General features: G+C 59.4%; 111 protein-coding genes and 3 tRNA genes (2 of these 114 only partly in view). 77 read left to right on the top strand and 37 right to left on the bottom strand.

The features are described from left to right. From I6J26_RS12130 to I6J26_RS12200, 16 genes are all read left to right on the top strand, one after another. Positions 1–588 carry the 3' portion of a hypothetical protein gene (locus I6J26_RS12130; RefSeq protein WP_115021846.1) on the top strand. 192 nt of this gene lie to the left of the window's left edge, so only the last 588 of its 780 coding nucleotides appear in the window; its start codon lies beyond the left edge, outside the window; its stop codon occupies positions 586–588. A 107-nt stretch (positions 589–695) separates the two neighbouring features. Continuing rightward, positions 696–1,076 carry a hypothetical protein gene (locus I6J26_RS12135; protein WP_115021848.1) on the top strand — a complete coding sequence of 127 codons (381 nt, stop codon included), beginning with the start codon at positions 696–698 and terminating at the stop codon, positions 1,074–1,076. Between the two features lie 188 nt (positions 1,077–1,264). Then, positions 1,265–1,432: a hypothetical protein gene (locus I6J26_RS12140; RefSeq protein WP_181815362.1), complete on the top strand. Its 168-nt coding sequence runs from the start codon at positions 1,265–1,267 to the stop codon at positions 1,430–1,432. 27 nt (positions 1,433–1,459) lie between these two features. After that, the gene (locus I6J26_RS12145; protein WP_115021850.1) at positions 1,460–7,741 is read left to right on the top strand and encodes a phage tail tape measure protein; all 6,282 of its coding nucleotides are present in this window, start codon (positions 1,460–1,462) and stop codon (positions 7,739–7,741) included. A gap of 49 nt (positions 7,742–7,790) precedes the next feature. Beyond that, a complete protein-coding gene (locus I6J26_RS12150) occupies positions 7,791–8,498 on the top strand; it encodes a hypothetical protein (protein ID WP_147279332.1) in 708 nt (235 codons plus the stop codon). Continuing rightward, entirely contained in the window at positions 8,498–9,361 is an 864-nt protein-coding gene (locus tag I6J26_RS12155; RefSeq protein ID WP_115021854.1) for a hypothetical protein, read from the top strand. Before I6J26_RS12150 ends, I6J26_RS12155 begins: the two co-directional genes overlap by 1 nt. Then, entirely contained in the window at positions 9,361–11,100 is a 1,740-nt protein-coding gene (locus I6J26_RS12160) for a hypothetical protein (RefSeq protein ID WP_115021856.1), read from the top strand. Before I6J26_RS12155 ends, I6J26_RS12160 begins: the two co-directional genes overlap by 1 nt. A gap of 11 nt (positions 11,101–11,111) precedes the next feature. Further along, positions 11,112–11,987: a collagen-like triple helix repeat-containing protein gene (locus I6J26_RS12165; protein WP_115021858.1), complete on the top strand. Its 876-nt coding sequence runs from the start codon at positions 11,112–11,114 to the stop codon at positions 11,985–11,987. A 5-nt stretch (positions 11,988–11,992) separates the two neighbouring features. After that, a complete protein-coding gene (locus I6J26_RS12170) occupies positions 11,993–12,436 on the top strand; it encodes a hypothetical protein (protein WP_147279333.1) in 444 nt (147 codons plus the stop codon). Positions 12,437–12,824: 388 nt separating this feature from the next. Next, positions 12,825–13,115 (top strand): hypothetical protein, encoded by a 291-nt coding sequence (locus tag I6J26_RS12175; protein WP_115021863.1) that lies wholly within the window; start codon positions 12,825–12,827, stop codon positions 13,113–13,115. Between the two features lie 22 nt (positions 13,116–13,137). Beyond that, entirely contained in the window at positions 13,138–13,440 is a 303-nt protein-coding gene (locus I6J26_RS12180; RefSeq protein ID WP_115021865.1) for a hypothetical protein, read from the top strand. Positions 13,441–13,530: 90 nt separating this feature from the next. Then, a complete protein-coding gene (locus I6J26_RS13020; RefSeq protein ID WP_115021867.1) occupies positions 13,531–13,791 on the top strand; it encodes a carbohydrate-binding protein in 261 nt (86 codons plus the stop codon). 108 nt (positions 13,792–13,899) lie between these two features. Beyond that, positions 13,900–15,384, top strand: coding sequence for a glycoside hydrolase domain-containing protein (locus I6J26_RS12185; RefSeq protein ID WP_115021869.1), 1,485 nt, complete (start codon positions 13,900–13,902; stop codon positions 15,382–15,384). Further along, positions 15,377–15,802: a hypothetical protein gene (locus tag I6J26_RS12190; protein ID WP_115021871.1), complete on the top strand. Its 426-nt coding sequence runs from the start codon at positions 15,377–15,379 to the stop codon at positions 15,800–15,802. The genes I6J26_RS12185 and I6J26_RS12190 overlap by 8 nt, the downstream gene beginning before the upstream one ends. Before the next feature lie 17 nt (positions 15,803–15,819). Continuing rightward, complete coding sequence (locus tag I6J26_RS12195) at positions 15,820–16,218, top strand: hypothetical protein (RefSeq protein WP_115021874.1); 399 nt, start codon at positions 15,820–15,822, stop codon at positions 16,216–16,218. A gap of 5 nt (positions 16,219–16,223) precedes the next feature. After that, entirely contained in the window at positions 16,224–16,571 is a 348-nt protein-coding gene (locus I6J26_RS12200; protein WP_204084465.1) for a hypothetical protein, read from the top strand. A 248-nt stretch (positions 16,572–16,819) separates the two neighbouring features. On the opposite strand, the gene I6J26_RS12205 is transcribed toward I6J26_RS12200, so the two are convergent. The 7 genes from I6J26_RS12205 to I6J26_RS12235 all read right to left on the bottom strand — a co-directional run bounded on the left by I6J26_RS12205 (position 16,820) and on the right by I6J26_RS12235 (position 19,460). Beyond that, a complete protein-coding gene (locus I6J26_RS12205) occupies positions 16,820–17,038 on the bottom strand; it encodes a hypothetical protein (protein WP_115021877.1) in 219 nt (72 codons plus the stop codon). 91 nt (positions 17,039–17,129) lie between these two features. Then, positions 17,130–17,360, bottom strand: coding sequence for a hypothetical protein (locus I6J26_RS12210; protein WP_115021879.1), 231 nt, complete (start codon positions 17,358–17,360; stop codon positions 17,130–17,132). Beyond that, positions 17,360–17,884, bottom strand: a complete 525-nt coding sequence (locus I6J26_RS12215; RefSeq protein WP_115021882.1) for a hypothetical protein — start codon at positions 17,882–17,884, stop codon at positions 17,360–17,362. The genes I6J26_RS12210 and I6J26_RS12215 overlap by 1 nt, the downstream gene beginning before the upstream one ends. Then, positions 17,881–18,018, bottom strand: a complete 138-nt coding sequence (locus tag I6J26_RS12220) for a hypothetical protein (protein WP_181815363.1) — start codon at positions 18,016–18,018, stop codon at positions 17,881–17,883. Before I6J26_RS12220 ends, I6J26_RS12215 begins: the two co-directional genes overlap by 4 nt. A 9-nt stretch (positions 18,019–18,027) precedes the next feature. Next, positions 18,028–18,273, bottom strand: coding sequence for a hypothetical protein (locus I6J26_RS12225; RefSeq protein ID WP_115021884.1), 246 nt, complete (start codon positions 18,271–18,273; stop codon positions 18,028–18,030). A 9-nt stretch (positions 18,274–18,282) separates the two neighbouring features. After that, positions 18,283–18,480, bottom strand: coding sequence for a hypothetical protein (locus I6J26_RS12230; RefSeq protein ID WP_115021886.1), 198 nt, complete (start codon positions 18,478–18,480; stop codon positions 18,283–18,285). A gap of 398 nt (positions 18,481–18,878) precedes the next feature. Continuing rightward, positions 18,879–19,460, bottom strand: coding sequence for a hypothetical protein (locus tag I6J26_RS12235; RefSeq protein ID WP_181815364.1), 582 nt, complete (start codon positions 19,458–19,460; stop codon positions 18,879–18,881). A gap of 277 nt (positions 19,461–19,737) precedes the next feature. Here I6J26_RS12235 and I6J26_RS12240 point away from each other — a divergent pair, with 277 nt between their 5' ends. From I6J26_RS12240 to I6J26_RS12270, 7 genes are all read left to right on the top strand, one after another. Further along, complete coding sequence (locus I6J26_RS12240) at positions 19,738–21,531, top strand: GmrSD restriction endonuclease domain-containing protein (RefSeq protein ID WP_115021891.1); 1,794 nt, start codon at positions 19,738–19,740, stop codon at positions 21,529–21,531. A gap of 103 nt (positions 21,532–21,634) precedes the next feature. Next, a complete protein-coding gene (locus tag I6J26_RS12245) occupies positions 21,635–22,417 on the top strand; it encodes a hypothetical protein (RefSeq protein WP_239121796.1) in 783 nt (260 codons plus the stop codon). A gap of 47 nt (positions 22,418–22,464) precedes the next feature. Then, on the top strand, positions 22,465–24,051 hold the full coding sequence (gene serA, locus I6J26_RS12250; RefSeq protein WP_115021893.1) for a phosphoglycerate dehydrogenase: 1,587 nt from the start codon (positions 22,465–22,467) through the stop codon (positions 24,049–24,051). 124 nt (positions 24,052–24,175) lie between these two features. Beyond that, on the top strand, positions 24,176–25,195 hold the full coding sequence (locus tag I6J26_RS12255; protein WP_115021895.1) for a 3-isopropylmalate dehydrogenase: 1,020 nt from the start codon (positions 24,176–24,178) through the stop codon (positions 25,193–25,195). 17 nt (positions 25,196–25,212) lie between these two features. Then, the gene (locus tag I6J26_RS12260) at positions 25,213–27,069 is read left to right on the top strand and encodes a DUF294 nucleotidyltransferase-like domain-containing protein (protein ID WP_115021897.1); all 1,857 of its coding nucleotides are present in this window, start codon (positions 25,213–25,215) and stop codon (positions 27,067–27,069) included. Beyond that, entirely contained in the window at positions 27,070–27,696 is a 627-nt protein-coding gene (locus tag I6J26_RS12265; RefSeq protein WP_115021899.1) for an exonuclease domain-containing protein, read from the top strand. 87 nt (positions 27,697–27,783) lie between these two features. Continuing rightward, positions 27,784–28,593 (top strand): fumarylacetoacetate hydrolase family protein, encoded by an 810-nt coding sequence (locus tag I6J26_RS12270; protein WP_181815365.1) that lies wholly within the window; start codon positions 27,784–27,786, stop codon positions 28,591–28,593. A gap of 2 nt (positions 28,594–28,595) precedes the next feature. Here I6J26_RS12270 and I6J26_RS12275 read toward each other — a convergent pair whose 3' ends face one another. From I6J26_RS12275 to I6J26_RS12310, 8 genes are all read right to left on the bottom strand, one after another. Beyond that, positions 28,596–29,699: an isochorismate synthase gene (locus I6J26_RS12275; protein WP_070671043.1), complete on the bottom strand. Its 1,104-nt coding sequence runs from the start codon at positions 29,697–29,699 to the stop codon at positions 28,596–28,598. A 79-nt stretch (positions 29,700–29,778) separates the two neighbouring features. Continuing rightward, positions 29,779–31,134: a choice-of-anchor M domain-containing protein gene (locus tag I6J26_RS12280; RefSeq protein WP_115021904.1), complete on the bottom strand. Its 1,356-nt coding sequence runs from the start codon at positions 31,132–31,134 to the stop codon at positions 29,779–29,781. Continuing rightward, positions 31,131–32,018 (bottom strand): anchored repeat-type ABC transporter permease subunit, encoded by an 888-nt coding sequence (locus I6J26_RS12285; protein WP_115021906.1) that lies wholly within the window; start codon positions 32,016–32,018, stop codon positions 31,131–31,133. The genes I6J26_RS12280 and I6J26_RS12285 overlap by 4 nt, the downstream gene beginning before the upstream one ends. Next, the gene (locus I6J26_RS12290) at positions 32,015–32,743 is read right to left on the bottom strand and encodes an anchored repeat-type ABC transporter ATP-binding subunit (protein WP_115021909.1); all 729 of its coding nucleotides are present in this window, start codon (positions 32,741–32,743) and stop codon (positions 32,015–32,017) included. The genes I6J26_RS12285 and I6J26_RS12290 overlap by 4 nt, the downstream gene beginning before the upstream one ends. Next, positions 32,736–33,653, bottom strand: a complete 918-nt coding sequence (locus tag I6J26_RS12295) for a choice-of-anchor M domain-containing protein (RefSeq protein ID WP_115021911.1) — start codon at positions 33,651–33,653, stop codon at positions 32,736–32,738. Before I6J26_RS12295 ends, I6J26_RS12290 begins: the two co-directional genes overlap by 8 nt. Positions 33,654–33,665: 12 nt before the next feature. Beyond that, positions 33,666–35,150, bottom strand: a complete 1,485-nt coding sequence (locus tag I6J26_RS12300) for an anchored repeat ABC transporter, substrate-binding protein (protein WP_115021913.1) — start codon at positions 35,148–35,150, stop codon at positions 33,666–33,668. Beyond that, on the bottom strand, positions 35,150–36,247 hold the full coding sequence (locus I6J26_RS12305; protein ID WP_239121797.1) for a choice-of-anchor M domain-containing protein: 1,098 nt from the start codon (positions 36,245–36,247) through the stop codon (positions 35,150–35,152). Before I6J26_RS12305 ends, I6J26_RS12300 begins: the two co-directional genes overlap by 1 nt. A 15-nt stretch (positions 36,248–36,262) precedes the next feature. Then, a complete protein-coding gene (locus I6J26_RS12310) occupies positions 36,263–38,659 on the bottom strand; it encodes a choice-of-anchor M domain-containing protein (protein ID WP_115021915.1) in 2,397 nt (798 codons plus the stop codon). Between the two features lie 165 nt (positions 38,660–38,824). Between I6J26_RS12310 and gltX the strand changes: the two genes are divergently transcribed. The 4 genes from gltX (at position 38,825) to I6J26_RS12330 (ending at position 41,334) form a co-directional block, all read left to right on the top strand. Beyond that, entirely contained in the window at positions 38,825–40,324 is a 1,500-nt protein-coding gene (gltX, locus tag I6J26_RS12315; RefSeq protein WP_115021917.1) for a glutamate--tRNA ligase, read from the top strand. Between the two features lie 185 nt (positions 40,325–40,509). Then, positions 40,510–40,581 (top strand) — tRNA-Gln (locus I6J26_RS12320). A 56-nt stretch (positions 40,582–40,637) separates the two neighbouring features. Next, positions 40,638–40,713: transfer RNA gene (locus tag I6J26_RS12325), tRNA-Glu, on the top strand. Positions 40,714–40,770: 57 nt separating this feature from the next. Beyond that, complete coding sequence (locus I6J26_RS12330; RefSeq protein ID WP_115021919.1) at positions 40,771–41,334, top strand: RBBP9/YdeN family alpha/beta hydrolase; 564 nt, start codon at positions 40,771–40,773, stop codon at positions 41,332–41,334. Here I6J26_RS12330 and I6J26_RS12335 read toward each other — a convergent pair. After that, positions 41,329–41,658 carry a transcriptional regulator gene (locus tag I6J26_RS12335; protein WP_115021921.1) on the bottom strand — a complete coding sequence of 110 codons (330 nt, stop codon included), beginning with the start codon at positions 41,656–41,658 and terminating at the stop codon, positions 41,329–41,331. The two genes, I6J26_RS12330 and I6J26_RS12335, sit on opposite strands and share 6 nt — an antisense overlap. Continuing rightward, positions 41,651–42,055: a hypothetical protein gene (locus I6J26_RS12340; protein WP_115021923.1), complete on the bottom strand. Its 405-nt coding sequence runs from the start codon at positions 42,053–42,055 to the stop codon at positions 41,651–41,653. The genes I6J26_RS12335 and I6J26_RS12340 overlap by 8 nt, the downstream gene beginning before the upstream one ends. A 669-nt stretch (positions 42,056–42,724) precedes the next feature. Here I6J26_RS12340 and I6J26_RS12345 point away from each other — a divergent pair. Continuing rightward, positions 42,725–42,797: transfer RNA gene (locus I6J26_RS12345), tRNA-Glu, on the top strand. A gap of 56 nt (positions 42,798–42,853) precedes the next feature. On the opposite strand, the gene I6J26_RS12350 is transcribed toward I6J26_RS12345, so the two are convergent. Together I6J26_RS12350 and I6J26_RS12355 are read right to left on the bottom strand one after the other, a co-directional pair. Beyond that, positions 42,854–43,594 (bottom strand): hypothetical protein, encoded by a 741-nt coding sequence (locus tag I6J26_RS12350; protein ID WP_115021925.1) that lies wholly within the window; start codon positions 43,592–43,594, stop codon positions 42,854–42,856. A gap of 105 nt (positions 43,595–43,699) precedes the next feature. Continuing rightward, complete coding sequence (locus I6J26_RS12355; RefSeq protein ID WP_115021927.1) at positions 43,700–43,990, bottom strand: hypothetical protein; 291 nt, start codon at positions 43,988–43,990, stop codon at positions 43,700–43,702. Between the two features lie 103 nt (positions 43,991–44,093). Between I6J26_RS12355 and I6J26_RS12360 the strand changes: the two genes are divergently transcribed. Continuing rightward, entirely contained in the window at positions 44,094–44,879 is a 786-nt protein-coding gene (locus tag I6J26_RS12360; RefSeq protein WP_115021929.1) for a hypothetical protein, read from the top strand. Between the two features lie 18 nt (positions 44,880–44,897). Here I6J26_RS12360 and I6J26_RS12365 read toward each other — a convergent pair whose 3' ends face one another. Further along, the gene (locus I6J26_RS12365; RefSeq protein WP_115021931.1) at positions 44,898–45,596 is read right to left on the bottom strand and encodes an IclR family transcriptional regulator; all 699 of its coding nucleotides are present in this window, start codon (positions 45,594–45,596) and stop codon (positions 44,898–44,900) included. Positions 45,597–45,644: 48 nt separating this feature from the next. On the opposite strand from I6J26_RS12365, the gene leuC reads away from it, so the two are divergent. From leuC to I6J26_RS12385, 4 genes are all read left to right on the top strand, one after another. Further along, positions 45,645–47,069, top strand: coding sequence for a 3-isopropylmalate dehydratase large subunit (leuC, locus tag I6J26_RS12370; RefSeq protein ID WP_115021933.1), 1,425 nt, complete (start codon positions 45,645–45,647; stop codon positions 47,067–47,069). A 46-nt stretch (positions 47,070–47,115) separates the two neighbouring features. Beyond that, a complete protein-coding gene (leuD, locus tag I6J26_RS12375; protein WP_070671073.1) occupies positions 47,116–47,706 on the top strand; it encodes a 3-isopropylmalate dehydratase small subunit in 591 nt (196 codons plus the stop codon). A gap of 115 nt (positions 47,707–47,821) precedes the next feature. Next, positions 47,822–48,874, top strand: coding sequence for a hypothetical protein (locus I6J26_RS12380; RefSeq protein WP_181815366.1), 1,053 nt, complete (start codon positions 47,822–47,824; stop codon positions 48,872–48,874). Between the two features lie 161 nt (positions 48,875–49,035). Continuing rightward, complete coding sequence (locus I6J26_RS12385) at positions 49,036–50,016, top strand: hypothetical protein (protein WP_147279334.1); 981 nt, start codon at positions 49,036–49,038, stop codon at positions 50,014–50,016. 70 nt (positions 50,017–50,086) lie between these two features. Here I6J26_RS12385 and I6J26_RS12390 read toward each other — a convergent pair whose 3' ends face one another. Continuing rightward, positions 50,087–51,085: an NUDIX hydrolase gene (locus I6J26_RS12390; RefSeq protein WP_115021937.1), complete on the bottom strand. Its 999-nt coding sequence runs from the start codon at positions 51,083–51,085 to the stop codon at positions 50,087–50,089. A gap of 147 nt (positions 51,086–51,232) precedes the next feature. Between I6J26_RS12390 and I6J26_RS12395 the strand changes: the two genes are divergently transcribed. After that, complete coding sequence (locus I6J26_RS12395) at positions 51,233–52,231, top strand: NAD(P)H-dependent glycerol-3-phosphate dehydrogenase (RefSeq protein WP_115021939.1); 999 nt, start codon at positions 51,233–51,235, stop codon at positions 52,229–52,231. Between the two features lie 21 nt (positions 52,232–52,252). Further along, a complete protein-coding gene (locus I6J26_RS12400) occupies positions 52,253–53,323 on the top strand; it encodes a D-alanine--D-alanine ligase family protein (protein WP_115021941.1) in 1,071 nt (356 codons plus the stop codon). A gap of 10 nt (positions 53,324–53,333) precedes the next feature. Here the strand turns inward: I6J26_RS12400 and I6J26_RS12405 are convergent, their stop codons facing one another. Next, positions 53,334–54,239, bottom strand: a complete 906-nt coding sequence (locus I6J26_RS12405; RefSeq protein WP_115021943.1) for a DUF3515 domain-containing protein — start codon at positions 54,237–54,239, stop codon at positions 53,334–53,336. Here I6J26_RS12405 and I6J26_RS12410 point away from each other — a divergent pair. The 8 genes from I6J26_RS12410 to I6J26_RS12445 all read left to right on the top strand — a co-directional run bounded on the left by I6J26_RS12410 (position 54,211) and on the right by I6J26_RS12445 (position 62,154). After that, positions 54,211–55,245, top strand: a complete 1,035-nt coding sequence (locus I6J26_RS12410) for a thiamine-phosphate kinase (RefSeq protein ID WP_070671087.1) — start codon at positions 54,211–54,213, stop codon at positions 55,243–55,245. The genes I6J26_RS12405 and I6J26_RS12410 overlap by 29 nt on opposite strands. After that, entirely contained in the window at positions 55,242–55,883 is a 642-nt protein-coding gene (locus I6J26_RS12415; RefSeq protein ID WP_115021945.1) for a uracil-DNA glycosylase, read from the top strand. Before I6J26_RS12410 ends, I6J26_RS12415 begins: the two co-directional genes overlap by 4 nt. A gap of 10 nt (positions 55,884–55,893) precedes the next feature. After that, the gene (locus I6J26_RS12420) at positions 55,894–57,300 is read left to right on the top strand and encodes a DAK2 domain-containing protein (RefSeq protein WP_115021948.1); all 1,407 of its coding nucleotides are present in this window, start codon (positions 55,894–55,896) and stop codon (positions 57,298–57,300) included. Between the two features lie 3 nt (positions 57,301–57,303). Next, on the top strand, positions 57,304–59,400 hold the full coding sequence (locus I6J26_RS12425) for an ATP-dependent DNA helicase RecG (RefSeq protein ID WP_115021950.1): 2,097 nt from the start codon (positions 57,304–57,306) through the stop codon (positions 59,398–59,400). A 62-nt stretch (positions 59,401–59,462) separates the two neighbouring features. Continuing rightward, positions 59,463–60,032 (top strand): 16S rRNA (guanine(966)-N(2))-methyltransferase RsmD, encoded by a 570-nt coding sequence (gene rsmD, locus I6J26_RS12430; RefSeq protein WP_115021952.1) that lies wholly within the window; start codon positions 59,463–59,465, stop codon positions 60,030–60,032. 5 nt (positions 60,033–60,037) lie between these two features. After that, the gene (gene coaD / locus I6J26_RS12435; RefSeq protein WP_115021954.1) at positions 60,038–60,523 is read left to right on the top strand and encodes a pantetheine-phosphate adenylyltransferase; all 486 of its coding nucleotides are present in this window, start codon (positions 60,038–60,040) and stop codon (positions 60,521–60,523) included. After that, positions 60,520–61,275, top strand: a complete 756-nt coding sequence (locus I6J26_RS12440; RefSeq protein ID WP_115021956.1) for a sulfite exporter TauE/SafE family protein — start codon at positions 60,520–60,522, stop codon at positions 61,273–61,275. Before coaD ends, I6J26_RS12440 begins: the two co-directional genes overlap by 4 nt. A gap of 24 nt (positions 61,276–61,299) precedes the next feature. Next, positions 61,300–62,154, top strand: a complete 855-nt coding sequence (locus tag I6J26_RS12445) for a PPK2 family polyphosphate kinase (protein WP_115021958.1) — start codon at positions 61,300–61,302, stop codon at positions 62,152–62,154. Positions 62,155–62,197: 43 nt separating this feature from the next. Here I6J26_RS12445 and I6J26_RS12450 read toward each other — a convergent pair whose 3' ends face one another. The 5 genes from I6J26_RS12450 to I6J26_RS12470 all read right to left on the bottom strand — a co-directional run bounded on the left by I6J26_RS12450 (position 62,198) and on the right by I6J26_RS12470 (position 65,727). Then, the gene (locus I6J26_RS12450) at positions 62,198–62,677 is read right to left on the bottom strand and encodes a hypothetical protein (protein WP_239121799.1); all 480 of its coding nucleotides are present in this window, start codon (positions 62,675–62,677) and stop codon (positions 62,198–62,200) included. 2 nt (positions 62,678–62,679) lie between these two features. After that, the gene (locus I6J26_RS12455) at positions 62,680–63,273 is read right to left on the bottom strand and encodes a hypothetical protein (protein WP_115021962.1); all 594 of its coding nucleotides are present in this window, start codon (positions 63,271–63,273) and stop codon (positions 62,680–62,682) included. Next, positions 63,270–63,785: a YbjN domain-containing protein gene (locus I6J26_RS12460; protein ID WP_115021964.1), complete on the bottom strand. Its 516-nt coding sequence runs from the start codon at positions 63,783–63,785 to the stop codon at positions 63,270–63,272. Before I6J26_RS12460 ends, I6J26_RS12455 begins: the two co-directional genes overlap by 4 nt. Then, positions 63,778–64,293 carry a YbjN domain-containing protein gene (locus I6J26_RS12465; RefSeq protein WP_115021966.1) on the bottom strand — a complete coding sequence of 172 codons (516 nt, stop codon included), beginning with the start codon at positions 64,291–64,293 and terminating at the stop codon, positions 63,778–63,780. Before I6J26_RS12465 ends, I6J26_RS12460 begins: the two co-directional genes overlap by 8 nt. A gap of 87 nt (positions 64,294–64,380) precedes the next feature. Continuing rightward, positions 64,381–65,727 (bottom strand): TIGR01777 family oxidoreductase, encoded by a 1,347-nt coding sequence (locus I6J26_RS12470; protein ID WP_115021968.1) that lies wholly within the window; start codon positions 65,725–65,727, stop codon positions 64,381–64,383. A 172-nt stretch (positions 65,728–65,899) separates the two neighbouring features. On the opposite strand from I6J26_RS12470, the gene pyrR reads away from it, so the two are divergent. From pyrR to secG, 29 genes are all read left to right on the top strand, one after another. Then, positions 65,900–66,496: a bifunctional pyr operon transcriptional regulator/uracil phosphoribosyltransferase PyrR gene (gene pyrR / locus I6J26_RS12475; RefSeq protein WP_039675198.1), complete on the top strand. Its 597-nt coding sequence runs from the start codon at positions 65,900–65,902 to the stop codon at positions 66,494–66,496. Beyond that, on the top strand, positions 66,497–67,468 hold the full coding sequence (locus I6J26_RS12480; protein WP_070671113.1) for an aspartate carbamoyltransferase catalytic subunit: 972 nt from the start codon (positions 66,497–66,499) through the stop codon (positions 67,466–67,468). It abuts the gene before it with no gap. A gap of 18 nt (positions 67,469–67,486) precedes the next feature. Further along, complete coding sequence (locus I6J26_RS12485; protein ID WP_115021970.1) at positions 67,487–68,890, top strand: dihydroorotase; 1,404 nt, start codon at positions 67,487–67,489, stop codon at positions 68,888–68,890. Positions 68,891–69,018: 128 nt separating this feature from the next. Next, a complete protein-coding gene (carA, locus tag I6J26_RS12490; RefSeq protein WP_115024313.1) occupies positions 69,019–70,164 on the top strand; it encodes a glutamine-hydrolyzing carbamoyl-phosphate synthase small subunit in 1,146 nt (381 codons plus the stop codon). Between the two features lie 30 nt (positions 70,165–70,194). After that, positions 70,195–73,536, top strand: coding sequence for a carbamoyl-phosphate synthase large subunit (carB, locus tag I6J26_RS12495; protein ID WP_115021972.1), 3,342 nt, complete (start codon positions 70,195–70,197; stop codon positions 73,534–73,536). Continuing rightward, positions 73,520–74,380, top strand: coding sequence for an orotidine-5'-phosphate decarboxylase (pyrF, locus tag I6J26_RS12500; protein WP_115021974.1), 861 nt, complete (start codon positions 73,520–73,522; stop codon positions 74,378–74,380). Before carB ends, pyrF begins: the two co-directional genes overlap by 17 nt. A gap of 259 nt (positions 74,381–74,639) precedes the next feature. Continuing rightward, positions 74,640–74,960: an integration host factor, actinobacterial type gene (gene mihF / locus I6J26_RS12505; protein WP_039675208.1), complete on the top strand. Its 321-nt coding sequence runs from the start codon at positions 74,640–74,642 to the stop codon at positions 74,958–74,960. A gap of 8 nt (positions 74,961–74,968) precedes the next feature. Next, entirely contained in the window at positions 74,969–75,538 is a 570-nt protein-coding gene (gene gmk / locus I6J26_RS12510) for a guanylate kinase (protein WP_070671123.1), read from the top strand. Between the two features lie 38 nt (positions 75,539–75,576). Beyond that, on the top strand, positions 75,577–75,879 hold the full coding sequence (gene rpoZ, locus I6J26_RS12515; RefSeq protein WP_039675212.1) for a DNA-directed RNA polymerase subunit omega: 303 nt from the start codon (positions 75,577–75,579) through the stop codon (positions 75,877–75,879). Positions 75,880–76,076: 197 nt separating this feature from the next. Further along, the gene (gene coaBC, locus I6J26_RS12520) at positions 76,077–77,318 is read left to right on the top strand and encodes a bifunctional phosphopantothenoylcysteine decarboxylase/phosphopantothenate--cysteine ligase CoaBC (protein WP_115021976.1); all 1,242 of its coding nucleotides are present in this window, start codon (positions 76,077–76,079) and stop codon (positions 77,316–77,318) included. A 132-nt stretch (positions 77,319–77,450) separates the two neighbouring features. After that, positions 77,451–78,674 carry a methionine adenosyltransferase gene (metK, locus tag I6J26_RS12525; protein ID WP_115021977.1) on the top strand — a complete coding sequence of 408 codons (1,224 nt, stop codon included), beginning with the start codon at positions 77,451–77,453 and terminating at the stop codon, positions 78,672–78,674. A gap of 11 nt (positions 78,675–78,685) precedes the next feature. Further along, complete coding sequence (locus I6J26_RS12530) at positions 78,686–80,719, top strand: primosomal protein N' (RefSeq protein WP_115021979.1); 2,034 nt, start codon at positions 78,686–78,688, stop codon at positions 80,717–80,719. Positions 80,720–80,810: 91 nt separating this feature from the next. After that, positions 80,811–81,320 (top strand): peptide deformylase, encoded by a 510-nt coding sequence (def, locus tag I6J26_RS12535; RefSeq protein ID WP_115021982.1) that lies wholly within the window; start codon positions 80,811–80,813, stop codon positions 81,318–81,320. Positions 81,321–81,375: 55 nt separating this feature from the next. Continuing rightward, positions 81,376–82,341, top strand: coding sequence for a methionyl-tRNA formyltransferase (gene fmt / locus I6J26_RS12540; RefSeq protein WP_115021984.1), 966 nt, complete (start codon positions 81,376–81,378; stop codon positions 82,339–82,341). Further along, complete coding sequence (locus I6J26_RS12545) at positions 82,338–83,882, top strand: RsmB/NOP family class I SAM-dependent RNA methyltransferase (protein WP_115021986.1); 1,545 nt, start codon at positions 82,338–82,340, stop codon at positions 83,880–83,882. Before fmt ends, I6J26_RS12545 begins: the two co-directional genes overlap by 4 nt. A gap of 28 nt (positions 83,883–83,910) precedes the next feature. Then, complete coding sequence (rpe, locus tag I6J26_RS12550; protein ID WP_115021989.1) at positions 83,911–84,588, top strand: ribulose-phosphate 3-epimerase; 678 nt, start codon at positions 83,911–83,913, stop codon at positions 84,586–84,588. A gap of 8 nt (positions 84,589–84,596) precedes the next feature. Continuing rightward, a complete protein-coding gene (ribD, locus tag I6J26_RS12555) occupies positions 84,597–85,595 on the top strand; it encodes a bifunctional diaminohydroxyphosphoribosylaminopyrimidine deaminase/5-amino-6-(5-phosphoribosylamino)uracil reductase RibD (protein ID WP_258553371.1) in 999 nt (332 codons plus the stop codon). Positions 85,596–85,602: 7 nt separating this feature from the next. Then, positions 85,603–86,217, top strand: a complete 615-nt coding sequence (locus tag I6J26_RS12560; protein ID WP_115021991.1) for a riboflavin synthase — start codon at positions 85,603–85,605, stop codon at positions 86,215–86,217. Between the two features lie 11 nt (positions 86,218–86,228). Continuing rightward, positions 86,229–87,491, top strand: coding sequence for a bifunctional 3,4-dihydroxy-2-butanone-4-phosphate synthase/GTP cyclohydrolase II (locus I6J26_RS12565; RefSeq protein WP_115021993.1), 1,263 nt, complete (start codon positions 86,229–86,231; stop codon positions 87,489–87,491). 36 nt (positions 87,492–87,527) lie between these two features. Then, positions 87,528–88,010 (top strand): 6,7-dimethyl-8-ribityllumazine synthase, encoded by a 483-nt coding sequence (ribH, locus tag I6J26_RS12570; protein WP_115021995.1) that lies wholly within the window; start codon positions 87,528–87,530, stop codon positions 88,008–88,010. 90 nt (positions 88,011–88,100) lie between these two features. Beyond that, the gene (locus tag I6J26_RS12575) at positions 88,101–88,661 is read left to right on the top strand and encodes a PH domain-containing protein (RefSeq protein WP_115021997.1); all 561 of its coding nucleotides are present in this window, start codon (positions 88,101–88,103) and stop codon (positions 88,659–88,661) included. After that, a complete protein-coding gene (uvrC, locus tag I6J26_RS12580) occupies positions 88,661–90,715 on the top strand; it encodes an excinuclease ABC subunit UvrC (protein WP_115021999.1) in 2,055 nt (684 codons plus the stop codon). Before I6J26_RS12575 ends, uvrC begins: the two co-directional genes overlap by 1 nt. Before the next feature lie 106 nt (positions 90,716–90,821). Beyond that, a complete protein-coding gene (gene rapZ / locus I6J26_RS12585) occupies positions 90,822–91,703 on the top strand; it encodes an RNase adapter RapZ (RefSeq protein ID WP_115024319.1) in 882 nt (293 codons plus the stop codon). A gap of 65 nt (positions 91,704–91,768) precedes the next feature. Further along, positions 91,769–92,734 carry a gluconeogenesis factor YvcK family protein gene (locus tag I6J26_RS12590; protein WP_115022001.1) on the top strand — a complete coding sequence of 322 codons (966 nt, stop codon included), beginning with the start codon at positions 91,769–91,771 and terminating at the stop codon, positions 92,732–92,734. Between the two features lie 139 nt (positions 92,735–92,873). Next, entirely contained in the window at positions 92,874–93,863 is a 990-nt protein-coding gene (gene whiA / locus I6J26_RS12595; RefSeq protein ID WP_115022003.1) for a DNA-binding protein WhiA, read from the top strand. Between the two features lie 387 nt (positions 93,864–94,250). Further along, a complete protein-coding gene (gene gap / locus I6J26_RS12600; RefSeq protein ID WP_115022004.1) occupies positions 94,251–95,258 on the top strand; it encodes a type I glyceraldehyde-3-phosphate dehydrogenase in 1,008 nt (335 codons plus the stop codon). Positions 95,259–95,449: 191 nt separating this feature from the next. Continuing rightward, complete coding sequence (locus I6J26_RS12605) at positions 95,450–96,667, top strand: phosphoglycerate kinase (protein ID WP_115022006.1); 1,218 nt, start codon at positions 95,450–95,452, stop codon at positions 96,665–96,667. A 38-nt stretch (positions 96,668–96,705) separates the two neighbouring features. Further along, the gene (tpiA, locus tag I6J26_RS12610) at positions 96,706–97,485 is read left to right on the top strand and encodes a triose-phosphate isomerase (protein ID WP_115022008.1); all 780 of its coding nucleotides are present in this window, start codon (positions 96,706–96,708) and stop codon (positions 97,483–97,485) included. A 198-nt stretch (positions 97,486–97,683) separates the two neighbouring features. After that, positions 97,684–97,917, top strand: coding sequence for a preprotein translocase subunit SecG (gene secG / locus I6J26_RS12615; protein WP_039675251.1), 234 nt, complete (start codon positions 97,684–97,686; stop codon positions 97,915–97,917). Positions 97,918–98,072: 155 nt separating this feature from the next. Here the strand turns inward: secG and pgl are convergent, their stop codons facing one another. The 5 genes from pgl to tkt form a co-directional block, all read right to left on the bottom strand. After that, positions 98,073–98,834, bottom strand: coding sequence for a 6-phosphogluconolactonase (gene pgl / locus I6J26_RS12620; RefSeq protein WP_115022010.1), 762 nt, complete (start codon positions 98,832–98,834; stop codon positions 98,073–98,075). Between the two features lie 44 nt (positions 98,835–98,878). After that, positions 98,879–99,817: a glucose-6-phosphate dehydrogenase assembly protein OpcA gene (locus tag I6J26_RS12625; protein ID WP_115022011.1), complete on the bottom strand. Its 939-nt coding sequence runs from the start codon at positions 99,815–99,817 to the stop codon at positions 98,879–98,881. A gap of 20 nt (positions 99,818–99,837) precedes the next feature. Continuing rightward, on the bottom strand, positions 99,838–101,289 hold the full coding sequence (zwf, locus tag I6J26_RS12630; RefSeq protein WP_395858314.1) for a glucose-6-phosphate dehydrogenase: 1,452 nt from the start codon (positions 101,287–101,289) through the stop codon (positions 99,838–99,840). 253 nt (positions 101,290–101,542) lie between these two features. Further along, positions 101,543–102,628: a transaldolase gene (gene tal / locus I6J26_RS12635; protein WP_115022013.1), complete on the bottom strand. Its 1,086-nt coding sequence runs from the start codon at positions 102,626–102,628 to the stop codon at positions 101,543–101,545. 112 nt (positions 102,629–102,740) lie between these two features. Further along, a complete protein-coding gene (gene tkt, locus I6J26_RS12640) occupies positions 102,741–104,816 on the bottom strand; it encodes a transketolase (protein WP_181815446.1) in 2,076 nt (691 codons plus the stop codon). Between the two features lie 275 nt (positions 104,817–105,091). On the opposite strand from tkt, the gene I6J26_RS12645 reads away from it, so the two are divergent. Then, positions 105,092–106,036, top strand: a complete 945-nt coding sequence (locus tag I6J26_RS12645) for a heme o synthase (RefSeq protein WP_115022015.1) — start codon at positions 105,092–105,094, stop codon at positions 106,034–106,036. A gap of 42 nt (positions 106,037–106,078) precedes the next feature. Here I6J26_RS12645 and I6J26_RS12650 read toward each other — a convergent pair whose 3' ends face one another. The 5 genes from I6J26_RS12650 to mptB all read right to left on the bottom strand — a co-directional run bounded on the left by I6J26_RS12650 (position 106,079) and on the right by mptB (position 111,718). Beyond that, positions 106,079–107,047, bottom strand: a complete 969-nt coding sequence (locus I6J26_RS12650; RefSeq protein ID WP_115022018.1) for a quinone oxidoreductase family protein — start codon at positions 107,045–107,047, stop codon at positions 106,079–106,081. Positions 107,048–107,159: 112 nt separating this feature from the next. Further along, the gene (locus I6J26_RS12655) at positions 107,160–108,134 is read right to left on the bottom strand and encodes a COX15/CtaA family protein (protein ID WP_115022020.1); all 975 of its coding nucleotides are present in this window, start codon (positions 108,132–108,134) and stop codon (positions 107,160–107,162) included. An 80-nt stretch (positions 108,135–108,214) separates the two neighbouring features. Further along, complete coding sequence (locus tag I6J26_RS12660; protein WP_115022022.1) at positions 108,215–108,976, bottom strand: ABC transporter permease; 762 nt, start codon at positions 108,974–108,976, stop codon at positions 108,215–108,217. Positions 108,977–109,033: 57 nt separating this feature from the next. Next, positions 109,034–109,948 carry an ABC transporter ATP-binding protein gene (locus tag I6J26_RS12665; protein WP_115022024.1) on the bottom strand — a complete coding sequence of 305 codons (915 nt, stop codon included), beginning with the start codon at positions 109,946–109,948 and terminating at the stop codon, positions 109,034–109,036. A gap of 6 nt (positions 109,949–109,954) precedes the next feature. Then, positions 109,955–111,718 carry a polyprenol phosphomannose-dependent alpha 1,6 mannosyltransferase MptB gene (gene mptB / locus I6J26_RS12670; RefSeq protein ID WP_115022026.1) on the bottom strand — a complete coding sequence of 588 codons (1,764 nt, stop codon included), beginning with the start codon at positions 111,716–111,718 and terminating at the stop codon, positions 109,955–109,957. A 146-nt stretch (positions 111,719–111,864) separates the two neighbouring features. On the opposite strand from mptB, the gene I6J26_RS12675 reads away from it, so the two are divergent. The 4 genes in view from I6J26_RS12675 to sufC are tightly spaced (at most 60 nt apart) and all read left to right on the top strand, a layout consistent with a single transcriptional unit that may run on beyond the window. Beyond that, positions 111,865–112,563: a helix-turn-helix transcriptional regulator gene (locus I6J26_RS12675; protein WP_115022028.1), complete on the top strand. Its 699-nt coding sequence runs from the start codon at positions 111,865–111,867 to the stop codon at positions 112,561–112,563. Between the two features lie 60 nt (positions 112,564–112,623). Beyond that, on the top strand, positions 112,624–114,030 hold the full coding sequence (gene sufB / locus I6J26_RS12680) for a Fe-S cluster assembly protein SufB (RefSeq protein ID WP_181815448.1): 1,407 nt from the start codon (positions 112,624–112,626) through the stop codon (positions 114,028–114,030). Next, positions 114,031–115,221 (top strand): Fe-S cluster assembly protein SufD, encoded by a 1,191-nt coding sequence (gene sufD / locus I6J26_RS12685; RefSeq protein ID WP_115022032.1) that lies wholly within the window; start codon positions 114,031–114,033, stop codon positions 115,219–115,221. It begins immediately after the preceding gene. 27 nt (positions 115,222–115,248) lie between these two features. Continuing rightward, a protein-coding gene (sufC, locus tag I6J26_RS12690; RefSeq protein WP_115022034.1) for a Fe-S cluster assembly ATPase SufC crosses the window boundary here: on the top strand, positions 115,249–115,343 show its 5' portion. 664 nt of this gene lie beyond the right edge of the window; 95 of the gene's 759 nt are visible here — the first part of the coding sequence; its start codon is at positions 115,249–115,251; its stop codon lies beyond the right edge, outside the window.

A 115,343-nucleotide genomic window follows, 5' to 3' on the forward strand; every position in this document is an offset into this window, starting at 1 on the left:
GAAGAGCGCAACGATTGGACCCCGTGGCAGGCGCAGAACTCCCAGCGCTCTCAGGTCGCGTCTCAGGAATTCACGTTCCAGGCGACCGTGTGGTCTATCGGCGGCCTGGCTAACGCCTTGTACTACGGTGTGGCCGCGGAAGATATGGAATTTGATTCCGCTTCCGGCGTGGTGTCCTTCGAGCAGGGTAAGGAGCTTCCGGAAGAATTCCAGTTCCGTCTCGGTATCGACGTCATCGATGGTAAGAAGGCGCGCCGCTTCCTGCTTCCGGCGGCGTCTGTCTCCGAGCGTGGTGAAATTACCTACACTAAGACCGATTTGGTGGGGTACCAGTTCACCTTCAAGACCAACCTTGATAACGAGCTCGGCTACTCTATCCGCCGTGAATTCCTTGAAGGTTGGAAGCCGGGCCAGGCCGGCTCTACCCTCGAGGCGGATAATTCCGGCCGTAACCCGGGCGATTGGTCTAACCCGCCGGCTTCCGGTGAGGGCGATAACGCCGATACGGGCGGTTCCGGCGATAATGCTGGTACCGAGGAGGCCCCGCGCCCTGGCGCTGAAACTAACTCGGAGGGTGAAACCTCCTAGTCCTAAAAAATGGGGTCGCCGTTCGTGGGTCGCGGCGGCCCCACCCCTTTTAGACCCACAACCCTTTTGACCCACCCCTTTTTTCACAACTTAGGAGGTTGTCTACCATGGCAGCTACTAACCTTGATGCCCTGCTTGAAAAGCGTCGTGAAGTTGTTGGCGATGCTCATACCTTCCCGGTGGAATTCGCCGGTACTACCTTCCATTTCGTCGCCCCCGAGCTGGCTTCCTCGGAATGGAACGACCGCCATACCGAGCTGCGTGAAGATGCCGCCGACGGGATTATTTTCGGCGATACGCTCCGCGCGGAAATGACCGACCTGATCCTCGGCGATGAAGCCGAGGCCTTCATCGAAAAGGCCAATGAGGCCGGTGTGGATCCCCTCTCCATGATTGGCTGGGCTATGCAGGACCATGCTGAACATGTGGGAAAAATCCAGTCCCGCCAGAACTACAATCGTTCCCAGAGGCGTGCGAAGCGGCGCTAAGCGCCACGTACGGCGGGGACCCGGTCGCGGATTGGCTGCGCGGTGATATTACGTCCCGCCGGCTGCGCGTACTCATTGAAGGCCTTCCCGATGATTCGGCGCTTCATCGCGCCTATCGGGACGGGAATGATTGGTCATCACTCCATGGCCTGCTGTGGATATTGGTGCAGGGCCTCCCGCGGTCTGAAATGCTGCTCGCTAGGCAGCTTTCTAAGGAGCAGGCCCGCGGCCTGCGCTTCCCCCGGGTGAAGCCCTACCCGTGGAGCGAGGACAAGGACAAGCAACAATTCGGCCGCGTGGATGAAGGCGATGAAGCCGCGGCCCTTGAATACCTACAAGGACTTTCACCTGATTAAACCCGCTGAACCTGAGGAGGTCTTACCATGGCCCGCGACGCTCAATACGTGCCGATCCTTCCGTCTTTTGATGGATTCTTTAAGGAAGTCGGTAAAGGCGCGGAAAAGGGCGGCGCGCAGGCCGGTAAGACTTTCGCTGATTCTATGGCGCGTGAAGTCAAAAAGGCGGAAGGCGCGGTAGAAAAGGCGACCCTTCAGGTGGAGCGGGCGCGGGTTCGCCAGGCTAACGCGGCGGATAAGACTACGGTCGCGAGCGCGAAATTGGCCGAGGTCATGGAAAAGGAAAATGCTAAGGCCTCCGAAATTGCTAAGGCCCGCACCGACCTGGCTAAGGCGCAGCGCGATGAAGAATTGAATACTAAGGCGCTGGAAGCCGCTAATGTGAAGCTGCAGCGCGCTCAAACTGACTTAACGAAAAAGACGCAAGAGGCGGAAGATGCTACCGGCGATTTCGCTAAAGCGCAGGCCGCGGCGGGGGATTCCTCCGACGGCCTGATTGCCGGGCTGGATAAGACCAAACTTGCATTCGCCGCGGTGTCCGGTGCGATTGCCGCGGTAGGTGGCGCCCTGTACGGAATCGGAACGACGTTTGATGAGGCGTGGGATACTATCCGTGTTGGTACCGGTGCTTCCGGCGAGGCGCTGGAAGGCCTGAAGGATACCGCGCGGAATGTGGCGGCCGAGGTACCGGCTTCCATTGAGGATATTGGTACCGCCGTGGCGGATATCAATACCCGTCTTGGGCTGACCGGGGAGCCTCTGGAAAAGTTCGCGTCTCAAATGATCCAGCTGGAAAATTTGGGGGTCGATGCCGATATTAACGCCGTTTCCCAGGCCCTGAATGGTTTCGGCGTGGAAGCCGAAAGCATGCCTGATGCCCTCGATGAACTTTTTCAGGTGTCCCAGGCTACGGGGCTGAGCGTTACCGAGCTGTCTAATTCGGCCGTGAAGGCCGGCCCGGCGCTGCGCGAATTCGGTTTCTCCCTCGGCGATTCCGCTGCCCTTGCCGGCCAATTGGATAAGGCCGGTATTAACGCGGATGGCACCATGCAGCGCATGCAGCGCGCTCTGGCTGAGTTTGCTAAGGAAGGCCGTGATGCGCCTTCCGCTTTGATGGAAACGATTGAACAGATTGATGAACTGGTAGCTTCCGGCCAGTCCATCGAGGCTATCGATATGGCTAGCGGTCTTTTCGGTACGCGCGGCGCTGCGCAATTCGTCGACGCGGTTAAGACCGGAACTTTGTCGGTGGATGATTTCATGGCCGCTACGGGCGCTACCGAGGACACGATCCTCGGCGTGGCGGAAGAAACCATGAGCTTCGCGGAACAATGGCAGGTGTTTAAGAACCGTGCCCTGTTGGCGATTGAGCCGGTATCGGAAGCGGTCTTTAATTTGGCGGGCGGCGCTATGGAAACCGCCGCGGATAAGCTTGAAGTCATTGCCGAGTGGATGACCTCTACCCTGATTCCGGCGGTATCCTCATTCGTTGATTGGGTAGACCGCTCCGCGGGTGCTATCGCCGCGGCCGCGGTGCCGGTGGGTATTCTCGCTGGCGCGTATGGCGCCCTGGTGCTGCAGCAAAAGATCGCGACCGCCGGTGGTTTCCTGCAGTGGCTCATGAAGCTTACGGCGGTGGAAAAGGCGCATGCCGCGGTTACTAAGGGTGTTGCCGCGGCGCAGGCTGCGCTGAATACCGTGATGAACGCTAACCCGATTTTCCTTGTGGTGACCGCGGTTACCGCCCTGGTGGCGGGACTTGCCATATTTTTCACTAAGACCGAAACCGGGCGGGAAATTTGGGGGAACTTTACCGACGGTCTAACGGCCGGGTGGGAAAAGTTTACCGGGGTTTTTAAGTCCAGTATCGATTGGATTAGCGATGCGTTTACCGGCCTGAAGGCGCTTATTGTCGATGGTGATTTTACCGGCGCTTTGGCTAGTGCTTTCGGTCTGGAAGAGAACTCCCCGGTGGTTGGCTTCCTCCTCGGCGTGCGTGATGCTTTTATCACGGTGTGGGACGCGGGTAAGGCAGCTTTGGGGTGGATTGCTAACGCCCTGAAAGTTACTTTCGCTGTAGTGGGAACCGCGGCTATCTACCCGTTCATCGCGGGGTGGAATGTGCTTTCAACCGCGATCCAGTTCGCGTGGAGCAATATTTTTAAGCCGGTCTTTAGCGGTATCGGTTCCCTGATTTCCGGCCTGTGGAATAACGTCCTGAAGCCTATCGGCGGTCTGATTAAGTCCGGTTGGGACCTGCTGGTAGGTGCTATCCAGGCCGGTGCGTCTATCGTGACGGATGTTATTTTCCCGGCTATTGGTGCCGCGGCTTCCTGGCTGTGGGACAACGCTCTCGGCCCGTATTTTGATAACATTCGCGCCGGTTTCGACATGCTAGTCAACGGCCTGGTTGCCGGGGCGGAATGGATTCAAAATAGCGTGTGGAATCCAATCGTGGCCGGGGCGACCTGGCTGTGGGATAACGGCCTGCAACCCGTCTTTTCCATGATTGTCGACGGCTGGAACTGGGTCGGTAACGCGCTAGGCGAAATGGGGGAATGGGTACGGATTAACGTTATTGAAGCTTTCGCCGCCGCCGTTTCCTGGCTATGGGAAGAGGGAATCTCCCCGGTACTGGAATGGATTTCTGGTAAGTGGGATTGGATGACCTCGATGCTGAATGACGGTTTCGTCTTTGTGCGCGATACTGTCTTTGCCGGTCTGAAGCTCGCTCTTGATTCTGTTAAGGCAGCGTTCGACGTGGCGGTTGATGGTATCGGTAAGGCGTGGGATATGATTCGGGATCTGACCCGCCGACCTGTGGAATTCGTGGTGAATACCGTGTACAACAACGGTATTCGTAAGGCGTGGAACGCGGTCGGTAAATTGGTCGGTCTGGATGAACTTCCCGAGTATAGATTCTCCACGGGCGGTATCCTCCCGGGCTATACCCCGGGCCGGGACGTGTATGATTTCATCGAACCGAATACCGGTATGCGTATTGGTCTTTCCGGTGGTGAGCCGATCCTCCGCCCGGAGGCCGGCCGCGTGTTGGGTTCTGGTTGGGTTGATGGGATTAACTCCGCTGCCCGAATTGGTGGCGTGAAGGGTGTCCGTGACTTCCTGTACGGTCCCGATTCCGGGAAGCTCGGCGGTTTCGCCGCCGGTGGTGTGGTGGGCTCGATCGTCGATTGGGTACACAAGTACTACCCGATGATGACGATCACCTCTACCTTTAGAAACTCCAACGATAATCACGGGCGTGGCCTGGCGGTGGATTTCTCAAACTCAACGGATTCCACCCCGCAGATGCGCTCGGCGGCACAAAACCTCTTCGATAACTACGGTAAGGGCCTGTTAGAGCTCATTCACTCCCCGTTTAACCACAACGTGAAGAACGGGCAGGATAAGGGCGATGGTTTCGGGTGGTACGGCGCTTCCATCATGAACCAGCACCGTAATCACGTGCACGTGGCCTCTCCGCAGCCCCTCGGCGATCCTAAGACCATGGTCGAGATGGTGTGGGATGGGGCGCAGGCGGTGTTTGCCTCCCTGCGTGACCGCGTGTCCGGCCTGTTTAACCCGATTATTAACGCCGTTAAGGAAAAGGTGGATTCCTTTAAGGCCCCCGGAATCATTGGCGAGCTACCCGGCGCCATGTTTGGTTCCCTGTGGGATGCGGCTAAGGACTTCATTCTGGGTAAGGCGGATGAATCCGATAACTATGGCGGGCCCGGCGGTACTTCGGGAAATGTGGAATCGTGGCGTGAAATGGCTATGGCGGCGATGCGCCGTAACGGATTTAATGCCGATGACCCGGCGCAGGTGAACGCCATGCTGAAGCAAATCATGTCGGAGTCCAGCGGTATCCCGGACCGGGCGCAGGAAATCGTGGATATTAACGGCACTGGTGAATCCGCGGGCCTTGGTCTGCTGCAGATTATCCCGGGAACGTTCGCCGACTTCCGCGATCCTTCCTTGCCGAATGATCGCCGTGACCCGTGGGCTAACATGAACGCCGCTTTGCGCTACTACAAGAGCAAGTATGGAACCGACCTCACAACTATGTGGGGTCATGGCCATGGCTACGCGCTCGGCGGTATTCTCCCGGCGCTGACCAGGCTGTACGACCGGGGCGGCTGGCTGCCTCATGGCGCCATGGCGCTGAATCTGTCCGGCCGGCCGGAGCCGGTGCTTACCGATGAACATTGGGACCGCGTGTCCGAGCTCATTAGGCAGGTTGGCGAAATGGTGCCCCATCTGAAGGCCACCACGGATGTGATTGCCGATATTCTCATCCCGGCTATGCGGGAGCTGGCTGCGGCGTGGACGGGTGAAACCGATGGGGCGCGCGTTCATCTGTCGCGCCTGATTGGTGAAGATAACGCGCGGGCGGCCTCATGGTCCGCGGCGTGGGCTGGAACGGCTTCCGTGAAGGACCTTTTCGATACCTTCACCAAACTGCCCGGTCTGGATACCTACACCCGCGTATTCGCCGGGATTGTGGACGGTCATGATGCGGTGCTGCAAAAGTACGACGAGCATGACAAGGCCCTGAAGAATATCGCCGATAAGGAAGAGGCTTTGGCCGAGGCGCGGAAGGCGCTGAAGGAAGCGGAATCCGGGGCGATTGAGCTGGATAAGAACGATAAGCGCAAGTTAGCCGCCGCTGAAGAAAAGTTGGCTAAGGCCCGAAAAGATGGTAAGCCCGAAAAGATTGCTGAAGCGGAAAAGAAGTTGGCGGAAGTCCGCGAGGATATTGCGGATAAGCAGGCGAATTCGGAAGAAAAGAAGAAGGAGGCTATTAAGGCGGCACAAGAAAAGGTGTTGGCCGCCGAGCTGGATTTGTCTAATGCGCGTGGCGCTGCGGCCGATATTGCTAAGGCCGCCGGGCAGGCGCAGATTGCGCTCGCGATTGAGGTTGCCAACGTCGTCTTTGATGTCATCGATACGCTGATTACCAACTTCACGGCGGCTCGCACCGCGGTGTGGGGCGGCGTTGTTGAAATGATGGGTTCCGTACGTGAACTTACGGAACTCATTGCGAAACAGCGGGAGGCCGTGGTGGGCCTGGCGCTGGACTTCGTTGCTGCGCATATCGATGTTCGGGAAGCAGCCCGCCAGACGCGGTTTACCCAAATCGCCGGGGCGGAAGCAACCCTGAAGGCGGCGCGGGGTGTGGCGGAAGCCCAGGCCGCGTTCGATGAACAACGCCGTAAGGACATGAAGTCCAATATCGGGATGTATACCGATTTGTCGTTGGCTACCGATCGTTGGCGCTGGAATGTGAAGGAAGATACCGACGCGGCGCTGGACAATATGTCTGAATGGTCCGATGAAACCATGGCCGCGTATGAAGCCCTGCAGGCCGCTCATGTCGGTATGCAAATTGAAGAGCTGAAGGCGCAGGAAGCCAATTTGGATGCGGTTCATTCGCAGCATATGGCGGTCCTGGACCTTGCCGATACCTCACGCAATATGCAAAAGGCAATGCAAAAGTTGGCGGTCCTGTCTCGGGAAGCCTTCGGATTTGACCAGGTAGGCGCTACGGTAGGTGAGCGCTACGCGAAATTGGCGCGTGAAAACGCGGAAATTGAAGCGAAAAAGGCGCAGGCCTCGACATGGATGAATCCCGCTAACTGGTTCAACGGCTACTACAAGAACGCTAACCGCCGTCAAGAACAAATCCGAAAGGAAATGGACGAGCTGGCAGCCCGTGATGATTTCCAGGGTGTCGCAATGACCGACAAGGAAATTCGGAAGATGACCGCCGGGGCGGGCTTCATGGGCCTGTTTGGTGGTGCGGGTGATATCGATGACCTGATCAACAATTCTCCGCTCGGCGATGCGGCGCGCTCTCTGGATAAGGTGCAGTGGGAAACCGACCTCATTGATTTGAAGGATTCCCAGAATGAGCTGAGCTCCACTATTGAGCGCGGTACCGCGGAGCTGGCATACCGGAACCAAAAGGGTGAACTAGCTGACCGTATCCGGGCTAAGGAACTGGAGCGCGATTCGCATTCCAATTGGTCCGAATATTGGCGAGCTACTAACGATGAGGTGCGGGCGGCGATTGCCGATATTGCTACCTACCAGGGCGATACGGCTAAGAGCCTGAAGGCTATCGCGGATAAAAAGTCCACCCTTGTGTTCCAAATTCCGGAAGGTAAGGATGCTTTGTCAGTCCGCGAGCTGGAAGAAATTCAGGAGGCGATGCGTAAGCAGAACGCTGATATTGAATTGCGATTGGAAAAGATGGAAAACCCGCGGCTCGGCGGCGCCGCTGTATCTGGAAGGGTGAGGGCATAACGTGTTCTACGAATTGGATCTAGTTTCTCCAACTGGGGAAACTTTCAATTTGATTGCCGATGGTGAGCCCGGCCCTATCGGGGTGGAGTCCGGTACGGTGGAAGGCCTTACCGGCTCCTTCGAGGACCACCCGGTGCAGGCGGTTGGTGTTCCGGGCCAAATCATTGATTTCCGGGACCGCGTGATTACGCCAATGACTGGAAGTCTCGGCGTTGTAGTGCAATCCCCGGAAGATTGGCATGATTTCCGCCGGGCGTGGTCAACGTGGGAGTACTCATGGTTGGTGCTGTCGATTGGTGGGGCGCGGTACCGGTTGGCGGTGCGCCTCCCGGCGGCGTTCAAATTCCCGGCGGCGATTCCGAAATGCGGCGACCGGGTGAAGGTTGATGTGATTGCCGATTCTCCCGGTGTGTGGACGGTGCCGCTATCCGGCGAGGGTACTGTCACAGTGACGAATTACGGTGATGTTCCCATATGGCCAGAAATCGTGTGGGAAGGCGCCGGAGGTGACGTTATCCTGCCTTCCGGCGCTAGTTTCACACTTCCCGCGGTTAATGAGGAGCACCGCGTGCCGTTAGCGCGTAGCAATTCCGGCCGTATCTTCCGCGGCGATGAATACGACCGTATTCTCACCCGGAAGGCCGGGGTAGTAGGCGAAAGCGTGCCCCGGGGTGAAGAACGCGACTTTACCGTTCCCCCGGGGGCGCGCCTGGTATGGGAAATCGGGGTATTCGATCCGTTTGAAAAGGAACTGTGATGAAACTCCCTGATTGGCGGAATCACATTAGGCAGGCTGTAGCAGATGACGGTTTCTGGGTAGGTATCGCCAACGAAAACGGCGAGCCCTTCATGGAAGTACCGCCCTTCGAGTCGCTGAAGTTCCCGCGTAACCGAATGGCGGTATCGGAATTCGAGCTCACCCTGCATGCCCCGGCGGATACCCCGATTAAAGATGAGCTGATTGCCGACGGTATCGGGGTGCAAGATGAGGCCGGCCGCCTGGTGCCGGCTAAAGGCCCGACCCGCATGTTGATTGTGGAAGTTCCGGGGCGGCCGCGCTTGGCCTATTTCATTACACATGCCACGATTTCCGGGGCGGCGGCTCCGGATACGTTGGTGATTAAGGGCGTCGACGCGGTGGATTGTCTAGCCTTTTGGCCGGGGCCGTCTATTCCGCTGGAAGTGCAAAACGCGCGCTTTCAAACTTTCCGGGAAGATGCTTCCGGTATTACGTATAAGACTCCGCGGAAGCTGGCAAGGGCACCTTTCGCCGCCGCGGCAGATGGGTACACCATGCGCGGGCGTGCGCGGAGTGTAATCCGGGATTTCGTCGATGATTCCTTAAAGAGTGTGAACCGCCTTATGGGGTGGGAAGGCGATGAGCACGCCGTGGTGGATTACGGCGGAAGTGCTGATTCCTCGGCGGAAATTTATCTAAGAACATCCGACGATTACGTGCTGGATACTATCGCCGCGCCGCTGAAGAACGCCGGCCTGTATCTACGGGTGGACATGTGGTGGCCGGGAGATGATCCGGTAGTGGTGCGCGGCGGTGGTACGAAATCGTGGCCGCGCCCCATGCTGATTATCCGCATTGATGAAATGAAGGAGGCTACCTAATGGCGCTTCACCCTCTCATTGCCGACGGCGGCGAGGTCACGATCCTGCGCTCCCTGGCCGCGTACTCTTTCGGCGTGTGGAATGTTACGTGGCCTGATTCCATACCGGAGGATGAGCGCCCCTCGGCCGGTGATGACCGGAAGTTTGGGTATTTCGCCGATTTCGACCGCGCCCCGGGCCGTATGGGGCGGCGTTTCGTGCGAAATGATGTGAATATCACGGCGCGGGAATTCAACGATTGGGGTTCCCCGATCCCTGATTCCGGGGTGTCCAATGTGGAGGAAGTACTGGATGCGGCGATTAATAGGACCGCGGGTGAAGCGGTACTAGAGCGGGAAATTGATAACGCGGGCCTCGGCGGCCTGGAGCCCTATGTCGATTTCGATGTGGGCGATATCGTTTCTATTGCTTTCTGGAATAAGGTCTTTTTCCTACCCGTTACTGAAATCGCTTTGGAATCCTCGGTAGGGGCGGCGCGCCGGTATCGGGTGCGGGTGGGTAATTCCCCAATCTTCGATGATGACGCCCGGAATCGGGATAATTCGGAGCTTGCCCGCATGATTGCCGATGAACGGCGCGAGCGGCGGAACAACGAAAGAACCGAGGCTAAACGCCGGCAGGAAGCGCTGGATGAAGAGGCGAAAGCTCGGCGTGAAGCAATGGAAAAGGAGGCGGAAGCTCGGCGTGAAGCGCTGGAAGCGGAAGCCCGGAAGCGTTCTAACGCGCTAGTGGAAGAATCACGGGCTCGTCGTCAAGCCCTTGAGCGGGAGGCGAATAACCGTAATACGGCGATTCAGAACGCGGTTTCGGGGGAGGCGGAAGCGCGTAAAAAAGCGCTGGAATTCACCAATTCAGACGTTGAAAAGGTAGTTCGATTCCTGCGTGGCTATAGCTCGGCCCCGGATGACCTCGTACGCTCTCTGTCCTCCATCAATTCCCAGTTATCTAATCAGGGTAAGAGCTCCACTAATGGTTTAGTGCCGGCGTACTTGAATCTCAATACGGAACTGTGGAAAGCGCAAAAGAAAATAGATGACGCTCAAACCGAGCTAGCTTTGGCGAATCGGCGGGCTATCAACTCCCTAGAATTGTCGCGAAAAATGCATGGTAACGCACTGCGGTGGAATGAAGCGCAGCGCGTGCGTATCTATCACCATGAAGGCCGGGATACGATTATTCACGATGAACTCCTAGAGACCTCGGCCGGCGAGGGCTATTTTGATGTGGTTGCCCGCGGCTCATGGATAGGGCGCGTGAATGTGCAAGTTGAACTGAAGTCCATGATTGGCGGCGATTCCGCCATTGATATGTATACGTTCGAGGTCACGGATACTTCTAAGCGGCGGAAAAGGTTCACGCGTGGTGCGCTGCAGATGAAGGTTAACCGCGCTCACATTCAGATTTCCCCCTATGTGGGTAATGATCCAGCTGAGTATGTTTTTGTTGCCCGTGATAGGAATAGATTCCATTCGTCCGATTATCCGGCCGGCCGGGAAGGCGGAATTATTCATTTCGGCGCCGGACATGTCGGTCTTTTCGCATGGCGAGGTCGCGGTTATCGATTTGATAAACCTGTGTCTTTTAAGGGAACCGAGGGCAAATGGTGGGACGCCTCCGACGTGGGGTCTGTCATTCCGCCGGCGGAATACCGGAACGGCGTTGGCGTGGTGCTCGTGCGGCCCGCGGGGTATAAGGACTACCCCGAGGGTGAAGTGTTTACCTTTACGGAAGGATTCTAAGGAGGCCGGTCATGGCTCGGATTACTGGAACGTTGAAATACGTCACTACCCGCCCGGAAGATGTAAAGCGTGCGTCGGTGCGTGCGCCGCGGGCCCGTGAACATGATGGGGCGGTCATCACAACTTCCACCGATTACGTGGATGTTGTCGATGGAAGGCTGGAATTTGATGCCGCCCCCGGCCCGGTGGTTGTCACCCTTTTAAGGGCCCGCGGCCCGGTGGAAGTCCTCGAGATGATTGTCCCCGAGGGCGGCGGTTCTTTGGCGGCGGCGGTAGGCGCGGCGGAATTGGCGGATTCCGCGACCCGGTCCCAATTGGATCGTCTAGCCTCGGATGCTCTGGAAGCGGTGCGGGAATCTAAGGAGGCAGCTTCCTCGGCTAAAGCCTCGTTAGGGGAATTGAAGGCGCTGGAATCTAACGCCGAGGGGCTGCTGAGCTCGGCGGCGGAAGCGGCGTCGCGGGCGGAAAAAATGGCGGCGTCGACCTCATGGAACAATGATGTTCTGACCGTTAATGGTCAATCTTCCCCGCCGCTTACGGGCCCTAAAGGTGACCGGGGTCCTAAGGGCCCGCCGGGTGATAAAGGCGATCGGGGCGATAAAGGCGATAAGGGCGAGGACGGTGTCGACGGCACCGTAAAGTTCGAGGAACTCACTGAACAACAGCTGGAAGCGCTACGGGGTGCTGCGGGCGTGGTGGTATCGGAAACCGAGCCCGAAAACAAGAACGTGGTGTGGATCGACCCGTCGGGCGAAACTTACCGCCCCATCTCGAATTATGTCGCGGTGCTCTCCGACGAGGAAGCCCTCGCCATGTCCGGGAAGGTGCCGCCGGGAACGTGTGTGCATGTGGTCACAAACGATAATCGCTACTGGGAGGAAGAATAATGCGGATGATGGTGCCTAACGGCAAGGGCGGTTTCGAGGAAATAACGGTGCTGCGCGGCGAGCGTGGTCTGCCGGGGGAACCGGGGAAGCCCGGCCCGCCTGGTACGACTTCGTGGGACGGGATTACCAATAAGCCCAATAAATTCACGCCTGATTCCCATAAGCACTCGATGGCGGATATTAGTGACCTGCCGCCGGTGGAATACAACAACATTGGCGGCTCGATTGTCCGGCGTTTTAATAACGGCGTTATCACGGTGCCGGACCCGGTGACGGGTGATTCTGCAACCCCTAGGCGCTATGTGGATGAGGCGGTGGGGAAGAAATCGGATAGTGATCACACTCATTCTGAGTACGCGAGCCGGGATGATTTGCGGGCCCTTATTCGCCTTGTGGATAGCGCGCCCGCGTCCCCCGAGGACGGCGTGCTTTATGTCATACCGGAATAAGGAGAACAACTATGGCTTTGAAGCTGATTAAACCGGGGCCGGTGACGCAACTGTATGTGTCGGGCCGTGCTGAAGATGAAAAGACTAGTAGCCCGCATCCGGCGACCCCACTACCTGCAGGGTGGTCAATGTGGAGTAGTGATGGGCGCGTCCTGCCCCCGGCTGGGATTTACCGGATTACCGGGATTGGGGCTAATCCGGCCGTGCGGATGAAGGACGGTTGGAACTACCCGCCTAACGGTTCGGTAGTGCGGGTATCCGAGGGGGACGCTATCGTGTCATCCAATATTAAGAACTACACGCTGATTATTGAGCAGCTAGTAGTGGAAACAGCCCCCCCCCCTCGGTCTAAGAAACTTTGCCGCCTCCTGGCTAAGGCGGTGGCAGCATGGCGCTAAAGAAAATTCGGCAAGGCCCGGTGGTGTTTTTCTACAACGGCGAGAAGTGGGAAATCATGGGCGGTACCCCGGACGGCTGGAAGACGTGGGGAATTGGCCGTATTTACCCGCCACCCGGCACCTATTGGCTGGAGCTTACGGAAACCTCAACCGTGGAACTACGCCCCTCCGAAATGGGCGTGAAGATTGCGCAACAAAAAGTAGTAACCATAAAGGAGGGGGACTACCTGCTGTCCATGTACGCGAAAAAGGGCGACGCGCTCATGCTTACCCAGCTGTAGCCCCCGCTGGGGGTGGGCGCTAATGGCGTTGAAGCTTGTACGCGGGCCGCGCTTTATCACCGCCGATTTTAAGGGCGGTAAATGGGTAGTGTCCTCAACCGCGTGGGCATCAGATAGCGGAGATGGTCGGCTGAAGCTAGTCGACGGAAATTTTCTCATTCATGCCCCAGGGGGCGGAGCTATCTACGCAATCGCCCGCTCAGGCGGTACTAATGGCCCCTCCACCTCATTTAATGGTAGTGCGGTGACCGGAAAAAGCTGGATGTGGTACGTCATCTCCAAAACGGATAATGACCAGCCGCTCATAATTTTCAAGCTCGAATAAGGAGAAGACCCGGCGACCACTCTGGGCGTAACTACCGTTCTTTTTCTGAAGAACATCGTGACTCTGTAACTCAACGTGAAGGGATAATTTATGCCTGTGTTTCTTGGTGGTCGGAAGGCGAAAGAGCTGTATTTCGGCGGGCGGAAAATTAAGGAAGCCTGGCTAAACGGCAAGAAAGTGTATTCGTCCGGGCCTCAAAAGTGGAGGCCTGGCGTGACTTACCGTAGAGGTGACCTGGTTACGGCTGATAAGGGGCGAACGTTCCGCTGTATTCAAGACCACTGGTCAGACCTAGACACTCGACCGTGGACTGGCATTGCGGAATCTGGCTTTTGGAAGTTGGTGCAATAAGTCCCGTCCCTCGGCCCCCGATTAAAACGACGTCGGCGGTGGATGGAACCAGTACGAGTACTGGAAGCAGATTGGGTATGCTGCCGATTTTGATTTCTAAGGAGGTGCATGATGCAGGTTATTGATTTTTCGGCCGGGGTTCCCTCTGGCCGGTCTGTGAAGGCCGCGGGGTACGGCGGGGCGGTGCGCTATATTTCACCACCTCGCGATCCGTGGATGAAGGGGAAGATGATTAGCCGCGCCGAGGTGGCGGATTACGAGGCCGCCGGCCTGGAGCAGGCTTTCGTGTGGCAATACGGCGGGGCTAGCAATCCGGATTCCATGCGCGGCTACGCCGGCGGGAAGAAGGACGCGGAATCTGCTAAGGCAGCTTTGGACACCCTCGGCCGTTCCGGGTGGCCGGTGTTTTTCGCCGTCGATTTCGATATCTCCCTTTCTCAGTGGAATTCGACCGCGGTGGAATACTTCCGCGCCGCCGTTGATGTGCTCGGCCGGAGCCGGGTAGGTATCTACGGTCATTCCCGCGTGATTGCGTGGGCGGCGGAAGATGGGGTAGTCGCCGACCTCGGAGGCGGGAAAGTCCTCGGCTGGCAGACCCCCGCGTGGTCTCAGGGTGCGCGCGCCCCGGAAGCTGTGCTGTACCAGGGAGTTGCGAACACCCCGGGGCCCGACGGGGTGAAGATTGATATTAACGACGTGCTGCATGATTATTGGGGCCAGGCCCCGGCTTCCTCCGCCCGGCGCGGGAAGTCGGTTCCGCGGGCGGTGGTCCGCGTCGACGAGGAAGTGTGGCTAAATAAGCACTTCAACCGGGGGCGTGGTGGCCAAAAAATTCGGCGTATCACCCGCCACCATATGGGCGGGATTGGTAATGCCCATGATTGCTATAGGTGGTGGCAATCCAGGCGGGCCTCGGCGCACTTCGCGGTACAGGGGAACCACGTAGGGCAGCTAGTACGGGTGGAGGATACCGCGTGGGGGAACAATGATTCCTCTAACGCTTCCTCCATCATCATCGAACATTCTAATTCAGGCGGGCCCGAGCAGGATTGGCCTATTGCGGAAGCAACGATTAAGCGCGGTGCGCAGTTGGCGGCGGAATTGTGCGCGGTGCATGGGCTCGGCCGCCCTGAATACGGGGTGAACATTGATGATCACCGTGATCATTCGGCGACCGCGTGCCCCTATCACCTGGCTAGCGGCGAAAAATATCACCAGCTGTGGATGAATGAAGCCCAGCGCTGGTACGACCTGATTACTCAACCACAGGAGGATTCCTTCATGCCCGCCTTGAACGATAATGATCAGCGTGAGCTGCTGCGATTGGTGAAAAAGCTCAGTCATGAAATTTCCGATCCGTTTGATTCCCGATACGATTTGGAACGGCTGCGCCGGGGTGAAATCGGGGAGGGCGAGGTCTTTTCCGATACGGCGATTGGCTACGCCCTCGAGGCGGATCGGAAGCTGGAAGATATGCACGCGAACATGTTGCCGTTCATCGCTGATACGCTTTCGGATATTTCGGTTGCGTTGCGAAAAATTGTTTCCCTGCAGGAAACGATGAACGTGAAGGTGGGGGGACGTCATGAATAATCGTGATGCGATTTCAACGGCGGTGGCCTCTGTGCTGGCTCGGCAGTCCTTCGTGCTGCAGCGTAAGGAAACATTCATCACGGTGGCGGTGGCCGTGGTGTGGGTAGGGTCGACGCTGATAGAGCAGCTTACCTCCGCGCCTGATTGGTTCGCCGTGGTGGTGGGCTGTGTTACCAGCCTAGCGGCGGCCCTTGTGATTGCTCTTACTAAGGGTGGAATCCCGCCTTCCGCGCTTCCCCGTATTCTGGATTCCTACGACATGGAAGTCGGCAAAACTGTGGATGTTGCGCCCGGCGCGGTGGAGGAGGTTGGCGCCCCGGACGCGGAGCCCGTTCCCGCGGCTAGTATCCTCCCGCCCGATTCCTCCCGGCCCCCTCGGCATGCTGCCGCCGAGCGCCGGTTTAGCCTGTACGGATAAACGGGGCGGGTGGAAGAATGAACCGAAATTGGATTAGCTCGGACGCCGTTGGGGTTTTCATTATCGGTATGGCGGCGCTCATGCGCGGGATTTCGTACATGCCATTCATGGTGAATCAGGAACGCTCCCCAGCTCATTTGCTTGAACATATCGCGCCGCCGACGATGTGGGCGTGGCCCTGGTTGATAAGTGGCGTGCTGTGCCTGGCGGCGATTATTTACCCGCGGCTTACCCCGCCCGCGGTGGGGGCGGGAATCGGTCTGCACTTCCTGTGGTCCGTGTCCTTCCTTGCCATGGGAGGCCGCGGTTGGGTTACCTCAATCGGTTACGGGGCGGTGACCGCGCTTGCCTTGTGGGCGTTTTCGCGCGGCCGTCTGCAATACTCCGCGGAGGTCCCGGTCCTTAAGGGGGATTGATGCATATGGACGGCGAGCTTACGGGCCTGATTGGTACGGTGGCGGCCGCGGTGCTCGGCGTGATTGGTGCGCGATTAACCGCGCGGGCTAGCGTAGATGCGAAAAAGGTGGAAGCCGCTGCCCCTGATTGGGATTCGTTCACGGATAAAATCATGCAGCGGTTGGATTCCCAGCAGAATGAAATTGATGCTTTGCGGTCGCGGGTGGAAACGCTGCAGTCTACGGTTGAAGCGACTCGGCGGAAGTATTGGGCGGCGATTGGTGGTTTGCGGCGTATCGCGCGGAATTCGGAGGACGTGCTGAGGATTGCGCGTCTCCCCCCGGATGTTCACGATGACGTGGTGAACGGCTAGAGCCCCCGGTGGTGGCGGGCTGTATCTCGCTAGGCAGCTATTGTATTTTTTGGCCCCGTTTCCCGGTTAGGCTCCCCGGGTGGCGGGGCCGCTTTTTCGCGTTTTAGGGTAGGAAAGAAAAAATCCCCGCTAACGCGGGGAGAGTTTGAGCTACAGCGCAATGGGTGAACATCGGCAACGGCTCACCCCCGCTAACGCGGGGACGCCTTGTAGTTTAACGGGTGGTTACTTTTTGCGCAACCCGAGGGTTAAAGCGCGTGGCGCTCGATGATTTCCCAGAGGTCCGCGCCTTCCTTGATGCGGAAGCCGGAGCGGTTGACGTTGATTTCGCCTTTTGCGTTGTGTTCGTCGTGCCAGCCGATCATTTCGTCGGCAATGGCGTCGGTGTCGAATTCGTTGGCGTACTCACCGAGGGGTTCGATGATTTCACGCTTAATGGCTTCATCGCGGCGGCTGTACAGGGTCATTTCGGGTTCCTTTCTCCCGGTCTCTTTTGCTTACGTGTTCATTATAGCCCATGAAACCTAAATGTGTCAACTGGAGATTACGGAAAAATCCCTAATTTTGGATAGCGATCGGGTTCCGCGTGTAAAGCCCCTGAAGGCTGTACCCATGTTCCAAAAGGTAACTGTAAATATCCCGCTCCTGGTGCTCAAACTCATAATCGCCCGCGGCCATCGCGCGGGAAGCCTCGATATGCGGGATGAAGATCGTCTTAACGTGAGTTCCGTAATCGTCGCTATATAAGAGATGAATACCGTCTTTCATGAATGCAACGTCAAAAGTCATTACTTGCCTTCCTTAAGTACTGCATGAATGTACGGGCGGGCCAGGCCCGTTATCCGGGCGACCTCGGACTTCATCATTCCCGCCTCAACCGCCGCCCGTATCTCTGCGTGCCATTCATCGCGCGCCCGCTCGACCGCTTCCTGTGCAAGCTTGTACCGCATGCCGGCGAGGTCTAACTTCCGTCGCATTCCATCGCGGTCCATCGTTTCCCGTCGCATGCGCCGCAGCTCTGTGCTATCCGGATCGGTGAGGAAGTCCGCGGGCGGGTAGATAATGAACTCTTGTACGTACCGCTGGAAATCGCGGCCTTCCTCCCGCGCCCGGGCGGCGAGTTTCCTCATGAGCTCTGCCCCGGTGGCGTGCGATATGGCTATTTTTACTACCCCGTTGCTGGTGGTCGCTGTCCACCTATCCGGGGCGCGATCTGGATCCATTGCCAAAATATGACCCGGAAGCGGAGGGGTGATCCCGCAGTAGGCGGATAGTAGGGAGGCGAGCTCTTCGCGGGTGATTACCTGATTCATCGTTTCTCCATTCTTTCGGCAAATTCCTGTGCGGCTTCCTCGGCCTTATTGAATAGTTCCTCAACCGTGTCCGCGTCGAGGTGATCTTGAAGAATTGCCCGTAAGTACCCGAGGGTAAAAGCGTCGGTATTCATGGCGGTTCCTTAGCTGTAGATTTCGGCGGTGATTTCCTCGGCCACTTCGGCGGCCTCTTGTGCGCCGCGGGCGAGGTTGCGTAGAAATTCGGCGGTGCAGTCTAAGTTTTCTTCGTTGATGCGGTGGTCGGTCTTTACGTAGGTATCGAGGAAGGTTTCGAGCGCGGTGCGGAATTCGTCGGCGGCGCGGGTGTTGGTGTTGGGGATGTTGGCGAATACGAAATCTGTAAGTTCGGCGGTCTCTGCGTGGTGCATGGTGGGTCCTTAGGCGGGGTTGATTTGGTGGATAGAAATGATGGCGGCGGCTCCGAAATGTTCACCTTCGCGAACGTATGCCCATGATTCGCCGCAGTCTGCGAGGTCTTCGCCGTTTACTTCGATTAGGGCGCCAGCGGGGACCTGGACCGTCTCGTTGTCGTTGGTAAAGGTGGCTTCCTCGGCAAGGTGTCCGTAAAGAATCATTTTTCTTTCCTCTCTCTTTTGCTTACATGTCTATTCTAATCCATGGGCGCTAAATGTGTCAACTCTACATTACGGAAAGATTGGGGAGTGTGGTGAACGTCTCATTAGCGCTCTGCTGGACTATCCCCGGGCGTTCATGGCGGTGCAGGATCCCACATGGATCCCACTTCCCGGCTGTCATACGTGGCGTTGCTGGCATTCCTGGCACTAGTGGCACAACTCTGACCAGCGCGTATTCGGTTCCCGCTGGTAGGCGTTTCGTGCTGAACTTATGAGCTGGGTCAAAAACCCATTGGACGCTACTGCCTAAGGACGAGTCAACCTCTGGTTGATGACACCCTGCCACCCCTGGTGCTGATGACTTTTAACAGCCAAGCACGAGGGGCGGTACGAATGTTTTATTGATGTGCTCCTTGAAGGCCCTGCTCCAGAGTGTCTCGTTTGCCTCTTGAACTCAAGAGGGTGTTGATTAAGGGTGCGGACGCAGCCAAGCCCGCCATCCCGCAACCGACAATCGATTCCGGAGGCTCGAGTAAAAATAGAAACAGCGGGATTGAAACGAAAGCCGCGACAATAAGTCCTACCGCAGTCCATAATCGAACTTTGGATTCGTAGATCGCATAGAGGAAAGAAGATTCGGTTAACTTCCGATCAAGGACCATGTCTTCGTGGGCATCATCCATGATTCGGTCTCCGGATCCCGGGGAAATGTCATTGTGCTGCTTGATAATAGCAGGCAAGGGCGTGGGTCCCTCGTGCGTAAAAACAGCGAAGGGATCTTGTCCGATCTGGACTCTTCCTAAACCAGGGAGCGAATCGCTATTTGTCTGCGGATCGTTGATGCTGTCTTCCGATATGCGCGAGTTCTGCGGGTCTGGTTGCGAAGACGCGCCTGGTTGGCGGCTGAGCTCACTCTTTCTGATTGAGACATGTGGATCTTTCCCATGTCGCTGAGTGCCGTCCGAAGATTCATGGTTCATATCCTAACTTTGCTTCCTGTGCTTTGCGAGTAGTCGAGGTCGAGGCATTGTTGTTTCATCGTTCTTACTCTGCAAGTTTCGATGTAGAGGGGAGGGCCAGTTTCTCGACTACCGGGGCAGGTTCATCGAGATGACTCGCTCCTCAATGGTGATGAAATCAGAAGGCTTGGACATGGGGGCACCCGACCAACGCGACGTAGGGATATGGTTTCGGGTTGCCATGTAAGATTCGCTCATAAACGGGCACGATCTCACATCTGCGAGTAGGCTCAGAACCATGGGTTACACCACGCCAAGCTATGACCTTTCTGACCTCTTTGCCCGCATTGATCGCGGGGATATCCAGCTTCCAGATTTCCAGCGTGCCTACTCCTGGGACGAAGACCGTATCCGCTCTCTCATCGTGACCGTCCTGCGCGGCTATCCGCTGGGCGCCTTCTTGGCGCTGGATACTCGCAACGAGACGATGCGTTTCCGCCCCCGCCCGCTCGCGGGCGCGCCGGATACCGGAGTGAACCCAGGCCTTCTTCTCCTGGATGGTCAGCAGCGCCTCACCTCGCTTTACCACTGCTTCCGCGGCGATGGTTACGTGGACACGACGGACTTTCGCTCCAAGAAAGTCTCCCGCAAGTTCTACGTCGATCTGCGCACGGCCACGGGTGAGGACATCATGCCGGATGAGGCTGTCTTTGCGGTGAACCAGCATGGCGAGCTGCAGTCCCACTTTGCTCCGGAGATCGAGGGTTCGCTGGCAAACCGTGAGGCCGCTATTGATGCTTGCTGTATCCCCGTCTCCGCGTTGCTGAGCGAAGAAGGCACGAGCATGCTCTTCGAATTGGCTGCGGCCGACAATGGTGTGAATCGCGATGTTGTCGCTGCCTTTAATAACCGTATCCTGCGCCCGCTTTCGGGCTATGACGTGCCCATGATTCGCTTGTCCCGCGAGACTGCACAAGCAGGTATCGGTTCCATTTTTGCCCAAGTGAACTCCGCTGGATTGCAGATGGACGTCTTTGACCTTCTCACCGCGGTTTTCGCGTCCGAGGATCCGGATTTCCACTTGGCGGAGCATTGGGGGGACGTCGAGAAGCAACTGCGTGCCTTCCCGGCACTCGATGGCATTGGCCGCAATGAGTTCCTCTCCGCGGTCTCCTTGCTGGTCTCGGGTAAGAAGGGCACAGCTGGCGGGCAGCGCGAGGATATCCTGCAGCTTTCCCTGGCTGAGTACCGCGCTGCTTCGTCGACACTCGTCATTACCTTCCGTGAGGTTGCGGAATTCTTGACTGAGCGTTGCATCCTCTCCCTGGACCAGGTGCCGTACAACGAGCAGATTATTCCGCTCGCGGTTATCCTTGCTCGCCTCGCCGAGCGGACAGGTGTGCTTTCCACACAGGATTCGTGGGACCGCCTCAACCAATGGTTCTGGAGCGGTGTCTTTGGTGAACTCTATGGCTCTTCGGCCGTCAAGCTGCGCGCCGCACGTGATGTTGACGAGGTCACCGCATGGGTAGCAGGGGAGACCGAGCTCGTGCCCCAAACGGTGCGCGATGCTTCCTTCCGTGAATCGCGTCTTTTATCCGTCAGCGAGAATGACGGCGTGTGGCATGGCCTTTATGCGCTGCTTATGGCGCGCGGTGCGAAGGATTGGCGCACCGGCCAGCCCTTCAACCGCCACACCTTTGAGGACCTCAAACCCGGCTTCTTCCCGATCTTCCCGCTATCGTGGTGCCAGCGTCATGGAGTAAGCGCCGTGTTGGCCAACTCTGTGCTCAACCGCACTCCGATGGGCAAACGCACCGAAGTTGTCCTCGATGGCCACTCGCCGGAGCGCTACCTTCCGCGCGTGCAGTCCAAGTCCATCATGGAAGATGCCGAGTTCGATAGCGTGCTGGCCTCCCACGAGCTGGAACCGGAGCTTTTGACCTCCAAGAGTGCGTATCAGTTCTTTGCCGATCGCCGCGATCGTTTCGTGGGCATCGTAGAATATGCCTTGAATAAGGCCGTCATTCGTGACGTCGATGAAGCCAACCTGTCTGGTGGTGAGGAGGGCCCGCAGGCTTTTGCACACTAAAGCACTAGTGGTGGCGCTCGCAGTGGGATGTCTCGCTGCGAGCGCTTCTAGCTGTTCGTCCCTGGGCCGGGGCGAACAGTTGGTCACGCAAGACATTACGGCAGTGCCTGACGCCGAGATCGACCTTGCACGTGCCAGCGAAGAGAACCGCCTGCGGCTTATTGATCCTAAGTTCGACAACATGGTGGCCGTCCTCGACGACCCCTGGGGAGCGGAATCCGCACGGCTTTTCTTTAAGAACACCAACACACTCATTCTGGCCGAAAATACAGACGCTGCTGCTCTGCGTGCGGCAACGCTGAGCGTGTCCCAACGCGTTCCCATGGTGACGTATGACGAGTCCATTCGGGGACAAATTGCGGAGTTAGCGACGGATCTGGGGGTGGAACGCATCGTCGTCGTCGGCGATGTTCCCTGGGCTAGTCAACGCGGCGTGCGCGAGGTTATCCATGACCCCGGCAATACCAAGGCCTTAGGGGAATACACGGCCTTTCAATTCACTTCGAAGGTGGTCAAGGATCCAAGCCGTATGGTGGATAACATTGCCCATCTGGATTCCTCCGCGAAAGTTGAGCTCAAGGCGGCTTGGGATCCTCTGCCACAGTACATGACAAAGGAAAAGATGCCAGCGATCCCTGCGGAAGCGCGGCGCGATGCGCAAATGGCCCCCGTTATCGTTGCCACCGTGGATAGCCCAGTGGCCAACGTGGTGAACGCTAATGCTTATGGCGGTTCCGTGATGGTCATGCCGGATCCTGATCCGTCGGCGACGAAGGTCGGGGCGGCAATGACCGCGGGGCTTTCGGAGGGGCCTATCGTGGCACTCGGGCCGGAATTCGGTTCAGTGACAGAATTCACGCATAAAATAGATCAGGGCTGGAAATAATAAACTACACTTCACGGCATCCACTTATCAGCCTAGTGAAGGAAGTTATGTCGAAGCCGGTCGTACTCATCGCCGATAAGCTTGCAGAATCCACCGTTTCCGCGTTGGGAGACACCGTTGAGGTCCGTTGGGTCGACGGCCCCAACCGTGAGGAACTCCTCGCCGCGGTCCCTGAAGCCGATGCGCTCCTCGTGCGCTCTGCCACAACCGTCGATGAAGAGGTTCTTAGTGCTGCAGGCAAGTTAAAGATCGTTGGCCGCGCTGGCGTCGGCCTGGATAACGTCGACATCCCCGCGGCTACTGAGCGTGGTGTCATGGTAGTCAATGCACCGACGTCCAATATTCACTCCGCTTGTGAGCAAGCCATTGCTTTGCTGCTGGCTACCGCCCGCCAGGTTCCGGCGGCTGATCAGTCGCTTCGTCAGGGCGAATGGAAGCGCTCTTCTTTCAAGGGCGTGGAAGTTTTTGGCAAGACCATTGGCATCGTCGGCTTCGGCCACATTGGCCAGCTGTTTGCTCAGCGTCTGCTGGCTTTTGAAACTGTCGTCATCGCACACGACCCGTACGCGAATCCGGCCCGCGCCGCTGCACTTGGCGTGGAGCTGGTGGGCCTAGAAGAGCTCATGGCGCGCGCTGACTTCGTCACTATCCACCTGCCCAAAACCCCGGAGACCAGCGGCATGTTCGACGCGGAGCTCCTAGCCAAGGCTAAGAAGGGGCAGATTATCATCAACGCTGCCCGCGGTGGCCTCGTGGATGAAGCAGCCCTGGCAGAGTCCATCAAGTCGGGCCATCACCGCGGGGCTGGTTTCGACGTATATGCCACCGAGCCGTGCACGGATTCCCCGCTCTTTGAGCTCCCGCAAGTGACCGTGTCCCCGCACTTGGGTGCTTCCACCGTGGAAGCCCAGGACCGTGCAGGCACTGACGTGGCCGAGTCTGTGCTTAAGGCACTCGCTGGTGAGTTTGTGGCGGATGCCGTCAATGTGGAAGGCGGCAAGGTAGGCGAGGAGGTCGCTGGATGGCTGGACCTTACCCGGAAGCTCGGTCTCGTTGCCGGCAGCCTCTTGGGCTCCGCTCCTGTGGCAGTTGAGGTGGAAGCTTGCGGCGAGCTTGCGAACGAAGACGTCTCCGCGTTGGGCCTGTCAGCGGTGCGTGGCCTGTTTTCCGGTGTGGTCACGGAATCCGTGACCTTCGTTAACGCCATGCAAATCGCGGAGAGTCGCGGCGTCGACGTGGAGGTCAAGACGAACGTCGAGTCTAAGGGCCACCGCTCGTCCGTCGTCGTGAAGATTATCGGCTCCGGCGGTGAAGTGTCGCAGCTGACCGGTGCGCTCATTGGTATTGATGGCGTCGAGAAGATCGTCCGTATCAACGGCCGCGGCGTGGACATGCGCGCAACGGGCCGCAACCTTTTCTTCTCTTACAAGGATGCCCCGGGCGCTCTCGGCACGGTGGGCACCAAGCTGGGAGCGGCCGGCATCAACATTGTTGCTGCGGCGCTGACCCAAGGCAAGAAGGTTGATGATGCGGTACTCATCCTCCGCGTCGAGCGCGAGGTTCCGGAAGAACTCATCGAAGAAATCAACGCTGCGCTGGGTGCTAGCTGCCGCCAGATCGACTTCGGCGCTTAAGACGTTGTCGCAACGCGCCGTTCGCGTTGTCTGCGGTACATGCGGTTGAGTGATTTCACCGTCTGGTAGCCGGTGCCGTGGTATTCTCACATGTATCCAACAGGTGAGAAAGGAATCCTGCAATATGAAATTAGCAGTGATTGGCGGCGACGGTATCGGCCCCGAGGTAACCGCGGAGGCGCTTAAGGTTCTTCGCGCCGTGCGCGACGACATTGAGGTTACCGACTACGACCTCGGAGCCCGTCGCTATTTGCGCAACGGTGAGCTTCTCACTGAGGAAGACTTGGCTTCCCTGCGCGAGCACGATGCCATCTTGCTTGGTGCTATCGGCGCCCCTGGTGAGGTCCCGCCGGGCGTGTTGGAGCGCGGCCTACTGCTCAAGATGCGCTTCGCACTGGATCACCACGTTAACTTGCGCCCATCTAAGCTCTATCCCACGGCCACCTCGCCGCTGGCGAACCCGGGCGACATCGACTTCGTCGTTGTGCGTGAGGGCACTGAGGGCCTGTACTGCGGCAACGGTGGTACCCTCCGTGAAGGCACGGAGCACGAGGTGGCCTCCGAGGTTTCTCAGAACACCCGCTTTGGTGTGGAGCGAGTTGTGCGCGACGCCTTCGATCGCGCCATGACGCGCCGCAAGCACGTCACCCTCGTGCACAAGACCAATGTCTTGGTCAACGCTGGTGGCTTGTGGCAGCGCACAGTGAATGAGGTCGCTCAGGAATACCCTGAGGTGACGGTGGACTACAACCACATTGATGCAGCCACTATCTACATGGTGACTGACCCGGCACGCTATGACGTCATTGTTACCGATAACCTCTTCGGCGATATCCTCACTGACCTCGCCGGTGCTGTCACCGGTGGCATCGGACTGGCGGCCTCCGGAAACATTGATGCCTCTGGCACCAACCCGTCCATGTTCGAACCCGTCCATGGTTCTGCTCCCGATATCGCGGGCAAGGGCATTGCCGACCCCACCGCCGCCATCCTGTCTGCGGCTATGTTGCTGCGTCATCTTGGCGATGAAGACAATGCGGCGCGTGTGGAAGAAGCAGTCGCGCAGGATGTCTCCTCCCGGGGCGATGAGCCGGTGCGCACTGTTGAGATTGGTGACCGAATCGCCTCCGCGCTGGCATCCTAACCCTGTAGTCTTGGCGCATGAGCGTCGAATTAGACGAGGTAGTAAGCTTCCTCGCCCAGCACGAGCCCTTCTCCCGCCTGCCGGAGGAGGAGCTCGCCGCCCTGTCCACCCAGCTCAACATTATTTACCTGCGCCGGGGTGATAGGCCCGTTCAACGTGGGGAAACCAACGAGAATCTCCACATCATACGTACGGGCGCCATCGATGTGCTCGGTGAGGATGAGGTCTTGCTGGACCGCCGCGAAGCTGGACTGACCTTTGGGTATTCCACCCTGCAGGGCGAGCCAATCTCCGCCTATGACATGGTCGCGGTGGAGGACAGCCTCATCTTTACCCTGCCGCAGAAGGCTTTCAGCACGCTTGCCCAGCGCAATCCGGATATCGCGCGCTTCTTCTCAGCGCAGTCACGCCAGGTGCGCGCAGCAGCGCGGGAGCTTGCCGACGCCGCCCCGACCGACGTCCTCCGCACACCCCTTGGCGAGTTGATCCGTACCGATGTCCTGACGTCTTCAGCGGATACCACGATCGAGGACGCTGCCCGACTTATGACCGAGCATGCGGTCTCCTCATTGCTGGTAACCCGCGCGGACAACCAGCTCGAGGGTATCGTTACTGACCGTGACCTGCGCTCACGCGTGCTGGCAGCCGGACTCGATCCGAGACAGCCGGTGGGGGAGATTATGACCCCGAACCCGCTGACCGTTTCTACGGATGCACCTGCCATGGAAGCTCTGCTCCATATGGCGGAGCGCGGCATCCATCATCTTCCGGTGGTTGATGAAGGCCGCCTCCATGGCATTGTTACCCAGTCCGATGTGACGCGGTTGCTTCACAACGATCCTGTCTATCTGGCTGCGGATCTGTCACGTCGCAGCAGCCAGCAGGAACTTACCGGTGCGTTTACTGAGGCCACACGTCTGGCAGGACGTTTCGTGGAACGAGGATCCACCCCTGCGGAGGCATCCAGCTTGGTGACCCTCGCTGCGGATGCCGTGGCGCGCCGCCTGTGCACCTTAGCTGAGGAGGAACTGGGTCCGCCGCCGGTGGAGTATGCTTTCGTGGCCGTGGGGTCTCAAGGCCGCCGCGAGATGGCTCTGGCCTCTGATCAGGATAACGCCCTCGTCCTTGCGGATGATTACGACGCTTCTGTTCACGGTGAGTACTTTGCTGCGCTGAGCACCTTTGTGTGCGAAGGCCTCGCTGACGCTGGCCAAGTCTTGTGCCCCGGTGACATGATGGCTATGACGCCTGAGTGGCGCATGACGCGCTCGGAATGGACCGAGACCTTCCGCCGATGGATCCGTGACCCACAGCCGGATGCGTTGCTCAATGCACAAATCTTCTTCGACTTCCGCGTCCTCTATGGCAACGAGCGCCTTGGTCGCCTCGTCCACAATGCTGCCGTGGACATGGGTAAGGGGGCCACGCGTTTGCATGCCCACCTGGCTAGTTTGGCTGCGCGACGCGAACCTCCGCTGACCTTCTTCCGCGGGCTCGTCGTCGAGCGCGACGGTGATTATGCCAATACTCTCGACATCAAGAAGGGCGGTACGGCGGGCATCGTGCAGATGGGGAGGCTTTTTGCCTTGGCGTCTGGCTCGCCTGTAGTGGATACGCGGCAGCGTCTCCGTGAAGCTGCGGGTGATGCGGTGAGCCGCCAGGGAGCCCAAGAGCTTGTCGACGCCTTCGACTTTCTCCGCGCCCTATCCTTTCAGCACCAAGCCCGCCAATTGCGCGAAGGCGTTCCGCCGGACTACCACATCGATCCAAAGAGCCTCGGCCGCCTTGAGCGCGAGCGCCTGCGTGATGCTTTCCGCGCCATCAAGTCAATGCAGAATGCACTGGCCACCAAGTACCCGGTGAGGAGCATCTAGATGTGGGGGAGATGGAGCCGAACGCGACGCCGCGCTGACTGGGGAGCGCCGGCCTCCTCGACCCCAATCGATGATCTGGCTCTGCTTGCAGTGGATATGGAGACCACAAGCCTCGAACCCCGCACAGGCGACATCGTCTCCATCGGCTGGGTGCCGGTCAATGGCGGAACAATTGACCTCTCTGGTGCCGGATACTACATCGTTCGTGGCGCCCAGGTAGGGGAGGATGCCCACGTGCACATGCTGACCCAAGACATGGTGGACGGTGGCATTGAATTGGAGGAGGCGGCAACACACCTGCGGCAAGCGCTGGAGGGCCGCGCGCTCCTTGCACACTTTGCACACCTCGAAGTGGGGTTTATTGAGACGCTGTCCCAGCGGGTCTTTGGTGAGCGCCCGCAGCTGGCCGTCGTTGACACGTTTGCCTTAGAACGACGCCACATGGAGCGCATGGGAACCTACCCGCGCGGAGAAGATCTGCGCCTTGCGCGCGTGCGCCAACGCTATGGCCTGCCGCGATATGGCAACCACAATGCGCTCAGTGATGCACTCGCCTGCGCTGAGCTATATGTAGCCCAGCGAGGCAACACCCGCGCTGTCACACTTCGGGACGTGGCACTGCGTTAGTTCCTCTCCCTGGGCGCGAAACATTAACAGGATTTACACCGTAGCCTCGATGCGGTGTGAATGATCCTCGCGAGTAGTATGTCCGTTATGCGTTTAGGACGAATTGCCCATACTGAAGGAATCTGTTTCGCCATCATTGATGGCCCAGCTGATGTCCCACTGGAGCAGCTAGTTGCCAAGGAGATCGCTGGTACACCGTTTACCCCGCCCGAGCCCACCGGCCGCGAGTGGCCTCTCAGTGAGGTTCGCCTCTTGGCTCCGACCCTGCCCACGAAGGTTGTGGCCTTGGGGCGTAACTATGCCGACCACGTGGCGGAGGTCTTCAAGGAGTCTGCGGAGCATCTGCCGCCGACCATCTTCATCAAGCCTTCCACCGCTGTCATTGGGCCGGGCGCACCAATTAAGATTCCGGAATTCGCCACCAATGTGGAGTTTGAAGGCGAGCTCGCTGTCGTGATTTCTAAGGTGTCGAAGAACATCGACCCAGAGAACTGGCGCGATCACGTCGTGGGCTACACCATCTGCAACGATGTCTCTTCCCGTGACCTGCAGTTTAAGGACGGTCAGTGGGCACGTGCCAAGGGCATTGACACCTTCTGCCCGCTCGGCCCGTGGATTGAGACGGACTTGGATTGCATCAACCTGGATGATCAGAAGATCAATGCCTACCTGACTCACGATGGCAAGCGTGAGCAGAAGCAGGATTCCAACACGGACCAGATGATCGTGAAGATGGGCGGCATCATCGCCGAAATTTCCCAGTCCTACACCTTGTTGCCGGGCGACGTCATCACGACGGGTTCGCCCGCAGGTACCGCGCCGATGGTTCCGGGCGACACGATTGAAATCGAGATTCCGGGCGTAGGCAGCCTCACTAACCCGATTAGCCGCGCGTAGCGCTATAGATTGAGCGCGCGCAGGATGGTGCGCAGCTTCGCCGTGGTTTCTTGGAGTTCCGCCTCGGGATCGGAATCCACGACGATGCCGCCGCCGGCCCATGCGCGTGCCGAGAGACCATCGCCAGCGACCTCCGCGCAGCGGATGGCCACCATGTACTCGCCATCGCCGGAGCTATCGCACCATCCCACCGCGCCGGCATAGAAGCCACGGTCAGTCTCAGCGGTTTCAATCAGCGCCTGCGCGGCCTCGGTCGGCGTGCCGCAAATGGCAGGAGTGGGGTACACAAGCTCGGCCAGCTCTAGTGCTGTGATGCTGGGATCATTGAGCGTGCCCGCGATCGGGGTACCCAGGTGCCACATCTCGTTGGTGGAGGTGAGCTGCGGTGAGCTAGGCGCATCGAGGCTCTCACACAGCGGCTGCAGGATGCGGCGAATGTGGTCGACCACAAAGGCGTGTTCGCGCAGATCCTTGGCGGAATTATGGAGGTCTTGACCGGCTACGATGTCGCGTGCGCGGTCAGCGTGACGCGGAGCAGAACCCGCGAGGGGGAAGGCCGTTACCGTCGAGCCTTGCTTCTTGATGAGCACCTCCGGGGAGGACCCCACCAGCATTGCGCCTGGGCGTCCTGCAGGGCTGAGGTCGGCGATGAATCCATCGCGGTGTGAGGACAAATCGATAAGGCGTGCCGCCACGAACAGCGGATCCACGGGGGTTAAGAACTCGATATCGACCGCGCGTGCCAGCACGACCTTATCCAGTTTGGACGCTTCAATCGTGGCGATGGCTGCTTCAATGCGGCGCAGGTGTTCTTCGGGTTCCGGATCGAATCCGGTAACGCGAGCTTCGAGCGCGCCACTACGGTAGTAGGCATGCGGCTCCAGCGGACCATCTTCGCGGATGATGCTCTCGGGCACGGTAAGTGCTGCAGCCTCTCCCTTGTGAAAAGGAAGGGCGCCGACGACCATTTCTGCCTCACCACTGCGCAGTGCGGACACAGCGGCATCTACTTCGTCAAAGGTGGCTACCGATCCTTGGGTACGCACAGACCCCGTCGCACGGGACAGGAGGAAATCTGGGGCGGTGGAGGGTCTGTGAACACACATGAGGAACAATTCTAGTTCCTTTAACTGTTCCTGCTAAAACGAGATCGGCAGCTATATTTGCGAAGCCTTGGTTGCGAAGCTAGTCACGACGACGAGGCCGGAAGAACTGCACTGCGATAAACAGCCCGATTCCCAGCAAAAGAGACAGCGCTCCCATACCGGCGAGGAACCCCGCCCAGAAACCCACCATCGGTGCGCCATAGCTCATAGCCTGGATGTTTTCAGCCTGCGGCATGGTATCGCTGTCTTCTCCAGCTGCGCGGTTTTGTGCCGGCTGGGAGTCGCGAGCAGTCTTCTTATCGTCGTCCTTGGGGTTGCGTTCAGAGCGGTCGCGTTGTGCGGAATCTCTCTGTGCCCTTTCTTTGTGGGCTGGTGCGTTGCGCTGTGTTTCCTGGCGCTGTGATGCTGGACGGGGAGCGGCATTGCTGTCCTGCCTCCGGCTAGAATTCCCCTTATTGTCCGACTTTTCTTCCTGCGTCGCCTTGTTCTCCTGCTGCGTAGGTTCCTTGGCCTTGGAGCGCTCCGAGTCGCGAGACTCTCGGCTCCGGCGCGATTCACGCGGAGCTTTCGACTCTGACGGGGAGCCGCCGGTGAGGAAGGCATCGGCTTCCTTGAAGGTCTTGTCCATCGTCTTGTCTAACTGGGCAATAGCCTTCGACGTGTCGTTGATGTCCTTAGCCAGCTGCTGCGGGCGGCTTTTGGCGTTACCGGACCCTGAGCCCTCTGTGCTTCCTGCGGTCGAACCCCAGTCCAGCTGACAGAGCTCGGAAGAATCTGCTCCGTCGACCAGGAAGGGCACGTCGATAGAGTACTCAGAGCCGTCATTGAGCGTGAAGGTGAAGGTTACCGCATAGGCGCCAGGCTCGGTAAAGACGATGCCGGTATGGCTGTGGAAGTGGTCAGGATAGTCCCAGCTCGCATCAGGATTCTCCGAGTCAAACAACACTGTCGGTGCACCGCCCAGCGCGTTCTGGAAACCCACCACGCGCCCACCCTCAGGCCCACTGTGCAGGGTCATCGACAGCGTTGCATCCCGTGCGGTGTCCTCGTCGATGTAACTGGTGTTGAATCCCAGCCAGGGAATGTCCGGGTCTTGAGTTTGAGGAATCTGCCATCCGCGGGAGGGAATGTCCGCGCCGGCGGAATCTTCGAAGGCTGCGTTCGATCCCACCTCGACGTAGAAATCGCCCGAGGAATAGTCACGCCCGGATTCATCGTCGCGGGCAACGAAGTCTAGATCACCGCTATTGCCTATAAGCGCCAAGTCTTGGTGCCCACGGGTAAAGGCGTGCTGCGAATCGGCATCGCACGTGGAGTTGTCTTCGGCAGAGTCAGCAGCCCAGGCCAGTGGGGAAGCAGCAACACAGAGCGGAGTTGCGAGCGTCAAGGCCGCGGCGGTGGTGAGGGTCAATGGGCGGATGATGAAGCGGTTCATGCGGACAGGGACTCCTTAGGTTGAGGGGTAAGAGCAGTAGCGCGGCGGGAACTCAGGAAGGGAGACGCTACCCATGCCACGAGGAAGCAGGCGGTGAGCAGCAAAACGATGGTGGCTCCGGCGGGAAGGTCAATGGCCCACGCCAGGTAGATTCCGATAAAACTGCCCAGTGAACCAATGAGCGCAGAGCTCAGCATCATCGTTCCTAGTGAGTCGCAGAGCAGGCGTGCCGTGGCAGCCGGTGTAATGAGCAATGCGAGAACGAGGATGTTGCCAATCGTTCCGACCGAAATCACTACCGCGCCCGTCACGCACAGGTAGAGCACGATATCCAGAGCGAAGACCGGCAGGCCCATGGCGCGAGCGGTCTCTTTGTCCAAGCACGTCGCGGTGAGCTGTGGGCCGAGAAGGACGATGACACCCACGATGAGCACGGTGACAACGAGTGCCGTGTAGAGATCCGTGCGGGATACACCGGTCAGTGAGCCGAAGAGGAAGCTGGTCAGGGATGCCGTGTAGCCCTCGACACGGGAGATGATCACCATGCCGAGTGCAAAGGACGCGGCAAAGAAAATGCCGATGACCGAATCTTCCCGCACTGTGCGGCGCTGTGAGAAACACGCAATGAGTAGGGCCACCGTACAGCCAGCCACGGCACCGCCTATAAGGACAGAACCTTGGAGCACGAAGGCTATGGCCAGCCCTGGGAAGACAGCGTGGGAGACTGCATCCCCGATAAACGCCATGCCGCGCAGTACGACATAGCATCCCACGACGCCACACACGATGGCAGCAAGGATGGAGATACCCACCGCGCGGGCTAGGAAGTCCAAGTTCGGGTTGACGAGGTCTTGGAAGAACTCGAACAGTGAAATGTCGATCATGCTGCCACCCCAATCGCGGACAACAGCGGCGACGAGGTCGACACACCGAAGGTATCGCTCCAGGGCTGTGGACGCAGACGAATCTCCTCCGCGGGACCGTCGGCCACAATGCCCCGGTTAAAGAGCACAAGGCGTGAGCAGGAGTGGGCCGCCTCAGAGAGATTGTGCGTAGACATGACCACGCTGGTGCCCTGCGAGGTGAGTTCGTCAAAGAGGTACAACAGCTCTTCGGTGTTGGGGGCGTCGAGGCCGGTAAAAGGTTCGTCGAGAAGCAGCACGTCCGGTTCGGTGGCAAGGGCACGCGCGATGAGGACGCGCTGGCGCTGGCCGCCGGAAAGCTGCGCGATGGGACGCCGAGCGAACTCTTCTAGGTTGGTGAGTTCAATCGCGCGGCGCGTTGCCTCCTTGTCCGCATGGCGGGGTCGGCGCAGCCACCCCACGAGCCCCGTGCGGCCGCTGAGCACGGCTTTAGCCACGGTAATGGGAAAATCCCACTCCACGTCATGGCGTTGGGGCACGTAGCCCAGCGAGGTGGTGACGTCAATCGTGCCAGTGGATGGAACGAGGCCCAATATAGCGCGCAACAGTGTGGTCTTACCGGCACCATTGGGTCCCAGCAGTCCGATAAACTCGCCCGGGTTGACAGTCAGGCAGGCGTTCTCAATTACGCGACGGCCCGCCAGAGTGACGCTTAAGTCTTCTACGGAAATGAGGGGACTAGTCACGTCGCCCTCCCTTCGTGCGTGCGGCGGCGATGAGAGCAGCTACGAGCACAAGCACACCAAGGCCCGCGAGAGCCCATACCCACACTGGGACGGCACCGGGGGAGGAAGAATCGTCCGCATTCATGCCCGCAGCAGAGTCATCCCACTCGGTGGCCTGTGCTTCAGCCACGTCGGTGTCGTTGCCCACCGCGAATGTCAATGTGGCCTCTGCAGAAACCTCAGAACCAGCGCTATCGCCAGAGCCCTCGCCCGTCATGCGCACTCGCACTTGGTGGATACCTGGCTCGGTGAATACCCAGTTGGCGTGGGTATGCGTGCCCAAGTCCACCCAGAATCCTTCGGTAGCGGCGTCGGCGGTGGACCACAGCAGCTGCGGTGGTTCAAAGCCTCCATTTTGCAGGAAGAGGGAGAAATCACCTGGCCCTTGGTGTCCGATGAACTCCATGGTGAGGCCGCGGTCAACGTTCTCGTTGAGCGACGGCGCTTGCGTATTCCAGCCCAGCCACGGAACGTCGGCTTGTTCGGTCTGGGGAACTACCCAGACGTGAGAACCTGGGTCTGCGCCAACAAAGGAAAAGGCCTCGTCCTCCGGCAGAGTAAGTTGAGCATCGTCGCTGACATCAAAGACAACGTCATCGAGCTCGCGCCAGACTGGCTTCTCGGCCGAATCATCGCGGGCTAGAAAGTTCGCCTGCCCGTCAATGACCTGCAGACCTAGATCTACGTGGCCGTGGTCGATAGTGGTTTCGGTACCGGGTGCAGCGACGTCTTCGTCGGCGCTGACAACCTGCGCCAGATCTCCGGCCCAGGCGGCGGATGGGGCAATCGCTAGGCATGCAGCGGTGAGCGTTGCAGCCAGCGCTGTCATGAGACGCGGGGCATAGCGTGGACGGGTAACGGTAATGGTCATTTATTCTTTCCTTTATGAGAGACAGCGGTTGAGTGACTCGGCGTTAAATCGCATGAGGTCGAGGTAGGTGGGGACAGCGTCATCGAGAGTGTCGCCGTAAATGGGGCACACCGCAATCCCTAGGGAGTGCGCGGCTTCTCTGATGACATCGGCGCTGGCCTGTTGCGTGGGCTCGATGAAGACAGCGGGCAGCTGTAGGTTCTCCAAGGTTCGGCGCAAGGCAATGACGTCGCGCGGTGAAGGCTCGATGGCGGGGTTCGGGGTGACAAATCCGGCGATATCAATGCCATAGCCTTGCTCGAGGTAGGCGTAGCCGTGATGTGGGGTCACCAAGTGACGGCGGCGCTCAGGGAGAGCAGTCAGAAGGTCACGGACATAAGAGTCCGTATCTCGTAGCTGTGCGGCGTACTCCTGGGCCCGGGCGCGGTATTCGGCGCCATGCGAAGGATCCGCCAGGGCGAGTTGGTCGGCGATAACTTCGGCGTAGGCGATGACATTCTTAGCGTTGTGCCACAGGTGTGGGTCGACCTCACCGTGGATGTGCTTGCCCAGCACTGCTTGGGGGAGCAGATAGGTCTCGTCGCCGGGCCGACCGAGGAAGCGGTAGGAGGGATCCGGGGGAATTTCTTGCAAGGTCGAGGACGGGACACTGAGTGCTGTGGTGGCGGGGTCAAAGTGTTCACCCTGATCTTCAAGGCCCAGCTTGCCTGTGCCCAAGTCCGCGGTGATGTCGACGTGGCCCTCACCCAGTGAGTGCATCCCCTCCGGTGGCGTAACGCCAACGGCGACCGTGATGACTTGTGATGCCGAGTCCGTTGCGCCGAAGGTCAGGCGATAAATGCCGGGCTTGCTAAATGCCCAGGAGACATGGGTATGAGCGTTGGCCGGCAGCGTGGTGGAATCCTCGCGCTCGCTGACACCATCGGCCGTGTTGAATAACGGTTCTGGGGTACCGAAAGTGGAGACCACGTAGGCGGCCACATCACCGGGACCTGTGGCGTCGAGGAGCTGCATTGTGACACTGTTGCGCCCGGCAGGTGCGTTGCGCACGCGCAGACCCAGCCAGATGGCATCCAGTGCCACATTTTCCACCAGCGGCACGAGCGTGGCGCCGCGCGTCGACGCTTGGTCCGCTACCTCCGTCACGGGAACGTCGGAGGATTCGTTCATGGATTTCATGAGGTTCTGCGGCTCCAGGAGCAGGCCGTTGGCCAGCAATACATCCGCGGTGGCGATATCCCTGACAGTGCGCAGGCTCGGCTCGAAGGTGTGCGGGTCCTTGCCAGCAGGGATCAGCGTGGTCACCTGGGCGTCGGGGCCGGCGATGTGCTTGGCGACGTCCCCCAGAATCGGCGTCGTCGCCACCACCTTCATGCCCCCATCGGAAGCATTCTCGCCGGCGGCGGTGCTCGCGCAGCTGGTAAGTATTGCTGCCACTGTGGTTAGCGTGATGAGCAGAGCTCCGCGGCGCGCTGCTCGTAGAGTTGCCAAGGGCATCAGTCGCGGCCCCTCGCCAACGCTAGGCGTGCTACAGCCAGGCCGAGAACCAGCATTCCGAGGCCCAAGATTCCGATACCCCACGGTAGGAGGCTCTGTCCACTGTCGTAGTAGCCGGTAGCGGCCACGGTGTCGACATTCTCAGCAGAAGGACTCGTGTGTGCAGTGCGCTCAGCTCTGCGCTCCTTGCGATCCTTTCGATCAGTGCGCTCTTTCCGGTTCGACCTGTCTTTGTCTTCCTTAGGCTTATGAGTGCCTTTGGCACTCGCTGCTGCTGCAGGACCATTGGCCACGCCGGGGGCGCTGCCAGAACTCACGTGGGATTCGCCACCGGCATCAGAAGGGGACTGGGGGTTGGGGGAGGCGTCGCCAAGCACAGCATCCTCACCGTGACCGGCACCGTCTTCGGTCTCATCCGACTCGTGCTCGGATTCATCCGCATCCTGCGGTGCCATCTCGCCGTCACCGACGTCCCACGTGTAGGTCACCTGGTTGCTGGCATCGCCATTAGAGACCGCCTGAACTGTCATGGTGTAGATACCAGGATCCGTAAACGCCCAGTTGACGTGGCGGTGCGCCGGGTAAGCTTGGTTGATGACATCACCGCTGACCAGGTCCAGTGCGCCTTCCTCTGTAACCGGTTGAATGTCGCCGAAGCCAGCGGTTTCGAAGACGAAGATGTCTCCAGGTCCGGTGACTTCAACGAACTCAAGGTCAACGTCCTTGTACCCTGCGGACTGCGCTGGCTGGGTATCCCATCCCGGCCACAGAAGCGAGCTGTCCTGGGTCTGCGGCAGGTAGTAGGTGGGAGTTCCGATACCGTCGATACGCTCAGTGGCGTCGTTCCATGCTTCCTCGGTGACCTTGAGGGTGACATCGTTGCCGGGGTGGACAACACCACTGCCGGTGATGTCCTCCTTTAAGGACAACGTGAGTTCGCCATCAGGGGCGGTGACGTAGAAAGCATCGACGTGGCCGGAATCGAAAACCTCGCCGTCAGCATGGGCCGCGGGCACCGGGGCGCCCATGAGCATGAGGGATAGTGAGGCCGTTGCCGCCACGGGGGCGGCAGCCGTGCGGTGAGAGATAAAGTTCACGGTGAAACTCCTTATCTAGCGGCGAAAGAGCCCGTTGAGACGGGCCGTGATGTCCTGGCGGTGGTCGTTATAGAAGTTGAGGAAGCCCTGGAACACGATGGCCAGGACGACGGGAAGCACAAGGCCCCACAGTCCCTGGAGCTTCGGCTTCGAAGACTTCAAATCTTTTGAGGAAGCGTCAGGCTTGCTCGAGTTTTCTGGCTTCGTGCCGTCACCCGTGGAGCCGCCTTGGCCCTTGGAACCGCCCTCGTCTTTGGAGCCGCCCTTACCTTTGGAGCCGCCCTCGCCCTTCGCGCTCACACAGTCCTTAATCGCGGCGTCGCCAGCGGCCACGGTGAGCGCCTGGGGCGCAGACGTGATGTCCTTGCCGTCCTTCGTGGTGGCGGTGTAGGTGATCTCGAGTTTGTAGATGCCCGGCTTGGTGAACGCCCAGTTGGTGTGCGTATGAGAAGCGAAGGTGGTCTCAATGGAATAGTCACCTTCGGCGGAATTCACCAGTGGGGTAAAGGACTTGCCAAGGCCCTCGGTAGTAAAGAGACCAACATTGCCACCTTCCGGCATGTCGGTGGGCTTGATGTTGAGCGTCACCGTGCCGTCTTTGTAATCGTCATAATTCAGGCTCTGGGTGTTGTAGCCAGGCCAGATGATGCCTTGCTCTTGAGTCTGCGGCAGCAGGTAGAACTTGTCCTCGCCCAAGTAATCAAATTCCTTGCCCTTGAGAACCTCTGGGCGCGCACGCAAAGCGTTGTCGTGGATAGCAAGGACGACGTCATCGAGCGGGCGCTCAACGGTCTTCTTATCCACAATGGCGGTTTCATCCTTGAGACGCGCGGCGAAGGAGTCGCCGTCACGGGCGGCTGTGATGTCGACGTGGCCGTGGTCCAGAATCTTCTTGTTTGCGCAGACTCCGCTGCGGGGGCTGGAACCAGGTGTGGCATCTCCCTTGTCGCCCGGTGTCGTTTCCGGCGCGGTGGATTCCTTGCCGAGTTCACCGGTAGCTTCGTAGTTTTGACCGAAGTCAAAGGAATCCGTCAGGGTAATGGAGCCGGAATTCTGCGTCACCGTCGGGTGCGGGAGGATATCGAGCCGAACCTTGTTGCCGTTGAAGTTCTTGTCGGCACCAACGACAAACTCGGCGCGGCCGCCCGTGATGACACCGTCGAAAGGAATGTCGGCGTAGTCGCTGTCCCCGCTGAAGAATCCTCCGTGGACATAACCGTCGAGCTTCTTATCGGCAGCCTCAACGATGATGCGCGTAGCATCATCACCTTCGGGAACAGCGCGAGCGGTGATACTCGGATCTGACACGGAGATTTCCTCACCGGAGGAAAGCTCGCGAGGGTTGGAGGTCTCAGTCCAAGAATCGGCGGATTTCTTGGATGATGTGCTGAGCTTCGCGCCCTCGGCGTAGTCGAGCTCCTCAGATACCCAGCGAGGTGAGTCGTCCTCCGGGGTGTAGACGGCTTGGATCTTTGAGGCCTCGGGGCCGAGGAATTCATCAAAGTGAGCTTTGCCGTCAGTGACGGGGAGGTCGGTGAGGAAGTAGCCGTCGATAAGCAGTGTCAGGGTACCGTTCGTGCCGCCGGAGAAGTCGATGGAGGAGAGGTTCTCATCGCCATCCTTCTCCTTGTCCTTCTTCGGAGCGATGGTGAGCTGGTAATCCTTGGCGGAGGCGTCACCGCTCGATGCCGCGTCAAAGCGCTCGCGCAGGGACGGCGTGGCCTCCTTGAGCGGGCGCTCACCGCCGACCTGGATAGACGTGGTGACCGGCTCGGAGGCAATGAGCTTGCCATTCTTGTCTCGGGCGGTGGTTCGGTAGGTGAGCTCGTAGCGGCCGGGCTTGGAAAAGACCGTGTAATTGTGAGTGTGCGTGCCGCTGGTCAGCCATGCGGAATGCGGGGCGCCTTCAGTGGTGCCAAAGAAGCGCTGCAGGCCGCCAGGGCCGGGGTAGTAGCCGAACATTTCGACCTCGCCTGGTCCATCGACGCTGAGAAGGTCGAGAGAGGCGATATTGTCGCGGAAGTCATCGACGGGCAGCTCAGTGTCCGCACCGAAACCCATCCAGACCGGATCGAGGGTGCCGTTCACGCTAGCGGGGGCCATGTAGTAGGTCTTTCCAGCCTGTCCTGCGAAGGAGAGGGCAGGATCCTCGGGGACAGTGAACTGGTATTGGTTCTTGCCGTTTTGGCCCCAGCCTTTGCCTACCCATGCCACAGTCTCGTCGAGAGCATGATCAGCGTCCGTCGAGTGAGATTTTAGAGTGAGGGAGTTGTTCTCCCAGAACGACTTTGGTGAGTCGATGTGGGTTTGTGTGGCCACGTGCTTGCCGTCGTCAGGGCCAGCGAGCGCAGGTGCGGGGGAGGCAAGGAGGGTGGCGCAGGTAAGAAGCGCCACAGTGCGGAGTCGTGCCACGGTGGAGTGAAACCTTTCTTGAGTTCTAATGGGAGATTTTCACTATAAGTAATGATTATCATTCCCTATAGTGTTGTTGGAAAATCCCTGCACGCAATTAGTGGAAACTGCTTTCATCTACCCCCAAGTGGGGCGGGCGGTGCGCGGTAGATGGGCTGAACTACGATGGGGAACATGACTGAGAAAACTTCCGACGTCCGCGTACGTTTCTGCCCTTCACCGACTGGCACGCCCCACGTGGGCATGGTCCGCACGGCCCTGTTCAACTGGGCTTATGCCCGGCACACCGGGGGCAAGCTCATCTTCCGCATCGAGGACACTGATGCCGCTCGCGACTCCGAGGAGTCCTACCAGGCCATCATTGACTCCCTGACCTGGCTCGGCTTGGGTTGGGACGAAGGTGTCAACGTTGGTGGCCCTGATGAACCCTACCGCCAGTCCCAGCGCATGGATATCTACGCCGATGTCCTGCAGAAGCTCAAGGATGGCGGTTACGTCTACCCGGCATACTCCACCAACGAGGAGGTCCAGGAGCGGCACAAGGCGGCCGGCCGTGACCCGCAGCTGGGCTACGACAACTTTGACCGCGACCTCACCCAGGAGCAGATTGATGCTTTTGAGGCGGAAGGGCGCAAGCCGGTGTGGCGCCTGCGCATGCCGGATAAGGATTGGTCCTGGACGGACCTGGTACGCGGGGAGATGACCTTCAAGTCGGAGACTCAGCCAGACTATGTCGTGGCTCGCTCCAATGGTGCCCCGCTCTATACCCTGGTCAACCCGGTCGATGACGCGCTGATGGGCGTGACCCACGTCCTGCGTGGCGAGGACCTGCTGTCCTCCACGCCGCGCCAGCTTGCCCTCTATGAGGCACTCATCGAGCTGGGTATTGCTAAGCAGACTCCGGAGTTTGGCCACCTGCCCTTCGTGATGGGTGAGGGCAACAAGAAGCTGTCTAAGCGTGACCCGCAGTCCAACCTGTTTAATCACCGCGACAACGGCATTATCCCGGAGGGCATGCTCAATTACCTGTCCCTTCTGGGCTGGTCGCTGTCTGCGGATCAGGATATCTTCTCGGTGGATGAGCTCATTGCCAACTTCGATGTGCACGACGTGCTGGGCAACCCGGCTCGCTTCGACCAGAAGAAGTTGGAGGCCATCAACGCCGATCATATTCGTCTGCTCAAGCCGGAAGACTTTGCGCAGCGCCTTCGTGAGTACCTGAGCGAGTACACCGACTTCCCGGCAGATTACCCGGAGGAGAAGTTTGCTTTCATCGCAGACTTGGTGCAGACCCGCATCAAGACCCTCTCGGATGCCTATGGCCTCATGTCCTTCCTCACCACTCCGGATGCGGAGTTGAAGCTCGATGAGAAGGCCGCGAAGAAGAATCTCAAGGATGACGCCGTGCAGCCGCTCGAGGTCTCTATTGCCAAGCTGGAAGAGCTCGGGGAGTGGAAGACCGAGGAGATTGAGAAGGTTCTCTCCGCCGCGCTTATCGACGACCTCGGGCTCAAACCCCGCAAGGCCTACGGTGCCCTGCGTGTAGCCATCTCCGGTCAGCAGGTCTCCCCGCCGCTGTTTGAGTCCATGGAGCTGCTGGGCAAGGAGTCCACCTTGGCGCGCCTCAAGGCTGCTCAGGCAGTCACGCCGTGGAGCGCTGAATAAGCGGACGCTAGGCTCGGTTCGCCAGACTGACAGAGGTGTAATTTCGGGGCGTTTGAGTTCACTCTTAGCGCCCCGAAAATTCCCTCTAGCCTGGCGATTTGTGTGGATCGGGTGTGCTGGATATAGTTATAAACCGTTGCAGCGAGCAGCGAGGGGTTCTGCCCCAAGCGAGTTCACCGCAATAATGGCCTATGGTGTAATTGGCAACACAACGGTTTCTGGTACCGTCATTCTAGGTTCGAGTCCTGGTAGGCCAGCAGTGATAACACTTTAACGCTGCACCGCACGTTAAAGTAAGTCGTCACAGTTCTATGCCCCGTTCGTCTAGCGGCCTAGGACGCCGGCCTCTCACGCCGGTAACACGGGTTCAAATCCCGTACGGGGTACCACTTAAGGAGTGGCAAGCATCAGATGCTTGCCACTCTTTTTCTCTATGATTGTCAACCATGCACTTCTACATCGTTCATGGATACCAGGCCAGTCCTGATAGTCACTGGTTCCCGTGGTTGGAGGGCCAGCTGACAGCCGAAGACCACACGGTTCATACCATTGCGCTGCCAGAACCGAATGCGCCGAAGCTCGATGAGTGGGTTGAAGCGATACGCAGAGATATTGGCCGTCCAGATGCTGATACCTGCATCATTACCCATAGCCTAGGCGGCATCGCGGCGCTGCACTATCTCACGGCATTGGAAGGCGAGTGGGATCTTCCCGGGCTCTTTATCGTCTCCGGGTTCGTGGAAAAGCTTCGCGTTATTCCAGAACTCGACGAGTTTATTGGCCAAGCACATGTCGACGTGCCTGGTATCAAGCCCCACATTGCTCATTCAGAGGTCTTCGTGTCCACTAACGATATCCTCGTGGACCCAGACTTGACGCAGCAGCTTGCCGACGCCCTCTCGGCCACCCCCATCACCATCCACGATGCGGGGCATTTCCTCGAAAGCGACGGCTATACCGAGTTTCCACAGTTGGAGGAGCGCCTCACGCAGTGGCTGCGCGGGCTATAGGCCCTTGGTCATTGCTTTGAGTGCCTCCACGTGCTGCGTGTAGGCCTGAGTCCCTGCCTCAGTAAGCGTGACCCACACGGTATCCTTGGCGCGCGTGGAGCCGTACTCGCGAGTACGGCTGACATAGCCCTCGTCTTCGAGGTGCTTCAATTGCTTCGACAACGTATCGGCGGGAAGTTCTGTGAGGACAGCAAGCAGGCTGTATTTCATCTGCCGGCCGTCAGTAGCGCCTGCGGAGAATAGCGTGGCGCAGATTTTCAGCCGATTAATGGGATGGATGATCGGATCCAATTCGGCTGGGCGGTGCGTAGATTCCTTAGGCATTGACGCCCTTTACAGCTGCGTTACGGTTCTCATACAGCATCCACGCTGTTGCCGCAGAAACAATTGCGCCACAGACCACCATCCACGGCCACGAGTCTGGAGTTGGGGTGGTGGACATGATCATTGCACCGGGCAGCAGTACCCGTGACCAGGTCGCGCGGTCGTTACTTGGCCCCATATTCGGATCAGGGCGCACGAAGGGGTTCGCAATCTTGTCCTTGAGGAGATAGCCCAGAATAAAGGTCGGTACGAGAACTGCGAGGCCGTACCACCAGGACGCCTTAGTCACCGCGAGGCCACATCCGATGCCGAGCGCGACAAGCGCAACCGCCCACGGACTTTGAGTCCAGGCGGTGCGTTTCTGGGCTTCCTCAATGACTTTTAGATCATCGTTCATTGCTCATCTCCCTTACTTGCAACTAATGCAAAACTAACACTTGCAAGTGGTGCAAGTAAAGGGATGTAGTGAGAAGCATTGACAGGAAAGATGGGGTCGCTTTTCTTGGCTTAGGAGGTCAGTGGTCTTGTTGTGCCCCATACCGGTGAGGGGAGAGCCTAGGTTCAAGAGAACTGAATTTAAGGACCAGGGGGCAAACCAGTGTCCAATTGGTCTAAGTGCTTCCGGTGTGCGTGCGCTGGGCTTACACTGCAGGTACAGGACATTCCCGGAAGAAAGGAGAGCGGATGGCGGAAGCTGAAAATCATCACTATCGCCGACGCGACTCTAGCAGATAGTACGAGGCGGCATCGCCATAATCCATAACTTCTTAAAGCCAACACTCGAGCGAAGTAGGAGCCTTGCACCACATGCTGTTAGCGCACGTGTCTTCCCGAACCTCCAGCGTTGCACACTAGTGTTCCGGCCTTAGCTGCCCACGGTAAGCCAGCGGAATAACCACTGATTCGATCCGCACCCAGGCCGAGAGAATTCAAGTAGTCACCGCAGCCACAACAGGGCAACGAGGTTCGGGATTTTATCTGTTTGAAAGTACTTTTACCTGCCGATTTGTGCAATCTTTCGGAGATCCTATAGTGTTTAGCAGGTCCGCAACGGACAGCTAAACGAGCCCCGTTCGTCTAGCGGCCTAGGACGCCGGCCTCTCACGCCGGTAACACGGGTTCAAATCCCGTACGGGGTACAACGAAAAGCGCTAAGCCATTCACGTGGCTTAGCGCTTTGTTGCTTTCCGAACTATTACACAATCATGATTTCGGCGTTGTTGCCGCCGGTACAGCGGATGATCTCGCGGTCGTCGGTCTTGCAAGCGAGGTTGTAGGTTTGTTGGGTTACCGGACTAGTTACGGAGATCTGTGGGGGGACGTACCCACGCAGGTCTTCCAAAGAGCTGTAGGTGAGCCCCATGAGGTGGCCAGCGGTTGAGCGGGCAAAATCGCAGCTGGTATTTGGTCCTGCAAGGACGTAGGTGATGTTGTAGCCATCACCTGTCTGACACATCGTGGCAGGGGTACCGAAGACATCGACCTTGGCGCCGTTAATCTGGTTCTCTGGTAGCTGCTCGTGTATGTGGTTGAGGGAACCAATACGCGCGGATTCAATCGTTTTCCTGCTTCCAGGTGGCATGACATATTGTCCGGGTTCTACTCCCTGGAGGTGGGGAGGCGTAGTTTGTGGAGCTTGCTGCTGTGCAGCTTGCGGCTGAGCACCTGCTTGCCCTTCTGGCGCGGAGCCACCAGGAATGGTGGGCTCAGGGCCTGCAGGTACCTCGACGTGGGAATCGTCGTTAAGCGGCTTGAAAGCTGGGTAGGTGTTCTTGAATGAAGGCTCTGCTGCCTCGGAGGTGGCTGGGGCAGTGGCTGGGGCGGCGGTCTCGGTGGTGGTAGAGGAGCAGCCAGTTGCGAGGAGGCCCGCGGTGGCTACGGCGGTCAGTGCCGTGAGGAATCGGCGTGCGGAGGAAGGGGTCTGTGAGGAAGTCATGGCCCCACACTAACGCCTGCCTAGCCATATGGTGTGGGAAAACGGGGAACGCTGCCCTGCTCGGTGGAGTGCTGTAGCTGGGCAGCGCGTGGAGGTGACTGGGATTTAGTGATCGTCCCAGTGTCCGTCGTGAGCGGCGTGGCGGTGGCCATCGTGCAGGTAGTCGACGTGATCGCCGTGCGGAATGGCGACGTGGCCGCAACCTTCGCCGTGCTCGTGATCGTGGTCCTCGTGAATGTGGTGCTCGGACGTCTCGCACTCGTCCCAGTGGCCCTCGTGCTCGCGGTGGATGTGGCCATCGTGAACGTAGTCGGTGTGATCTCCGTGCTGGAAAGCGACGTGGCCGCAGCCTTCACCGTGGTTGTGGGCGTGCTCTTCATGGATGGTGTGGGTCATGACTTCTCCTTAGTGAACCCGTGTGTTTTCAGTCTGTTTTCATTTAAGTGCTTTTTCATTAGGATTTCAATAGTGGGGGTAGTGGGGGTGCTACAGTAAATGCATGACGACGAAACTCACGCGTAGCCTGATGGCCGCTGCCAGCACTTTTGCTGTGTCAATTTCGGTATTGATTGCACCAGTTGCTACTGCTGATGCCACAGTTCAGATCACGCAGGGGCAGAAAATTATCACCTCGGACGGCGCGGAATGCAGTGTCGGCTATGTTGAGCCAACTCGCGCTTGGACTTCGGCCCATTGTGGGCTCGATGGTGGGCAGGTTTATACCGATTCCGGTCAGCACGTAGGTACGTTGCGATGGTTTAAGCCGTCTGGCGCTGCAAGCCACGACTTGGCCTATATCCAATTTGCAGGTGGAACTTCTTCCGGGGGAAATCCACTGACGGGTGACGGGATGGCACCCCCACCCGGGGAGGGTGTCAACGTGTGTATGGATGGCCGCTACGCAGGACGCCACTGTGGGCCGACCGTGCGTGGTCCAGGAGTGTTTCCAGGGATGCACTACGCCGCAGGTTTTTCGCTTTCCCCTGGGGATAGTGGCGGGCCAGTGTCTATTGAAGGTCGCCCCGGAGTGGTGGGGATCTATCAGGGCATTACCGTGGTCAACCGCAATGGTCAGGACATGACCTTCTCTAACTATGCCCGCATGCCGCATGCGGATGAGCTCGCGCGATTGCCTCACCAAGGCTATGTGCCGCGTCGTCCGAATCGTGAACCAGCCAATGTGGTGCGATCGGTCCAGGAACGGGGAGAGGCCTTCTCATCTACGAGTAGTAAGGGCCCCGAAGGGCTGCGCGGACTTGCTGCTTACTTCGGCTTGAGTATGTAGGAGGACCTTCGGGCTCACTTAGGCGCTATCAGTGGAGAGTGCGTCGGTGAGGCGCTTGGCGGCGTCGACCAGCACGGGCGCAAACTTCTCCGCCGGGGAGGGGCGAAAGCGATCTGCTGAGCCTGACACGGAGAGGACGGCAATAAACGTCCCCGCGCCATCGAAGACGGGAGCAGACACGGAGGCGAGGTTAGACTCGCGCTCTTCGATGGATTCTGAATATCCATTCTCGCGTGCGAGCTCAACATCGCGCTCGCTGAAGAGGGCGTCGGCCACATGGGCGTCCCCAAACGCGGCGAAGATGCGTGCTGCCGAGCCAGAAGTGAGGGGTAGCTGGCGGCCAACGGGGACTACGTTGTGCAGGCCAAACTCCGGCTCGCGCGTGGCGATGCAGGTGCGTGTTGTGCCAGAGAGCTCGTAGAGTTGGACGGATTCACCGGTGGCCTCGAGGAGTTCCTCCATGATAGGGCCTGCGGTTTCGATGATGCGGTCTCGGTTTCCCGGCAGGGCAGGGCCCGCGCCCCACTTGCCGTCGGCGGTGCGGGTGAGGATGCGGTGTGCTTCCAGTGCGGTCGCCAGACGGTGGGCGGTGGCTCGTGGTAAACCTGTGGTCTCGCAGAGCTCGTTGAGTGTGGAGGGGTGGTTGGTTGCGGCCATCATGATTGCGACGGCGCGATCCAACACCTTTATTCCTGATACTGCGCTATACTCTCCCATACAATGAAATTTACGTCCCATTAATTGAGATTTCAAGTGGAGAGGCTTATGACTGAGAAACTGACACTGGCAGAGAAGGTGTGGCGTGACCACATCGTGCGCAAGGGCGAGAATGGGGAGCCAGATCTCCTCTTTATCGATTTCCAGCTCCTGCATGAAGTTACCAGCCCGCAGGCCTTTGATGGGTTGCGCCTGGCTGGACGCACGATGCGTCACCCAGAGCTGCACCTAGCCACCGAAGATCATAACGTTCCTACTGTGGGTATCAAGACCGGTAACCTGCTGGAGATTAAGGACGAGGTATCCCGTACCCAGGTCTCCACGCTGCGCAAGAACTGCGAGGAGTTTGGCGTACGACTGCATGCGATGGGTGACGAACAGCAGGGTATCGTGCACACCGTTGGCCCGCAGCTCGGTATTACCCAACCTGGCATGACCATCGTGTGCGGTGACTCTCACACCTCAACACACGGCGCGTTCGGCTCCATCGCGATGGGTATTGGTACCTCTGAAGTCGAACACGTCATGGCTACCCAGACGCTGTCACTGAAGCCTTTTAAGACCATGGCCATTGAGGTCTCCGGTGAGCTGGCTGAAGGAGTAACTGCCAAGGACCTGATCCTGGCCATTATTGCCCAGATCGGCACCGGCGGCGGCCAAGGCCACATTATTGAGTACCGCGGCGAGGCTATTCGAAAGATGTCGATGGAAGCTCGCATGACCATCTGCAACATGTCTATTGAGGCTGGCGCCCGTGCCGGAATGGTGGCACCAGATGAGACCACGTTTGAGTACGTCAAAGGCCGTGAGTTTGCCCCGAAGGGTAAAGACTGGGACGCTGCCGTGGAGTACTGGAAGACGCTGCCGACTGATGAAGGCGCTGAGTTCGATACCGTCGTGGAGATCGACGGCTCCGCGCTGACCCCGTTCGTTACCTGGGGAACTAACCCGGGGCAGGGCCTGCCGTTGAGCGCCTCAGTGCCGGACCCGGAATCCTTCGGCGATGAAGGTGAGAAGGCGGCGACCGAGAAGGCTCTGGCCTACATGGATCTCACGCCGGGCACTCCGCTGCGAGACATCCAGATCGACACCGTATTCCTCGGTTCCTGCACCAACGCGCGCATTGAGGACTTGCGTGCAGCCGCCGAGGTGGTGAAGGGTCGAACCATTGCTGCCGATACTCGCATGATGGTTGTTCCTTCTTCTGCTGTAGTTAAGGCCCAAGCTGAAGAAGAAGGTCTGGACAAGATCTTCACTGACTTTGGCGCGGAGTGGCGTACGGCTGGCTGTTCGATGTGTCTGGGCATGAACCCGGACCAGTTGAAGCCGGGGGAGCGGTCGGCGTCGACAAGCAACCGCAACTTCGAAGGCCGTCAGGGCCCTGGCGGGCGTACTCACCTAGTCTCCCCAGCTGTTGCAGCAGCCACCGCGGTTCTGGGCCACCTGGCATCACCAGCAGACATCGACGCCTAAGAGGCCACGAGGAAGTACAAGGAAGATTGGGAGAAAGCAGAAGACAATGGACAAGTTTGTAAACCACACCGGTGTTGGTGTTCCGCTGCGCGCTTCGAACGTGGATACAGATCAGATCATTCCGGCTCGCTACCTCAAGTCTGTCAAGCGCACGGGTTTTGCTGAAGGGCTGTTCTCAAATTGGCGCTCGGATGAGAACTTTGTGCTCAACCAGCCACAATTCAAGGATGGTTCAGTCCTCTTCGCCGGTCCAGACTTCGGCACGGGCTCCTCCCGCGAGCACGCAGTCTGGGCGCTGGCGGAGTACGGTTTCAAGGCCGTATTTTCCTCGCGCTTTGCTGATATCTTCCGCGGCAACTCCGGCAAAGCCGGGCTGTTGACCGGGTTGATGGCACAGGAGGATATTGAGCTCATTTGGAAGCAGTTGGAAGCCGGTGAAACTCAGGTGAGCGTTGATCTTGAGGCACGCACCGTGACCGTGGGCGGCAACAGCTATACGTTCGACATCGATGACTACACTCGTTGGCGCCTCATGGAAGGCCTCGACGATATTGGCCTTACCCTGCGTAACGAGGCGGACATTGAAGCTTTCGAAGCTGGCCGTCTCTCGTTCAAGCCGAAAGTTGGCGCACAATAATGGTCGGCATCGCGTGAGAATGTGTAAATATCGTTAACCCCTTCTGAGGTAGGAAAGGGGTGGTATTCCCCGTCTCATATGGCACCCCTAACAGGGTGCCGTTAGTGTTTTCCGCATGACCAACCCTTTTGATAGCAATAGAGACCCGTCCGGCAATCAGCAGGGCGGGAACAACGGCCAGAACGGCTTCGACTCCTTCGGTTCCGACAGCGGAACCTCCACCGGCGGCAACGCCTATGGCTCCTATGGGTCCGACCAGAGTAGCTTTGGCAACAACGGCTACGGCGGAACTTCGTACGGGGAGAACTCCTACGGTGCCAGCCAGGGTATGTACGGTCAGGAGTACCAGGATCCCAACGGATACGGTCAGGGATACCAGCAGCAAGATGGCTATGGCGCGGGCTACCAGCAGCAAGGTGGCTATGGCGCGGGTTACCAGCAGCAAGGTGGTCTGACCGTCTCGCCGGTCGACGCCATGGATTCCATCGGTCAGGCGTTCAAGGGCTATTTCAAGCAGCCTATGCCTGGTGCTTTGGCTGTTTTAACTTACTACGCAATCGTGGCCCTTGGTGTTTTTCTGCTCATTATGGTCCTGAGCTTAGGTGCTGCGTCTACTTCCGCGACGTCGTATGACCCAGCGACTGACACCTTTTCCGACGGCGGCGCTGCGGGCCTTGGGGCATTGAGCATTCTCGCTATGGTCGTTGTTTACCTCTTGATGATTCTTCTCGATGTTTGGATGTATGCCGGCTGCGTCTCCGCCTCATGCAAGATTGCTAATGGGCAAAATGTCTCTTTCGGCGACTACTTTAAGGGTGGCAACGTCAAGGGTATTTTCGGTGTGCATATCTGCTACATCATTGCCGTTATTATCGGTACCTTTACCATCGTTCTGGGCATCGTGGCGGCCGTGCTTTTCTGGGCGGCACCGGTGATCAAAGCTGAAGACCCCGAAAAGAGCATTGGTGAGTGCTTCAAAGAATCGAAGAACCTTGTCGTGAATAACTTCGGTCAAATGTTCCTTTTCTACCTCGTGTTCACGATCTTGGTGAACTTGTTCATGTTGATTCCCATTGTTGGAATACTCTGTGCTCCTCCGCTCTTGGGCTTGGGACACGTCCTCTTCGTGCGCACCGTGCGCAAGCGTCCGGCCATGCGCTGGGCCTAACATCTGGATCGTGTGGCAGGGGCGTGCGTCAAAGACGGCGCCCCCTTTCGTCGTGGGCGGAATGACTTCACCTGCGTTGTGTGGGGAATAGACCCCTGTTATTGCCGGGATGGAGGGCACTTCAGCGCGCCGACACCGAAACTCCCTATAGACTCCAGTGCATGACCAACCCATATGAAGGATTTGACGGGCCATCCGGGTACGCCGGGAATGGCGGATTCGGAGGCTCCTCCAGCCCCAACATGGGGCCACACCAATCTGGTTATGGAGCGCAGGGAGGAGGGGTGCCGCCCTACTCAGGGCACGGTGGCCCCTATCAGCCGGGGCCCTATGGGGGTGGAAACTACTCGGGCTCCTATGGGAACCACTTCAACGCAACCGGCCCGTATCAACAAGGGCCATGGCCGCAGCAGCCCCCAGTGATGATGGGGGTGCCGCAGGCAGAGCCCGGCTATATTATTGGGCAATCTTTTAAAGCCTTTGGGGATGCTGCTGCGGAGTGGATTGTTGGCGTCCTTGCCCATCTGGGCATACTTACCGCTGTCTATTTTGCGGTCAATTTTGCCGTGATGGCGGTGTCCTTCATCGGCGCCATTGTTATGGGCAGCTTTTCCTCAACCGCGGCCTCTGAGCCTTTGAATTTTGCGGGCGTCGTCGCCTTGCTGCTGACGTTCGGCGCAATCTTTGGTTGCGTGTTTGCCTGCATGTTGTGGATGCAGGCAAACTTTTGCTATGCCGCCAATAAGGCGATGGACGGTGAAAAACTCACTTTCGGAGACTTCTTCCAGTTCAAATCCGTCGCTGGTCTGATGAAGGTCTTTCTGTGCGTTGGACTTATTGTCACCGTGGGCTTTGTGCTCATCATCCCCGGCATTATTGCGATGGTGCTGTTCTGGGCAGCACCGGTCATTAAGGCCAAAGAACCCTCCCTTTCTGTGGGGCAGTGCCTGAGCCTGTCCCAACAGATGGTGCGCCAGAACTTCGGTACCTCCTTGGGCATTGTCGTTCTACTCGGGTTGATACAGTTCGCCTTCTCGTTGATGCCGTTGATCGGCTTCATCCCCGCCTTTCCCATTACAGCGTTGGGTTACGCGATTGCCGCTCGTGCCCTCTCACAGCAGCAGTGCAGGCTGTGGCCATAATCGTGAAGGCGGCGGAGGCATGAGCCAAAAGACGGAATGCCTCCCCGTGAGTAATCCTTCCAGCGAGTAGTTAGCGCACTGGTAGTGGGCTAGCTAGGTAGTCCGCGCCGGTGAGCTCGCCATCGTTGAAGGACAGAACCCAGACCGAGGCTTTCTTAAACTTCAGCTCCTCAATCGGAGTGGTGATGAACTTCGGGGCATAGGACTCGATGATGCCGGGAATAGTAAGTCCCTGGCTGACAATGACGGGGACTCCGCCGCCGTCGACGACGCGCTGAAAAGCCGCGCGCGCGACATCGGGATTGGCATCAAATACTTCATCGCCGAAGGCCTTGTTGATGGCAATGTCCATCCCCAGCTCATCAGCAAGCGGAGCAGCAGTCTGCTGACAGCGCTGCGGAAGGGCGCAATAGATGGCCGTGGGATGATACGGGGTAAGCATAGGCACGAGCATCTCTGCTTGGCGGCGGCCCTTCTTATCGAGCGGGCGCAAGTTATCGTCGCCCTCCCAGGAACGGCGCTGATGGGCATGGGCATGGCGAACGTAGAGCACGCGCGTCGTGGGTGCCAAGCGCAGGCGCTTCTGAGCTTTAGCAAGGACCTGCGTGTCCACTTCGTAGGAGAGTAGTTCGCAGGCTTCATCAATCTTCATCCAACGCAGCTCATCGGTCTCATCGTTGGGAGTGTAGGTGCCCTCCAGTACGCGAGCCATCCAGTAGTACACCACCTTTGTACGGCCTTGGACCGGGTAGGCTACCTTGCCAATGAGCTTGCCCAGACGCACCGTGTAACCCGTCTCCTCAAGGATTTCGCGCGCTGCTGTTGTGGGAAGAGACTCGCCCGGGTCAACCTTTCCCTTGGGCAAGGACCAGTCGTCATAACGCGGGCGGTGAATGAGGGCGACCTCCGGATCTTGCGGATCGCCACGCCACAAAACGGCACCGGCAGCGAGAGTGGTGCGCTTGAACTCATCGGCCGGATCCTCAGGAACCTCCTGGTGACGGCCGGAAATAAACACTTCCGACTGAACGTCCTTGTCCGTTTCGTGCATGTTTTTTGCCTTGGGCATGCTGCTCCTTCAAACGCCGGTGTTTTCGCGTGTTCCATTTTCCTCCACTGGCCACAATGATGCAGTCTTACGCGCCGAACGTGCTCTAAAGCGGACCGTGCTTTAATGGTGAAAACCGACAAACCTGTTCTAAAAGTGAGGTAGCACATGGTTAATGTGGCTGTCATGGGAGCTGGATCGTGGGGAACCACGCTGGCCAAAGTCTTTGCGGACGCCGGGAACGAGGTCCGTCTGTGGGCACGCCGTGAGGAGCTGGCCGCAGCTATTAATACCCGCCACGAAAATCCTGACTACTTGCCGGACCTGCCACTGCCCGAGAGCATCGAGGCAACGACGGATCCCGCACAGGCATTGAGCGGTGCGTCCATTGTGGTTTTCGGCGTGCCTTCCCAGACCTTGCGTAGCAACCTGACAACCTGGGCGCCCATGTTGCCTAAAGACGCCACGCTGGTCTCCATTTCCAAGGGCGTGGAGAAGGAAACGCTGAACCTGATGAGTGAGGTCATCGCCGACGCCGCAGGCGTAGAAGAAGACCGTATCGCCGTACTCTCTGGGCCGAACCTGGCCAAAGAGGTGGCCCAGGAGCAACCAGCCGCTACCGTTATTGCCTGTACCGACGAGAACCGTGCACAGGAAGTCCAGCACGCGGCCGCAGCGCCGTACTTCCGCCCCTACACGAATACCGATGTCATTGGTGCAGAAATCGGCGGTGCCTGCAAGAACGTCATCGCCCTCGCCTGCGGTATGGCCTCCGGCAAAGGATTGGGCAATAACACCATGGCCACCATCATCACCCGCGGGTTGGCAGAGATAACGCGCCTTGGCGTGGAGCTGGGAGCAGATCCCTTTACGTTCTCCGGGCTGGCTGGAATGGGTGACCTTGTGGCCACGTGTAGCTCGACGCTCTCGCGTAACCGCACCTTCGGCTACCGCCTGGGCCAGGGCGGGACATTGGAGGAAGCCAAGGCGGCCACTAACGGTCAGGTAGCGGAAGGCGTGATTTCCTCTGACTCGATTTTCCGCCTTGCGCAGCGCGCGGGTGTCGAGATGCCGATTACCCAGGCCGTCTATGGCGTGTGCCATCGAGGGGTCAGTGTGGACGACATGATCGTGGCTCTGATGGGTCGCACCAAGAAGGCGGAGTAAAGCCGAGTAAAGTTGCCGGGTATGACTGAAGCGAAACCTGTGCGCGTGGCCGTTGTGTACGGTGGGCGCAGCTCCGAGCACTCGGTGTCCTGCATTTCTGCTGGTGCCATCATGGAGCACCTCGATCCGGCGAAGTATGACGTTGTGCCCATCGGTATTACCCGTGAAGGTACGTGGACCCAGGGCACCCGTGAGGGGCTTGAGACTGTCAACGGACGCATGCCGGAGGTCGAGCTCCACGATGAGCTTGCGCTGTCTCTTAATCCGGCCACCCGTGGTCGCATCCACAATGTCACCCGCCACGAGCATTACACCGAGGTCGATGTCATCGTGCCGGTCCTTCACGGGCCTTTCGGCGAGGACGGCACGGTGCAGGGCCTCTTCGAGCTTTCGGGCATTCCCTACGTGGGGGCCGGAGTGTTGGCTTCTGCTGTGGGGATGGACAAGGAATTCACCAAGAAGCTTCTCGTGGCTGAGGGCTTGCCCGTGGCACCGCAGGTGGTACTTACTGGAGAAACGGCGCTGGACGACGTCCAGAAAGACCGCCTTGGCCTTCCCGTTTTTGTGAAGCCAGCACGTGGTGGTTCCTCCATCGGGGTCTCCAAGGTCTCGGCCTGGGAGGATTTTGAGGCAGCTGTGAAGCTGGCCTACGAATCTGACGATAAGGTGCTCGTGGAGCCCGAAATCTGCGGAGCCGAAGTCGAAGTAGGCGTACTGGAACACCCGGATGGAACCCTTCAAGCGTCTGTCCCGGCCAAGCTATTGGGGACGACCGAGTCCGAGGAAGGCTTCTATGGCTTCGATGCGAAGTACCTTGATGAAGGTGTCTCCGCTGAAATTCCCGCGCCACTGAGCGAGGAACTTACCTCCGAAATCCGCGAGCGCGCTATTGAGGCCTTCCGCGCGCTAGGTGCGGCAGGTCTGTCCCGCGTAGATTTCTTCATCACCGAAGACACCTACTACATCAACGAGGTCAATACCTTCCCGGGCTTCACCCCGATTTCGATGTACCCGCAAGTGTTCGCCGCAGGCGGTGTGAGCTATGCGGAGCTTCTCGATACGCTGATTCGCACTGCGCTGTCGCGCGGTTGATGCCCCGCGCCTAGCTTTGCTCCGGCGTGGCCTCGGCAAGGGCGTCGCTAAGCCGCACCAGTGCCGAGTTCGCCGCATCCTGCGGAGCTGAAAGTGCGAGGTCTTCGGCGCGTCCCAAGGCGAACCAGGTGCCGGCCGTCGTGCCCTCGCCCAAGGTTGTGTCCTCAAACCACGGCACTTCGTTGACTTGCTGCAGCTGCGCACCGGCAGCGTAATTCTCTGGGGCGGCTACACCACAGCGCACGACGATCTCCTCGCGGCCCGGCGCGCTAAAGACCCACGTGTTGTCATCGCCCATGTCCTCGCGGCGTGTGTAGCCCTCCGCGAGAGATTCTGGCAGTGCCGCCTCAAGGTCCGGGCACATGGAATCCGGACCGGACGCAAGCTTCGACAGCGGGGCAGGGTTTGGCTGTAGGGATTCCTGGGGGAGGGACGAGAGGGCGTCGTCAAGCCCCTGCGGTGCCTTGTCACCTGTGGTCGTCACCGCGATAGCAGGGCTGCGCTTAGTGGTGTACCAGGTGGTGAGATGAGAACCTGGGGTGGCGTCGATGACCTGCAGCCAGGCCTCACCGTCGACGTCAGTGGTTTGTGAATACTCAGTGTATTGCTGCGGCAGGTCCACGCCGCACCGAAGAGTAACGCGCTCCTGGGAGGAGCTCGACCACGCGGCAGCGCCAGCTGGTGCGGGCTCGGCGAGCTCGGCACGAGGGTGGCCCAGAAGCTCGTCAGGAAGTGCTTCCACTAGCTGCGCACACTCGGGGGAGTCTGCAGCCTCAAAAGGCGTAGGAGGCAAGGCTACCGGCTGCTGCGCGGCGTTGGTGAAGACGAGTTTGGCGCCCAACAACACCGCAAACACCATGGCGATGGCTAGCCCGAGTGAGACGTAGATGGCGGTGCGGTTAAATTGGGTATCCATAGGGGCATATCCTAACCCCCGAAGCCAGAAAATTGAGAAGGAGGCGAATGGTTTGTCGCACACGCTCGAGCAAGCCGGGGAAAGGCATGTCATTCATGAGATCGTTGCCGCTGCGCCCAGCGCTCTTAACGGTGACGACGCGGCAGTGCTGTACCCAGCAGCACCCAACTCCCGCACTGTGGCGTCTACGGACATGATGGTCGAAGGCCGCCACTTCCGCCGCGACTGGTCCACAGCCTCGGAAGTGGGCCAGAAGGCGATTGTGCGCAATTTTGCCGATATTGAAGCCATGGGTGCGCGCCCAACTGCGGCCCTCCTCGCCATTGCGGCTCCTGGAGACACACCGGTGAATTTTGTGCGCGGCATTGCACAGGGAATTGCCGAGCGCTGCGCAGTGTATAACGCCGAGCTCGTCGGAGGTGATCTCACCCGCAGTGATCACTTCGTGCTCAACGTCACGGCGCTTGGTTCGCTAGGCGGCAGTGGCGCACCGTTGACCTTGGATAAGGCGCGCGCAGGTCAAACCCTCGTGGCACACGGCAAGATTGGATACTCTGCCGCCGGTTTGGCCTTGCTCGAGCGTTTCGGTCGGGCACTGCCGCAGGAACTAGAAGATCTGTGGCCGCTTGTCGACGCCCACTGCACCCCCACCCTCACCCCGGGGCGAGGCGTCATTGCGCGCGCTACCGGTTCGACCGCAATGACGGATAACTCCGATGGACTGGTGCGCGATGTTGGCCTCATGGCGCAGCGCTCGTCGGTGCACATTGATCTGGATCCGGCAGCTATTGCACCTGACCCTCTTCTGGCTGCTGCCGGCGCGGTGTTGGACGTGGACCCATGGGAGTGGGTTCTCACCGGCGGTGAGGACCACACGCTGCTGGCCACGACGTGCAAGGCCGCTCCTTCTGGCTTCCGAAAAATAGGTACGGTCCTGCGTGGAACAGGCGTTACCGTGGGGGGCGATGAACCTCGTTATAGCGGTGGTTGGGAGAGCTTTGCATGATTGATACCTCGCGCATCCACTATTCCTGGATGCCTCACATCCGTGAGGCGCTGGAGGAGAACCTTCCGAGCATTGAACAGCGCATTGGACAAAGTTATCTGCCTCCGGCTGAGGATGTTTTCGCGGCATTGTCTCTGCCAGTTGAGGAGGTCCGCGTACTCATCGTGGGCCAAGACCCGTATCCCACCCCGGGGCATGCGATGGGCCTGTCTTTCTCCACACGGCCAGGTGTGGCTGCACCCCGGTCGCTGAAGAATATTTACGCTGAGCTTCACGACGACCTGGGTATTCAAGGCCGTGCAGACGGGGATCTGCGCGCCTGGTTCAACCAGGGTGTGCTGTTGCTCAACCGAGTTCTCACCGTGGCGCCTGGTCAGGCAGGATCACACCGACGCATTGGCTGGGAACCGATCACGGAAGCCGCTATTCGGGCGCTGGCGGGCCGTGACATTGTCGCCATCCTGTGGGGACGCGATGCACAAAGCTGCCAAGCTTTTCTTCCTGACACCGAGTGCATTACCTCACCGCATCCTTCACCGTTGTCAGCACGGCGCGGATTCTTCGGTTCGAAGCCCTTCTCCCGCGCCAATGCCGCCCTTGAGGCCCGCGGCGTCACGCCCGTGGACTGGCGCTTGTAAACTAGCCCACATGTCGTATCCCGCCGAGTTGGACGCGCGCGGCCTGCATGCCTGGGCAGTGCGCACCGTGGAGGAACTCACACGCCGTCGCGCAGAGATTAACGCGCTCAACGTGTTTCCCGTCCCCGATTCCGATACCGGATCCAACATGGCACACACCATGGAGGCCGCCCTGGCGGAGGCGGATAAAGGCGAGATGGACGTGGCCGAGGCGCTGGCGCTGGGATCCGTGCGGGGAGCGCGTGGCAACTCAGGCATGGTGCTCTCGCAGGTTTTGCGCGGCGTAGCAGAGGCGACGACGGAGTCGCGAGTGGATGGCGTTGTCCTAGCCGCCGCCCTCACGCACGCCGTCGATCTCGTCGACCGCGCCCTCGCGGCTCCCGTGGAAGGCACCATCATTACCGTGTTGCGCGCTGCCAGTGACGCTGCGCGCGCTGCGGCTGAGAAGTCCGGTGCGCAGCTGCACGACATTCTTGTCTCGGCACTCGATGCTGCCCGGCGCGCACTTGCTGAAACCCCCTCGCAGCTGCCTGCTCTGCGCGAAGCGGGCGTCGTGGACGCCGGCGGTGCGGGGCTGGTGATCTTGTTGGAGTGTTTGCTGGCCCAGGTCACCGGCGAGGAACCGGATGTGCAGCCACTGAAATCCGGTGAGTGCAAGAGCAGCCCGCGGCCCGGTTCTGAGACGGCTGGGACGGAGTTGCCTGGATCCGAGATCGAAGCCATTTTCTTCTATGAAGGCGATTTGGATGTGCTCCAAGAAAACTTGAGCTCCATGGGCAATAGCCTCGTCATTGCGCGCGCCACCGATGAATCTGCGAGCGTGCATATCCACAGCGCCGAAGCTGGGGCGGTCATCGAAAAGGCCTATGCGCTGGGCAAGGTCAGTGACGTGAGGCTGGAAGCGCTACCGGCGGTAGAAAAGGCGGCGGAGGACACCGCAGGGGAGTCAGCGCGACGGATCTTCGCTGCCGTACCAGACGGTGCGGTCAGAGAGCTTTTTGAGAAGGTCGGGGTGCAGGTGGTCGAACCTGGCGTCACAGTGGACGAAGCTGTTGCGGGCGATCTTTTCCTGACCAATGGGTACGGAGGTGATGCGGGGAAAGCTAGCGTCATTCCCGCCGATTCTCTGGTAGCGGGCCTAGCGGCGATGTCCGTCTATGAGCCGAATAACCCGGATACTGCTGAGGTAGTAGCTGTCATGGGCGATGCGGCACGGTCCATGCGTGTGGGGCATCCAGCGGAAGAAACCGTGGACGCAGTCGAGCAGGCTTCTCGGTCGCTGTTAGCCCATGGCGGTGAACAAGTCACCGTGCTCACAGCCCTCGAGGTGTCCGACGAGGAACTCGCTCACAGCCTGGGAGTGGACGTGGTCGTTGTACGCGTGCCGGGCACGCGCACTGAGATTGGAGTGGAATAGACCGTGCTGGGGTGGCAGGATGACCGCAAACTCACTGACGTACTAGAGAAGAAGGATGCGGCGGCGCTTAAAAAAGCCTTCGGCTACACCAGCTGCGGTGAGTTGCTCAGTCACTACCCGCGCGACTACATCCGCCACAACAAAGAGGTCGGCCTGGGTGGTGCCGAGGAAGGTGATCAAGTCACCATCACCGGCGTTATCCAGGACGTTCGCACTCGCCACACCTCCAAGACCGTCGTCTTTACCTTGTACATGGATAGCGGGATCCAGGCGGCGTTTTTTAACGCCTACTATGTCCAGCGCATTCTCCGCAGCGGCATGCGCATTATGCTCTCCGGCAAGTTGAAGTATTTCCGCGGTATACCAAGCCTTCAGCACCCGGATTTTCTCATTTTGGATCCTGGCAGCCTCCACGACTCGATGTGGGATAAGGCTGCCGGAAAAGGCAGTGGTTCGCTGAAGAAGCTTGCGCAGTTTGGTTCGCTTGATACCTTCCTGAAGCGCGAGTGGATTCCGGTGTACCCGGCCAGTGGAACGGCAACGTCGTGGTATGTCATGGGCGCAATCCACAAAGTACTGGAGCAGACTCCGCCGATTCCAGAACCATTGGATTACCGCATGATGGTGACCTTGGATCAGGCAGTACGCGAGATTCACGAACCTGGACCGACTGGGCCGGAACGTGCAATTCAGCGCCTCAAATACAATGAGGCTCTGTCCATTGGCCTTGTGATGGCGCTGCGCCAACGCGATGTCAAAGCGCGTACTGCCACCCCGATGCCCGCCATTATTGATGGCTACCGTGATGAGCTGCTGTCGGAGCTTCCATTCCAGCTGACGGATGGGCAACGCCGCGTGATAGGAGAGATCGATGCCGATCTTTCCGGCACCGTCCCGATGATGCGCCTGCTGCAAGGCGAGGTCGGATCAGGCAAGACGCTCGTTGCCACGTGCGCGATGCTGCAGGCGGTGGATGCTGGAAAACAGGCAGCGCTGTTGGCCCCGACGGAGGTGCTGGCGGTGCAGCATGGGACGTCGATAAGCGCCAGCGTTCCCGAAGGGGTAACCGTTACTGTGCTGACCGGGTCGATGAAGACTGCGGAGAAGCGCCAGGCTCTGTTGGAGATTGTGTCGGGCGAGGCTGACATCGTCATTGGTACGCACGCCATCATTCAAGACACCGTCGAGTTTTTCGATCTAGGCCTGGTTATTGTGGACGAACAGCACCGATTTGGCGTGGAGCAGCGCGATAGCTTGCGCACAAAGACCAGGGAAGGCACGAGCCCCCACCTGCTGGTGATGACGGCTACACCTATTCCCCGCACGATTGCTATGACCGTCTTTGGCGACTTGGCAGTCTCCACGCTCAAGGAGCTGCCCGGTGGACGCAAACCTATTCTGTCTGCGGTCGTTCCCGAATGGAAACCCGAGTGGGTTCGTCGTGCCATAGAGCGCATCCGTGAAGAGGTAGAAAAAGGCCACCAGGCCTATATCGTGTGCCCACGCATCGAAGGTGATGGCGGGGTCGAGCAGCTGTCCGTGCAGCTGCGTAACCTGCCCTTCCGTGGGCTGAGTGTTGAAATGCTCCACGGCAAGATGCCAGATAAGGACGAGGTCATGGCGAGCTTTGCACGCGGCGACATCGATATTCTTGTGTCCACGACCGTCATTGAGGTCGGCGTTGACGTTCCCAACGCTACGGTCATGCTGATTCGTGAGTCAGAAAACTTCGGTGTTTCCCAGCTTCACCAGCTGCGCGGCCGCGTGGGGCGTGGCGGCAATGCATCAGTCTGCCTGCTGCACACCACCGCTTTGCCAGACTCAAAGTCCTATCGGCGTGTGGCGGCTATCGCAGATACGCCATCTGGTTTCGATCTAGCCGAGCTCGACCTCAAGCAGCGCCATGAAGGAGACATCCTGGGCACGTTGCAATCTGGAACCAAGCGCACGCTTAAGTTGCTGGACTTGAGCAACGATCGTGAGATTGTCGAGCGCACCCACGCCGACGCCGCCTCGATGGTTGAGCGTAACCCGGAACTGGCAGAAGAACTGACGCACAACCTCACCGCAGACGAGCAAGACTTCCTAGAGAAGAACTAAACCGAGCCGGACTTGAGGGGAGACGTCTCGCCACTGGGCCCAAGGGCGATAGGGTAGAAGCTATGACGAGAATCATCGCTGGGGAAGCCCGCGGACGCAGCATCAAGGTTCCCGAATCTGGGACGAGGCCGACGTCCGACCGTGCCCGTGAGGGCCTCTTTTCTTCATTAGACGTGCGCTGGGGGTTCACCGATTCCCGCGTGCTTGACTTGTTTGCCGGTTCCGGTGCGCTGGGGTTGGAGGCGGCGAGTCGCGGCGCCGAAGAGGTGGTGCTGGTGGAACATAACCCTGCCGCGGTCAAGGTGATTCGCCACAACATTGGCGTGGTCAAGCACCCTCGCGTCGAAGTACGTGAAATGAAAGCCTCGACCTACTTGGCTACCGCACCGCGCGGCTACTTCGACATCGTCCTTGCGGATCCTCCCTACGAGTTCGACGACGTTGATGGCTTGCTCGAAGCCATTGAACCTGTGCTGGATGACGATGCGATTGTGGTGATCGAACGCCACGTCGATACACCCCAGACGGAGTGGCCCGAAGGGTTTGAACCCACCGGACAGAAGCTCAAAAAGCGTACGTTTGGTATCGCGCGCTTTGACATGGCCATTTATCACCGAAGCGAGGAGAACTAAGCACTATGCCAACCCACGCAGTCTGCCCTGGTTCCTTTGACCCCATCACACTAGGACACGTTGACGTGTTCAAGCGCGCGGCTGACCTCTTTGACAAGGTCACCGTGCTCGTCACCGCGAACCCGAATAAACCTTCTGGCTTGTTCACCGTGGAGGAACGCGTGGACCTCATCCGCCACACAGTCTCACCGGAAATTGAGGTGGATTGGTGGGGAGGCCTGCTCGTGGACTACACCAGCGCTCATGGAGTCGATACCCTCGTCAAAGGCCTGCGCTCCTCACTGGACTACGAGTATGAGCTGCCGATGGCGCAGATGAACCGCCGCTTGTCCGGGATTGATACCGTCTTCCTTCTCACGGACGAGAAATACGGCTACATTTCCTCCTCTTTGTGCAAGCAGGTGGCGAAATACGGCGGCGATGTGACGGGCATGTTCCCTGAGCACGTGGCTAAAGCCGTGATGGAGCGCTACCGGGATCAGCAGCAGTGACCGTACTGGTCATCCCCCTCGCTATCCTTCTCATCGTCGCTGTGGGCTCGTGCTTACAGCGCGTGTCCGGCATGGGGTTGGGGCTTATTGGTGGCCCCATTTTGACCCTTATGTTGGGGCCGGTGGAAGGCATCATGGTCACCAACGTGCTGGCCTGCCTTAATGCGGTCCTCACGACGTATTCCATGCGCAAGGACGTCGATTGGGGTAAATGGGCGCGCATCGCCCCTTTCATGGTGTTGGGCTCTATTCCGGCAGCCCTGCTCATTGCGCGGATTGATACAGCCATGCTGCTCGTCCTCGTCGGTGGTGCGCTCCTCACCGCACTGGGCGTGGTGTCCTTTGGCCGGCACTTCGTTCCCGAGCTGCATGGCACGGGTCCGGCGGTGTCCGCCGGAATTCTAGGCGGCTTCACCAATACTCTGGCTGGCGTGGCAGGCCCCGTCATCACCGTTTATGCCCAAGCAGCGCGCTGGCCGCAGGCAGATTATGCAGCTACGCTTCAGCCCTGCTTTTTCGTCGGCGGGCTGTTCTCGGTACTCACGAAGTATTTTCTAGGTGCTGGCGGCTTTGAGGGCTTGCACTGGCTGGTATGGCCCTTCGGCATCATTGGAATGTTTATCGGCATCCAGGTGGGCACGAAGATTGCGGGGCGGGTGTCCCGTGAGTTCGCACGCAAGCTCTCCCTGACCGTGGCGAGCCTTGGCTCCCTGAGCGCGCTGATTCGTGGACTCATGACGCTAGGAGGGTAGGGAGGCTTCTGTAGGCTGGTCGCCATGGCCAAATTCAAGATTGAAGATGCACTCAACTTACGCGCGGGCAAAAACTTCCAGATCGACTCGGTAGATCCCTCGAGCACCCCAGGTTTTGACGGGGATAAAGACGAGCTTGATGCGCGGTTTTCCAAGTACGATGATGAGCTCTACGAGCTGCAAGAACGTCTCTTTGCCAACGGGCGTGCGTACGGTGAGGATGCCCCGGCCGCACTCATCGTCCTGCAAGGCATGGACACCTCCGGTAAAGGTGGTGCCATCCGCCACGTCCTTAACACTTTTGACCCGCAAGGGACGACGACTGTCGGCTTTGGTAAGCCCACCGAGGAAGAACTGGAGCATGACTTCCTCTGGCGCATCCGCAAACATGATCCGAAGCCAGGGCAGATTGTGGCCTTCGACCGCTCGCACTATGAGGACGTGCTTATCCAGCGCGTACATGAGTGGGTAGATGAAGAGGAAGTCGATCGCCGCATTGAGGCTATCCGTGACTATGAGCTGGAACTAACGGCTCAAGGCGTGAAGGTAATCAAGATCTTCCTGCACATCTCCAAGGAGGCTCAGAAGGACAATCTGCTGGAGCGCACGGAGCGCGACGATAAGTTCTGGAAGTACGATCCTTCAGACGTTGAGGAACGCGCATATTGGGACCAGTACATGGAGGCGTACCAGGACGCGATTCAGCGTACTGATGAGAATTACGCCCCCTGGTATGTCATCCCCACTGACAATAAGAAGTATGCCCGCATGGCGCTCAAGTTCCTCATCGTGGATCTCCTGCGCCACCTGCATCTGGAGTGGCCAGCGCCCGACTTCGATCCAGAGGTCGAGCGCGAGCGCATTGAGAACGCCGATTAGGCACGGTTTCTCTGCGCTGCCGATTTATTAACCTGACAGCAGTTTAGTCGTCACTGTCTGCGAGTTCGCGGGCAGTGGCGTTAAACGTATCCAGGACGGATAGCAGTGCCTCCTGCGCATTGATGATGGCCACGTTGAGGGCATGGAAAAGCTGGTCCTCGCTGAGACCCGCGGTGGTGACGAAGCAGGCGTCGCCCCGCAGTTCAATGCTGTCTTCATCGACGCCAACGAGCGCACGGCCGTCGAAAGCACCCGAGTTGAACTCGTTGCACAATACATGGAAGAGGGAAACAACGTCTGCGCCAAGCTGAGTGGGCAGAACGCATTCCAGGCGTACAAGGCCTTCCTCGACGGTGATGACCCAATCCAGGTCATTGAGTCGAGCGACAGCGGTGGTGTCATCCTCTGGGTGAGCGGTAGCTGCCATGTCGAGTTGCGCGCCATTGAGCAGGCTGAGGACGCGATCGCGGGTGACCGCCGGCAGGGGAGAGCCAGACAAAATCTCGTAGGGATCAGCACTCACGATTAGTCCTCTGCTTCCTGTTCTTGGGTGTCATTCCACGTCACTGCCTGTGGGAAACGCTCGGCCACGATCTCAAAAATCTCGGCAAAGCTCGCCAGGGAGCTGAGCAAAAAGTGGCCGAGTTGCGCCAGGGACAGGCCTTCGCCCACTGCCATGGCGCGGTTGGCGCACAACTGGACCTCGGCGCCATCTGATGGCTCTTCTGGACCGTCTGCGACGAAGTAGCTCAACGTTGGCGCAACGCTGGCCCAGTTGAGCTCAGCGACGGTGGCCGCAACCTCTTCTTCCGCGGACTCGGGAAGGGTACCCTCCCACGTGGCGAAAGCGCTCAAGGTATCGCCTTCCTCATTGAGGTCACAGTGCACTGCAATGTGGGGGATACCAGTCTGGAGCACGCGGTGGAAGGTGGTTCCAGCCTCATCACCGGCATTACTGGCATCGTCATCGAGAGATCGATCGTCGGCCCCATCGGCGTGGATATCCGCAACGCCAGTGGTGCGGGGAGCTTCGAGGATGGCATAGTCGGCGTCGATAAGCTCGCACAGTTGCGCGAGCCTATCGATGCTTACCGGTTCAACAGCGTGGAGGTCGGTCACTGCTCCGCGCCTTCAGGGCTGCTTTCAGGGTTGCCTTCGCCGGCCTGTGCGGCGGATTCGGAACCGAGCTTGGCCATCTCCTCAGCGGCAGCAACCATGGCGTTTTGGGCGTTGATAACGCCATCCACAGAGGCACGCAGAGCAGAAGCTAGCTGCTCGTCATTCATGCCGGCGGCGCAGGGGATATCGGACTCAGTGCGCACCAGCAGCATGCCGTCGAAGTCCGTGATGACCGCGCTGGCACCCATGGCCACCGAGTTAATCTGGTTGGCGGCCAAGAAAAGCCCGGCGTCAGCCTTGGCATACTCGGCGTCGGTCGGCACGTCGCAACGCACAATGGCCACGCTGTCGAGCACAGCGAACATGCACGGCAGGCCGTTGAGGTTGGCGGTGGCGGCGTCGGTGCGGCCGGTGACGGGCTCGAGCTCAATATCGAAGGTCTTCATCGCGGCGATGATGCGGTCGAGGGTGACGTCGGGCAGGGCATGAGGATCCTGAGCCGGCTTAGTCATGGTTGTGCTCCTTCCAGGTCACAAGCTGCGGGTAGTGCTGTTCAATCCACTCGAAGGACTGCAGGATGGCATCCAAGGTGGACATCACGAAGGCGCCCAGCTGATTGCGGGAAGCGCCATGCGTCGTGTCGAGTTCCCGGGCGCCGGACACCGCCAAGGCATTGTCGGGGGCCTCGAAGAAGCGGAACGTCGGCGTGAAGTGGTCCTGGTTCCACGAGTTGATGTGCATGAGCAGGTTCGGTGCCTCGGAGGAAGGTACCGAGCCACGCCAGACGGAGTCCACGATAAGGGAGGAGCCGACGAGCTGGAAAGCAATGGCCGCGTTGGAGAAACCCGTGCGCAGTAGCGTCACGGTGCCTTGATTCTCAGTCTGCTGCTCCTCTATGCGGTACTCCAATCCTTCGGAATCGAAGATTTCCGCAATACGCTCGAGCGTTACGTCCTCCACTGGGGTATCGGGCAGCAGGACGCGCTCCTGCGCGCCGCCCTGGTTAGTAGCGTCAGTCAATTCTTTGTCTCACTCACTTCGCTTGGTTAACAACCACGTTTTTCTTTACGCCCCGACCCTACCGGAGCCAGGTTGGTCGGGTACGTCCTAGGGGGTCTGGACGAGCTCCTCGCCGCCCAGCTCGTGCGCCAGAGCCTGGCTCACCTCGGGATAGCGGAAAACATGGCCCAATTCTTCCAATTTGGCGGGGACTACCTTCTGGTTGGCTAGTGCCAATTCCCGGGCGCCTTCTTTGCCAAGGAGCAGGGTGGGGCCCAGGCTAGGGATAGGAATAACGGTGGGGCGGTGCAGTCTACGACCCAAAGCGTCGACATAGTCGCGATTGTGAACCGGGGTGGGGGAAACAGCATTAATGGGCCCTTCCCACTGCGGGTCGAGGGCGGCGCGAACATACATGTCCTGGAGATCATCCTGGGCCACCCAGCTGTACCAGATGTCCCCCTTGCCAAACGCGCCGCCGAGGCCGGTAGAAAACACCGCACGCAGCAGTGGGAGCATGCCGCCGTTTCCTGCTTGCACAATGCCTGTGCGCATATTCACCAAGCGCTTGCCGGCATCGCGGATTGGTGCGCAGGCGTTTTCCCATGCTTCGACGACATCGGCAAGGAAACCTTCACCGCGCTCAGAGTTCTCGGTAAGTTCTTCATCGCCGCGGTCAGGGCCGTAGAAACCAATGGCGGAGGCGCACACCATGGCGCGCACAGAATCCGTAGTGGCGGCAACGTGTGCGAGCAAGTGGGTTGGTCCGACGCGGGAATCCCGAATAGCTTCCTTGTGAAAGGAGTTGAAGCGCCCGAAGATGGGCTCGCCGGCGAGGTGGATGAGCACGTCGACGCCCTCTAGGAGATCCTTGGCGGGAAGTTGAGGACGCCACAGACGCTCGCCGGCTGCTGGGGTGGAACGAACCAGCGGGATGACGATGTGGCCCAGTGTGCTTAGCTGCGCGGACACTGCCTTTCCCACCGTGCCGTGCGAGCCAGTAAGAGCCACCGTTAACGGGGTGTCATTCAACCCGCCCAGGCGCTGCTTGAAACGGAAATCCTCCACGAGCTGATGCTGGCGGTAGGCAAACATGGACTCAATCACTGCGGTGGGGATGCGGGTATCCACCTTGTCCGTAATGAGCGTGCCCTCGGAGTGGTCCTCAAAGAGGTGCTCGTGGCGCCAATGGGCTACTGCGCGGAACGGCGCGTTGATGCACACGTCTCGGAAGGACTTCTGTGGCTGGTATCCAGCTAAGTCATGGCGCGCAACCCACTTCAGGCCGCCCGGCAGTCCCAACACTGAGGTGCCAGTGGCCAGAGATTGCGCTTGTTGCAGAGGGGTCATGAATCCAAACGGTGCGTTGAGCCTTGTCAGCGCTCCGGGGCGCTCGTGCCATTGCCACACCTCCTCGCGCGGTGCTGGAACAACGTGCTGGGTGGTGAAACTCACTGTGTAAAGACCTGCCTCACGGTGATTGGGGGTAAGAAAGCTCAGCGCGAGCCTTCAAAAGAGCAAGGGAAAAGTGCTATCGTTAGTGCTGGCTTTCAAGCATAGACAGTCTAAGTAACCCTTGTCCGACATCCTTTAAAGACCGCACTGTGAGGCGGGGAAGGAGGTCACGATGAGTGAAACCGACATTCACGCGGAGTCCAATGAGCTATTGAGCTCGTCCGACGTCGCGCGTACCGTCGCACGCATCGCGCACCAGATCATTGAAAAAACTGCGCTTGATTCGAGTGATTCTCCTCGGGTCGTGCTCTTGGGCATTCCCTCTGGTGGCGTGCCGCTAGCACAGCGCCTCGCTGACAAGATTGAGGAATTCTCTGGGGTGGAGGTTCCCTGGGGTTCCCTTGATATCACCTTGTACCGTGATGACCTGTATTCGCGCCCGCATCGCGCGCTCAAGCCCACCACGGTGCCCGATGGCGGCATCAATGGCGCCACCGTCATTCTCGTGGATGATGTGCTCTATTCTGGCCGCACCATTCGCGCTGCGCTCGATGCCCTCGCCGATATTGGCCGTCCCGATATTATTCAGCTCGCCGTCCTCGTGGACCGCGGCCACCGCCAAGTTCCTATCCGCGCGGATTATGTGGGCAAGAACATCCCTACCGCGCGTGACGAGGACGTCACCGTCTACAACGCCGACATCGACGGTCGTGATGCCGTCGTGCTCACTCGCTCTACCGCATCGGCCGAGCCCGGCAAGGAGGACTAAATGAAACACCTCATTAATATCGCTGATTTGAGCGCTGCTGAAATCTTGGCCCTCATGGATGAGGCGGACCGCTTCCGTGAAGCGCTCAACGGCCGCGAGGTCAAGAAGCTTCCGACCCTGCGCGGCCGCACCGTGTTCACTTTGTTCTACGAGAATTCCACGCGCACGCGTTCTTCCTTTGAAACTGCCGGCAAATGGATGTCTGCAGACGTTATTAATCTCTCCGCGTCCAGCTCGTCAGTCAAGAAGGGCGAATCACTCAAGGACACGGGCTTGACGCTGACCGCTATTGGTGCTGATGCGATCATCATCCGTCATCCTTCTTCGGGTGCAGCACAGCAGCTGGCCAGCTGGGTAGCCCCAGGAGGTCAGGGACCGAGTGTTATCAACGCCGGTGACGGGGCACACCAACACCCAACGCAGGCGCTTCTCGACGCCACCACGATGCGCCAACGCCTAGGCCTTGACACCGAACGTTCCGGCTCTGGTACCGGCTTTGAAGGACTGAAGGTCACCATCGTGGGTGACTGCCTGCACTCTCGCGTGGTGCGCTCTAACGTGGATTTGTTGACCACCTTGGGTGCTGACGTCACCTTGGTAGCGCCACCCACATTGCTGCCCTTCGGCGTGGAGAACTGGCCGGTACGGGTATCCCACGATTTCGATGCTGAGGTTCCCACCTCGGATGTGGTCATGATGCTGCGCGTTCAAGCCGAGCGCATGAATGGCGGCTTCTTCCCTTCGCACCGCGAATACGCGACGCTGTATGGCTTGTCCAAGGACCGTGCCGCGGCAATGAAGAAGGACGCCATCATCATGCACCCAGGCCCCATGGTCCGCGGCATGGAAATTAACTACGCCGTCGCAGACTTCGCTAACTCGGCTGTGCTCCAGCAGGTCAACAACGGCGTCCACGTGCGCATGGCTACTTTGTTTACCCTGCTTACTAATGGCGAGAACGCCGGAATCTAGACGAGGAGATACCTAGATATGACTACTTATCCCGACACCGGCGTGCTCTCCGCCCCAGCGGCGGGCACCCTTCTCATCACCAACGTGCGTCCCTACGGTGAGGGCGAGCCCACGGACGTCCTCATCAAAGACGGCGTTATCGCGTCGATCGGTGCTGGGGCCGACGCGGCGGGGGCCACGGGCAATGAGTCCGGCAACACCACCCCAGACCGCACCATTGACGCTGGCGGTAACGTCTTGTTGCCGGGCCTGGTAGACATGCACGTCCACCTGCGTGAGCCTGGTCGCGAGGACACTGAAACCATTGAGACCGGCTCCCGCGCTGCTGCCAAGGGGGGGTTCACAGCAGTATTCACCATGGCGAATACCACTCCCGTGACTGACCAGCCGATTATCGCCGAGTCCGTATGGGCAAAGTCCCAGAAGCTGGGCCTGTGCGATGTCCACCCGGTCGGCTCCATCACCAAGGGCCTCGAAGGCAAGACCCTCACGGAGTTTGGCATGATGGCCCGCTCCGATGCCAAGGTGCGTATGTTCTCCGATGACGGCAAGTGCGTTGAGGACCCGCAGCTTATGCGCCGTGCGTTGGAATACGCCAAGGGCCTCGATGTCCTCTTGGCCCAGCATGCTGAGGATCACCGGATGACTCAAGGGGCCTGCGCCAATGAAGGTGAGGTCGCCGCGCGTTTGGGCCTGCGTGGCTGGCCGCGCGTGGCTGAGGAGTCCATCGTCGCGCGCGACGCACTCCTTGCTCGTGACTACGGCAACCGCATGCACATCTGCCATGCTTCGACGAAGGGAACCGTGGAGCTGCTCAAATGGGCGAAGGAGCAGGATATCCCGCTGACCGCGGAGGTTACTCCGCATCACCTGCTCATGACGGATGACAAACTGGTGTCCTATGACGGTGTCTTTCGTGTCAACCCGCCGCTGCGTGAGGAGAGCGATACCTTAGCGCTACGCCAAGCTTTGCTGGACGGGCTTATCGACGTCGTGGCTACCGACCACGCCCCGCACGGCAGCGAGGATAAGTGCGTGGAGTTTGAAAACGCCAAGCCCGGAATGTTGGGCTTGGAGTCCTCCCTGGCCGTCATCGCCAAGCTTTTTGTTGCCACCGGCTTGGCGGATTGGCGCTTCGTCGCCCGCGTCATGTCCGAGCGCCCGGCCGAAATTACCCGCCTGCCTGGCCACGGTCGCCCCATTGCCGAAGGCGAGCCGGCCAACCTCACCATCGTCGATCCGGAGCACCCGTGGGTCTCTGACTCCACGCGCTTAGCTTCTAAATCCGAGAACAATCCTTACGAGGGCGAGGAATTTGGCGTACGCGTTACGCACACCATCCTGCGCGGAGCGGTGACCTATGATCTCGCCGCAGAGTCTGACGACGCCGCCGAGACACCCGCCGGCACAGCTGCCGAATAATCGGAACAATAGATAAAGACACCACGAGCAACCCACGCTTTCTATTCGAAAGGCCACCACACACCGTGACTTCCACAGAGACTTCTACTGCAACCTCGACCAGTGAGGCGCGTTCCGGCACGAAACCTATTCCAGCCATCCTGGTTTTGGCTGATGGCCGTACCTTCCGCGGCTTCGGCTTCGGTGCTACCGGCACTACCTTGGGAGAGGCCGTGTTTACCACTGCCATGACCGGCTACCAGGAAACGATGACGGATCCGTCTTACCACCGCCAGATTGTGGTGACCGCCGCACCGCAGATTGGTAACACCGGCTGGAATGATGAAGACAACGAGTCCCATGACAACCAGATATGGGTCGCTGGCCTCGTGATACGTGACCTTTCCCGCCGCGTTTCCAACTGGCGCGCGGAGCGATCCCTGCCGGAGGAAATGGAGAAGCAGGGCATCATCGGCATCGGCGGTATCGATACCCGCACTCTGGTCCGCCACCTGCGCAATCACGGCTCTATCAAGGCCGGTATCTTCTCCGGTGAAGCAGCAGAGCGGGACGTCGAGGAGCTGCTCGACGAGGTCAAGAACCAGGCCTCCATGGCGGGGCTTGACCTCTCCGAAGAAGTAACCACCGACAAGCCGTACACGATTGAGGCAGTCGGGGAGAAGCGATTCACCGTCGTGGCCTATGACATGGGTATCAAGACCGCGACGCCGAACAACTTTGCGCAGCGGGGTATCGAGACCATCGTGGTACCTGCAAATACCCCGTTCGAGGAGATCAAGCAGTACAACCCAGATGGCGTCTTCGTTTCCAATGGCCCGGGCGATCCAGCGACCGCAGACGTCATGGTGGGCATCGTCCGCGACATCCTTGCAGCCGAGTACCCGTTCTTTGGTATCTGCTTTGGGAACCAGATCCTCGGACGTGCGCTGGGCATGGACACGTACAAGTTGAAGTTTGGCCACCGCGGCATCAATGTACCGGTGCGCAACCAGCTCACTGGCAAGATCGACATCACCTCCCAGAACCATGGCTTTGCTCTAGCCAGCCCGTCCGGCAAGGAAGACCCCGCCGGCGAGGAGTTCGATACCGACTTCGGTCCGGCAGTGGTTTCCCACACGTGCCTCAACGACAACACCATCGAAGGCGTTGCCCTCAAGAACGGCATGGCTTACTCCGTGCAGTATCACCCCGAATCTGCCGCCGGTCCGCACGATGCGAACCCGCTCTTTGACCAGTTCATCGAGCTCATGGCCGAGAAGTCCCCGAACAAGTAAACCGCAACCAGGAAAAGGAAGAAGAAACTTATGCCAAAGCGCAACGACATCAATCACGTCCTGGTTATCGGCTCCGGTCCGATTGTCATCGGTCAGGCTTGTGAGTTCGACTACTCCGGTACCCAGGCCTGCCGTGTCCTCAAGGAGGAGGGCCTGCGCGTAACGCTGGTTAACTCCAATCCGGCCACCATCATGACGGACCCCGAGTTCGCCGACCACACCTATGTCGAGCCCATCGAGCCAGAATTCATTGAAAAGATCCTCCTCAAAGAAAAGGAGGAAGGCCACCCCATCGACGCTGTTCTGGCAACGCTAGGTGGCCAGACCGCCCTCAACGCCGCGGTCCAGTTGGACCGCCTGGGCATCCTGAAGAAGTACGACATCGAGCTCATCGGTGCCGATATTGACGCGATCGAACGCGGTGAGGACCGTCAGAAATTCAAGGACATCGTCGCCTCCATCGGCGGTGAATCCGCTCGTTCCCGCGTATGCCACACGATGGAGGAGGTCCATGAGACCGTAGCGGAACTCGGACTGCCGGTAGTGGTGCGCCCGTCTTTCACCATGGGTGGCTTGGGTTCCGGTCTTGCATTCAACGAAGAAGACCTCGAACGCATCGCTGGTGGCGGCTTGGCAGCGTCCCCGGAAGCCAACGTTCTTATCGAAGAGTCCATCCTGGGGTGGAAGGAATTCGAGCTAGAGCTCATGCGAGACGGCGACGACAATGTCGTGGTCATCGCTTCCATCGAAAACGTCGACGCGCTTGGCGTTCACACTGGTGACTCCGTGACCGTGGCCCCAGCCCTGACCTTGACGGACCGCGAGTACCAGAAGATGCGTGACCAGGGTATTGCCATTATCCGCGAGGTTGGCGTTGACACCGGCGGCTGCAACATCCAGTTTGCTGTGAACCCGGATGACGGCCGCATCATCACCATTGAGATGAACCCGCGTGTATCCCGTTCCTCTGCGCTGGCCTCCAAGGCCACTGGTTTCCCCATCGCCAAGCTGGCCGCCAAGCTGGCCATCGGCTACACCCTTGATGAGGTTCGCAACGACATTACCGGCGTGACGCCGGCTGCCTTCGAGCCGACGCTGGACTACGTCATTGTCAAGGCCCCGCGCTTTGCCTTTGAGAAATTCCCGGGTGCTGACGACACCTTGACCACGACGATGAAGTCCGTGGGCGAGGCCATGGGCATTGGCCGCAACTACATCTCGGGCCTCAACAAGGTCATGCGCTCCCTGGAGGGCAAGCCTGCCGGATTCTGGACCCAGCCGGACGAGTACTTCGCCGGCGAGCGCGCAACCGATCTTGACGCTGTGCTCAAGGATCTGGAACGCCCGACTGAAGGCCGCATGTACGATATCGAGCTGGCCTTCCGCCTAGGGGCCACCGTGGAACAGCTGTATGAACACTCGAACGTTGACCCCTGGTTCCTCGCGGAGCTTGAGGCACTCGTTCAGTTCCGCACCGAACTCGTTGAGGCACCGGTGCTCGATGCTGAGCTCCTGCGCCGCGCTAAGGTTTTCGGCCTGTCTGATGCCCAGATTGCCGCGCTGCGTCCGGAGTTCGCTGGCGAAGACGGCGTACGTTCCCTGCGCTGGTCCCTGGGTATTCGTCCGGTCTACAAGACGGTCGATACTTGTGCTGGTGAGTTCGAGGCTCAAACCCCGTACCACTACAGCACCTATGAGCTGGATCCCAACGCCGAATCCGAGGTCCGCCCGAGCGCGGACGGTTCCAAGGGAAAGGTCATCATCTTGGGCTCTGGCCCAAACCGCATCGGCCAGGGCATCGAGTTTGACTACTCTTGCGTCCACGCCGCACTGGAGCTCTCCCGTGAGGGCTACGAGACCGTCATGGTCAACTGCAATCCGGAGACGGTTTCTACGGACTATGACACCGCCGATCGCCTCTACTTCGAGCCGCTGACCTTCGAGGACGTCATGGAGGTCTACCACGCAGAAGCCCAGTCCGGAGAGGTTGCCGGTGTCATCGTTCAGCTGGGTGGCCAGACTCCGCTGGGTCTGGCAGAGCGCCTCACCGCTGCCGGTGTCCCGGTCGTCGGTACCTCCGCTGCCGCCATTGACTTGGCAGAAGACCGTGGTGAATTCGGCAAGGTCCTTGCGGAAGCTGAGCTTCCAGCCCCAGCGTTTGGTACCGCAACGTCCTTCGACGAGGCACGCCAGGTTGCCGCAGGTATCGGCTACCCGGTGCTAGTCCGCCCGTCCTACGTCTTGGGCGGCCGCGGAATGGAGATTGTCTACGATGAGGACTCCCTGCGCGACTACATTGAGCGCGCAACTGAAATCACCGCGGATCACCCGGTACTGGTGGACCGCTTCCTCGACAACGCTATTGAGATCGACGTCGATGCACTCTGCGATGGCGAGGAAGTCTACCTTGGCGGCGTGATGGAGCACATTGAGGAAGCCGGTATTCACTCCGGTGACTCGTCGTGTGCACTCCCGCCGATGACGCTCGGCCCGCAGGATATTGACAAGGTGCGTGAGTCCACGCGCCGCCTTGCTCACGGAATCGGCGTCAAGGGACTCATGAACGTTCAGTACGCACTGAAGGACGACACCCTCTACGTCATCGAAGCCAACCCGCGTGCTTCTCGCACGGTGCCGTTCGTGTCTAAGGCTACGGGCGTACCGCTGGCCAAGGCCGCTGCACGCGTCATGCTTGGTGATTCCATTGCACAGCTGCGGGAGGACGGCATTATCCCGACTAATTACGATGGCGGCTCCCTTCCGCTCGAGCACCCGATCGCGGTGAAGGAAGCGGTTCTACCGTTCAACCGTTTCCGTCGTCCAGACGGCCGTTTGCTGGATACTTTGCTGTCGCCTGAGATGAAGTCCACTGGTGAGGTCATGGGTCTGGCCGATAACTTCGGCGCTGCCTACGCCAAGGGCGAGATGGCCGCGTTCGGTGAACTGCCGACCGAAGGAACCGTCTTCGTGTCTGTGGCTAACCGCGATAAGCGCACACTGATTTTCCCGATTCAACGCTTGGCCTACATGGGCTACACCATCGTCGCTACTGACGGTACGGCGCAGATGCTGCGCCGCAATGGTGTGGAGTGCGAGGTAGCTACCAAGGTGTCTGAGGCTGGGGACGGCCAGGAGTCCATCGTTGATGCCATCCTTGGCGGCAAAGTTGATCTCATCCTTAACACGCCAGCTGGCTCCGCCGGCGCTCGCCACGATGGCTACGACATTCGTGCCGCTGCAGTGTCCGTCGGCGTGCCGCTCGTGACCACTGTTCAGGGCGTGACCGCAGCAGTGCAGGGTATCGAGGCCCTGCGTCGAGGCGACCTGAAGGTTCGCGCACTCCAGGAGCTTGAGCATGCCCCAGCCAACTAAATCTACGGTGACCTTCGGCGAGAAAGCCGTTGCCGCTGGCCGCGAGCGTGGACGGCTGTGCGTCGGCATTGACCCGCACCCGCACCTGCTTGAGGCCTGGGGATTGTCTGCTGACGTTGACGGTCTTCGTACCTTCACCATGACCTGTGTGGAAGCCTTCGTGGATACCGCTGCCATGGTGAAACCGCAGGTAGCTTTCTTCGAGCGCTGTGGCTCCCAGGGCTTCGCGGTGCTGGAGGAAGCTTTGGCTGCTTTGCGTGAGGGCGGTTGCCTCAGCCTGGCCGATGCCAAGCGTGGAGATATCGGCTCCACTATGGCTGGTTATGCCGAAGCGTGGCTGGGGGAGGACTCCCCGTTGCGTGCAGATGCGGTGACCGTCTCCCCGTACCTCGGCGTCGGTGCACTCAGCCCGGTCTTCGATGTGGCCGAGCATTCGGGTCGGGGAGTGTTTGTCCTAGCGGCAACGTCCAACCCAGAAGCGAAGGCCCTGCAATCGTTGAGCGTCGAAGGCCGTAGCGTAGCCCAGCGCGTCGTTGATGATCTGGCAGAACGCAACGCAGCGGTGGCCACTCAAGGCGACGGTAATGAGCCGAGCGTCGGTGCTCTGGGCGTCGTTGTAGGAGCAACGCTCGACACTCCGCCAGAGTTAGACCAATTGAACGGTCCGGTTCTTTTGCCGGGCGTGGGTGCTCAGGGAGCTACGCCTGCAGATGTTCGAGCGCTGACCAAGGCAGCGCCGGAGTTAGGCTTTGCCAACGTGTCACGCGCAATTCTTTGGTGCGGCCCGAAGGTCGATGACCTGCGGAAAGCGGTAATAGAGACGGCGGCAGAGTTCCGAGATTAAGTTAACGGCGTGCCCAATTAACGAGCGCGCCGTTTACCTGGTATTTTGTTTAAGGCATGTGCGTTGACGTGCAGGAACCTTTAAAAGAAGGGGACCGGGTTACGTCATCGCGTACAGACCAGTGCTAGGATTGCCAGAAGTCGGTTCGTGGAGGTAGTAAAAGCTATCCCCCGCTGGGGAAATCATGCCCCTGAGGACCGAGATTCTGGTGCCAGCCATCAGAAGAAAATGTTCACACTAATGAAATCGGAGGAAACCCGTGGCCCTTCCCAAGTTGACTGATGAGCAGCGCAAGGAAGCTCTCGCAAAGGCCGCTGAGGCCCGCAAGGCTCGTGCTGAGCTCAAGGCTGCGCTGAAGCGCGGCGAGACCAACCTGCAGGACGTTCTGGAGAAGGCTGAGACCGATGAGATCATCGGCAAGACAAAGGTCTCCGCTCTCCTCGAGGCCCTGCCGAAGGTGGGCAAGGTCAAGGCTAAGGAAATCATGGAGGACCTGGAGATTGCTCAGACCCGCCGCCTGCGTGGTCTGGGTGACCGTCAGCGTCGCGCCCTGCTCGAGCGTTTCGGCTACGGCGAGTAAATAGCGCAATGGCTGACGAAACTGCACGCGGACGCCTGGTTGTTCTGGCCGGGCCGTCTGCAGTGGGTAAGTCCACTGTGGTTTCGCGCCTGCGCGACGATGTCGACAACCTCTACTTCAGCGTCTCTATGACGACGCGCCAACCCCGTCCTGGCGAGACCGACGGGGTTGACTATTTCTTCGTCACCCCGGAGGACTTCCAGGAACGTATCGACGCCGGAGACATGCTCGAATGGGCAGAAATCCACGGCGGCTTGCAGCGTTCCGGCACGCCGGCACAGCCGGTCCAGGAAGCCTTGCAGGCTGGCCGTCCGGTGTTGGTGGAGGTTGATCTTGCAGGCGCCCGCAACGTCAAGGCGGCGATGCCGGAGGCAGAAACCGTGTTTCTTGCCCCACCCTCGTGGGATGTTCTCGTTGAGCGCCTGACCGGGCGGGGAACGGAACCCCAGGATGTCATCGACCGCAGACTGCAGACTGCAGAGACGGAGCTTGCCGCGCAAAAGGAGTTCGACCACGTCGTAGTCAACAATGAACTCGATGAGGCCGTAACTGCTATTAGTGCTATCCTGCGTGGATAGACCAAGATTTTGACCATCTACCAACAGTAAAGGTGCATGTGACCAACGTGACCACACCTGCTAATTCTGAGGCCGTAAAGCCTGAGCCAGTTTTCGATCCGCCAACGGGTATTACTGACCCGCCGATTGATGAGCTGCTGGATAAGGTCTCTTCCAAGTACGCACTGGTGATCTTCGCCGCGAAGCGAGCGCGTCAGATTAACAGCTACTACCAGGAACAAGACGAAGGCGTCTTCGAGTTCGTTGGACCGCTGGTGACCCCGGAGCCGGGTGAGAAGCCGCTGTCCATCGCCCTGCGTGAGATCGAGGCCGGTCTCCTCGACCACGAGGAAGGCAACTAGGCTCTACGCGGGTTAACGCGTCGACTGACTGTGTCTCGTGGCTTCCGGGCCTGCCGGGCCGAGGGGTTCACCGCCGGGCGATTGAACACAGTGAATTGTCTTCGATACCCACCCATGCATCTTGAAGGAAGCATGGGTGGGTTTCCTGCGTCTTGGGTAACATCGTCCGGGTGAAGGACGTACAGGAAACCCCAGACATGACCAGTGCCCACCGTCGCATCCTTGTCGGTGTGGCCGGCGGCATCGCCGCATACAAAGCCTGCCACCTCATTCGTGACTTCAAAGAGCAAGGCGATGATGTTCGCGTCATACCTACTGAATCTGCCCTGAATTTTGTCGGCGCGGCCACCTTCGAGGCTCTATCAGGCAACCCGGTCTCAACTTCTGTGTTTGATGCGGTGGATGAAGTTCAGCATGTGGCTTTGGGCCAGCAAGCAGATGCCGTCGTTATCGCGCCAGCAACGGCGGATCTCATTGCACGGCTAGCCTGTGGCCGTGCGGATGATTTGCTCACTGCATCCGTACTCGTGGCGACATGCCCGGTCATCGTAGTTCCCGCGATGCATACTGAGATGTGGCTGAATCCGGCAACACAAGACAACGTGGCAACGCTGCGCCGCCGTGGGATTACCGTTATGGAACCCGCACACGGACGTCTTACTGGTAAGGACACTGGTGCTGGACGGCTGCCGGAGCCGAACCAGATCGCCGAGTTTGCACGTACCGTCATGGACGGCCATCAGGTTCCTTTCGACTGGCAAGGCTGCAAGGTTGTCGTTTCCGCCGGTGGCACCCAGGAGAATCTGGATCCAGTACGGTTCCTTGGTAACCGTTCATCGGGCCGCCAAGGCTTTGCATTAGCGGAGATTGCCGCTCAGCGCGGGGCTGATGTCACAATCGTTGCGGGAGCTACTGAGGATCTTCCGGTTCCCTCCGGTGCCGACGTAGTACGCGTGACCTCAACACGCGATATGGAGGCTGCCATGAACGAGCATTCCGCAGATGCCGATATCGTCATTATGGCCGCCGCGGTAGCGGACTATCGCCCAGCACACGTGGCCGATTCCAAGATGAAAAAAGGTGCCGCTGACGAGGATTTGGCGCGACTCGAGCTCGTGGAGAACCCAGATATCCTCAAAGGCCTCGTGAAGCGACGCGACAGTGGAGAAATCAACAAAGACGCCGTCATTGTAGGCTTCGCTGCCGAGACCGGCGATGACAACACAAGCGTTCTTGAGTACGCCCAGCAGAAGTTTCACCGGAAGGGCTGCGATGTCCTTATGGCCAATGAAGTGGGCGAAGGCAAGGTCTTTGGACAACCCACTAGCGCGGGGTGGATCCTTCGGCGCAATGCTGAGCCGGTAGTGGTGGAGCACGGCAGCAAACAAGTAGTGGCGGCGCAGATTCTTGATGCAGTGAATGAAATGCTTCCGGTGTAGCGGTCATTCTTGCAGCTGTAGACCGCTTGGTCTACGATGGGCTGGTGTCAACGCGCCGCTACTTCATGCTGGGATCTATGACCAGCCTCTCAACCCATCTCACGGCGCGCGGAACTAGCTTAAGGACAATGTGTGACTGAATCAGCTACCCAGGCAGTACGCCTCTTCACCAGCGAATCCGTGACAGAAGGTCATCCGGATAAGATTTGTGATGCGATCTCGGACGCCATTCTTGACGCCCTACTGGAGGTCGACCCCGATGCCCACGTCGCCGTCGAAACGATGGTGACCACGGGCCAGGTCCATGTCGTGGGCGAGGTCCGCACCTCCGGCTATGTCGAAATCCCTCAGATTGTTCGCAAGACTCTCGTGGACATCGGATTCACCTCGTCTGATGTGGGCTTCGATGGCCGTACCTGCGGCGTCAACGTCGCCATCGGTGAGCAGTCTCAGGAGATCGGCGCCGGTGTGGATGCCTCCACCGAAGTTCGTTCCGGTGACTATGAGGATGATGACCAGTACGGTGCCGGCGATCAAGGCCTCATGTTCGGCTATGCCACTAACGAGACGCCTGAGTTTATGCCGCTGCCGATTTCCACGGCTCACCGCCTATCCCGCCGTCTGACCCAGGTGCGTAAGGAAGGAATTATTCCCTCCCTGCGTCCCGATGGCAAAACTCAGGTGACCTTTGCCTACGACGAGGACGATGTACCGACCCGTCTGGAAACTATTGTGATCTCTACCCAACACGATCCGGACGTTACGCAGGAATGGCTCACTGAACAGCTGCGTACGCACGTGGTGGAATGGGTTATCGATGATGCCGAGTTGGGCAAGTACTACACCGATGACACCGAACTGCTCATCAACCCGTCTGGTTCCTTCATCTTGGGTGGGCCCATGGGTGATGCCGGTCTGACCGGCCGCAAGATTATCGTCGATACCTATGGCGGCATGGCCCGCCACGGCGGCGGCGCGTTCTCCGGCAAGGACCCAAGCAAGGTGGACCGTTCTGCTGCCTACGCAATGCGCTGGGTGGCTAAGAACATCGTGGCTGCCGGTCTTGCTGACCGCGCCGAAGTTCAGGTGGCCTATGCCATCGGTCGTGCGAAGCCGGTAGGCCTGTACGTCGAGACTTTTGGCACTGCTAAGAACGGGTTGACCGACGGAGCCATTCAGGCCGCTGTCAACAAGGTCTTTGACCTTCGACCGGCTGTCATCATCCGCGATTTGGACCTGCTGCGCCCGCTCTACAGTGCGACTGCCGCCTACGGCCACTTCGGCCGAACCGACGTCGACCTGCCGTGGGAGGACACCTCCCGCGCTGAAGATCTACGCCGCGCTGCCGGCCTGTAGAATCGGGCACTATGCCCAAGAAGACACCCGCCGCCCATCAACCGGTCGGGCGGGTGTTGCCTTTCTTGGGGGTAGCACACCTGGACCGTGCCTTTGATTACCTCATTGATGAGGCAGATTCAGAGGCAGCGCAACCGGGTGTTCGCGTGCGCATCCGGTTTAACGGGCGGCTGGTTGACGCCATCCTTCTCGCCCGCGGTAGTGATTCAGAATTTGAGGGATCGCTGCGCTATATTGACCGAGTCATTTCGCCGTACGCGGTATATACGCCCGTCATGTCAGCATTAGTGGATTCTCTAGCAGCCCGTTATGGCGGGGTGCGTTCTGACATTATTCGTACGGCTATTCCGGCACGTCATGCGAAGGCGGAAGAAGCCGATCTTGAGACGCCGTGGGAAGAGTTAGGCAGCATTGAGCACCCAGATCTTTCTGCGTGGTCACGGTATGAATATGGTGAGTCCTTCGTTGACTCGGTTCTAGCTGGGCACATCGCTCGTGCTGCCTGGCAAATAGCGCCTGGCGCAGATTGGGCTGAAGCACTCGCAGCTCTCGGCGCGAGCGTGGCGATCAAGGGCGGGGGAGTGCTCATGGTCGTTCCTGACCAGCGAGACCTCGACCGGTTGGAAAAGGCCTTCCGGCAGTATGTCTCCGCCAAGCAGGTTACTGTGCTTGCTCACAGCACTGGCCCCCAGGCGCGCTATCGGCGCTACCTTTCTGCGCTGACTGGTCAATCCCGCATTGTCATTGGAACGCGTTCGGCGGCTTTTGCTCCTGTCAAAGACTTACAGCTTGCGGTCATCCTCAATGATGGTGACGATAACCTCGTGGATAACCTTAAGCCCTACGTCCATGCTCGCGAGGTACTCAGTACGCGTTCTGCACACGAAGGCTGCAGCTTCATTGTGGCTGGTCATTCGCGTACCGCTGAGGTTCAGCTCTTAGTGGAGTCTGGGTGGGCCCACAACCTCGTCCCCACAGAAGAGGCGCTTAAAGCCTCCCGCCCTGACATCGTCCCGGTAGGTGCCTTCGGAGTACAACTCGCTAGGCACATGCAGGGAGGAACCACCTCGGTTTCTGGTCCAGCTTTCCAGGCCACGCGAGCTGCCCTCGACCGTGGCGAGCCTGTCCTCGTTCAAGTGCCGCGTAAAGGTTACGCACCAATCCTTGCCTGCGGGCAGTGCTCTTCCCCGGCGCGCTGCCGGCACTGCAACGGCCCGCTGGGTCTTCCCGCCGCCGGAAGTACCAACTCCCAGTCGGCGTCTTTGCCTACCTGCCGTTGGTGTGGGCGAGTGGACACACACTATCGCTGTTCCGAGTGCGGCTCACCGCGTCTGCGCGCCATCGTGCTGGGGTCCGAGCGCACAGCGGAGGAGCTAGGCCGCGCCTTCCCCCAGACTCGTATTATTCTGTCGGGTGGTTCGAAGGTGATCGATGAGATCCCACAAGGGCCGGCTCTCGTTATTGCAACACCCGGTGCGGAACCTTATGTGGCGGACAACGGTCATTATGGTGCAGCATTACTCGTGGAGACTGGTGCGCTATTGGGCCGCCAGGATCTGCGCGCAACGGAAGATACCCTGGCTAAGTGGGCTGCCGCGGCGAGTCTCGTCTGCCCAGCGGAAGCCGGTGGTGCGGTCATTGTGGCGGCTGACGAACAGCTACCACTCGTGGGCTTCTTTATGAACTGGGACATGGTGGGCGCTGCTGCCGCAGAGTTGCACGCACGTCGGGAGGTGCGTTTCCCACCCGCCGTGCATATGGCAGCTATCGATGGCGCTGATGCTTCCTTGGCTTCCTTCCTTGAGCTGGTAGAGCTCCCGGAACATGCTGAGCTTCTCGGCCCCGTGCCCTTGCCGCCTGGTGTGAGTCTGCCGGGCGACTATGACCGCGAGCGCGGCGGCGAGCCTCAGCGCTTGCTCTTGCGCACCCCTCTAGGGCCGCGTTCGGAACTTGGAGTGAGGTTGCGTACCGCGAACGCGGTGCGCAGTGCACGCAAAGATGTGTTGCCGCTACGTATCGCCGTCGATCCCATCAACATTGGTTAGGCAGCACGCACGAGGGGTACCTCGTCGGCGCGGATGGTGCGCGGTGAACTATTGTCGGTCAAGAACATCCCAACGACGAGGAGTACTCACCATGACTGTGCGCGAGGTTCGCCTATATGGCGATCCCGTCCTGAATACCCGTGCCGAGGAGATTACCGAGTTCGGGCCATCCCTCGAGCGCCTTGCTCAAGACATGCTTGAGACGATGGAGGATGCCGGTGGAGTCGGCCTCGCTGCTAACCAAATTGGCCTGACCAAGCGCATCTTTGTCTTCGATTGCTCGCATTATCAAGATGGGCTTCGTGGGGCCATTGTCAATCCAGAATGGGACGCCATAGGGAAGGATACCCAGCTAGGAACCGAGGGCTGTTTGTCCATCCCGGGCATCTCGCAGCCAACTGAGCGCTACAACACGGTCCGAGTGCGCGGCTCCGATCCCTCAGGACGGCCCTTGGCGATGGTGGCGTCAGGCCTTATGGCGCGGTGTATTCAGCACGAGACCGACCACCTTGACGGCGTGCTTTTCCTGCAGCGCTTGAGTAGAGAGCTACGGAAGGAATCTATGAAGACCATCCGAGAATCAGACTGGTTTAACGCGTAATACACATCCGCATTCGCGAACCCTATACGTTTACTAGAAAGGTACGAGTCTTACAGTGCGCATCATTTTCGCCGGAACCCCCGAGCCAGCCGTTGTGGCGCTGGAGAAGCTCATTGCTTCCCGTCACGAGGTCGCTGCCGTCATTACCCGCCCAGATGCCCGCCGCGGTCGTGGACGCACCCTTCACCCGAGTCCGGTCAAGGTTCTGGCGGAGAAACATGGCATTGAGGTGCTGACGCCGTCCACACTGAAGCCGGGGACCGAGGACGGCGATGCCCTTCGCGCACGTCTCGCCGAGCTTTCTCCCGAGGCCATTCCGGTGGTGGCCTATGGCAACCTCATTACTGAAGACCTTCTTCAGGTTCCGGCCCACGGTTGGGTAAACCTGCACTTCTCCCTGCTTCCCGCGTGGCGCGGCGCGGCCCCGGTACAGGCATCCATTGCTGCCGGGGATGAGGTCACTGGAGTCACCACCTTCCGCATCGACAAGGGGCTGGATACCGGTGACATCCTTGCGACCTTGGAGGAGCGAATCCAGCCCACCGATACCGCAGATGATCTGCTCACACGCCTTGCTTACGCAGGGGCGGACCTCCTCGTAGAGACGATGGATGGGCTCGAGGACGGCAGCATTTCCCCGCAGCCGCAGGAAGGGGAAGCGACGTACGCGCACAAGATTGCTACTGAGGATGCCCGGATTGAGTGGGCAGCGCCTGCCGACGTCATCGACCGCCACATCCGCGCTCACACTCCAGGTCCAGGTGCATGGACGCTGCTGGGCGAGTCCCGCCTTAAGGTCGGCCCTATCAGCCTGGCTGATGGTGAATCGGGCGCGTCTGCGTTGCGCCCAGGCGAGGTCCGAGTAGGAAAAAAGGAGGTCCTCGTCGGCACGGGCAGCACCGCAGTGCGCCTGGGACAGGTTCAGCCACCAGGAAAGAAGATGATGAACGCCGCCGATTGGGGCAGGGGATTGAGCAGCCAGATGGCCAAGGATGAACAGGATGAGGTGACCTTCTCGTGAGCGGAGGCTTCAGATCTCGCAGCAAGTCCGGTGACCCCGCTGATCGCGGACAGAAGAACCACGACAAAAAGCGTCATGGAGGCACGCAAAAGCGTGCCTCCACGCGCCACAACAATCGAGGCACCGCCGCGGGGCGCCGAAATGATCGCGTTCGCCCCACAGACTCGCTGATTCAAGCCGCGCGCCGCAGCGGTGTCGATGTCCCGCGCGCGGTGGCATTCGACGTATTGCGTCGCGTGGCTGCCGATGACGCCTTTGCCAACCTCACACTGCCCAAGGCGCTCAGCGCGAACAAACTCACTGGACGCGATGCGGCGTTTGCTACAGAACTTACCTACGGGACCCTGCGTACCGAAGGCGTACTCGATGCAGTTATCTCTCAGTGTGCTTCCCGGGGGCTCGATGCGATGGCGCCGGAGGTGCTGACTGCGCTTCGTTTGGGTACGTACCAGGTGCTCTATACCCGTGTGGAGGCGCATGCTGCAGTCGATACCACCGTGCGCCTCGTCGAGGCAGCTGGCCACGAGAAGGCCAAAGGTTTTGCCAATGGCATCATGCGCACCATCACGCGCACTCCGGCAGAGGAGTGGCTCGAACAGCTGACACCGAGCGGCGAGATTGCCGCCCTAGCCTTCCGCCACGCCCATCCTGAGTGGATTGCGAGCTCTTTTGCGCGCGCCTTAGGTGACTCGGAGGAGTTGGAGAGAGCGCTTGAGGCTGATTCCCAGCGTCCCATCGTGCACCTCGTAGCACGTCCAGGTGAGATAACGGCAGAAGAGCTCGCGCTCATGACCGGCTGTGAGGAAGGCCAGTATTCGCCGTACGCGGTGTATTTGGAACACGGTGACCCCGGTTCCCTGGAACCCGTGCGCCAAGGCATGGCGGCGGTACAGGATGAAGGTTCGCAGCTTATTGCACGCGCAGTCACGGAAGCTCCCTTGATTGGTGATGACACCGGCCGTTGGCTGGATCTCTGTGCCGGACCAGGTGGCAAGGCTGCGCTCATGGGGGCGATTGCCCGAATCGACAGCGCTACTGTCGACGCCATCGAGGTCTCCCCGCACCGAGCAAAGCTCGTGGAAAAGACCGCGAGGGATCTACCGGTGCGGGTGCATACGGCCGATGGCCGCTCGCCCGGCCTCGAGCCAGGGTATGACCGCGTTCTTGTCGACGCCCCCTGTTCCGGTCTCGGAGCCCTGCGTCGCCGACCAGAAGCTCGATGGCGCAAGTCTGAGTCCGACATTAAGGACCTCACCTCACTGCAGGCAGAGCTTCTCGAATCTGCACTCAACCTGGTTCGCCCGGGCGGCGTTGTGGTCTATTCGACGTGTTCGCCAGACCTGCGCGAAACCCGCGAGATTGTCGACGCGGCCGTCGCCCAGCATGGCGAGGGGGCAGCGTTGCGCATTGAAGAGCTCGATGCGCGCCAGCTTTTGCCGAACATGGGCAATGTGGGCAGCGAACTGTCCGCACAGTTGTGGCCCCATCGCCATGGCACAGACGCCATGTTTTTCGCAGTCCTTCGTCGACTCGCGGACTAGAAAGGACGAAGGGACTAGGCTATGTGACATGTCTGCAGAAAAGTCTGGTCCCATCATCGCCCCGTCCATTCTGGCCGCCGACTTTACCCAACTCGGTGAGGAAGTCCGCGCAGTAGCCAACGCGGACTGGATCCACGTTGACATCATGGATGGTCATTTCGTCCCCAACTTGTCTTTCGGCCCGGACATCACCGCCACCGTGGACGGCATCACGACGCAAACCCTAGACGTGCACCTCATGATTGAGGAGCCGGAGAAGTGGGTTGAGACCTACGCTAAGGCGGGCGCTGATTGCATCATCTTCCACGTTGAGGCTGTCAGCGATAAGGACGCAGCGCTAGCGCTCGGGCAGAAGATTCGTGACCTCGGCGTGCGCGCAGGATTCTCCATCAAGCCAGGCACCCCGATTGAGCCGTGGTTGGATTCTTTGGAGCACTTCGACGAGGTTCTCGTCATGTCTGTGGAGCCGGGCTTTGGCGGGCAAAGCTTCATGCCTGAGCAACTCGACAAAGTCCGCACCTTGCGCCAGGTTATTGATGAACGCGGTCTCGACGTTCTCATTGAAATCGACGGTGGCATTTCTGCCGAAACCATCCGCCAGTCCGCAGAAGCCGGATGTGATGCCTTTGTGGCGGGATCCGCCATTTACAAGCAGGCGGATAAGGCCGCGGCTGTCGATGAGTTGCGCCGCCTAGCCACGCTGTAACCAGAGCTTTGATTGAGAATGCAGTGCGCCTGGCCATGACAGCCGGCGCCCAGGCACGAGGCACCACCAGCCCCAATCCACCTGTCGGAGCGGTCATTCTGGACGCCGCCGGTGAAATTGCCGGCGTGGGCCACACGCAGCCGCCCGGCGGACCCCATGCGGAGATTGTGGCGCTGAAGATGGCAGGGGAGAAGGCCCGCGGCGGGACTGCCGTGGTGACCCTGGAGCCTTGCAACCACACCGGCCGTACGGGACCGTGTGCGCAGGCGCTTATCGACGCCTCCCTGGGCAGCGTTTACTTCCTCCATCCTGATCCCACTCCGCAAGCAGCGGGCGGTGCCGCCGCACTAGCAGCGGCCGGTATCACCGTCGGCACGGTTGAGGCGCCCGCAGGGGTCGAGGATGTGCTCATTCCCTGGCTCACTGCGATGGAGCTGGGCCGGCCACATGTCACGCTGAAGTTTGCTCAAAGCCTCGACGGCTTTACCGCTGCTGTTGATGGCACAAGCCAGTGGATTACGGGTGCTCGGGCCCGCGAACACGTCCATATCGATCGCACTCGGCGCGATGCCATCCTCATCGGTACCGGCACGGCGTTGGCCGATAACCCTTCGCTCACCGCGCGCTACCCGGACGGTGGATTGCGGGATAACCAGCCGCGGCGTGTCGTGGTGGGACGTAGGGACGTCGCCAAGCACAGCGCTCACAACCTCGCACGTCTAGGTTTCGAGCAATACGCCACGCCTCAGGCAGCTCTGGCTGAACTGTACGCCAGTGGTGCCCGTGACGTCCTCGTGGAAGGCGGAGCCGGACTTGCTTCCAGCATGCTGGAGCTCGGGTACGTCGACTCGATCCAGGCCTACCTGGGCAACGTCATCCTCGGTGAAGGCACTGGTGTGCTTAAGCACGCGGCCGCATCGACGCTGGCAGAAGCGCCGCGCTGGTGCCGTCACTCGGTCAAGATATTAGGCGATGACGTGCTTATTGAATATCAGAGGAAAGGATAGAGACTCGGTGTTTACCGGACTTGTAGAAGAAATTGGTCGCGTGGAAAGCGTGGAGCACCAGGGCGATGCCGTGCGTCTCGGCATTGCTGCGGCGGCGGTTTTAGACGACGCCCAGCTTGGTGATTCTATCGCGGTCAACGGTGTGTGCCTGACCGTAGCGGAACTTGGCGAGGGCACCTTTATCGCCGATGTCATGCAGGAATCCCTGGATCGCAGTTCACTGGGAGAACTAGAAATTGGCTCGGCGGTCAACCTCGAGCGCGCGGTTCTTCCCACAACGCGCCTTGGCGGACACATTGTGCAAGGGCACGTGGATGGAACGGCACAGTTGCTTTCTCGAACCCCATCAGAGAATTGGGAAGTTCTGCGCTTCAGCCTCCCGCAGGATCTAGCGCACTACGTGGTGGAGAAAGGTTCCATTGCTGTGCAAGGCACCTCGCTGACTGTCTCGGCAGTGGGAAAGGACTACTTCGAGGTCTCACTCATCCCGACCACTCTGCGCGATACTGTATTCGGTTCCCTGGAGCCTGGGGCAACAGTAAACCTGGAAGTTGACGTGGTCGCTAAGTATGTGGAGAAGATGGTTTACCCTAACGTCACTGCGCATTCTGCTGAGGGATAGAGTTAATCCTTATGACCGCCGCAGATTCAACCTTCACTCTAGATAGCGTCGACCAAGCCATCGCGGACATCGCGGCCGGCAAAGCTGTCATCGTCGTGGACAACGAGGACCGCGAGAACGAGGGTGACCTCATTTTTGCCGCTGAGCTGGCTACTCCAGAACTCGTGGCTTTTATGGTGCGCTATAGCTCCGGCTATATTTGCGCACCACTCCTGCCGGAGGATTGTGAGCGGCTCAACCTGCCGCCGATGATGGCCGTGAACCAAGACGTGCGTCATACCGCTTACACGGTGACGGTGGACCTAGCCAACGGTTCCACGGGCATTTCCGCCACCTCGCGCTGCGAGACGATTCGTGCGTTGGCGGACCCTACCTCGGAACCTGCAGACTTTACCCGGCCCGGACACGTGGTTCCTCTCGCAGCACGCCCCAACGGTGTGCTTGAGCGCGATGGTCATACCGAGGCATCCATCGACCTGGCCCGCCTCGCAGGGCTGCGACCCGCAGGTGTTTTGTGTGAGATCGTGTCCGAAGAGGACCCGACCGATATGGCGCGTTCCCCGGAACTGCGACGCTTCGCCGATAAACACGGGCTCACGATGATTTCCATTGAGCAGCTCATCGAATGGCGCCGACACAACGAGCAACAGGTTACCCGCCAGGTAGAAACCCGCCTGCCCACTGAGCACGGCGAATTTAAAGCGGTGGGTTACCGGAATGACGTCGACAAGCACGAGCACATTGCACTCGTCGTCGGTGACGTCAACGATTACGCTGGCGCCACGGATGTGCCGGTGCGCGTGCACTCGGAGTGTCTTACTGGCGATGTTTTCGGTTCCCAGCGCTGCGATTGCGGTCCACAGCTGCAGGAATCCCTGCGTGCGGTGCAGGAAGCCGGACGAGGCATTGTTATCTACCTGCGTGGCCAAGAAGGGCGCGGCATTGGGCTCATCAACAAGCTTAAGGCCTATAGCCTGCAGGACGGCGGTTTGGACACCGTTGACGCTAACGTCGAGCAAGGCCTGCCGGAAGACGCCCGCGAATACTCCGTAGCCGGACAGATCCTGCGGGATCTCGGCGTTTCTTCAGTGAACCTGCTCACCAACAATCCGCACAAGGGCGAAGGCCTGCAGGGCTTTGGCATTGATGCCTCTGCACGCACCGCGCTGGCTACCCCGGCGACGGAAGACAACATCGCCTACCTGCGCACCAAGCGCGACCGTATGGGCCACGACCTGCCGCAGGTGGCAGAGTGGGACAAGAAGCACTCTTAAACGTTCACGACTTCAAGGTTCACAAAGGAGCACACAATGAGCAAAGACGGCCTTCCTACTCCAAAGAATGTCTCCGGTAAGGGCATCCGCGTGGCCGTGGTAACGGCGACGTGGAACGAGGAAATCTGCGATCAGCTGCACCGCCGCGCTATTGAGACCGCTGAAGAAGCTGGCGCGGAAATCACCGCTGTGCGCGTCGTCGGCGCGTTGGAGCTGCCCGTGGTGGTCCAAGCTGCGGCACGCACGCACGATGCCGTCGTTGCGCTCGGATGCGTTGTCCGCGGTGGGACCCCGCACTTTGATTACGTGTGTGACTCGGTAACGCAAGGCCTCACACGCATTGCTCTCGATGAGTCGACGCCGGTAGGCAACGGCGTGCTCACCGTCAACGAGTATGACCAAGCCGTCGACCGCGCAGGTTTTGAAAGCTCCGCCGAAGACAAGGGCGCGGAATCCATGCACGCAGCTTTAGAAACCGTGCACACCTTGCGTACACTAAACGAGTCGACCCCGCAGTAGCCCGCAGTAAGTAGGCCACGCGGCGCTTGCTGTGACAAGCCGTGACAAGATACGCCGAGAAGCGGGAGTGATACATGGATGGAGGACTCGATGACGGACCCACAGATTCCTTCGGAGAAGCAGCCGATCGCTGCTCGCCCCGAACTGAGCGATGAGCAGGTGTTGGCCTATACCAGTGCCGATCCCTTTGCGAAGACGTCGACGAAGCCCTGGGAATACGAGGCCCGTTCACCTTTCCTTCGTAAGGTAGCGATCGTCTGGGTCATCCTTGTCATGGCGGCGCACCTCTTCATGGGCTTCACTGTGGGCTTGTCTTTTACCGGTGCCAGCGTGACCACCATTGATAAATTCGCTTTCCCCGGCGTCGGCGTGCTGATTTCTGTGCTGTCCTGGTTCGCCCTTACCCGTCCGCGCCTCCGCGCCAATTCTGACGGAGTGGAGGTTCGCAACATTGTGGGTACGCGTTTTTACCCCTGGCAGGTGATTTATGGCCTGTCCTTCCCGGAAGGTTCGCGCATGGCGCGCATCGAGCTGCCGGACTTCGAGTACGTTCCGGTGTGGGCGCTGCAATCCGGCGATAAGACTGACGTGATTCCGAAGGTGCGTTCCTTCCGCGACCTTGAAGCCCGCTACATGCCGCAGGATGACTAGTGGCTGATCCCACGACCTACCGCCCGGCTCCTGGAAGCATTCCTACGGACCCGGGCGTCTATAAATTCCGGGATGAGAACCGCCGCGTTGTCTACGTGGGCAAGGCAAAGAACCTCCGTGCACGTTTGTCCAACTACTTTCAGGACATCACGCAACTACATCCGCGGACCCGCCAGATGGTTCTCACAGCCGCGTCGGTGGAATGGACCGTGGTGGCCAGCGAAGTGGAAGCACTCCAGCTGGAGTACACGTGGATTAAGCGCTTCGATCCGCGGTTCAATGTTATGTACCGCGATGATAAGACTTACCCCATGCTCGCGGTTTCGGTGGGAGAGACCATCCCACGCGCGTTCTTCCACCGTGGCCCGCGCCGCAAAGGCGTACGCTATTTCGGCCCGTATTCGCATGCGTGGGCAGTACGTGAGTCACTCGATCTCCTTACCCGTGTGTTCCCCATGCGCACGTGCGCTAAAGGCGTGTACAACCGCCACGAGCGCCTAGGCCGGCCGTGTTTGTTGGGGTACATCGGCAAGTGCGACGCGCCCTGCATTGGCCGGGTCAGCCCTGAAGAACACCGCGAGACGGTGAACCAACTCATGAGCTTCATGAACGGCAACACCGCGCCCGTGCGCAAGCGGTTGACGCACGAGATGGAGGAAGCGTCGGAGAACCTAGAGTTCGAGCTGGCCGCACGGCTTCGTGATGACTTGGGAGCGATTGACAAGCTCATGGAACAGCAGGCCGTGGTGCTCTCTGATGGCACTGACGCCGACCTCATTGCGTTTTGTTCGGATGAGCTTGAAGCCGCGGTGCAGATTTTCCATGTGCGTGCCGGCCGTATTCGCGGCCAGCGCGGGTGGGTCGTAGAGCGATCAGGCGATCAGGCCACAACGGAGCCCATCGAGGAAGGCAAACCGGATCCCGGCCTGCCGGCACTTATCCAGAATTTCCTTGTGCAGTTCTATTCCGATGCCGTTGACAGGCAGCGCCAAGAAGCCGCTGAGGACGCGAAACTGGAGCGCAGGGGAGTGGACCAAGAGTCCCACACCGAAATGCATCGCGGCAACCCTATACCGCGTGAAATCCTGGTGCAGGTCCCGCCGGAGGAGGCCGAGCAAGTCACGATCGTTTTGGAAGAATTACGCGGCGCCCACGTAGACCTGCGTGTCCCGCAGCGCGGCGATAAGCGCGCCCTCATGGAGACCGTGGAGCGCAACGCCAAGGAACAGCTGCGTCAGCACAAGCTCAAACGCGTAGGCGACCTCACCGCACGGTCGGCAGCATTGCAGGAACTGCAGGAAGCCTTAGGAATGGACTCCGCCCCGCTGCGCATCGAATGTACGGATATCTCACACATCCAAGGCACCGACGTGGTGGCTTCTCTCGTTGTTTTCGAAGATGGACTCCCACGCAAGTCGGATTACCGCCGGTACCGCATCAAAGAAGCCGCCGGTGATGGACACTCGAATGATGTAGCCTCCATTGCCGAGGTCACTCGACGCCGTTTCAAACACCACCACGATGACAAACGTGCCTTGCCTGATGAGGAGCTGGAGAACTCCACATTTGCTGAGGAACGCGTGCGTGAGGAATCCGCCAGCACGTCGACCCGCAGCTTCTATCCTCCACAACTCTTTATCGTCGATGGTGGCGCGCCCCAGGTTGCTGCTGCCCAGGCGGTCTTTGATGATCTGGGGATTGTCGATGTCACCCTGATTGGCTTGGCTAAGCGTCTGGAGGAGATTTGGGTTCCCGGTGACGATGAACCAGTCATTCTTCCACGTAGTTCACAGGCGCTATTCCTCCTTCAGCACCTGCGTGATGAGGCACACCGCGTGGCTATTACCTATCACCGTCAGCAGCGCTCAAAGCGGATGCGGACATCGGTGCTTGACTCCATACCGGGCTTGGGACCGCAACGCCGCACTGACTTAGTTAAACACTTCGGATCCGTGAAAAACCTCAAGGAAGCCAGCGTGGAGGATATCGCTGAGGTCAAGGGTTTTGGCCCGAAGCTCGCGCAGACGGTGTACGACCACTTGCAGAAGTCCTAGATATCTGTAGATATCTACTGGGCCGCTCATCGCTCCGCACGAAGTTGCACCTCCGTCACGGTATCGTTGCCGTATTCACACCGAATCTTCAGGTGAGGTGGTAAGAATAGAGGCCATGACGTTGTTTGATTCCCCGCCCATTTTGGTGACCGGCATGTCCGGTGGAGGCTTAACCTCGGCAGCCAAGGTGTTGGAGGATAAAGGCTACTATGTGGCCCACAACATTCCGCCGAAGGCCATCGTTGACCTGCTGAAACTTTGTGCACGCCCCGACTCGCCCGTGACCAAAATCGCGGCGGTGACGGATGTGCGCTCCCGCATGTTCCCGGGTTCCCTTCCGGAGACACTCGACGAGCTGGCAGAACTGGATATGAAACCCACGCTGCTCTTCCTCGATGCACGCGATGATGTCCTTATCCGCCGTTTTGATTCGGTGCGTCGAACGCACCCGCTCCAGGATGGTGAGACCCTCAAGGCAGGTATCCAGCGTGAGCGCGTGGCGGTTCAAGACATCCGGAATCGTGCGGACATCATCATCGATACGACCAATCTGTCCATCCATGATCTGCGCCGAGCCATCGAGGCATCGTTCGGCGAGATGGGGCATGAACGCCAGCACGTAACGCTTGAGTCTTTCGGCTTCAAGCATGGCTCACCGCGTGATGCCGATCTTGTCGTCGATGTGCGGTTCCTTCCCAATCCTTATTGGGTTCCGGAACTGCGCGGCTACCGGGGTACGGACGAGCCGGTGGCTGACTATGTGTTGTCACGTGACGCGGCGCAGCCTTTCATACAGAACTTCATTAACATGCTTGATTCCATGCTTACTGGCTACCGTCATGAAGGAAAGAACTTCATCACGGTAGGCATTGGCTGTACCGGTGGTCACCACCGCTCCGTTGCAATCACTGAAGAAATCGCACGCAGACTGCGCGAGCGCGGCGACATCGACGTCAGCACGCTGCACCGCGACATCAATCGCGATTAATTTCACTCTCTCTCACACATCTCACATCGAAAGCCGGTACTTACGTGACCCCAGCTCCTTCCCATATGGCCAGCCTTGGCGGTGGCCATGGTCTTTACCAAACCCTGTTGGCAGCTCGCCGCACAGGCGCCGAGGCAATCTCTGCCATCGTGACAGTGGCGGATGACGGCGGTTCTTCCGGTCGGCTTCGCCGTGAACTCGACATCATTCCACCCGGGGACCTGCGCATGGCATTAGCAGCGCTGTCGAGCGATTCCGAACAAGGTCAGCTGTGGGCGACTACCTTGCAGCACCGTTTCGGCGGCAATGGTGCCATGGCTGGCCACGCCGTGGGCAACCTGCTTATCGCCGGTTTGAGTGACGTGCTAGGCGATTTTCAGGCCGCGCTAGATGCCGTAGCTAAGCTCACAGACTCCGCCGGGCGCGTGCTTCCGTCCGTCAACCTTCCGCTCAATATTGAAGCGGATGTAGCCGGGCTTGACGACGACCCCCGCGTCATGCGCTCCGTTCGCGGTCAGGTCGCCGTTGCCTCGACGGTGGGGCAGGTACGCCGCGTGCGCATCATCCCGGAACGTCCGGAGGCAAACCAAGCAACGCTCGATGCTCTACATGAGGCGGACATGATCACGTTGGGGCCTGGGTCGTGGTTTAGCTCTGTCTTGCCCCACGTTCTGGTTCCGGACATCGTGGAAGCCATTACCTCCTCTGACGCGTTGCGCGTTGTCGTGCTGAATCTGTCGGCAGAGCCAGGGGAGACCCAAGGTTTTTCTGCTGAGCGTCACCTTCACGTACTGGCACAACATGCTCCGAATCTGCGTGTCGACCGCGTCATCGTCGACAGTGAAAGCCTGCCAAATGAATCCGAGCGCGTGTTTGTCCAACGTGCTGCAAGCGTCTTGGGCGCAACGGCAGTCTTCCGCGACGTGTGCCAGATCGATGACAACGGGCAGATCCTTAACAAGCATTGTCCGGATAAGCTTGCTGCGGTGTTTAACGAGCTCTATAACGAGTACGTTGGCGAGGCTGAATAGCCGCGGCGTGGACTAACTATTAGGTCCGGCAGCACGGTTCGGTAGGCCCCTAGCGTGCGCGTGTGCACGACTCGCACGTTAAACTATGGGGCACTCACAGCCGCATGGCGGCATCAACAGTCGAAAGGGGAGACACGAGGTGTCTGCGTCATTGACCAATCAGGTCAAGGAGGAGCTAACGGCGGTTTCCGTACCGCGACAGTCTGCCCGCGCGGCAGAAGTTGCCGCTATCTTGAGGTTCGCCGGTGAGCTACACGTTACTGGCGAGCGCGTGACCTATGACGTCGAGCTGGAGTCGAGCACGGTGGCCGACCGCCTCGTCACCGCTCTTGATGAGCTGTATTCCATCACTGCCACGACGAATTTGGCGGGCCCTGCGTCCTCGTCAAAAAAGAACCGCATTCAGGTGCGGATTACGTCTGGGGCGAAGGAACTGACCCGCCGTCTCGGCCTCGTGACGCGTTCTGGCCACCCAGTAGTAGGCCTGCCACCACAGGTTATCTCCGGCTCTATCGCAGACAATGAGGCTGCGTGGCGTGGAGCATTCTTGGCGCAGGGCTCTCTTACTGAGCCGGGTCGTTCTTCGGCTCTGGAAGTTACTTGCCCCTGCCAAGAGGCGGCACTGGCGCTCGTGGGTTGTGCTCGTCGCCTTGGAGTGTCGGCTAAGACGAAGGAAACTCGCGGTGCGGACCGTGTTGTGGTGCGTGACGGCGACGCTATCGGTGCACTGTTGACCCGTATGGGCGCGCAAGAAACGCGCTTGACATGGGAGAAGAAGCGCATTCAACGCGAAGCTCATGACACGTCCCGTCGTCTCGACAACTTTGACGATGCCAACCTGCGTCGCTCGGCACGTGCGGCTGTCACTGCGGCTGCCCGTGTAGAGCGCGCAATGGTGATTTTGGGCGATGACGTACCTGAGCACCTAGCGGATGCAGGCCGTTTGCGCGTTCAGCACCGTGAAGCCTCCCTGGAAGAGCTAGGCCGCCTAGCGGACCCGCCGATGACCAAAGACGCGGTTGCAGGCCGTATTCGGCGACTGCTGTCCATGGCGGATAAGCGCGCGAAAGAGCTAGGGGTCCCCGACACAACGAAGTCCGTAACCGAGGACCTTTTTAACGATGCCTAAGGAATGTTAATGCCCGTTCGGACATTAGTCTGACGGATTTTTGCGAAGCCACCCTGAATGTATGTCTGGGTGGTTTCACTAGTTTTTGGTTGGGTGACATATCCCACTTCGAGTCAACACTATGCAACATAACCCCACACGAACGGTCATATCTGCAGGTGTATCGGTCTATACGGCCCCCGAGCCCCCAAAACCAGCTCCACCAGTGTACGCCTCTTTTGGACGCGCTGCTCGAGTGGTTGTTAAGGGAGCTACGGACCTCTGCGAAGGTCAAAAACCGTGGGTAGTATCGGCCGTGTTGGGAAAACCGTCGACGTCACGAGAGAGTGGCCGCCTATCGGAAGTCCCCACGCAGAACTTCACTCGATTATTTGAGGAGACATTACAGTGACCATTCGCGTAGGCATCAACGGCTTTGGCCGCATCGGCCGTAACTTCTTCCGTGCAGTTGCACAGGGCAACAATGACCTTCAGGTCGTCGCCGTCAACGACTTGACCGATAACGCTACTCTGGCAAACCTGCTCAAGTATGACTCCGTTCTCGGTCGCTTCGATGGCGAGATTGAGCACGACGATGAGTCCATCACCGTTAACGGTCACCGTGTTGCAGTGTCCGCTGAGCGTGACCCGAAGAACCTGAACTGGGCTGAGCACAACGTTGACATCGTCATCGAGTCCACCGGTTTCTTCACCGATGGTGAAGCAGCAAAGGCACACCTTGAGTCTGGTGCCAAGAAGGTCATCATCTCTGCACCAGGCAAGAACGTGGATGCTACCTTCGTCTACGGTGTCAACTCTGATGAGTACGACGCTGACAACCACAACGTCATCTCGGCCGCATCCTGCACCACCAACTGCCTCGCTCCGATGGCTAAGGTCCTGCACGAGAAGTTCGGCATCGAAAAGGGCCTGATGACCACCATCCACGCTTACACCGGCGATCAGCGCATCCAGGATGCCCCTCACCGTGACCTGCGCCGTGCTCGCGCTGCAGCCGTGAACATGGTTCCGACCTCCACCGGTGCAGCCAAGGCAGTCTCCCTCGTTCTCCCGGAGCTGGAAGGCAAGCTCGACGGCTACGCTATGCGCGTACCGACCATCACCGGTTCCGCTACCGACCTGACCTTCCAGGCTTCGCGCGACGTTACCGTCGAGGAAATCAATGCTGCCATCAAGGAGGCTGCTACCGGCGAGTTCGGTGAGACCCTGGGCTACACCGAGGACCCGATTGTCTCCACCGATATCATCACTGACCCGCACGGCTGCATCTTCGATGCTGGCATGACCAAGGTGTCCAACGGCAACTTCGTCAAGGTACTTGGCTGGTACGACAACGAGTGGGGCTACACCTCCCAGCTGGTTCGTGTCACCTCCCTGGTGGCTTCCAAGCTCTAAGGCTTCGGCGCCTTTAGATGACCACAGTGATAGCGCTGTGACTACTCCGGCCCATGCGCCACGCCCTTTCTATCGTGGCGTGCGCTGGGCCGGTCGTCGTCTGTGGGGGTGACGAGGATGCACCCTCCCACACTTCTTAACTGAATACCTCTAACCTTTAGCTTGAACATTGACCATTAAAGGAGAACACCATGGCTTTCAAGACTTTGGATGACCTGCTCGCGGAAGGCGTCGAGGGCCGTCACGTCCTCGTCCGCTCGGATTTCAACGTCCCATTGGATGATGAAGGAAACATCACTGACTCCGGCCGCATCACCGCGTCTCTGCCCACCATCAAGGCTCTCGTAGAGGGCGGCGCCAAGGTAATCCTGTCCGCTCACCTTGGCCGACCGAAGGGTGAGGCCAACCCGAAGTACTCCTTGGCGCCAGTTGCTGAGGCGTTGTCCGAAGCCCTCGACCAGTACGTGGCGCTCGCTGGCGATGTCAGCGGGGAAGACGCTCACGAGCGTGCCAACGGCCTCAACGATGGCGATGTACTCCTGCTGGAGAACGTTCGCTTCGATGCTCGTGAAACCTCCAAGGATGAGGCAGAACGCGGCGCCTTCGCCGATGAACTCGTTGCTCTAGCTGCCGACAACGGTGCTTTCGTTTCCGACGGTTTCGGCGTTGTTCACCGCGCTCAGGCTTCCGTGTACGACGTGGCCAAGCGCCTTCCTGCCTACGCCGGAAAGCTCGTTCAGAAGGAAGTAGAGACCCTTGCTGCTGTAGCTAAGGAGCCGGAGCACCCCTACGTCGTCGTTCTCGGCGGCGCCAAGGTTTCCGACAAGCTCGGCGTCATTGAGGCGCTAGCTGGCAAGGCCGACAAGGTCATCATCGGCGGCGGCATGTGTTACACCCTTCTGGCAGCACAGGGTTACAACGTACAGAACTCCCTGCTGCAGGAAGACCAGATTGACAATTGCAAGGATCTGCTCGAGCGCTTCGGCGACAAGATTGTCTTGCCAGTCGACCTTGTTGCTGCCACCGAGTTCAATGCAGAGGCCGAGAACAAGGTCGTCGCCCTGGATGGCATTCCGGAGGGCTGGATGTCCCTCGACATTGGACCGGAGTCCGTGAAGAAGTTCGACGAGGTCATCGCCACCTCCAAGACTGTCTTCTGGAATGGCCCCATGGGCGTCTTCGAGATGGAGGCTTTCTCTAAGGGCACCGCTGGCGTGGCACAGTCCATCATCGATGCCACCGCTAATAGTGGCTCCTTCACCGTCGTCGGTGGCGGCGACTCCGCTGCCTCCGTCCGGCTGTTGGAGCTGGACGAGGATGGTTTCTCCCACATTTCCACCGGTGGCGGCGCATCCCTCGAGTTCCTTGAAGGTAAGGAACTGCCAGGCGTCAAGGTCCTCGAGTCCTAATCCACTACGTTTAAGCGCAACCTGTAGAAAGGCACATCATGGCACGCACCCCACTTATTGCCGGCAACTGGAAGATGAACCTCGACCACAAGGAAGCCATCGGCTCCCTGCAGAAGTTTGCCTTCGCACTGCCTAAGGACTACTACGAGAAGGTCGACGTAGCCTTTATGGTTCCGTTCACCGATATCCGTACCGTGCAGACCCTTGTCGATGGGGACGACCTCAAGTTCACCTATGGTTCCCAGGACATCTCCAAGCACGAGTCCGGCGCCTACACCGGTGAAGTCTCTGGCAAGATGCTCTCTGCTCTGGGCTGCTCGTGGGCCGTCGTTGGCCACTCTGAGCGTCGCCAATACCACGGCGAGACCGACAAGCTCGTAGCTGAGAAAGCTGCCGCAGCCCTGGCCAATGGCATCAGCCCTATTGTCTGCGTAGGCGAGCCACTTGACGTTCGCGAAAAGGGCACTCACGTTGATTACGTGGTAACGCAGACCCGAAACTCGCTGGAAGGCCTGTCCGCCGAAGACCTAGCCAAGACTGTAATCGCCTACGAGCCAGTATGGGCCATCGGTACCGGCAAGGTGGCCTCTGCTGATGACGCCCAGGAGGTGTGCGCGGCTATCCGTGACCTCGTCCGCGAGCTTGGTGGCGATGAGGTCGCTGAGAGCATCCGCATTCTCTACGGCGGCTCCGTCAAGGTTGACTCCGTTGCTGAGATCGTGGGCAAGCCGGACGTTGATGGCGGTCTGGTTGGCGGCGCATCGCTCAAGGGCGAGGAGTTTGCCAAGCTGGCAGCCAACGCAGCCTCGGATGCCTAAGCATTGACGCACTCACGCAGCAGCGCTAAACAGCTGCACTAGCGTTAAGCGGGTCGGAATGGTTTCCGGCCCGCTTTATGGTGTAGCATCGAGGAATATCCTGCGCTGGCTGGATGCTTCAGGCACCTCGAGTAGTGCCGTCTTGATGCCGCGCAACCATTAGCAAACGTCTTAACCGTGTAAACAAGGAACTATTTCATGATCTTGGCACTGGAAATCATCCTGGTGATTGCCGCAATCCTTATGTCCATCTTCGTGCTGTTGCACAAGGGCAAGGGCGGCGGCCTGTCGAGCCTTTTCGGCGGCGGTGTGCAGTCCAACCTTTCTGGTTCCACCGTGGTGGAGAAGAACCTTGATCGCTACACCGTGGTCATGGTCATTATCTGGCTCGCCTGCATCGTGGCGCTGAACCTGCTTCAGGCATACAGCTAGAACGGTCACCATCCCGCGCGCTATGTGCATGCGGGCGGCACAGCCACACAACGCCGCGACCCCCTCTAAGAGAAGGTGGGGTCGCGGCGTTTGTCTATATCGTGAGAGCCCCCAGGCGGGGCTACTTTCTTGCACAAGCCTCAGTAGGCCAGGCCCTAGAGCTCCGTGGCAGCGCTGTCAGCGAGGAAGAGAATCGTTTCCTCGGTACCGTGGGCACCGGCAGCGGGCCAGTCCTCAGCAGAGGCACCGGCGACGAGATGCGCAGCGGCCTCTGCCTTTTCTTCGCCCGCGACGAGGAACCAAACGCGCTGCGAACGGTTGATGGCAGGATACGTTAGCGTGACACGCTCAGCTGGTGGCTTGGGCGAGTCATGGACTGCGAAGGCAAAGTCCTTGTCTTCATACACGGCCTCTGCGTGCGGGAATATCGAATTAATGTGGCCTTCTCCGCCCATGCCGAGCAGGTGGAGATCAAAACCTTCCGGGGCAAATTCGCGAATCTCGCCTTCATAGGCCTGCGCTGCGTGCTCCATCGATATAGCGCCGAGATCGTAGCCATGGATGTGATGTTCAGGAATACCCACGTGGCTGAGGAGTGCTTCCCGGGCTTGGCCCTCGTTGGAATCCGGGTCCGTGGCGGGCACATTGCGCTCATCACCAAAGAAAACGTGAACGCGCGTCCAATCCACCGCAAGAGCAGGGAAATCGGGTCCCTGCGTCTTGGCAGCTTGGTCCAAGCGCGCTAGCTCGCGAAGGAGACCAATCCCCGCGCCGCCACCGGTGAGCACTACGCGAGCGACGCCGTCCTTATGCAAGCCACCGCCTGGGGCCTGGACTGCCGCGATCGCATCAACAAACGCGAGGGCGGCGGAGGATATGAGCTCGTCTACATCGCTGACGCGGTGAAGAGTAACCATGGTGCAGAGCGATCCTTCGTGAAAACTATCGAGGTTCAGTTTCTTTATTGCTTCTCACTGTAGTCTACGTTCGCCAAAGCGCGGAGAGCATGGGCGTATGTCCTGTCTGCGTCCAGATGGCGAAGCTCCTCGGACAACACCTCAGCTTCCGAGCGAACCGCTAGGCTCACGAGTGATTCCGGTGAACCCGGTACGGTGACCCTGACGGTTTCGGCGTCGACGACCGTAATGCTGACATCCGCGGTTGGTCGGCGGAACACCAGGGAAGTAATCGGGAATGTCGTGCCGTCATACTCAGCGACCGTGCGGTGGACGGGGACGGAGAGGGCGTCGAGAAGCCAGCCGGCGGCAAAGTCCACGGCCGCGTGGTTGTGCGCACCGGCAATCTCCACCGAGGTTACGTGCTCGTGCGGATGCCGGTCCAGCGCGGAGGCAACAATGCCGCGCCACAAAGTGATGGCGCCCCAAGACATATCGGAGTCTCCCGGCTTATACCCCGACGACAACAAGTGAAGGTCGTATTGATCGACGCCATCGCCGTGGGCCACGTTGGTGATGCGGCGCTGCGCCAACGTACCAATCGGAACCGAAGCCGGGGACTGAGGACAGGCCGTAGGCCACCACGCCACGATAGGCGTATCGGGCAACAGCAGGGGAGTCACGACTGCCTCTGCTTGGTCGGCCAATGCGCCGTGGAGATGCATAACTACGATTTCGGATGCGCCGGCCTCACCACCAACGCGTAACTCGGCATCGAGGCGCGTCTTGTCAGCAGGGTTGCCGCGCGCAATGACAATCACGCGGGAGGGGTGCTCATGAGAGGCATCGCGGACAGAATCCAGCAGGTTGTCGAGGTCGTCGCCCTCCTGGGTCATGACGATGAGGGTGAGGACGCGACCTGTGGTGAGCGTGTAGTGCTCTTGCATCTCGACGAGTTTCTGGGAAATCTTGCGCGTCGTCGTATCAGGCAAAGGGATAATCATGGTGCTTTACTCCTCAGGACCTACGGACGGCGCCAGGAGTGACCCTGACGGCGCACCATTCTATTAGCGGACTCGGGCCCCCACGTTCCCGCACGATACTGTTCGGGCTGGCCGATGCCAGACCAGTACTCGATGATGGGGTCCAGGATGGACCACGACAACTCCACCTCACGGTTGGTGGGGAAGAGCGAGGACTCGTCCAATAGGGCATCGAGGATGAGGCGTTCATAAGCCTCAGGGGACTCCTCCGTAAAGGCGGAGGCGTAAGCAAAGTCCATGTTGACATCACGGACTTCCATAGTGGATCCCGGAACCTTGGAACCGAAGCGCATCGTCACACCTTCATCCGGCTGCACACGGATAACCACGGCGTTCTGGTCGAGTGCCTCGGCCTGACCTTGGTCAAAAGGTTGGTGCGGAGCAGTTTTGAACACGAGGGCAATCTCGGTTACGCGGCGGCCCAAACGCTTGCCCGTGCGCAGGTAGAAGGGGACTCCAGCCCACCGGCGTGAATTCACCTTGAGGGTGCAGGCGGCGTAGGTCTCGGTCGTGGATTCAGGGTCGAAGCCCTCTTCTTCACGCAAGCCCTTGACATAGACCGACCCTTGCCAACCGGCCGAGTATTGGCCGCGAGCAGTGGTCTTGTTGAGCGGATGCACCGCTTGTGTGGCCTCCAGAACCTTGATTTTTTCGGCCTGTAGAGCTGCTGGGGCGAAGGAGGAAGGCTCCTCCATGGCCACAAGTGCGAGCAACTGCAGCAGGTGATTCTGAATGACGTCGCGCGCAGCGCCAATACCGTCGTAGTAGCCGGCACGTCCACCAAGCCCGATGTCCTCTGCCATCGTGATCTGGACGTGGTCGATGTAGTGGGCATTCCACATCGGTTCAAAAATCTGGTTGGCAAAGCGCAGTGCCAAGATGTTCTGCACGGTTTCTTTGCCTAGGTAGTGGTCGATACGGAAGACCGAGGATTCTGGAAAAACGGCGTTCACGATTTCGTTGAGCTCACGGGCCGAAGCTTGATCGTGACCGAAAGGTTTTTCAATGATGACGCGGCGCCACGAGCTTTCCGTGCTATAGGCCATGCCGACGCGCTCGAGCTGGTGGCAAATATCGGAGAAGAACTCTGGTGGGACGGACAAATAGTACGCCCAGTTACCACCCGTGCCACGGGAGGTGTTGAGTTCGGAGAGACGTGCCGATAGCTTGTCAAAGCCGGCATCATCGAAGTTGCCTTGGACGAACTCGATACCCTTGGCCAGGTGCTCCCAGACGTGCTCGTTGAAGGTCGTGCGGGCGCCTGCTTCGGCAGCCTCGCGAACGTAGGCGCAGAAGGCTTCCTTGTCCCAGTCGCGGCGGCCGTAGCCCACGAGAGTAAAGCCGGCCGGCAACAGACCGCGGTTGGCCAAATCGTAGATGGCCGGCAGGAGCTTCTTGCGTGCCAAGTCACCGGTCACGCCGAAAATCACCATGCCAGAGGGTCCAGCAATGCGCGGAAGACGCTTGTCCTTCGCGTTGCGCAACGGGTTGACCCACGCGCTGGTAGTGCTCACTAAGTGTCCTTTCGGTCTGTGTGAGGTAAGTCCAACAGCCCAGCATAGCGATACGCGCCCCACCAACGATAGTTGCCTGCGTGCTGGTGGGGCGCGTGGTGCGGCTGAACCCTAAAGAGATGCTCAGCCGAGGAGCATTACCGGCTGCGGAGGGAGTCTGCGAAGGTGCGGGTTAAGCCAAACGATCAGCCATCGAGGCGAGGAGCTCTTCCCAGGCAGTAACGAACTTGTCCACGCCTTCCTGCTCCAGTACGGAGAAGACATCGGCGAAGTCAATGCCAACTGCTTCAAGTTGCGAAAAGACCTCTTCTGCTTGTGCACCGGCGCCACTGAGCGTATCGCCGTGAAGGTTGCCTTGCTCAAGGACAGCGTCGATAGTCTTTTCCGGCATGGTGTTTACCGTGTTCGGGCCTGCCAGCTCAGAAACATACAGCGTGGCGGGGTACTCCGAGTTCTTCACACCAGTCGAGGCCCAGAGCGGGCGCTGTACCTGCGCGCCTTGCGGCAGCCCCGAATCAGAGCCAAACTCCTTGGTGAACAACGCGTAGGCACGTTGGGCATTGGCCACACCAGCCTTACCACGGAGCGCCAGAGCCTCGTCACTACCCAGCAATTCGAGGCGCTTGTCCACCTCGGTATCAAGGCGCGAGACGAAGAAGGACGCCACGGAGTGAATAGCGGAGACGTCCTTACCGGCCTTCGCCGCGCGCGCAATGCCCTCCTTGTAGGCAGCAATGACCTCTGCGTAGCGCTCCACCGAGAAAATCAGTGTGACGTTGACGGAGATGCCTTCAGCCAAGGCATCAACGATGGCGGGGAGAGAACCCTCCGTGGCGGGAATCTTGATCATGAGGTTGGGGCGATCCACCTGTGCCCACAGTTCACGGGCCTGGGCCAACGTGGCCTCAGCATCAGCGGAGATGCGCGGATCCACCTCGATGGACACCCGGCCATCGCGGCCTCCGGTCTCTTCGAAGATCTCCGAAAATACATCGCAAGCATTGCGAACATCGTCGATAGCGAGGGAGTAGACAGCTTCATCAGCAGAGGCTCCCTTGTCCTTCAGAGCTGCGATGTCTGTGTCGTAGGAGGCTCCGGAGGACATAGCAGAGGCGAAGATAGCCGGGTTCGTGGTGACACCCACGATGGACTTAGAGGTGAGAAGCTCGCGGAGATTACCTGACGCGAGGCGCTCGCGGGATAGATCATCGAGCCATGTCGAAGTACCGAGTTCAGCAAGATCATCGATGTAGGTCATGGTGTGTGCGGAATCCTTTCGTAGCCGGCGGCGAAACGCCGTGGTGGAGGGCTGAAGAAATTGCGTTGGCTAGTTGTCTGCAGTCAGTTGGCTCTGGCTAGCTGAGCGTGGATTAGTTGGCTTGGGCAGCGCCGAGGGAATCGCGGGCGGCATCAACAACGGCCTCGACGGTGAAACCAAACTTGTCGAAGAGCTCGCTGGCCGGGGCAGAGGCGCCGAAGTGTTCCAGCGACACCGTGCGGCCGAAGGAACTGGTGTACTTGTGCCATGGCATCGACACACCGGCCTCGACAGACACACGGGCAAGGACGGAGGAAGGAAGGACCGATTCGCGGTAATCGGTATCCTGCTCGTCGAACCACTCCAGGCACGGAGCAGAGACAACGCGGGTAGCCGTTCCTTCGGCCTCGAGCTCCTTGGCGGCTTCAACGGCCAGCTGTACCTCAGAGCCAGTGGCCAGCAAGATGACATCCGGAGTTTCCTTCGAGGCCTCGACGAGGATGTAGGCGCCGCGGCGAACGCCTTCGGCCGCCTTTTCCTTGGTGCCCTCGAGAACCGGGAGATTCTGACGAGAGAGGGCTAGGCCCTTCGGTGCAGCCTTGTATTCCATCGCCGCGGCCCATGCCTGGGCAGTTTCGTTGGCATCTGCCGGACGGATGACGGAGAGGTTCGGGATAGCGCGCAGTGCAGCGAGGGTCTCTACCGGCTGGTGGGTAGGGCCGTCCTCACCCAAGCCGATGGAGTCGTGGGTCCATACGTAGTAGGTGTCAGTGGACATGAGCGCACCGAGACGCACGGCTGGGTACTGGTACTCGGAGAAAATAAGGAAGGTACCGCCGTAGACGCGGGTATTGCCGTGCAGCGCGATACCGTTCATGATCGCGGACATAGCGTGCTCGCGGATACCGAAATGCAGGTTGCGGCCGTATGGCTGCGCAGACCACGCGTTTGTGGTGATGGATTCCGGACCGAAGGAATCAGCGCCCTTGATCACAGTGTTGTTGGAGCCTGCAAGGTCGGCGGAGCCGCCCCACATCTCCGGCAGGGATGCTGCCAGCGCCTGGATAGCGGCCTCAGATGCCTTACGAGTTGCCAGCGATTCTCCGGCCTCCCAGGAGGGGAGGTCGGCGGCGAAGCCCTCCGGAAGCTCCCGGGCTTGGAGACGGTCGAAGAGCTTCTTCTCCTCCGGGTTGGCCGCGGCCCACTCGTCGAATTTCTTCTGCCACTCAGCGCGCTTCTGGGCACCGCGCTCGGCGAGCTTGCGGGTGTGCGCCAGAACGTCCTCATCGATGTGGAAATGCTGCTCGGGATCGAAGCCGAGGACTTCCTTGGTGGCAGCGACCTCGTCTTCACCCAAGGCAGCACCGTGGACACCGCCGGTGTTCATCTTGTTGGGCGCTGGGTAGCCGATGACTGTCTTGACGCGAATAAAGGATGGGCGGGAGGTTTCGGCGCGGGCGGCTTCAGCGGCAGCTTCGAGGGCCTCAACGTCTTCGCCGGATTCCACGGTCTGCACGTGCCAGCCATAGGCCTCGTAGCGCTTGACCACGTCCTCGTTGAAGGCAATATTCGTATCGTCCTCAATAGAGATGCGGTTGTCATCCCAAAAGACGATGAGGTTGCCCAGCTGCTGGGTGCCTGCGAGGGACGATGCTTCAGCGGTGACGCCTTCCTGCAGGTCACCGTCGGAGGCGATGACGTAGATGAAGTGGTCGAAAGGAGACTCGCCGGCGGGAGCGGAGCCATCGAAAAGCCCGCGCTCCTTGCGCGCTGCCATGGCCATACCTACTGAGGAAGCAAGACCTTGGCCCAACGGGCCGGTGGTTATCTCCACACCGTCAGTGTGGTGGACTTCCGGGTGTCCCGGGGTCTTGGAACCCCACGTGCGCAGCGCCTGGAGATCTTCCATCTCGAGGCCGAAGCCGCCCAGGAAGAGCTGGATGTACTGCGTCAGGGAAGAGTGGCCCACGGACAGTACGAAGCGGTCGCGGCCTGCCCAGTGCACATCGGCTGGGTCGTGATTGAGGACGCGCTGGTACAACGTGTAGGCCAGCGGAGCCAGCGACATCGCAGTACCCGGGTGGCCCGAGCCGCAGTTTTGGACAGCGTCTGCAGCCAAAACACGCACGGTGTCCACAGCGCGGGTATCAAGATCAGTCCAGTCTGAAGGATAGCGACGCTGGACCATAGCCTGCAGTTCTGGGGACAACTTCTCGTGCGACACGGCGAAAACCTCACTTCGCTTCTGGAAACAGATATACCGCTCATCAGTCTAGGCGGTTTTGGTCTCGCTGCGCCGAATTATAGAAACCGGGTTCTGAGCGGTAGGGTGGCATGGTTGAGGCTAGCGTCTGTGTGTTCAAGCTCAGTGGATGCGTGGGAACTTTTCAGAGCGCGTAGCCGACCACTACAAAGACCCATAACTCAGACGCTGGTGTAGCCGGATTTACGGAGGACTGTTCCTTGGAGACCATCAAGGCCTATTTTGCGCTAACGAAGCCGAGGATCATTGAGCTCCTCCTCGTTGCGGCAATCCCGGCGATGCTCCAGGCTCAGCGCGGTTTTGAGGCTGTGTCCTCGAACTTCTGGCTCATTATTTCCACCATCTTCGGCGGCTGGATGGGTGCGGCCGCGGCCCACACATTTAACAATGTCGTGGACTATGAAATCGATCAGAAGATGCAACGCACTCGCGCACGCCCACTCGTGCGAGCCACCATCTCGCGTCGCAATGCCGCGATCTTTGCGTGGATCATGCTGGCTCTGTCTGTCTTCTGGCTGGGCGTTTTGGCTCATTCTTGGCTCGCAGCCTTCTTCGTGCTGCTTACCAATTTCTTCTACGTGTTTGTCTACACCAAGTTCCTTAAGATGAGGAACTCGCAAAACATTGTGTGGGGTGGTCTTGCTGGCTGTATGCCGGCCATGGTGGGCTGGGCCGTCATCCGCGATAATGCGCCGGCGGGGGAGCCGGACCGCTGGTGGCAGGCTATTGTTCTTTTCCTCATCATCTTCTTCTGGACGCCGCCGCACACGTGGGCGCTCGCCATGAAGTACAAGGAGGATTACCGCAAGGCAGGCGTACCCATGCTGCCGGTTGTGGCCCCAGAGTCTGAAGTCACCCGCCAGATCGTCTGGTACACGGTAGGCACGGTGATAGTCACCCTGCTCATCATTCCGGCGGCGTCGTGGATTTACCTCGTTGCCGCGGTGGCCTCGGGAGCGGTCTTTCTGTGGATGGCCATACGCCTTCACCAAGGAGTCAAACAGGGCGCCAAGGTCAAGCCCATGCGCCTGTTCATCTACTCCAACAACTACCTGTCGGTACTGTTTATCGGTTTGTCTATCGACGCCGTAGTGGGCTGGGAGCCCATTGGCCGAATGCTCGGCTGGTCCGCGACTCTCTTCTAGCCGGGGTCAAGCCGAGCGGGTCTAGCCGAGCGGCGCTAACGCCTAATCCTCGCGTACGCGGAGGACAATCGAGCCAGTTGTCTTGCGTTCCTGCAAGTCGCGGTGCGCTTGCTCAGCCTCCGCGAGTGGGTACTCGGCAGAGATGCGGAAGTGGAGGTCCCCGTCAATTACTGCCTGGACAACCGCCTGTGCGCGCATCTGGAACTCGCCCTCTTGTGCCGTCCACGCGCCCAGGGAGGGGCGGGTTAGGAAGATGGAGCCGTGCTTGTTAAGCAATTGCGGATCCATTGGGGGAACCGGGCCGCTGGCAGCGCCGAAGAGGGCCACGGTACCGCGGGGGCGGACAACCTCTAGGGACTCGTTAAACGTATCTTTACCCACGCCGTCGTAGACCACGTCGACGCCCCGCCCACCGTTAAAGCGGCGCACTTGCTCAGCTAGTCCCTCGCTGTAGAGAAAGACCTCGTCAGCCCCAGCCTCGTAGGCGAGTTTCTTCTTTTCCTCAGTGGAGACCACGGAGTACACGGTCGCACCAAGCGACTTGGCCATCTGGGTGAGGATGAGGCCCACGCCGCCGGCACCGGCTGTGATAAGGCAAGAAGCGCCTTCACCGAGCTGGTAGACGCCATGGCTGAGGTAGTGGGCAGTCATGCCCTGCAGCAGCATGGAGCCGGCCACGGCTGAGGGGATCTCGTCCGGTACGGCGACGACACGATCACGGGGCACGCATACCTGCTCCGCATAGGAGCCAAAGGCATGATCCCAGGCCACCATGGTGCCCTCAGCAATCTCACCCTTGGGGTCGTGGACGACTCGTCCTGTGCCTTCGAGGCCCAGGATGAAAGGGGTAGAAGCGTTGTAAATTCCCTCGCGATAGTACGTATCGATATAGTTGACGCCGGCCACCGAGACATCGACAAGCAATTGCTCCTCCGTCGGCGCGGGATTGTCCACCTCGGCATAGGTGAGGACCTCAGGTCCTCCGGTCGTGGTTACCTGAATTGCATGCATATACCTAGGCTAAACGACATCACGGTGAGAGCGCAGCAAAAAGGCGCCGCCTCCGTCATTAGGGGAGACAGCGCCTGTGCGTCTAGCGGTTCAGCGCACTTAGTGTGCAGGGCTACTCGGCGGACGTGGCTCTCTCTGTGCCGAGAATTCGGCGTTGGCCATGGGCCCACAGCAGTGCAGTACATGCGGTGACGACAGAGGACATGCCGACGTGGAAGGGCACGGTCCAGCGTGGGATGTGCAGGTAGAACTGGATTACACCAATGGCCCACTGCACAATGATGCAGAGGATGAGCACCCAGCCGGCCTTTTTAGCGGCCTTCGGCGCATTGGAACGGTGCAAGAGGAACACTACGACCAAGGTCAGAGCCAAGTACACGTACATGCAGATGGCGTGAATGACCGCCATACCGTAGGTATCGACGCCGAGGCGTCCCCCCATGCCGACGCCAGCATCACCTGAGTGCGTGCCAGAACCTGTCACAAAGGTGCCGGTGAGCAGGACAAGAGACAAGGCTGCGGTGGCAACAACCGCGAGGATACGAATAGCAGCAGGGAAGAGGCGGGTAGGTGTACCCTCGTCAGGTTCTGCGATGCGCGAGTACAGCAAGGCGGCGATCCACACCAGGGCCATGGACGGGAGGAAGTGGATTGCTACAGACCACCACGAGAGTTTGAGAATGACCGACAGCGCACCGATGAGCGCCTGCACAACGATGCCGAAGAGTCCCAGCCAGGCATAGACCTTGAGCTCTTTTCGGCGCTGAGCCGTGTGCATCGCCACGATGGTGGCCACAGCGGCAGCGGCCACAACAAAGGTGAGGAGCCGGTTGCCAAACTCGATAACCTGGTGGACTAGAGGAGCCGCGCCTTTCATCGGAACCAACGAACCGGGGTGGCAGTTGGGCCAGGTCACGCAACCCAGGCCGGAGCCGGTGACGCGAACGATGGAACCGGTGACCGTGATGCCACCTTGGCAAAGCAGGAGGATCAGGGCGAGGATGCGCTGCATCTTTACCGAGGGGCCGATCTGGCCACCGGATACCTGAGCGGATGATGGGGGCGAGGATATATTGGCGGTACTCACAGCTTATAACCCTACCGCTCGGGCGTGCCCGGAACTAATACCATGAGCCCAGCCGCGCTACCTGGGGAGAAAAGTCACACTTAGCCGTCGAAGCGGAACCATCGCACCGCGGCAACCGACGCCAGCACTGCCCAGCCCGCAAGGACCAGAAGCTCGAATCCAGGTAAGGACCCGTTCAACGCGGTATCGAGGCCAGCTGCCATAGCAACGGTGGGTACAAGGGTAAGCAGACCGTTATCACCTAAGCCCTGGGAGAACATGACCCATCCCACGGTGCCGAGGAGGATGAACCAGATGAGGTTAGACACTGCCAGGACCACCTCAGAACTTAGGGTGCCACCGAGGAGCAGGCCTAGGGCGGTAAATGCCGCGACACCCAGTACGAGAGCGACAATGCCCACGGCAATTCCTCCCACGTCTACGCGCAGGCCCAAGAACGCTGCTGTTGTGCCGAGGACGAGAACCTGGAGGACGACCATGGAGAGCACAGCGATGATTTTGCCCACGATAATGGCCCACGCAGGAACGCCAGAGGCACCTGTGCGTTTAAGGGCCCCGTAGCGGCGATCAAAGGCGAGGGAGATTGCCTGGCCGGTAAACCCGGACGAGGTTGCGGCAACAGCGAGCACCATAGGAAAAATCTCAGCGATTCCGTGACCGGTAGTTCCCTCTAGCCGGTGGGCGCCGATGAGGATGGCGAGGGGAATGATGATGCTGAGAAGTTGTTGCTCACCATGACGCAGCATGAGCTTGGACTCGATAGCGCCTTGGGCGCGAGCCATCGACGCCACTCCGACGCGCTGCGGCTGAGGAGTAAAAGTTCCGGGTGTGAAAGTGCTCATTGTGTAATCTCCGTGAAGCGTTCCGAGAAGGTGACGCGCCAAAGGGGGGTTGAGTGGCTAGCTGCGCATCTCCCGACCGGTGAGGTCAAGGAACACGTCTTCCAAATTGCGGTGCGATGTTTCAAGGCGGCGCACGAGGACATCTTGCCGGGCCAGCTCCGCGGTGAGAGCAGCAATAGTCTCAGGTTGAGCAGGCGCACTCAGCCGGTAGTGCAGTGGGCGGACTGTTTCGGCGCTCATACCTGCGGAGCGGAGCTTCTCGACGTCTACCGGGCTAGCGGTTTCAAAGCTCACCTGGGAGGTCTCCGTTGAGGCCATGAGGTCCGTGGTGGTTCCACTGGCCACGAGCTTGCCGTGGTCAATGATGACCACATGGTCGGATAAGGACTCGGCTTCATCCATGAGGTGCGTGGTCAACACGACTGTCACGCCATCAGAGCGCAAGGCGCGGATGAGGTCCCACACGGCAAGCCGCGATTGGGCGTCCATGCCGGCGGTGGGCTCGTCGAGGAACACCAGCTCTGGGCGCCCAATAATGGCAAGTGCTAGGGACAGCCGCTGTTGTTGACCGCCGGAGAGACGCCGGTAGGTGTTGGTGGCGACACCATCTAGGCCGAGAGCATCCAGCAGCCAGTCCGGGTCCAGGGGATTCTGGTTATAGGAAGCACTGAGTTTGAGCATCTCGTGCACCTTGATTCCTGAATAGGAACCGCCGCCTTGCAGCATGATGCCGATGCGGGAGCGCACGGCATCCGGGTGCCGGGAAGGGTCGAGACCAAGGACCTCGATTCTGCCTGATGTGGGCTTTGTAAACCCCTCACACATGTCGATGGTGGTGGTTTTACCGGCTCCATTGGGGCCCAGCAAGCAGAGAATCTCGCCGCGATTGACGCGGAAGCTCAACCCGTCCACCGCATTCACGTCACCATAGGACTTGACGACGTTATCCAGGGCCAGCGCTGTTGTATTCACGAAGGCCTAGTGTAGGACACGGACCCCAGCCCTGCGTAACGCAACCCACCCGACCGCAGCGAGAGCCACAAAAGTGAGAAGTGCGGAGAGATAGATAACGAAGACGGTGCCCGGAGGGAGACCCAAACCTCGAGGCAGCACGATGAAACTCATCACGCCGGAATAGAGAATGACCGCCATCCTGAAGAATCGCCGGTTTGCCCATGCAGCTAGCGGCAGAATTGCCCACAGGATGTACCAGGGCTGGACGACGGGGAAGAAAACGACGAGGACGAACGTGGATACACCCAGACCGCCCACCGGGTGGATTGCGCCGCGGTAGACAGCGAAAAGCATGCGGACCATAAAACCGGTGGCGATGATCACGCCGACGGTGCGGGTGACGGTGAGAATGGCCTCAGTATGATCGCCAAGCCCCAGCACCATGCCGAGGAAGCCAGCGCCTACGCCTACCGACGTCGTCGTAGACAACCAGGAGCGAATCGTTGCTGCACCACCCTGGCCAAAGACCCAACCGATGTCGATGCCGGTAATCACGGTGACGAGCGCAATCGAGACGGCCAGAATGACGAGCTGCACGACGACGGCGGTGAGTACAGCGCGTAGGGGAGAGGCGCCGTGCTTATCGACGAGCCTCTTGGCCCAGGCCATACCGACAAAGCCTAATCCAATGAACCCAGTGACTTTCACCATTCCAGCGCAGGAAATAAGCACACCGGAGGCGAGAAACAGAAGCCATGCGTGCCAGCGCGCGGAGTGTTCCTCGGTGACCGCCCGCAAACCCAGCTCGAGGCCAACGAGCGCGAGCCCCAACATGAAAGCCTCATTGTGGATTCCACCAACGAGATGAAGAAGGGTCAGCGGATTCAGGATGCCCAGCCACAACGCGGCTTCGGGGGAAACGCGGCAGCGCACCGCCAAGCGGGCAGTGGCCCACCCAGCGGCAATGATGCCTGCCAAGGAGAAAACGCGGTGGAGGATGACACCCCAAATAATGGAATCACTGGTCAACCAACTCACGACGGCGGCCAAACCTAAAGCGACGGGTCCATAGGGCGAGGGAGAGTTCGCCCAAATGAAAGGCACGGAGCGGGCAAGGTCGTTATCGGCACCGAGCAATTCGACAGGGCCAGCCGAGTAAGGGTCGAGACCCCGCATCACAATCGAGCCATTGGCCAGGTAGGAGTAAATGTCCTGGGTAAAAAGGGGAGCGGTGACGATAAGCGGCAGCACCCAGCCCAGCCACGTGCGCCACATCTGGCTTTGAGTGACCACATGCGGGGAGTGGCTAAATCGCTTCTCTTGTCCACACTTTTCAGAAGAGGACTGCTGCCGAGGGAGCGGAAGGCGCAAGGGCGCGCCTACGAGGGGAGCCATGCAGACCCACGCCAGCACCATGAAGGCCACACCAATAAAGACGAGGGCCGACGCCGACTGCAACATACGGGACATGAGCGAACCGAAGGGCAGGGACTCATAAGGGTTGCCAACTACCGGCAGTGCACCGGCACCAAGACCCCCAAGTCCGATGAGCAAGGAGCCGATGGTGCCCAGCCACCTTAAGGTGAACAGAGTCCGGAGGTGGGCTATGGTGCGCCGGTGGACGTCGCCAAGCGCTGGCCCGTGACCCGCACGCGGTGTGTCCGGAGCATCCTCGTGGAGGAGGGCCGAGCGGGAACCGGCGAGACCCATGCGCGGTAATTCATCGCGCACGCCCCATACGACGCGCCTGAACCTCCCCGATCGGGTGTAGTGACGCTCCTCATTCATGAGTGTCTACCTTAGTCGCTCGGCCCGCAGGCGACACGCACCTCCCGTTAAGGGCGCAGAGGTGGAAATCGGGAATAAATTAAGGAACACTAGTGTTGTCTAATCTGAGATACGTTCCCTAGGGCACACTTAAGGAGGTGCACGCCATGACGAAGGAGACTCGCTCCACCGAGGGCGATACCCGCCGCCATGTCATGCTGTTGCTTCTTAAGGACGGCCCCGTGACGGCGTCGTACCTAGGTGAACGCCTCGGTCTCTCGGCCGCTGGCATCCGCCGGCACTTAGACATTCTGGTAGAAGAAGGATTCACTGAGGTGGTGCATCGCCGCCCGCCAGCCCGCCCCGGGCACACGGTTGGCCGTGGTCGCCCCGCCAAGCACTTTCGCCTCACAGACCAAGGCCGCGCGCAATTCGGCCATGCCTATGACGAACTAGCAGCTGAAGCTCTCGCAGCACTGCGTGAAGCTGGAGGTCCAGAGGCCGTGCGGCGCTTCGCCAAGGCTCGTTTCGAGCGCCTCGTAGAAGACGTCGCACCTCTGGTCAACGAAGATGAATCGGTTCCAGAGGTAGCACGCCAGCTTGCTGAGGCTCTTGATGCGCACGGTTACGCTGCCACGGTCACGTCCGTGGGTAACGGCGTGCAGATTTGCCAGCACCACTGCCCGGTGGCCCATGTGGCCGCCGAGCACCCGGAGCTGTGTGAGGCTGAACAGGAAGTTTTCTCTGCCCTTTTAGGAAAACATGTGCAACCCCTGGCCTCCATTGCGGACGGCCACGGAATTTGCACCACAAACATCCCCTTAACGCCCGTACCGCCCTCTGGGGCGGAGCGGCAGGAACGCTAATCGACGAGAAAGGAGCGGGCTTTGACACAGGCACAACCAGCACCAGGGCTTGAAACCAAGATGAGCGATGACGAGATCATCTCCTCCATCGGCGGCTACGAGTATGGCTGGCACGATTCCGACGAAGCCGGCCAAGCAGCACACCGCGGATTGAGCGAGGATGTCGTTCGCGACATTTCGAAGAAGAAGAATGAGCCCGAGTGGATGCTCGAGTCGCGCCTCAAGGCTCTGCGTGTTTTCAACAAAAAGCCGGTTCCGGCGTGGGGTCCGGATCTGTCTGCGATCGACTTCGACAACATTAAGTACTTTGTTCGTTCTACCGAGAAGCAGGCCCAGACCTGGGATGACCTTCCGGAGGACATTAAGGAGACCTACGACAAGCTGGGTATTCCGGACGCTGAGAAGAAGCGCCTTGTCTCCGGCGTTGCTGCTCAGTACGAGTCCGAGGTGGTTTACCACAAGATTCGTGAGGACCTTGAGGAACAAGGCGTTATCTTCGTCGATACCGATACGGCAGTGCAAGAATACCCGGAGATTCTGCAGGAGTATTTCGGCACTGTGATCCCCGCTGGCGATAACAAGTTCTCCGCGCTCAACAACGCCTGCTGGTCCGGTGGCTCCTTCGTGTACGTCCCGAAGGGCGTGCACGTGGACATCCCGCTCCAGGCATACTTCCGCATTAACACCGAGAACATGGGCCAGTTTGAGCGCACCCTCATCGTTGTCGAAGAAGGCGCCTACGTTCACTACATCGAGGGCTGCACCGCTCCGATTTATAACTCGGACTCCCTGCACACGGGTGTTATTGAGATCGTCGTGAAGAAGGGCGGCCGCTGCCGCTACACCACGATTCAGAACTGGTCCACCAACGTCTACAACCTGGTGACCCAGCGCGCCAAGGTCGAAGAAGGCGGAACCATGGAGTGGGTCGATGGCAACATTGGCTCCAAGGTCACCATGAAGTACCCGTCCTGCTGGCTCACCGGTGAGCATGCCAAGGGTGAGGTTCTTTCCCTGGCTTTTGCCGGTGAAAACCAGGTTCAGGACACCGGTTCCAAGATGGTTCACATGGCGCCCAACACGTCTTCCAACATCGTGTCCAAGTCCGTTGCCCGAAATGGTGGCCGTGCCGCCTACCGCGGTTTGGTGCAGGTCAACAACAACGCCTCCAACTCCACCGCGAACGTCGAGTGTGACGCTTTGCTCGTGGATAATGACTCGCGTTCGGATACCTACCCGTACAACGACATCCGCAACGATCACGTCACCTTGGGCCACGAGGCAACCGTTTCTCAGGTCTCTGAGGAGCAGCTCTTTTACCTCATGTCCCGCGGCATCGCCGAGGAAGAGGCAATGGCCATGATCGTGCGCGGCTTCGTCGAGCCGATTGCCAAGGAGCTCCCCATGGAATACGCCCTGGAGCTCAACCGTCTTATCGAGCTGCAGATGGAAGGATCGGTGGGCTAAGTGGTAGCTTCCAACGAATTTAATCCTGCTGACGTCACCAAGGGTGACCAGTTCACTTCGTTCAATGTGGCGGATTTCCCGGTTCCGCACGGCCGCGATGAGGTGTGGCGCTTCATTGCCCTGCGCAACCTGCGTGGTCTGCACAACGGCGAGTTCGCCCCGGCGACCGCACAGAAGATTGACGTCACCGCCCCAGAGGGCGTGACCTCTGAAACCGTGGCAGCTGACGACTCCCGCCTTGGCTCTGCAGGTGCTCCGGCCGACCGGGTTGCGGCACAAGCGTGGACCTCCATGCCAGAGGCGCAGGTGGTTACCATTGCCGCGGAAGCGCAGCTGGACAAGCCGGTCGACATCACCATTACCGGCGCAGGTGAGGGAGTCACTTCCTTTGGTGCGACCTCCATCCACGTGGGTCACCACGCCGAGGCCACTATCGTGCTGCGCTACGTCGGCTCCGGCACCCACGCGGACAACGTGGAGTTCGTGCTTGAGGATGGCGCACAGGTCACCGTCGTCGTCGACGCCGACTGGGAGGACGACGCCGTCCACCTGTCCCACCAGATTGCCAAGGTTGGCCGCGATGCCGTACTGCGCCACAACACCGCTATATTTGGCGGCGAGATTGTGCGTCTCGTCCCACGCGTGGTCTTTGACGGACCCGGCGGCGATGCCGAGCTGCTGGGCGTCTACTTCGCTGATGCCGGCCAGTACTTTGAGAACCGCTTGCTCGTCGACCACGACGTCCCGAACTGCCGCTCCCGCGTGTTCTATAAGGGCGCTCTGCAGGGCGCGACCGCTGCGGAGAAGGAGGAGGCAGGTTCTGCTTCACGGACCCCAGAGGCTCGTACCTGCTGGGTTGGTGACGTGCTGATCCGCAAGGACGCCAACAATACCGATACCTATGAGACGAACAACAACCTGATTCTCACCGAAGGTGCGCGCGCCGATGCCATCCCGAACCTGGAGATCCAGACCGGTGAGATCGTTGGTGCCGGCCACGCCGCCACCGTGGGCCGCTTCGACGACCTCGAGCTGTTCTACCTCATGTCTCGCGGCATCCCAGCCGCCGAGGCTCGTCGCCTCATCATCCGCGGCTTCTTCTCTGAAGTCATCTCCCGCATCCCAGTCGAGTCCTTGCGCGAGGATCTGGAATCCCGCGTCGTCGACGAGCTCGCCAAGATCAACGCTTAAAACTCCCCGAAAGCAGGTACCAACTCCATGTCTACTCTGGAAATCAAGAACCTCCACGCACAGGTGCTCCCTAACGAAGAGGACGGCGAGGCCAAGGAGATTCTCAAGGGCGTCAACCTCAC

This window comes from Corynebacterium minutissimum (genome assembly GCF_016889765.1).
Classification (GTDB): Bacteria; Actinomycetota; Actinomycetes; order Mycobacteriales; family Mycobacteriaceae; genus Corynebacterium; species Corynebacterium minutissimum_B.

Excerpts from the sequence above, each read along its gene's own strand:
- I6J26_RS12590 (WP_115022001.1), top strand. The coding sequence starts at position 91,769 with ATGGCCAGCCTTGGCGGTGGCCATGGTCTTTACCAAACCCTGTTGGCA.
- pgl (WP_115022010.1), bottom strand. The coding sequence starts at position 98,834 with ATGGTTACTCTTCACCGCGTCAGCGATGTAGACGAGCTCATATCCTCC.
- I6J26_RS12350 (WP_115021925.1), bottom strand. The coding sequence starts at position 43,594 with ATGACTTCCTCACAGACCCCTTCCTCCGCACGCCGATTCCTCACGGCA.
- def (WP_115021982.1), top strand. The coding sequence starts at position 80,811 with ATGACTGTGCGCGAGGTTCGCCTATATGGCGATCCCGTCCTGAATACC.
- I6J26_RS12185 (WP_115021869.1), top strand. The coding sequence starts at position 13,900 with ATGATGCAGGTTATTGATTTTTCGGCCGGGGTTCCCTCTGGCCGGTCT.
- I6J26_RS12255 (WP_115021895.1), top strand. The coding sequence starts at position 24,176 with ATGAAATTAGCAGTGATTGGCGGCGACGGTATCGGCCCCGAGGTAACC.
- I6J26_RS12335 (WP_115021921.1), bottom strand. The coding sequence starts at position 41,658 with ATGCCTAAGGAATCTACGCACCGCCCAGCCGAATTGGATCCGATCATC.
- tkt (WP_181815446.1), bottom strand. The coding sequence starts at position 104,816 with ATGGTCCAGCGTCGCTATCCTTCAGACTGGACTGATCTTGATACCCGC.
- coaD (WP_115021954.1), top strand. The coding sequence starts at position 60,038 with ATGCCAACCCACGCAGTCTGCCCTGGTTCCTTTGACCCCATCACACTA.
- I6J26_RS12215 (WP_115021882.1), bottom strand. The coding sequence starts at position 17,884 with ATGAATCAGGTAATCACCCGCGAAGAGCTCGCCTCCCTACTATCCGCC.
- I6J26_RS12230 (WP_115021886.1), bottom strand. The coding sequence starts at position 18,480 with ATGATTCTTTACGGACACCTTGCCGAGGAAGCCACCTTTACCAACGAC.
- I6J26_RS12605 (WP_115022006.1), top strand. The coding sequence starts at position 95,450 with ATGGCTTTCAAGACTTTGGATGACCTGCTCGCGGAAGGCGTCGAGGGC.
- I6J26_RS12220 (WP_181815363.1), bottom strand. The coding sequence starts at position 18,018 with ATGAATACCGACGCTTTTACCCTCGGGTACTTACGGGCAATTCTTCAA.
- I6J26_RS12170 (WP_147279333.1), top strand. The coding sequence starts at position 11,993 with ATGATGGTGCCTAACGGCAAGGGCGGTTTCGAGGAAATAACGGTGCTG.
- ribH (WP_115021995.1), top strand. The coding sequence starts at position 87,528 with ATGAGCAAAGACGGCCTTCCTACTCCAAAGAATGTCTCCGGTAAGGGC.
- I6J26_RS12145 (WP_115021850.1), top strand. The coding sequence starts at position 1,460 with ATGGCCCGCGACGCTCAATACGTGCCGATCCTTCCGTCTTTTGATGGA.
- leuC (WP_115021933.1), top strand. The coding sequence starts at position 45,645 with ATGACTGAGAAACTGACACTGGCAGAGAAGGTGTGGCGTGACCACATC.
- I6J26_RS12265 (WP_115021899.1), top strand. The coding sequence starts at position 27,070 with ATGTGGGGGAGATGGAGCCGAACGCGACGCCGCGCTGACTGGGGAGCG.
- I6J26_RS12390 (WP_115021937.1), bottom strand. The coding sequence starts at position 51,085 with ATGCCCAAGGCAAAAAACATGCACGAAACGGACAAGGACGTTCAGTCG.
- I6J26_RS12330 (WP_115021919.1), top strand. The coding sequence starts at position 40,771 with ATGCACTTCTACATCGTTCATGGATACCAGGCCAGTCCTGATAGTCAC.
- pyrR (WP_039675198.1), top strand. The coding sequence starts at position 65,900 with ATGAGTGAAACCGACATTCACGCGGAGTCCAATGAGCTATTGAGCTCG.
- I6J26_RS12530 (WP_115021979.1), top strand. The coding sequence starts at position 78,686 with ATGCCCAAGAAGACACCCGCCGCCCATCAACCGGTCGGGCGGGTGTTG.
- I6J26_RS12575 (WP_115021997.1), top strand. The coding sequence starts at position 88,101 with ATGACGGACCCACAGATTCCTTCGGAGAAGCAGCCGATCGCTGCTCGC.
- I6J26_RS12140 (WP_181815362.1), top strand. The coding sequence starts at position 1,265 with ATGCTGCTCGCTAGGCAGCTTTCTAAGGAGCAGGCCCGCGGCCTGCGC.
- secG (WP_039675251.1), top strand. The coding sequence starts at position 97,684 with ATGATCTTGGCACTGGAAATCATCCTGGTGATTGCCGCAATCCTTATG.
- I6J26_RS12260 (WP_115021897.1), top strand. The coding sequence starts at position 25,213 with ATGAGCGTCGAATTAGACGAGGTAGTAAGCTTCCTCGCCCAGCACGAG.
- leuD (WP_070671073.1), top strand. The coding sequence starts at position 47,116 with ATGGACAAGTTTGTAAACCACACCGGTGTTGGTGTTCCGCTGCGCGCT.
- I6J26_RS12160 (WP_115021856.1), top strand. The coding sequence starts at position 9,361 with ATGGCGCTTCACCCTCTCATTGCCGACGGCGGCGAGGTCACGATCCTG.
- zwf (WP_395858314.1), bottom strand. The coding sequence starts at position 101,289 with ATGGTGATTTTCGGCGTGACCGGTGACTTGGCACGCAAGAAGCTCCTG.
- I6J26_RS12485 (WP_115021970.1), top strand. The coding sequence starts at position 67,487 with ATGACTACTTATCCCGACACCGGCGTGCTCTCCGCCCCAGCGGCGGGC.
- serA (WP_115021893.1), top strand. The coding sequence starts at position 22,465 with ATGTCGAAGCCGGTCGTACTCATCGCCGATAAGCTTGCAGAATCCACC.
- gmk (WP_070671123.1), top strand. The coding sequence starts at position 74,969 with ATGGCTGACGAAACTGCACGCGGACGCCTGGTTGTTCTGGCCGGGCCG.
- I6J26_RS12360 (WP_115021929.1), top strand. The coding sequence starts at position 44,094 with ATGACGACGAAACTCACGCGTAGCCTGATGGCCGCTGCCAGCACTTTT.
- carB (WP_115021972.1), top strand. The coding sequence starts at position 70,195 with ATGCCAAAGCGCAACGACATCAATCACGTCCTGGTTATCGGCTCCGGT.
- gltX (WP_115021917.1), top strand. The coding sequence starts at position 38,825 with ATGGGGAACATGACTGAGAAAACTTCCGACGTCCGCGTACGTTTCTGC.
- rpe (WP_115021989.1), top strand. The coding sequence starts at position 83,911 with ATGTCTGCAGAAAAGTCTGGTCCCATCATCGCCCCGTCCATTCTGGCC.
- I6J26_RS12190 (WP_115021871.1), top strand. The coding sequence starts at position 15,377 with ATGAATAATCGTGATGCGATTTCAACGGCGGTGGCCTCTGTGCTGGCT.
- I6J26_RS12625 (WP_115022011.1), bottom strand. The coding sequence starts at position 99,817 with ATGATTATCCCTTTGCCTGATACGACGACGCGCAAGATTTCCCAGAAA.
- I6J26_RS12420 (WP_115021948.1), top strand. The coding sequence starts at position 55,894 with ATGTCGTATCCCGCCGAGTTGGACGCGCGCGGCCTGCATGCCTGGGCA.
- I6J26_RS12195 (WP_115021874.1), top strand. The coding sequence starts at position 15,820 with ATGAACCGAAATTGGATTAGCTCGGACGCCGTTGGGGTTTTCATTATC.
- I6J26_RS12460 (WP_115021964.1), bottom strand. The coding sequence starts at position 63,785 with ATGACTAAGCCGGCTCAGGATCCTCATGCCCTGCCCGACGTCACCCTC.
- I6J26_RS12405 (WP_115021943.1), bottom strand. The coding sequence starts at position 54,239 with ATGGATACCCAATTTAACCGCACCGCCATCTACGTCTCACTCGGGCTA.
- I6J26_RS12395 (WP_115021939.1), top strand. The coding sequence starts at position 51,233 with ATGGTTAATGTGGCTGTCATGGGAGCTGGATCGTGGGGAACCACGCTG.
- I6J26_RS12240 (WP_115021891.1), top strand. The coding sequence starts at position 19,738 with ATGGGTTACACCACGCCAAGCTATGACCTTTCTGACCTCTTTGCCCGC.
- I6J26_RS12285 (WP_115021906.1), bottom strand. The coding sequence starts at position 32,018 with ATGATCGACATTTCACTGTTCGAGTTCTTCCAAGACCTCGTCAACCCG.
- I6J26_RS12155 (WP_115021854.1), top strand. The coding sequence starts at position 8,498 with ATGAAACTCCCTGATTGGCGGAATCACATTAGGCAGGCTGTAGCAGAT.
- I6J26_RS12180 (WP_115021865.1), top strand. The coding sequence starts at position 13,138 with ATGGCGTTGAAGCTTGTACGCGGGCCGCGCTTTATCACCGCCGATTTT.
- I6J26_RS12650 (WP_115022018.1), bottom strand. The coding sequence starts at position 107,047 with ATGCATGCAATTCAGGTAACCACGACCGGAGGACCTGAGGTCCTCACC.
- I6J26_RS12410 (WP_070671087.1), top strand. The coding sequence starts at position 54,211 with ATGGCGGTGCGGTTAAATTGGGTATCCATAGGGGCATATCCTAACCCC.
- I6J26_RS12300 (WP_115021913.1), bottom strand. The coding sequence starts at position 35,150 with ATGCCCTTGGCAACTCTACGAGCAGCGCGCCGCGGAGCTCTGCTCATC.
- tal (WP_115022013.1), bottom strand. The coding sequence starts at position 102,628 with ATGACCTACATCGATGATCTTGCTGAACTCGGTACTTCGACATGGCTC.
- I6J26_RS12225 (WP_115021884.1), bottom strand. The coding sequence starts at position 18,273 with ATGCACCACGCAGAGACCGCCGAACTTACAGATTTCGTATTCGCCAAC.
- I6J26_RS13020 (WP_115021867.1), top strand. The coding sequence starts at position 13,531 with ATGCCTGTGTTTCTTGGTGGTCGGAAGGCGAAAGAGCTGTATTTCGGC.
- sufB (WP_181815448.1), top strand. The coding sequence starts at position 112,624 with ATGAGCGATGACGAGATCATCTCCTCCATCGGCGGCTACGAGTATGGC.
- mptB (WP_115022026.1), bottom strand. The coding sequence starts at position 111,718 with ATGAATGAGGAGCGTCACTACACCCGATCGGGGAGGTTCAGGCGCGTC.
- I6J26_RS12295 (WP_115021911.1), bottom strand. The coding sequence starts at position 33,653 with ATGACCATTACCGTTACCCGTCCACGCTATGCCCCGCGTCTCATGACA.
- I6J26_RS12365 (WP_115021931.1), bottom strand. The coding sequence starts at position 45,596 with ATGGGAGAGTATAGCGCAGTATCAGGAATAAAGGTGTTGGATCGCGCC.
- I6J26_RS12385 (WP_147279334.1), top strand. The coding sequence starts at position 49,036 with ATGACCAACCCATATGAAGGATTTGACGGGCCATCCGGGTACGCCGGG.
- I6J26_RS12675 (WP_115022028.1), top strand. The coding sequence starts at position 111,865 with ATGACGAAGGAGACTCGCTCCACCGAGGGCGATACCCGCCGCCATGTC.
- I6J26_RS12340 (WP_115021923.1), bottom strand. The coding sequence starts at position 42,055 with ATGAACGATGATCTAAAAGTCATTGAGGAAGCCCAGAAACGCACCGCC.
- pyrF (WP_115021974.1), top strand. The coding sequence starts at position 73,520 with ATGCCCCAGCCAACTAAATCTACGGTGACCTTCGGCGAGAAAGCCGTT.
- coaBC (WP_115021976.1), top strand. The coding sequence starts at position 76,077 with ATGACCAGTGCCCACCGTCGCATCCTTGTCGGTGTGGCCGGCGGCATC.
- I6J26_RS12400 (WP_115021941.1), top strand. The coding sequence starts at position 52,253 with ATGACTGAAGCGAAACCTGTGCGCGTGGCCGTTGTGTACGGTGGGCGC.
- I6J26_RS12445 (WP_115021958.1), top strand. The coding sequence starts at position 61,300 with ATGGCCAAATTCAAGATTGAAGATGCACTCAACTTACGCGCGGGCAAA.
- I6J26_RS12565 (WP_115021993.1), top strand. The coding sequence starts at position 86,229 with ATGACCGCCGCAGATTCAACCTTCACTCTAGATAGCGTCGACCAAGCC.
- I6J26_RS12480 (WP_070671113.1), top strand. The coding sequence starts at position 66,497 with ATGAAACACCTCATTAATATCGCTGATTTGAGCGCTGCTGAAATCTTG.
- I6J26_RS12235 (WP_181815364.1), bottom strand. The coding sequence starts at position 19,460 with ATGAACCATGAATCTTCGGACGGCACTCAGCGACATGGGAAAGATCCA.
- I6J26_RS12280 (WP_115021904.1), bottom strand. The coding sequence starts at position 31,134 with ATGAACCGCTTCATCATCCGCCCATTGACCCTCACCACCGCCGCGGCC.
- I6J26_RS12355 (WP_115021927.1), bottom strand. The coding sequence starts at position 43,990 with ATGACCCACACCATCCATGAAGAGCACGCCCACAACCACGGTGAAGGC.
- I6J26_RS12415 (WP_115021945.1), top strand. The coding sequence starts at position 55,242 with ATGATTGATACCTCGCGCATCCACTATTCCTGGATGCCTCACATCCGT.
- I6J26_RS12135 (WP_115021848.1), top strand. The coding sequence starts at position 696 with ATGGCAGCTACTAACCTTGATGCCCTGCTTGAAAAGCGTCGTGAAGTT.
- I6J26_RS12210 (WP_115021879.1), bottom strand. The coding sequence starts at position 17,360 with ATGACTTTTGACGTTGCATTCATGAAAGACGGTATTCATCTCTTATAT.
- I6J26_RS12165 (WP_115021858.1), top strand. The coding sequence starts at position 11,112 with ATGGCTCGGATTACTGGAACGTTGAAATACGTCACTACCCGCCCGGAA.
- I6J26_RS12205 (WP_115021877.1), bottom strand. The coding sequence starts at position 17,038 with ATGACCCTGTACAGCCGCCGCGATGAAGCCATTAAGCGTGAAATCATC.
- rsmD (WP_115021952.1), top strand. The coding sequence starts at position 59,463 with ATGACGAGAATCATCGCTGGGGAAGCCCGCGGACGCAGCATCAAGGTT.
- I6J26_RS12175 (WP_115021863.1), top strand. The coding sequence starts at position 12,825 with ATGGCGCTAAAGAAAATTCGGCAAGGCCCGGTGGTGTTTTTCTACAAC.
- I6J26_RS12380 (WP_181815366.1), top strand. The coding sequence starts at position 47,822 with ATGACCAACCCTTTTGATAGCAATAGAGACCCGTCCGGCAATCAGCAG.
- tpiA (WP_115022008.1), top strand. The coding sequence starts at position 96,706 with ATGGCACGCACCCCACTTATTGCCGGCAACTGGAAGATGAACCTCGAC.
- I6J26_RS12200 (WP_204084465.1), top strand. The coding sequence starts at position 16,224 with ATGGACGGCGAGCTTACGGGCCTGATTGGTACGGTGGCGGCCGCGGTG.
- I6J26_RS12275 (WP_070671043.1), bottom strand. The coding sequence starts at position 29,699 with ATGTGTGTTCACAGACCCTCCACCGCCCCAGATTTCCTCCTGTCCCGT.
- I6J26_RS12270 (WP_181815365.1), top strand. The coding sequence starts at position 27,784 with ATGCGTTTAGGACGAATTGCCCATACTGAAGGAATCTGTTTCGCCATC.
- I6J26_RS12660 (WP_115022022.1), bottom strand. The coding sequence starts at position 108,976 with ATGAGCACTTTCACACCCGGAACTTTTACTCCTCAGCCGCAGCGCGTC.